Here is an 84,074-nt window from a genome sequence, read left to right as displayed (position 1 = left end):
AACTAATTCAACTAATTCAACTAATTCAACTAATTCAACTAATTCAACTAATTCAGTTAAAAGGTAATTGATTTAACTGGGTGTGGAAATGAAACTTGGTATAAATTATTAAGCAACATGGTCGATCCTGATGGCTTTAAGATTCAGGCTATGATGCCGACCCATCCGATGGTATTGCTTTAGATAAAGATGTTTCTTATAGCATTACAGTCGATGGCGATGATATGAATGTCACTATTAGCCAAAATGGAAAAACATTAGCTGATGAAGATATTGATATATTTGAGAGTTGTTATGATGATTCTGATAATTATATGTATTTCAAAGTAGACATCTTTTTATAATATTGTGATGATCAAGAAGAGTGTGAAAGTGATACAGATGATTACACTAAAGCGACTTTTTATGAGTTAAGTAATAGTCATGATAACTATAGTTATGAACATGGTGATTAAATGAACTTAGCTAATTTATAGCTTAGGTAATTATTTTAATTAATTAGATAAATGGCCACTGTTAACGTGGTCATTTTTGTATCTCGTCAGATTTTAATTAGCAGTTAGTTAGAGAATATTTTTGAGAATTCAATAATACGTTTTGCATTAACACCTCTGTCACCACGTCCAATACGAGAGATACTTCTAATATCAATACGACTACCGCTTTCTTCAGCTGATACTCTAATAACTATATCATCTGCGAAATTAAAGAAGGGGGTTCTTGCTGTGGCTTCAAAAGTAAATGGGGTTGGTTGATCTGCGATAATTTCCCACCCCATCGATTTTGCAATGGTTAATGCTTTATCGTAGGCTTGTTGGGCTGTCATATTAGATATTAAAGGTTCAATATTGGGAAAAGCTTGTCTTTGTTGTTGAGCAATATTTTCGCCTTCATAAACTAACGTATTCTTTGCACCTGGACGGTTATCTGTTAAAAATGAGAATGTCGGAGGTGTTTGAGTATCAGTGGTAATGTCTTAATTGCTGGGTAACGAGTCGGTTCATTGATAATACTCGCTATTGTAGGGCTTAAAATGACTAACCCCAGTACTAAAGCAATTAAAGATTTCATAGCAAATTTAAACTGTTTACTGTAGAGATTCAAAATTAGTGTGCTGATAGCTGTGGCGATGGCAATATAACCTAATATATTATTATAATTCCTACTCGCTTTAAAACCGACAATTGGCTCCCATAAATTAATAGAAGAACCAAACATCATTAATGCAGCAATTGAAATACACATTGTTGCCACGAATAATGCTGTATTACTTAAATCTATTCTTTTCATAAATTCCTCTTCCGGATTTCTATAATCAGTTTGTTAAAGTGAATACTTGTTTATACCAAACTGTATCTGTACCGGTTACCATTCAGCTGCAAAACTCAGCAAATGTTGAAGTGAACAGATGCTAGGCTGAAAGAACAACATTTAACGGGTATAATTCTTTTTTGTTATTCCCAAACATTGATGATTTTTGCTAATAACGTATTTAATTGTGCTTTTTCATTTTCGCTTAATATTGACATTCTTTTTTGTTCATCAGCATGTAATTCGACAATAACTTTATTAATTAAGCGCTTACCCGTTTCTGTTAATTGAACGAGTCTTCCGCGTTTATCGTTAGGGTTATCAATACGTATGATCAAACCAGCCACGTTAAGACGATTTAATACTTTAGTTAACCCGCCTGAACTGAACAACATAGCAGTAGATAACTCTGTGGGTGTTAAGCAATGCGGCTGGTTTTCTTTCCTTAGTGTTTCTAGTACAGAAAATTCAGCCGGCTGTATAGTGTAATGACTTAATACTTGTTCAAGATTACGGTGTAAATAAGTGCTAATTCTATGAATACGCAATATTTCAGGTGATAAGCCTTCATTTGAATCGGGCCAATTATTTTTGGTTTTAATTAATATTTCACTAACAGGTGTTCGTTTGATCATAAGGTTACCTCTTTTACTTATTTAATATACCTTGCTAGAAAGATAAAATACACTTATTATTAGCTTTCTAGAAAGCAAGATTAAATCAATAGACAAACAATTTAATCGATAAATGCAAAGTGAGTTAAGAGGTTTTATGAACAAATATATATCAGCACCATTATTATTTTTATTAGCGGGTATTTCTGCATTAACTCCATTTGCTACAGATGGATACTTATCTGCGATTCCAGTGATGGCAAAAGATTTAAATACAGATATCTCGATGGTATCCATTACGGTTAGCCTTTATATTTTCGGCTTAGCAATAGGGCAGTTAATTGGTGGACCATTATCAGATCGCTTTGGTCGTAAATCTATTATTGTACTGGGACTTATCATATTCAGTATTGCTAGTTTTTTTATTCCGTACGCGACTTCTTTAGAAATGTTATGGGTGGTTCGAATTATTCAAGCCATCGGTGGGGGTGTTTCTGTGGTCGGTGTGCCAGCTATTATCCGTGATAATACAGCTGGCAAAGATTCAGCTCGGTTGTTTTCATTAATTATGCTGATCACTATGTTGGCGCCTTCTATTGCACCTTCTGTGGGAACTCTTATTTTAAAAGCATTAAATTGGCAGTGGATTTTCACTTCATTATTCGTAGTGGGGGTCATTGTTACAATCGCGGTTGTGATTATTATGCCAAAAGACGTTAAAGCGACTAATAACATTAAAGGCGGCGGTTATTTAAGTGTCTTTAAAGAAAAAAGGGCATTAGGCTATTTAGTGGCACAAGGCTTTTGTTTCTCTGTATTAATGACATTTTTAACTAATGCACCTTTTGCTTACATAGAACATTTTCAAGCGAGCGAAACTTTCTTTTCAGGCTTATTAATTTTAAATGTATTGGGAGTATCGATTGTGAATAGAATTAATCATCATTTATTACATCGTTATGAACCAAATCAATTATTAACATTATTTTTAAGCGTGCAGTTAATTGGTATTGTTGTTTTAGTTGTTGCGACTGTCTTTTTTCCTGATAATTTATGGTTTACTGTGGCAGGTTTTGTACTTACGACGGCAACAATTGGCGGCGTTATACCTAACGCTAGTGCCTGCTTTATGCATTACTTTGGGAAGAATGCAGGGATCGCGGCTGCAACATTAGGCGCGACACAATACATATTAGGCGCTGTTGTTAGTGCTGTTGCGGCAATATTAAGTCATGACTCATTGTGGCCAATTGTATTAATTATGATGACCGCAACCTTAATTGCGCTTCTTGGAGCGACTTATCGCTCTCAACCACAATTAACTTCTGATTTAGAAGAGCAAGTGTAAATAAAGTATTAGAAAAGAAGTTAAGTGCTTATTGACGAGGCTTTATACTTTGTTGAGGATACCCCCTCTATGTAGATAGAGGGGTATTTTTAAATAAAGGCAATGATTAGGGAAACATTAATTACTTTTTATGACGACAGCTAATTACTTTTTTAAATCAATCTGACTGCTATTTATCTATTTATCTATTTATCTATTTACCTATTTAATTATTCAATTATTCAATTATTCAATTATTCAATTATTCAATTATTCAATTATTCAATTATTCAACTATTTACCTACTAACTTTTTCAATAAACTGCTAATAATCGACATAAAACTGACTGTTTCAGCATCTGCTGAACTAGCAGCACTTTCTGCTTTAATTGCTTCTTTGTTCTCTGGGATTGCACGTATCATATCCGTTAAACTTTCTTCATCGAAAATGAACCCATCACTTTCGCCTTCTTGGGATTCATATTTATCGATTAACAAATCAAGTAGATTAACGATAGTACTGGGTTTGTTATGTGAACCTATATTATCAAAGACGGCGCCATCACCTAATTCAACAATTCTACGGCGAGGACGGAATTGGCTTTTACGGTCACTTAATTCTTTCCACGTTAGTTTATTAACGGTGGTTTCAATTTTATGATCATTCTTCCAATAAAGCGCATCACGACCAATGATTAAACCTCTATGGAATTGAGTAAAAGATGTCCGCATTGCTGCCAATACATATTCATCATCGGGAATGTCTAATACCGCACGTGCATAATGCTCGATTTCACGTGGTACAAGAGGGTTCATGTTAAAGTTATTTTCCCCATGGTAATACGTTAGGATCTTAATTATCTCATCCAGCATATTCATTTGTAACTCCTTGATAAAATTAAGGTGCTTATCTTACTAGATTTATCGTTTTTAAACAGGATAAAAGCACTATGCTCATCTCGTTTTAAGCTATTGAATAAAGGTTTATAAGAAGATGTTCGAATACTGGTTTCCTTTCACTGCTATTTGAATAAATAATTGTTCATATAGCCATTAAAATGACGGTTTATTTAAAGCATCTTTGTTGATTAACGGTGCTGCCTGTTTTTGTTGGCTATCATAGTATAGAATCCACTTTGTAATTTTTATTTATTAACTATTTAAAAACCATCAATTCAACATTCGTGACTACTTCTTATCTCTTTCTAAAATGACATAAAAAATGACTCAAACAACTATAGCAACGCATAACGGTAACTTTCATGCTGATGATGTTTTTAGCATCGCGGCTCTTAAAAATATTTTTCCTTCTATTAATCTGATACGTACACGTGATTTAGAAGTGATTAATAAAGCGGATCTTGTGATCGATGTTGGTGGAATATATGACGCTGATGCAGGACGTTTTGATCATCATCAACGTGGCGGTGCTGGTCAGCGTGAAAATGGTATTCCGTATTCATCATTCGGCCTTATTTGGCAGAAATATGGTGTTGAGATCTGTGAAGGAAATGAAGACGTCGCTAAATCTATTGATTCAGGTTTAGTGTCTACCATCGATGCGATTGATTGCGGCCATGTTGAAGGTGTTGCTCAAGGTATTAGCTTGAGTCAAACTATTTCAATGTTTAACCCTACTTGGCAAGAAGACAGTCATTTTGATACTTGTTTTGATGAAGCCGTTGAATTTGCATCACGTGTATTAGCTCGATTTATTGCTTCTGCGAGTGGTGGTATTAGTGCAAAAACAATCGTGGCAGCCGCGATTGATGATGCAGAAGACGCAAGAGTGATTGTGTTAGAAAAATACATTCCTTGGAAAAGAACAGTACACGCTTTATCTAAAGAAGCGCTGTATATGGTTTATCCTTCATCAACAGGGCAATGGAGAATTCAAACGGTTCCTGTTGAACCTGGATCATTTGAGGATAGAAAGTCATTACCTGCTCCTTGGGCTGGACTGTCTGATGAAGCGCTTAAAGATGTGACTGGCATTGATGACGCAATGTTTTGTCACAACGGCTTATTTATTGCTGGCTGTGAGTCTTTTGAAAGTACGATGAAAATGGCTAAAATGGCATTAGAAGCATAATATTTTAATGTAAGAGATGGAGTTTTTCATCTCTTACTGATCTTTAAAACCTAACCCTAATCCTAACCCTATAACTGTTTCCCCAAATTCACTTCTTATTATACCTTTTGATATTTTATTTTTACTTTCATGCAATGCTTATAACGCTCACACTTTTATTATCTTTGTCTTCTGGCTATTATCTTATTAATCAAAAAATATTTGCAAATGATAATCAATTGCATTAGTGTTTTGTTAATAATTTATTGAACTGGATAAAACATGAAACATTATTGGAAAAAAGCATAGGGTGGTTAAGTTTGTTTGAACAATTGTCTTTAAATTTACCTCATGAAATATGCAAAGAATTTCGCATCGCATTAACACTGGGCTACTGGAAGAACGGCTTACAATTAAGTGACAAACAACGAAAAATTTGTGAACAAGCCTTGTTTTACAGTGAAAAGAATAAATCATCTATTATGCATTAATCGTTAAGTTATTTATTTTAATGCATTAATAGATAGCTATTAATCATAAAGGAGTCTGTTAGATGGACGCACTTCATAGAAAGATTAGATACGCAGAAGAAGTCGATAACCCATTACTCTTCTCACATTTTCTCAGCACTGACTTTAATGCTGATATCGACAATGATGGTTATCATGAGCAGTGCCTAGTCACTAAAATTGAACAACGAGCCTGTTTATTAGCACAATTTGAGTTGTTATTGGTGACATTATCAGATCAAAGTATTCCCATGCATTGGCGTCTTCAATGTTTAGACCATATTAATAAACCTTTATTTACATTACAGCGATTAGTGGATGATGAAGACAGTGCAGAACAGGTTAAAGGTTTGTTTACTGAGCTTAAAATGATTAATCAGTCTTTATTGCATAGTCTATAGATTTTTAAATTAAAAATAACTATCTGTGATACTTGGGCTGATTCAGTTTGTCTTTAATGAACCATTTTAGCCTTATTAAAGCTATAAAAGAAATACAAGTAATACAAGTACATTATCGAAACATCGTCATAAGAGACCATTAAAATGAAAAATACGCGTATTGAACAAGATAGTATGGGTGAGCTAGAAGTCGCATCAGAAGCGCTTTATGGCGCTCAAACACAACGTGCAATTAACAACTTTCCAATCAGTGGTAATCAATTACCCAAGTCATTTATAAAATCCTTATTATTAATTAAAGCTGCCGCAGCAAAAACCAATGTCACATTAGGCCAAATACCACCAAAAATGGGGGATGCTATCGAACAAGCCGTAAAACAGCTGCTCAATGAGCCTCAATTAATGACACATTTTCCCGTTGATATTTATCAAACTGGCTCTGGTACGAGCACTAACATGAATGCAAATGAAGTGTTAGCCACCATTGCTAGTGGTATCTACGGAGAAAAAGTAGGGGCGAATGATCATATAAATTGCAGTCAAAGCAGTAATGATGTGATACCGACGGCTATCCATGTGAGTGCTTCATTAGCATTACATCAACATTTAATCCCTTCATTGCAGCGATTAGCTAGCACCACTCGTATCAAAGCAGAGACTGTCCATCATCATATTAAAACTGGGCGAACTCATTTAATGGATGCAATGCCAATTCGCTTAAGTCAAAGTCTCAATGGTTGGGCTTCACAAATAGAGCTTAACATAGCGCATTTGAAAGGATTACAAACGAGCATTCAAAGTTTAGCTCAGGGTGGAACTGCAGTGGGAACGGGTATTAATGCCGATCCACAATTTGCTGCACTTTTTAATCAAAACTTATCAACCATGACAGGTATTCACTTTACGCCTGCAGATAACTTTTTTACTCATATAGGTACTCAAGATATTGCCGTTTCATTGTCAGGGCAATTAAAAGCAACCGCTGTGTCCATCATTAAAATATCCAATGATTTACGTTGGATGAATTCTGGCCCATTAGCAGGTCTGGGTGAAATAGAGTTAGAAGCACTTCAACCGGGCTCATCTATCATGCCTGGTAAGGTTAACCCTGTAATAGCAGAAGCTGCGGCAATGGTTGGTGCACAAGTGATAGGTAATGATGCTGCGATTACGGTCGCGGGTCAGTCAGGTAACTTTGAATTAAATGTTATGTTGCCATTAGTGGCTAATAATTTACTATCTAGTATTGAATTATTGGCTAATGTAAGTGTTTTATTAGCAGATAAAGCGATTAAAACGTTTACTGTTAATGAACAAAAATTAAAAGAAGCATTAACCAGAAATCCTATTTTAGTGACTGCTTTAAACCCTGTTATTGGTTATGAAAAAGCGGCTAAGATTGCAAAAATTGCTTATGCAGAAGGGCGTCCAATCATAGAGGTGGCTGATGAATACACCGATTTATCAAAAGAAGAGTTGATGGTGTTGTTAGATCCAACTAAATTAACCGAAGGTGGGATAAGTGGGTAATAGGCCTTAGATCTTCAATAAGCTGCTTTTAAACGGTTTTACATTGTTTGAAAGTCGCTTATTACTCATTATTATTTACAGGGTCTATTTTCTACTTATTAATATTGAAGCTAAGTAACCATTATCGAGTTTATTTATTTTAGCTTTTAGTATTTAGTCTTAATAAAAGTACTACCTCCTTTAGATTACCTAGCCCATAAACGATTCTTGGTCAATAAATTCTATAAACGATTAAAATATCACTTACTTTCACTCTTCTTTTTATATCTAAAATCTATACTTCGAATCTTATACATCAAATCTTATGGAACATATTGTATGTCGTTATAGTGTGCAACTGCCTACTTACTAAACACTTAAAATGAACCTATCTACTATTTGCTCGTCCAAACCAGGTATAGAGTTGATTAATATTCTTCATTGTTTAATAAAAACTAATTAAGATCTTATTAAATGCTTTTTACGTATATTAACGTCAACTTACATTTTATGTTTTATTAGAAGATACAATGAACAATACGATTGCTACATTTATGAGAAATTTCTTCTCAAAAGTACTTACTATTATCTTTTTTGGGCTAGCGGCAGCGATTATTTTCTCTTTATTTCAACATATTATAGATGGCATTATTAACCAAGTTGACCTTACTGAGCTTTTATTAAAGGGGATTAACACTGGGATTATCGCATTGGCCGTTTTTGAATTAGCGTTAATTATTCATAAAGAATATTCTGAACCAGAGGACGACAATAAAAAAGATGCAATAGAAACATTGCGTGGAACATTACCTCGTTTTATTGGCACTGTGTGCGTCGCTTTAGCATTGGAAGGGTTGATCATGGTGATTAAATACAGCCAGTTAGATTTAGCTGGTAATCTTTATTATCCAGTGGCAATTATAATGAGTACTGCATTACTATTAACATCACTAGGTGTTTTCTTATTCTTAACTGAAAAACGTAAATAGTTCTGTTAAAAATACTGGAATTAAAAAAACAATCATTGATCAATATGTATTGATGGATAAGTCATTCATTAACAGTAAGAGTAAGTACTCAATGTAAAAGCTTTGTTTATATTATCGACATCGACATCGACATTAAGTTTAAGTCGATAATATACAAAGCTTTTTTATAATTTCTTTTTAACAAAATAGCCGTTAAGTTTTAATTAGCTACTTAATCATTCATTACCTCTCTATTCGCCTTATTACTGCTTCAATAACCATTCGTTTTATACTCGGTTAAGGCATGATTCTGAACTGTTAAGATTTAAATCGATTAACTAAATTGTCTAAACTTGAGGCCATTGATTTTAATAAATCAGTAGAAGATTCAATACTTTTAGATGCTTCTGCACTTTCTTCCGTTCGATCGCTAATGTTAACAACATGTACATTAATTTCATTGATAACCGCAGATTGCTCTTCTGTCGCTGTTGCAATTTGAGTGTTCAAATCAGAGATATGTTGAACATTTTGTACAATATCATTTAAAGCTACATTTGTTTTCTTTGCTGCATCAAGTCCAAGGATTGCTTGTTTACGACTTTTATGTACCGAATCAACTGCCATTTTTGAACCATCTTGAAGTTCAGTAATCATTTTATGAATTTCATCAGTTGAATCATGAGTTTTCTTCGCAAGGTTTCTTACTTCATCGGCAACAACAGCAAAACCTCTACCATATTCACCTGCTCGCGCCGCTTCAATCGCCGCATTAAGTGCGAGTAGATTTGTTTGATCTGAAATACCACGTATAACATCAAGCACGCTACTAATGGAATCACTACGTTTTGCTAATATTTCAATATTAGATGAAACATCTTCCATATCATCTGCCATATGACTAATAGTTTGGGTTGATTCATTAACTACTATTTGTGCCTGTGATGTCATGTTTGTTGCTTCATTAGTTGTCTGTGCTGCAACAGCTGCATTGTTAGCAATTTCAGCAATCGTACAACCCATTTCGTGAATAGCAACAGACACTTGGTGTGCTTCATCACGCTGTTTATCCAGTGAAAGTTTTGATATATTTGCATCTTGATAAACACTATCAGAGGCATCTTTGATATTTGAAGACGTTGATTTAACATCTTGAACGACAGTGCGAATGTTTCCTACAAAAGCGTTAAAACCTTTAGCTAATTCAGAAATCTCATAAGCACCATCCTCATCAACTTTACTAGTAAGGTCACCTTCACCTTCACCTAAGATACGAAAGTTATCAGCCATTTTTTTAATCGGCAATACGAGTTGATTAGCAAGAATGATACTAAATCCAACAAATATGATAATAATGACGATAAATATGATGATTATATTGTTACGTGACTCATTGAGTTGAGCATATAGCTCTGCTTTAGGAACTTCAGCGATGATATACCAACCCAAGCTTTCAATGTAACTAGTCGATATTACGAACTCTCCTACTTGTTGAAATGCAAAAGGCTTTTTTGTAAACAATGTTTTATTATCTAGATCAGGATAAATATCATTAACATTTTTAGTTTCTGCAAAGTCACGGTTTTTGTGTACTTTAACTAGGCCATCTTGATTAGCTAGATAAACAAATCCTGTTTCTTCTATTTTAAATTGGCGCAATAAATTTGCAATGTCAGTGAATGTTCTTGATACACCTGAAGATCCACGACCATTGATTTGTTGGTAATTCACGAAAACATTAATAGTGCCATCACTTTCAGTATAAGTACTCGCTGATTCTGCTAAACCACTATTTTTGAATTTGTAATACCATGCATCATGATCATCATTTTTTAATGCACGAAGAAACCCATCTTGATTCCAATATTTAGCTGAATCCCTTTCTATATACGAAGCATTGCTCAAGGTATTGCTCTTAGCAATACCTTGTAAATATTCAGTAAGTAAACGATCTGTTTCTATAGAATTATTATTATCAATTAATCTGTAAATGAAAGGGTTGTTTGCAATCGCTTTCGTTATTGCTTTCATTTCAGAAATTTCGCCGTCGACTGCCTGTGAGACTCGTTGAACTAAATTAGGTAGTTCTGAATTCTCTAGCCTACTTAATAATAACTCTCTAGATTTCATTTGCGAAACAAAGGCAATAATCCCTGTAGAGACAAAAACAGTAAGTAAAATGCTAAGAATTAATCGATTTTTTATAGATAAAGAACGCATAAAAGCCTTAATAAGTCGTCATAGTTGAGCAATCTTGGAATTAGATGTTAGTGGTGGAGAAACTGTAATCACCACAATAAAATAACCATTAGGAGGTAGTGTAGCACTTGGTAAGTTCTTAACAATTAATTATTTTTATTAATTTCGCATATTATAAATTCAAAAAAACTGTAGTTTTAGGGCTAAATTTCTCATTTTTTAGTTTTTTATAAAAAATATTTCAAGATAAACTTTAAGGTTATTTACTCATTAACGTCATCTATATTTATTTAGATGTAAATTTAACTATCTGTATTAATTAGGATCGTTTTTAATTTAATAATTAATTGTACAAATTAAAATTACTGAACTACCTTTTTAGAGGTAGTTAATTTGCTGCCAATAAATTTAAATATAAAAAATAAATCATTTAAATGTTTGCATGTTATAGCTTGAAAAAGGCAAAATAAGGGAAACCTTATGACGCAAAACCACCGGCCTATCGACTTTTTAATGTCTATGGTAGCGGAGTTACCGAGGCGATGATCGTTATCTTCCTCCACTTTAAAATATAAGCCATACCGCATTAATAAATGATAATCCTGTGGAGGGAAAAGTGAATAAAACATACTTTAATATAAAAAGTGCAATTGTTGCTACATCATTGTCATTCTTAATGAATGTACCGATTTTTGCAGAAACATTACAAGTAAGCTGGTCAGATAGTTCTTCAAATGAAGACGGTTTCATAGTAGAAAAACGTCTTTTAGCTAATGGTGAATTTGAAATTATTTCAACACTGACTGCAAATATTAGTTCTTATATTGACTCAGATGTAATTCTCGATGAGACTTACTGTTATCGTATCATTGCTTATAATCAAGCTGGCGAAAGTCCCTCGGAAGAATCTTGTTTAGCTGTTATTGGTGAAAATGACGTGGAACCCATCACTCCTAAAACAGGAGGTAAAGCATCTACTCCTGAATATACATATACAGACATAACCATCTCACACCAGTTTATTAGTAAACCAAGTGCTATCGAAATTGGAGATAAAAAACTGTATTCGTTTAAAAGTGATGAAACTTATAATGAATCTTATAGTGACAGCAGTATTGAGAATGCTGAGTTTTATACTGAAAGTGGAAGAGTCAAAGAATATAGTCGTGATTACTTCAGTTTCCAAAAAAATAGTAATGAGTTAGTTAATGGTTATGTCCACATGGGCTTTAACAGTGGCAACAAGCTATCGTTCGATATCGAGTCTAATGGAGCGAAACAAGTTGCAACCCTCTACATGCAAGCAGGTGTTTGGACTAACGAAGCTTCATCTATTGTTGTAACAGTGGGGGATACTGAGCAGTATATTACCTTACCAAGAGGTTACTCATGGCAGTATATTAGTGTTGACATTACTTTTGATGGAACAGCACCTGTAACAATATCGACTGATAAAGATCAAGGTGGTTATAGTGGTTTAATGTTTGCAGGTATTGTTATTAATGATCCAGTATTCCTTGAAGAAGTTGATATCGAAGAAGCGATTCAATATGCATCTTTGTTATCTGTAGATACTGGGGTAGATACCACTATTGATGTCTCAAGCGTTGAGTTTACAACATATACGATGCAAAAAGGTAATGATGACTTTTCAGATGCAAGTGTAGAAAGCATTTCATATTTCGGCACTAACAGAACATCATCTAATACTTATAAATTTATTACACAAAACGATGTCACCTATTCAGGTTATAAGTCAATGAATTGGAATGAAGAAAATGGTGTAACAATTAAGTTAGAAAGTGGTGAATCGCAAATCAATATTGTATCGTTATATTTTTCTGCCGGTGCTTGGTCTAGAGAAACAGCTATGATAGAAGTTGTCATTAACGGTGAGAGTGAATTTATAGAATTAAGCTCAGGTTATTCATGGAAAAAAATGAAAGTTGATATTGAATTTGAAGGTGAATTAAATCTGAGTATTCGTCCATCAGGTATATTAGGTGGTTACAGTGCATTTAAATTTGCTGGATTAACACTGTATTAAGATAACCAATTTTAATATAAATAATTTTAAAAACCGAATTTGTAAAATTCGGTTTTTTTATGTGTTTAATTTCACTTTTAAAATTGACGTAGAGAGAGACTTTAATAGGCTCCGCTTTTCACTTATATGAGATATCAAATTTATATCTTTAATTAAATTGAAAGTGCTACGTTAGGCGTTTGCTTTATCGCAGTGGCTCATTTAATTATAGCTAGTATCTTAGTTACAATTTTTATTGGTGAAGGTATCTTCCCAAGTATTATTGCTTTTATCATTACAGGTATTTTCTTTTCCTAGTTATTCAAAAAATACGGTCATCGGCTTTGTACTTGTAGGGATCAGTATTGGAGCTCAACTTCTATTATCGCAGGATTAGGTTTTGCTCTTTCTTAAGTTGTTAAATGCATTAGTTTATTTAAGTAATGACTCTAGATACCCGTTACCATTAAAGGTGTAAAATATAGCAAACAGTACTTAGTAAACAGTGAAGAGAACAGATTCTAGGCATAAAGAGGAAGAGCTAACGGGTTAAATCGGCACTTTCTAACAACGAAGATGTTTAATTCACTTCTTTGCTTCTGAGGTGCTAGCTTGAAAGCCAACTATGTGTTGAAACCTTCGATAAGGACTAATTATTGCCATCAGGTTGCACCTTGATTTGACTAGCTAACGATTATAAAGCACGTTGAACGGTAACGGATATACGTGTAAGGAAATTAATTTAATTGTTTATTCTAAATGTTCTGTTCTATCTCTTATTTTCTACAAATAATTATCCTCTTTTACACCTACGAACTTCACTTTCAGAGCTTATCAAACCACATAAAAACTACATAAAAACTACACAAATACTATATCTGTGCCATATGAATGGTAGCTGCTTAGAATATTTTGTGTATTATTCCTAAATATTTAATAATTAGGACTATCCATCATGACGAAGCAATCTCCCAAATTCCTAGATTTAGCCCTCACTTCAAAAGTGGTAAAACCAGCCTTGAAAGTTGCATTGTTTGTAGGGACATTACTTGCTCTAATAAATCACGGGAGTGCTATCTTATTAATGGACTTAGATATTAGTCGATTCTTTCAGATTGTCTTGACCTACTTTGTACCTTACGGCGTATCAACTTATTCAGCTGTTAAAGCCATACAGAGTATTGAAAAAGCAAAATAACACATATTAATAAATTGATTAATCGCTTTTTTATAAAACACGTTTGTAATTTTTGTTTAGTTTTAATGGGATTTCCTTATGAAGATTATTTACCTTTTTAGTTTTTTATTTTTTAATACGTTTAATGTAATGGCACAAGAAGAAGTCATGGACCACTCTCACTTGCCTATTAACGTGCCTGATAATATCGCGACGCCAGCTTTGAGTTTACATCTCGTAAAAGATGCAATGTCTGGTTATAACCTAACATTAGAATTACAACGCTATACCCTTATACCGCCACCGGAGAGTGTTTTATCGATGATGGAATTAATGAAAGCCAGTATCAATAAAAAATCTGGGTTTGTTGAAGGGCATGCTCACCTTTATGTTAATGGTATTAAAATTCAACGAATTTATGGTAAACATCTTCATATAAATAAATCGATATTCAAAAATGGCATTAATACTGTTTCAGTTACCTTAAATAACCATGGTCACATGTATTGGGTTGCACACGATAAAAAAGTGTTATCCACTTTATATGTTGATATAGCTAAAACACCTTTTATTACCTACAAGTTTGAAAGCTTCCCTGTTAAATGATTTTTCTGTTTGAAATATTAAAAAGAGTCCAGCTAGGTTTTTTCTTCATTTTTGCAATAAGTTAAATCATATAAACAAATTAATTGTCATTAATTCTTAAACCCTTTTATTTAATTTTTAATAGTTACACATTCACTGCACATTATTTGCACATTGTTGTTATAAATTAGTTAAATATTATTATTATTAGAGGTTTAAAAAATGAAAAATAAGGAGAGTTTAAAAATAATATTAAATATATTTTTAATACTTGGTTTATCAAGCTGTGGTGATTCTTCGTCTGATACAACGGATACTGATGATACGAGCGTCGAAGAAAGTACTACAACAGCTGATAATTCATCACCTGTTGTAGATGCGGGTGAAGATCAAACAGTCTCTGAAACTGAGACAGTAATACTAAATTTAACGGTTACAGATGATGATGAAGTGACAATAACTTGGTCTCAAACATCTGGCACTACAGTCTCTTTGTCAGAGACAAGTAGCTATAATCCTACTTTTACCGCACCTGATGTAGATGAAGCAAGTGAGTTAATTTTTCAGGTAAGCGTGGACGATGGTGAAAATGCTGCGGTAACAGATAGTGTCAGTATCACTGTGTTAGATGACAGCGATGAAGATACTACTTGGATTATTAATAATACTACTACCTCTACGTATATTATCGATGATGATGGCGTTGGGGTGATTGAAGACGTTCAATCAACGGAAACAGTAACCGTTGATGATGTAGAATATACTTATGTTTTAGCGAAAGGTATCCCTAAATACGATGTGACGATTACTTCTGATATGATTGAAACATTAGATGATCGCCCCAAAGCTGCTACTGATTTCGAGGATGGTTACACAACGACAGCTGCTGGTGATATTGTCCTATTTGGTCAAGATATTGGATATAACAGCAGTTCAGAGTATTGTGACGATACAGGCGGAGCTGGTTATTGGCCTCCTGGCCCTGGTTGTCCACTTGAACAAAGTGTTGAAGCTTATTTACCAGTAACACCAACTGATATACTAGATGATGATGAGGTTTGTGAAACAGGGCTAAACACCGTTGGACTGATGGTTAATGGTGTTGCGATCTTTAATTGGGGTGATGGCATGAGCTATGGTGAGAGCCAATGGTACAATTTAGCCCCCGTTGCTGAACAATATGATGTTGATATTTGTGAAGGACACGCAGCAAATGGGACATACCATCATCACTTTTATACTAACTGTTTAGCAACATTATTAGATGATACGGGAAACGATCATTCACCTATTTATGGTTTTGCTGCTGATGGGTATGCATTATATGGTCCTTATGAGAGTGATGGTCAATTAGCAATCAGTGGTTGGAAAATGCGTAATTATGGCGCTTCAGAATCTGAAGGTGGTTGTGATACAGAAGGGCAGCGTACATGTGTACTCGTTGATGAATACGATGTTGACGCTGGCGTGGTTGATGCTGATTCAGATGGTCCTGATATTGGTGAAGATGTTACAACATTATCAGATAATACTATTGCTGCCGATGATGGTTATTATTACGAAGATTATTATTACGCAAAAGAAGAAGTCACTGGCGCAGTACTTGATGAGCATAATGGACATGATACTGGCGATGGGAAAGGCTACCATTATCATATTACCTTAACAGAAGATGAGGATGGCACATTAACTGCTTCTTTCCCTTATCAAATGGGGCCTAGATTTAAAGGTGAGCTCCCTGATAATTCATTTGCTTCTTGTGATACCGATGCAGATAGCGATGTTGATTTAGGACCCGGTACGGATGGCGGACCACCACAATAAACATTAACTTTTCTTTATGATTTTATTGTTAACAAGAATTCAAACTAAAAAGGTGCTGTAATACAGCACCTTTTTTTATCATTAAAACAATAATTTCTAACGATAAAAAGCTTCTACAGTCCCTTTTTTCATCACTAGTAGTGGATTTCCACGACGGTCTAGTGCTTTATGTGCAGCGACTTTTACCCAACCTTCACTAATACAATATTCTTCAACATCAAAACGTTCTTTTCCATTAAAACGAATACCAACCTCATATTCAAAAATTTCAGCGATATGGTGAGGGCTACGTGGATTGCCAGAAAAGCGATCAGGTAGAGCTGGTTTTGATTTAGTGTCGTTCATATTTATGCCTGTAGTAAATAAAAGTGCATCATTGTAAGCAATATAATAAAAACGCTCAAGAAATGTATTTATAAATTTTAACCTTTGTTTATTTATAGTAAAAAGCATATATAGAAGGCATTAAAAACTTCATCATTGATACATTAACTACTTTCTTAATAATTAAATTAACTGACGTTACCAATATCTTGTTTTTGTTTTTTTATGGTTTAATATTTATTTTTATTTTATGTTGTTGATGTGGAAATATATTTAACGTAATCTTACAGTTAGGTTTTGAATATCGAATTTTAATCCCCTTACTCGTCTCCTAAACGATCTACTAAACATTAAATATTGAAAAATTAACTATTAGCTCAATAAAACGAGTCTATTTATTTGGTTTTATACTGAGAGTAATAATGAAAAATTTGTGTGTTTATCTTGCGCTGTTGGTCTCTATCAACGTGTTGGCAGGTCAAGAGACGTCAATTGTTAATATTGCAAAAGAAAATAATTTCAATACTTGTATTCCACAACTTAAAATCGCTTCAGATTTTATAATTGGCAATAAAAAACATACAACTCATGCCTATTGGAACACAGATAAAGCAGATCAACGTATGTACTCAAGTTTGACATCAAAAGGCTATAGTGACGGCGATTCCCATGTCACAATCGCTGCAGCACAGACTATATCAGGTAAATGTGATGTATTTTATGTAGAAACATATGCTCTACCTAAAGCCTGTTTGGTCGCTCGTGAAGATACCTTTCAAGGATTTAAGTACAAAGGTACGATGAACGATAAAACATTATTACTTGAAAATGAATCTGGTGCGGTAAATATTTATCTTACTCCTCAAGGTGATTCAATCTGTCTTGTGTCTAAACGAGAGGCTTTATATCAATAAATATCTTCATATATATACCTTTTAAAGTATTTATTCTGGTTAAATATCATATTAAGAAAAATTGTTACCTTCATCAAGTACGATACTCATTGATGATATTGATACTACCTTCTCTAAATCCACTTACTTACTAATTCAATATTTTATTAATTCACTTAGTAGTGAAAGTCACCTTTAGTCAAAAGTAATAATTGCTAACAAAACAACTCCCTCCATTGAAGTAACGTTTTTGTGTTAATAAAAAATAATAAAATTAGCTAGTTATAAACTTCAAATGGGCAAGACAAAGTGAATAACAACATATTTTGTAAGTAAGCAGGATGAAATAATTATTAATTTAACCATAGTGATTAAAGTCACACTTTAGAGGTAGATTGATCATTAGACTGAGTGCATTAGCGAGATAGAAATATACCGTTTTTCTTGCTTAATCAGCACGTTAAGTTCCAAATTGTCATTTAAAAACAACTTTAATTTAATTTGGATAATTACTTTTTGCTCGCTGAAGCGACAATATTACATCAATATATGGAAATATTATGAAAGAAGTTCAGTTTAGAAATGTGGATAAATTATTTATTAAAATGTCTCTTAACGATAAGTTTTGGGTTATTTTTGGCTTATTTCTTATCGTATTAAGTAGTGTATCTATTAAGAGTTATCAGGACACATTAACGCAAATAGAAACACAATCTATGGTAGCTGTTGAACAACGGTTAACGGGAATGGTACAGGCATTAGAAGCAACTAAGCAACTCGAAAAATTAACGTCACTGGGCGTTCAAATAACATCAATTTCTCAAGAATCCTATCGTCAAAGCGATCAAGTGACTGCAGTCACTAAAATCACATCTCAACAATTTGCATCACTCACGCAATCTGTTTCTTCTTTAGAACAAGAAATGAAGCAACAAGCCTTATATTCATTAGCTTTATCATTTCTGTGGGTTTTACCATTAGGACTCATTCTTTATTGGACTGCAACATTCCTCAGTGGTGCATTATGGGTGCTATGGGATACGACGTTAAAGATTATAAAAGGCGATTTAACTTCTCGTTTAGGCTTCATAGAAGGGCGTGATGAATTCGGTACTATCGGTGCTTCACTTGATAAGGCAATGGATACGTTATCTGAGCTCGTTGATACGGTAAAAGAAAATACATCAATGTTGCATAATACTTCGTCTGAAATTGCACAACATAGCAAACAAAGTGAACAACAAATTAATCATCAATATACTTCATTAGATTCAGTAGCAACAGCGATGGAAGAAATGACTGCTTCTTCACTAGAAGTGACTACTATTTCACAAGGTGCTTCAAAACACGTTGAACAAAATTCTGACCACATCAAACAGAGCGATAACCGAGTTCGACTTGTTATTAGTGAGATACAACAATTATCGAATTACATTGAAGAAACATCTTATTCAGTGGCTACATTAAAAGCAAATGCGACAAAAATAGATGAAGTGATTACAACGATCAATTCAATTTCTGACCAAACTAACTTGTTAGCACTTAATGCTGCTATAGAAGCCGCTCGAGCGGGCGAAATGGGCCGAGGTTTTGCTGTCGTTGCTGATGAGGTTAGAACACTAGCAAGTCGTACACAAGATGCGACAGTTGAGATTCAGTCGATGATCAGTGACCTACAGTCTGAAACGAATAACATATCAAATATTACTAATAATACAGTCGAACAAGCACAAACCAGTACTGCCTTGATCAAAGAGATAGGTACTGATATCAACGCTATCGCAGAGTCTTCGCAAGCGGTTATCGAAATGACATTTCATATTGCCACCTCGTCAGAAGAACAAAGTTCCGTTGCTAATAATATTTCTTCCGAGCTCAGTGGAATTCGAGATCAATCGAACTCTATTCGTGACTTTGCACATCAGTCTTCATTAGGTACTAACAACTTATCAAATGGCACTGAGAATTTAGGACGAATATTAGCCTATTACCGTACTTCATAAAAAGGCTATGAATAAAAATAGTTGAAGACTGTAGTGAGTATGTACTGTTAATACAGTGCATACTTTACCCTTCAATTCTCTTAGAAGTTTAGAACACCTATTTATGTAATTGGTATAACTTCAAAGGGTTAAATAGTGTGATGATACAAGTCATAAGTGAATTATTGATGATATTAAAATATGAGGTATTAATTTTGAGTCTTACTGCAATAACTTTTTTTGAACGTTTTGAAGCTGATATTTTATCTGGTAAGAAAACCTTAACTATTAGAGATGATACCGAGAAGGATTTCCTACCAGGAAGTATTGTGCAAGTTTCAACTTATGAACAAAATCGATGGTTTTGCGTATTAAAAATAGAATCAGTTGAAGCTATTTTATTTTCTGATTTATCAGATATTCATGCAAAACAAGAGAATATGACGCTATCAGCACTAAAAAATGTCATCAAAGAAATCTATCCAAGTATTAGTCATTTATATGTTATTTCATATAAATTAATAAAAGAAAAAGTATTATAAAACCACTTCGAGTAAGCAGTTAAAGAATTTGTATTATTCTTGTTGATTTCGTTTTTTTGAATAATTCTAATTGTTCAATAGAGTCGATAAGACAAGGATAGAAACTTCATAAAAACCTATCCTTGTATCTCGCTACAATTTAGTAGAATTTAACTATTTCCTAACCAAATATCTGCATTAATTTGCGGTTGTTTTTTATTCTTTTTCTTACCCGTGCCTTCAGGTTTAGCCATCGGTTTGTCACCTGAAGCAAATACATCTTTAACAAACTCAATCGTTTCAAAGCCTGCGATTTGTTCTCTTTCAAGGCGTAATTTGTTCTTTTTTTCAATTACGTTGAAGTGATGATAATCTTCATGGTCAATAATAGATAACGCTAAACCGATTTCACCAGCACGGCCGCTTCGACCTATACGATGCATATAGTCCGATGGACTTCTTGGTAAATCAAAGTTGATTACAACAGGTAGTTTATCTATGTCTAAACCACGAGCTGCAATATCGGTAGCAATTAATACTTGAATTTCGCCAGCTTTAAAAGCATCAAGAACTCGAGTACGAGCTCCTTGCCCTTTGTCACCGTGAAAAACTTCAGCAGTAATACCACGTTTAGCTAGTTTATCTGCTAAATGATTACAGCTGTTTTTTGCATTTACAAATATTAAAGCTTGTTGCCAGTTATGTAACTTAATCAAATGTGCTAATAGAGCCGTTTTCTGGCCTTTATTTACTGTAAATACTCGTTGTACTAAAGTACTTGAGTCAGCACTTTGTAATTGAATTTCAATTGGATCATTTAGTAATGCTTCGGTTAATAACTTTACTTGTTCAGGGAAGGTTGCTGAAAACAATAAAGTTTGTTTTTGTGCCGGTAATAAAGCAAGTATCGAAGTTAATTCGTCAGTAAAGCCTAGACTTAACATACGATCGGCTTCATCTAAGACTAAGGTTTTTACTTTATCAAGTTTGATTGCATTACTTGAAATTAAATCTAATAATCGACCTGGTGTCGCCACTAATATACCTGTGCCGCCACGTAAGGCGAGCATTTGAGTATTAGCTGAAACACCCCCGAATACAGCAACCGTTTTAATTACACCATTAAAATGTACTGCATAAGATTTAATACTATCAGCAACTTGTTTAGCAAGTTCACGAGTGGGTACCAAAATTAGCCCTGATACATAATTACCTTCGCCGGTATTACTATTCGTTTTTTTACTCGTATCTGAATGTAAAGACAGTTTTTGCAAAAGAGGTAATGCAAACGCTGCGGTTTTACCAGACCCCGTATTAGCACCTGCTATCAAGTCACGTCCCGCTAATATATTTGGAATAGCTTTGGTTTGAATAGGGGTGGCTTGGTGATATTCAAGTTCAGTTAATCGTGCGAGTAAAGGTGAAATAAGGCCAAGGTCAATGAAGTTGGCTGTACTTGTATCTGTTGTAAAATTCGTTGTATCAGAGGTCATTAATATAAAAGGCTCAAAGCTGAAAATAATAGTTTTCTATTTTAACTTATTTATACAAGCTTGAGTTAATTAAATCGATGCAGTTCACGCTAACATAATAACCAAAACACAGAGCATTGAATTTTAAGTTAATATTCTTATTAAAAAATAAAGTATTTAACAAAATTAATGTGTTCAATGAGATATTAATAAGCAGGTTTATTTAACATATTTGAACGTTATTGGAAAAGCAGACGTTAATTACATTGTTTATTATGTAAAAAATGCATTAGGAGTGTAAGAGGAAAGAGTCAAAGAGACTGTTATAAAAATGTGTAAGCATTTTGATAATGTATTTTTATGCTGAAACCTTGTTTCGGCCATTTTGCTTTGCAATATATAAATTTGCATCAGCAGCATCAAATAATGCTTCTGCTGATTGGTCATTTTCTAAATAATTAGCGACACCAAAACTGCAAGTGACATCCCGAGCGAAAAAAAACGCATCATTAATATTTGCTTCGTCAGGTAACATTTGCGATTTTGAAAGATCGTAGGCTGTTACTTGATTAAGACCATAATTTCCTATTTGTAAACGCTCATCAATAACCATTCGTAACCTTTCAGCCACTAATATTGCATTTTCTAAATTGGTGTTAGGAAGTAAAATTAGAAACTCTTCTCCTCCATATCGATAACCAAAATCAGACGGTCGTAATGTTTCACTTAAAAGTAAGCCAAAAAGAGCTAAAGTATCATCACCTACAGAATGTCCAAATTCATCATTAATTGTTTTAAATTTATCTAAATCACACATTATCATCGAAAAATCGGTAAGTAGACCAAGGTATATTTCATTTTCTAAGCTTAATAGTTTTCGCTCTAAGAACTCTTTTTTCTTTAATCCAGTGAGATGATCTAATGATAAGTTATTAATTGCATTTAAGTTTTTAGCTGCTAAATCGATACGTCCATCGGCAAGATGCTGATTGTGAGAGTCTATAAATGCATAATTCATGGTGTCACGATAAAAAAGATCACATTGCAGTTCACTTGTACAACGCAAATCATCATCAGGACAGGGGATTTTTACAAACTCTAATAAAGAAAAAAAAGCATCCGAAAAACGAAACCCTGTATCTAACTCGATCACTTCACCTTGCTGATTTAAAACGTTCATGGAGTACCTTTTACGTGAAATGAATTAATTAAATGCCTATGATACTTTAAGATATAAAAACGGTAAATAAATTCAGCAGTTTTGTTTTCTAAATCAATAAGTAATAGGTTGTTCAAAGTAGCTTAATTTGCATATGTCAAAGCTAACTCTAATCAAATATTAATACTATAATTGAAAAGTTTTACTCGTTATTTTAAATACATAAAATAAACGATATATGAACAGTATAAGCTAATAAAAATAATTGTTTTTGTGGTAATTAATCTGTTTATAAAAAATTTACTAAGTATATTGTTTATCTTATTAAATAATTTGCTATGTAGTATTAAAAATTCCCTACAGATTACTTAATCATCATATATAAACAACATTAACTACCACTACTTTGGATTATTGAATAAATGATAAATACCATAGATTACCAAAAAATATTTTTTGAAATAACATCTGATTTTAAAGAAACTGATGATATTGGCACTATAGCAACTTATATACCTGAATTAGGAAAAGTAAATCCCAAAAAGTTGGGTATTCATTTAACGACCATTGATAACCAACATTATGCATTTGGTGACTCAGAGGAATCTTTTTCAATTCAAAGTGTGGCTAAAGTATTGTCATTGACACTCGCTTTGAAAATTATGGGCGGAGAGATATGGAAGCGTGTAGGTGTTGAACCATCAGGCTCTGCCTTTAACTCGTTAGTACAATTAGAGTACGAAAAAGGTATTCCAAGAAATCCTTTCATTAATGCGGGGGCTATTGTTATTTGCGACATTTTAGTAAGTTGTTTAGATAAGCCTAAGCAAGATTTATTAACATTTATTCGTGAAACATCGGGTATTGATAGCGTCAATTACTCATATCAAGTAGCAGAGTCAGAGAAAAAATGTGGTTATAGAAATTATGCGTTGGTTAATTTAATGAAAGATTTTGGCAATATTCATAATGATATCGATATTGTTTTAGATTTATATTTTTACCTTTGTTCAATTGAAATGACCTGTAAACAATTAACTCAGTCTTTTATGTTTCTTGCGTCGGGTGGTGTTAATCCGATTACAAATCAAAGCGTTATTAGCCCAACAAGAGCCAAACGTATTAACTCTGTTATGTTGATGTGCGGATTTTATGATGAAGCTGGTGATTTTGCCTTCAAAGTCGGACTGCCTGGTAAAAGTGGTGTTGGCGGTGGTATCGTTGCTATCCATCCGGGTAAGTTTTGTATTGCGGTTTGGAGCCCTAAATTAAATGCTAATGGTAACTCTTATAAAGGAATGAAAGTGCTTGAAGCACTGACGTCTAAAACGCAGTGTTCTATTTTTTGAGGTGTTTAAATCATCTAGGGTAATTAATGTAGTAGATTTATAATATTGATTAAAGTAGTTTCAAATAAGCTGCTCTCATAGATGTTCTATTGTTAAGTTCCCAATATCTTATTGTTAGGTTAATCACTTTTACTTAGCAGTAAGAAATGTAAACGAAGGACGACTGTCACTGTCCCTACAACTTAAGTCACATTATATAGCTCACATAATATAGCCCACCTAATAAAAAATAGCCTGAGATGTGCTTGATACCTAGAACACGCTGTTACACAGACATGCCTATTAAACTGCCAATAGTTTCGTTTGCTGCTATAGGTTTATCAGCTGAAAATGATCGAAATTCAGATAACCGAGTACTCACCACATCTTCACTTACAGATGTCGTTTTTGGGGTAGGTTGTTCAGCTGTTACTTTATCTATACTTTGTGTTTCTTTTTGTATTCTTGCCGCTTGATGATGGGCATTAGAGGTGTTCGGATCATTTCTCAATGCAGTTACTGCTTGAGCATGTATATTTACACTACCATTAATGTCCATTATTACCTCTCAAATTCATCGTAATCTTAAATAATTCATCGATCAGTATAAATTAGTTCCTCATCATTTCCTATATGCTAAATGTTAATGCTTATCACATTAATTACTCAATTTTGATCATTCAGAGGCCTTTATTTAGCTGTTAATTTGTCATTTTAATCTTTTTTATTTGATTTTGATAATCATTATCAAAGTAAAGTCAATAGCAAACAATTGATAAAAATACTTTAATCACATAATACTGATGATATTTATCTATATTGTCTGTAACCCTTCATATTTAAACTCGTTCTCTTTTCTACTTCTTTGTAGGTGCTATTTTCATTCCAGGTTTTCATTATCAGATGCCATAAAGCAGGAAAGAATAACCATTACTTTTTGTTTTTATTGATATTTTAATGTGATTTCTGAATAACCGTTTTTGAACAACTACTTTGTCTAAAAGTTGAATAATAGGTTCGTTTTAAATAGAAGACATTGGTTTGTGCACAAGGCAAACGAATAGCTCAAATATTTATAACTTCCTTTTTTACTTACTTTACAACCAATTAATAGTAATTCTAAAATTAAGGGAATAACTCAATGCAATTAACTACTCTCAATAAATCAATTGTTCTAGCATTATCAGTATTCAGTGGCAGTGTACTTGCTGCAGATACAGCACCTTATAATTATAAAAACAGCTCAGGTACAGCCATATTTCAATCTGCTCTTGACCAAGTTAAATTAACATCGCCAGATGGATCTAAAAAGCTTGCTGATGCTAGTTCGAGCGATCCTGACCTTTCTTTTGATGGTTACGTAACAGATGATTTTAGAGTGCCTAGTGGTGAAAATTATATGCAAATTACCCATGAAGGAGCAAAATCTTCACGTACTGAATTTCGTCATTTAACTGATTTTAATCGCTCAGATACGAATACTATGGAAGGTATTATAAAAGTAAATTCAACAACGAATGGTTTAGACGAAGTAACCGTATTGCAAGTTCATAATTCAGATAGTGAAAATATCGGTGCACCGTTAATGCGTATTGCTCAAATAGTAGAAGAGGGTACTAAATTCTATGAAGCTAAAGTCAGGTTATCGGCTTGTGATAAAGATACATGTGATGCGGAATATGATACTTATCGATGGTTAGACAGTAGTGGAAATCCTACTGTGAGCACAAATCAACATCGTTCTTTCTATGTACAAGTAAAAGATAGTGTAATAGAAATGAAAATGGATGGATTAAATGGCACGTTAATGTGCCAAAAAAGTGGTGAATATGCTGCTGCTAATTGCGATGATACAGATAAAGAGCATACTAATAGCGATGGTGATCATGAAATTGATAGTGACTGGCCAGAAGATGGCTTCTACTTTAAATCAGGGGCCTATATTCAAGATGCAGGCACAGCTGTGATTCGTTACAAGTCGTTATCATTTGATGTTGTAGGTTCTTAATTAATAAACGTACAACCAACACTGTTTCAAAAAATATATCATGCCCATTTGCTCAAAGTAGATGGGTATTTTATTATTGATATCTATCATTTTTAAAATAACTTTTATTTAATTGATTTAAAAAATATATTTTTTCATATAGACGCGTCACTAAGTGTTCAATGGGAGTGGTTTGTCTGTCTTATACTATGACTTGAACAACCTTCCTATCAATATCTTTCGTTCATTCTTTTGGGGTTAATCTAGCTACAAAATTCAGTTAAATTATTTTTATTTGAACGATCGGTCCAACAAGCCTTGAATTAAAAAAATTAGTCCTCAGTTATATATTCTCAGTTGCATAAATACAAGCCGATTGAAGTACGATAAAGCAAGTTGATTTTCTACCAATCAAGGATTTATAAAATGACTAACGCATTACTTTCTCCATTCAAATTGAATGACACAATTACCCTTAATAATCGTATATTAATGGCGCCTTTAACTCGTTGTATGAGCGATGAAGATTTAGTACCGACACAGGCATCTGTAGACTATTATGCACGCCGTGCTGATACAGGATTAATCATTTCTGAAGCAACCATTATTAGACCTGATGGCCAAGGTTATCCGAATACACCTGGGTTATTTACACAAAAACAAATACAAGGTTGGAAAAAAGTAACTGAAGCTGTTCATGCAAAAAAGGGGAAAATATTTGCACAACTTTGGCATGTAGGGCGTGTTGCACATCCTCATTTTTTTGATGGGGACGTACTAGCACCATCGGCTATTGGTGTTGAAGGTTCAGTGCCGCGTATGCGTGAATTAACTTATATTACGCCTAAACCAGCAACATTGGATGATATTAAATCATTAATCGCTGATTTTGCAAAAGCGGCAGAAAACGCAATCGAAGCAGGGTTTGACGGCGTAGAAATTCACGGTGCAAATGGCTACTTAATTGATCAGTTCTTACATAATGCAGCGAATGAGCGTACTGACCAATACGGGCAAACACCTGAAAACATGGCTCGTTTTGCATTAGAGATTGTTGATGCAGTTACTGCAGCGGTGGGTAATGATCGTACGTCAATAAGATTATCACCGGGTGCTTATTTTAACATGACCGAAGACGCTCGAGATAAAGCAGTATTTGACTTCCTATTACCACAATTAGCAGATAGAAAACTTGCCTATGTTCATGGTGGTATTTTTGATGACAGTATGCAATTCGATACATTAGAAGGTAAAACGACATCTGAATATTTACGTGCTAATTACACGGGGACACTAGTGGGTGTTGGTAGTTATAGCTATGACAGTGCAAAAGTAGCAATTGAAGCAGATAAATTTGATTTAATTGCGATTGGACGTCCTATTATTGCTAACCCGGACTACATTAGTAAAGTAACAAGCGGTGGTACACTGCTTGAATACAGTGATGAGATGCTGACTGAGCTAGTTTAAAGACTCAGCGTGTTCACTTATATTGGTGTCTGATACATACTGGTTAAATTTGAAGGGTTATAAGCTTTTATGAGTCTATAAAAGCTTATATAGATAATGACTTAGCTTATTCAAACAAGGCGGTTAAGTCTCAATAAGCCAGATCAGCGCCAATAATTAAAAAAGCGAATCGAATTTGATTCGCTTTTTTGTTGCTTACCGTTTTATTGTTTCAAGTGTTTATTCTGATGTTTCGTCATATAAATTCTTATCTACATTTTTAAGACTCAAACTGTAAAGTTGAGAGCATACAATTTAAACTTAGACCAATCACTTAATGCAATGATAACTTCGTTTGTGGGTGGAGCAATATAAACTAATCCAGCAATCGATATTATGGTTATCAAGGTTAACAATTTATTATTAAAGTCCGCTAATTTTAATGCCGTTCCAAAAGATCGTTTAATTCTAATATTGCTTAAATCGACACTATACATTTCATCTAATAATAGATGCACCAAGCCGCCAAATAAAATAAATCCACCAGAAAGCCAAGCAAAAGTGGCTGATGTTAATGTTTCTTGTTCACTGAGTTGCCACGTTATTTGTGTCGTTAATAGTGCCGAAAACAATAGAAAGAACAATGAATGACAACTGCCGCGATGCACTGTTATCTTTTCAAAGATAGGTCTCACTATGTATCTCATAAAACAATAAACCATCAAAGGCAGCAGAATAATTTCAATGAAGCTAATTTGGAGCAGTAAGTTAGTGGTAAGAAAACTGAGTACGATGAGAACAGCACTTAACGCGAACAAATTAAAAATCATATCTAATGACGTAGAATTATCAGAATCAATATCAGGTAGTAGGCCACCCATGGTGCCTAAAAACCATAACCAAAGTGCACTGTTAAGGTCAATATGTTCTGCGGACAATAAAGTCGCTGAGCCAAGCCCGGTGGTAATGATGGCTGTATTGAGGTGAACGTTAAAATTTGCCATTGTTTCTCTTTTAGAAAGTAATAAGGTGGCATTCTAACAATTGCAAAGAGGGCACTTCAATGTTTACTGTTAGTTAAGCTACTAATAAACTTTTTTCTTATTTTATTTTGCCAATTAAACAAATCCATTAATAAAAACGACTAATAAAAAATCATCATAGAAGCACAATAATTCAATTTCCGAAGTTTATTTAAAAACTTACTTGAACGATCGTTACTTTCGTGTTTGAATAAGTGTTCAATCAACAAGGAGTGTCACATGATCAAATTTTATTTTCACCATACACCTAACCCAATGAAAATTGCTCTTTTCCTAGAAGAAACAGGTCTTCCTTTTGAACTCATTCCGTTAGACACTCTAAAAGGTGAACAACATACACCTGAATATCGTGCAATTAATCCAAATGCTAAAGCTCCTGCGATTGTTGATGGCGAGACACGAGTATTCGATTCGAATGCGATTCTTATGTACCTTTCTGAAAAAACAGGAGAATTAGCTGGTAAGCCTGAAGATCGTGCTGAAATGCTATCTTGGTTAATGTTTATCGCATCAGGTCTTGGTCCATACTCTGGCCAATCAGTTCATTTTAGACATGCAGCTCCTGCTAACTTAGACTATGCAGTGAATCGTTACTTACGTGAAGCACAACGTCATTATGAAGTGTTAGACACACATCTTGAAGGACGTGAATTTATTGTTGGTGATTCATACTCTATTGCTGATGTTTCAGCTTGGGGCTGGATAGATAAAGCACCGGTTGTATTAGGTGAAGAAGGTTTGACACCTTATCCAAATCTACAACGTTGGTTTGATAGCATTAATGGCCGCCCAGCAGTTGAACGTGCTCGCAATATAGGCCAAGATATAACTTTCAAGAAAGAGTTTGATGAAGAAGCAAAACGTGCATTCTTCCCATCTAACTACCCTAAAGTTTAACTTTTTATTTGCGTAAGGAATTAAAATGACTGAGCAATATGTACCACCTAAAGTATGGGTTCACGATACCAATGGCGGGAACAAATGGGCAAGTATTAATAGACCTGTTTCTGGTTCAACACATGATAAAGAATTACCTGTTGGTGAACACGATTTACAACTTTACTCTCTTGGTACGCCTAATGGCCAAAAAGTAACGATCCTTTTAGAAGAGTTATTAGCAGCAGGCGTTAAAGAAGCTGAATATGATGCTTACTTGATTAATATTGGTGAAGGCAATCAATTTTCGTCTGGGTTCGTTGGTGTTAATCCAAATTCAAAAATTCCTGCTTTAGTCGATAAATCGGGTGATGAAGATGTTAATGTATTTGAATCTGCATCGATCCTTGTTCATTTAGCTGAAAAATTTGGTCATTTTTTGCCTGAAAAAGGAGCTGCTCGTACAACAACATTCAACTGGTTGTTCTGGGCGCAAGGTTCTGCTCCATTTTTAGGCGGTGGTTTTGGTCATTTTTATGCTTATGCAGATGAAAAATTCGAATACCCAATCAATCGTTTTGCAATGGAAGCCAAACGTCAGTTGGATGTTTTAGATAAACAGTTAGCTAAAAATACGTTTGTTGCCGGTGATGAATTCAGTATTGCAGATATCGCTATATGGCCTTGGTACGGAAATTTAGTACTTGGTAAATTATATGATGCAGCAGAGTTCTTACAAGTCGATACTTACACAAACGTAGTTCGTTGGGCTAAATTACTTGAGCAACGTGAAGGTGTTCAACGTGGACGTATTGTAAACCGTTCTTTCGGTGAAGAGTGGGAACAAGCACCAGAGCGCCACTGTGCTGCCGATATCGATGTGGTATTAGCGAAGAATCCAAAATAAGTTAAAGTTTAATAGAAATAACTAAAAGCCAAGTAAGTATTATTCCTACTTGGCTTCTTTATATATTATATGATTACAATGTATAACATCCAATATGTGTTGCTTATTTACGATAATCTTTAATTTATTATTATCTTCAAACTTTAAGGATCAAGTTATTTGGAATGTTTTTTATAAAATATATAAAACAATCTGCCATTGAATGTTGAGTAATAACACCTTCATCTTCCATCATTGTTATTGCATCATAACCTTCTTTTCCTTTCATTGTATAAGCCGAAGAGCTCCCGTAATATACTGTTTCATCATCAATACTTTGCCAACGATTATCTTTCGTATAAATACTAAGTTCAACAATACGTTTACCAATAGGGTGGTCACCATGATAATTAAACTTCAGGTTATGTGTATAAGGGTAGCTTCCTGAACCGCTTCCAATCACACCATTATTTGTAGCGTTATTAATGGCGCCTTCTAAAGCCTGAGCAATATATTTTCCTTTAAGACGATAAACACCAATGGGAACAACGAAGGGAAGTAACTTACCCGCAATATCTGCCACAGTAATATTGCCACTGTTTAGTGAGGTTCTCACACCGCCTGCATTATGTATTGCAAAGTCTATTTGATGACCATTATGATTCATCATATGTACAAATGATTCGGCAACTAAAGGTGCTATTTCACTGCCTCCTTTAAGATCCGGTATGCGAATGTGCCGCATATCTTCAGTTATAGTTGCAATGACTGTTTTTTGAAGTTGCCGTACTTTTGGAATATATTTATCCAATAGCAAACTTTGTAATTGAGGATCTTTTTTGCATACTATTACATTGTCATGTTGGGCTAGATAAAGTCTAGCTTTCTCATAGTATTGATCATCGTGAGTCGTTAGTAAGGTTTTATCAACACATAGTCGTCTGCCAATAAGAAGTTCATTTTTACCATTGAAAGTACTGACTGACCCATCTGCATTAAAATCAATTTCGCAATGCCCTAATGCTTGTGAATGACAACCAGCTTGAACAATATAGGTATCATTGATTCTTAGGCCATATTCAGACTCTTTTTTAATCCCTAAGTCTGTAAAGTCTCCTTGCAGGACATGTGTATGACCACCGACGATTAAACTAATGCCATCTACTTTATTGGCTAATTCACGATCACCTTCAAACCCTAGGTGGCTAATTAATATTATTTTGTTAATACCTGTTTTTTGAATTGATTTAACGGTATTTATGGCGGTATTAAAAGCGTCTACAAAAGGGGTGTCTATATCTACATTTGCAATATCTGCCATTTTATCGATTGAAAGCCCAAAGATGGCAACAGGTTCATTATCTACAATACGTGTCATCCAACGTGCAGTTTGTTCGTGTGACTGATAAGAAAATAAGTTTGAACGACCATTTAACTGATGTGATTTAGTGTTAAGTTCTTTAGATAAATCCCAGTTACCAGCTAATAAAGGAAATTTTATTCGATCTAGAAAAGTCGCAACAGGTTCATTACCCATATCTAATTCATGATTACCAATGGTCATCAAATCAATGCCTAATGCATTGAGCATATCCGAATTAGCTTTACCTTTGAACAACGAAAAAAATAAGGTACCTTGAAAACAATCTCCAGCATGTACAAATATAAACTCTCGATTATTTTGTATAGCAATAGACTTAAGTTGTTTAACTCTTGTCGCAATGCGCGAAAATCCACCATTACTAACATAAGGAGATAGATTTATTCCATCAATATTAAGCTGTAATTGTAACGGTTGGGGTTCAAAGTAAGAGTGTGTATCATTTATATGTGCCAATGTTATTTTCACTGGCTTATTATTTTTTATCATAAACCTTCAATTTTTTCTTTTATTAAATCGTTTCTTTAATAATTATTTCAAACAATTAACTTGATTGTAAGACTTTAAAAGTGACTGTATACCTGTTAAATATATTCATTAAGTTAACATATAGTGGCGGCCGATACAGGTCATTATTTATTAAAAAAATATTTTATCAATACGATGCAATACTGTGTTGATGTTAAATCATATGAAAATAGTAATGAAATTGATCTATGTGATTTTAATAGACTAATTTGAAAGGTTAACATTATATACCCGTTACCTTTCAATGTGCTTTGTTCAGTCATTCGCTTGGATTCGACATGAAGCAAAATATGATGGCAATATCGAGTCCTCATCGAAGATTACAACGCAGAGTTAGTTTTCAAGCTAACGATCCAGAGGGGAAGCAGTGAGTTTGCACCTTGAATGGTAATGGGTATAAGTAGGCTTATAGAAATATTACCTGGTAAAATGTAACCTAACTTTTAGGCAATTTAAAAATATAAAAAAGGGCGGTTGTTAATATTAACAACCACCCTAAAACAATATTTTTGCAGGACTCAATCAGCATCAATATTAATAATTATTTTTTCCAAGCAAACGATTCAAACATTGGGTCAACAGGTGTTTGAGCTACATGGTTTACATAGTTACTGATCACTTTTTGAGATAAACCTAGAATAACTTCAAGTACTTGTTGTTGGCCATAACCAGCCGCAAAGAATGCTTCCATTTCTTTTGCAGGAACATTACCACGCTCACGAACCATGCTTAATGTGAAGTCTTTTAAGGCTTGTAGTTTAGCTGTAGGTAAAGCCGTGTCATTACGTAATGCTTCTGTGATAGCAGGGTCTACTTTCATTGAATGTGCAATACCTGTATGTGCAGGAACACAATAGTGACATTCATGCTCCACATTAATTGTTTGCCATACAACTGTTAATTCTTCAGCATTAAAAGATGTATTAGTAAAATGTTCATGAAGTTGAGTATAGGCTTTTAAAATACTTGGAGATTCAGCCATTGTTCCAAAAAGGTTTGGTACAACACCCATCTGTTTTACTGCGCCTTCAAGAATCTGTTTACTACCTTCAGGAGCCGTTTCTACTGTATGGATTTTAAATTCGCTCATTATTTACTCTCTCTAGTTTAGTAATGAAATGAGAAGCTCTTTCTCATTAAGTGAATCTACTATAACTAATCATGAACGTTTGTTCAAGTTATTTTGGAACATTCGTTCAATTAAGGTTTTAATTATTTTTAATATATAAAGTTGTATTTTTTATATAAAACAAAATTAGAATATTCGAAAAAATATCAAACAGCTAAACGGTTAGAATTAATGAAAAGCATTCGTTTAATTATTACTTTAAAGGTATTTAAATAGACACTTACAAACTTAGATATTAACAACTAAACAATAATACCAATGGAATTAAATAAGTGATCAGAGATTGCGCAGGAAAAATTAACACTAATAAGGCGTGAGTTGTAGGAGATAGTTGTTCTCACTTCAAAACTCACAACGCAGTTAGGGGTAATTTTAACCAGCAAGAATGATCACCTTATTAATTCTTTTGGTATAACTAGAGGGGGCAAAAGCTCGGTTCATTGAAGAAACGAGCAATAAGCTAAATTAGATAAGGTTGTTTTTTGAAAATAAAACAGTAGATTAATGAAAAGGTGAGCCTATGAAGATTTCATCAACAAATTTATTAATCGTCTCTTTATTACTATTAACTCGGGCATAAGTACGTAAACCAATGATTTGTACTTGTATATAACTGGCGAGTTCTGATGCATCTTTATCAGAATCTATCTCACCTTGTCCCATCGCTTCAGTTATGATTTCAGAGAACTTATTTTCTACGTTAGCAAGTAGTCTTTTTGCTTCATCTAATAATTCTTTATTATCAGTTTCTGTTAGTTCAGATATCGACTTAACAATCATGCACATACAACTCGGCTTACCATCCAAGTTATCAATAACAAGTTTTCTGATAAATAATTTAAGCCCTGTCAGAGGACTCTCAGATTGCGCTAAGCATGTTTGTAATAATTCACCCGTTTGGTCTGCATAATAATTGATAGATTCTTTAAACAAATTATCTTTACTACCAAAAGTAGCGTAAATACTGCCAGGTCGAAGATCGATTGCAGTCTGTAAATTACGCATAGAAGTACCGTGATAGCCCTTATTCCAATATAAATTAGTGGCTTTATCGATGACTTCTTCACGATTGAATTTTGCAACTTTACTCATCTGTTTATCTTAATAGTTTTAATGGAACACTCGTTCATTATACAGAAAGAACTTATAGATACTATGGTCTCTTTTATTTTGCATAGCATTTTTTGATTCTTATAGAGGCAATATTGTTGACTACATCTTAATAATAGGTTGGATAAACAAGTTAAGATAATTTCTGGACAAAGGTCATTTTTGTACAAACACCTTCGAATAAAAACTTTCGCTGATGCTAATAACATTAAGGGATGATTGACGATAGTAGTCGTTGATAAAAGATAAACACAGTTATTGTTTGTCTTCCTCTTTAACAATACGTCTATTGTCCCTTTTAGTAGTGAATGCACTTGGCATGACTTCAACGCCAACTAATCTTCCTAGCTTAATGATCACTGGTATTGTGATAGGTGCAAAAGGTAATACAGCGAATACACCTAACCCTATGCCTTTTAATACATCGACAAACTGCTCGTTAGCTATTTTCATTTCTTCTTTAGAAGCTTGACCTTGTGTATATTTTTTATATATTACTAACATCTCTTTAGTTTCTTGTTTCTCTTGGGCTAAGGCCAATTTTAGCTTGAGCATCGTTCGTTTTGCTTTTAACTTTGTAGAAAGCCTTTTAATACGATAAACACGTATTGGGGCTCGATGAAACTTTCGTAAGGTCTTCATTATTTACTCATTATTTTTTCAACGACAAAAGTAAATTTGAAGCTAATGTTACTGATAAAAAACACAAAAGACCGGCAGACATTCCAACTAATCCAGTTAAAATGGTCGGTGTAATGTATTCAAGTAAAGCCCCCATATTTAAAAAGGGCTGTTCTATATGGTGTATAAAATCTGTTACTAAAGGAACATTGTGAACAATGATTCCTCCTCCTACTAAAAACATAGCGATAGTGCCTACAATCACTAGGAATTTCATTAATAATGGTGCTGCATTTATGAGAAACTCACCCATTATATTTTTAAATTTATTATTGTTTTGTTGCGCGGAAGAGATTAAATATAAGCCTAAGTCGTCTAGCTTTACAATAATCGCAACCAAACCATATACAAAGATGGTTAAGGCAATAGCAATGGTAGATAACACTAATATTTGAGTTAAAAAGCTTGCTTGAGGTATCGTACCTAAAGCGATAACCACAATTTCTGCGGATAATATAAAGTCAGTTCGAATAGCACCTTTTATTTTACTATGCTCTAAGTCAACTAAATCAATACCTTGATTTGCATTCGCTTCTTTACGCGCTTGTTTAGCTTGTTGATTTTCATGTCTTGAAAACAAGGAATGTATTATTTTTTCAGTTCCTTCAAAGCATAAATATATTCCCCCAATGACTAACAAAACAGTAATGGCAGTCGGTAAAAAAGCACTTAATATTAATGCAATAGGGACTATAATCGCTTTATTTAAAAAAGACCCTTTAGCAACGGCCCAGACTACTGGTATTTCTCGTTCCGCTCGAACGCCAGAGACTTGCTGCGCGTTTAATGCTAAATCATCGCCCAATACACCTGCTGTTTTTTTAGCTGCCACTTTACTCATTAGTGCAACGTCATCTAATACAACGACGATATCGTCTAGTAACGTTAATAAGCTTAAACCTGCCATATTTGTTAATCCTAATTAAAAGGGAGCCTAAAATAGTTGGTTGAATGATGTCATCTTTATGAAAAGTAGGAAGCATGCAATAGGTGCAGTCTACCGTTTATACCTCCAAACAAATAGGCTTATTAATAAATTAGCTAACCCACAAGTCTTACTTCATAAAAGTACAATAAAACATTAATATACAATGACTTATATTGATTTTATTAATTTTAAATAAAATATATTTTTGAGTTGCAACTCAGTTTAAATACTTAAAATGCAATTTAAATATAAAATAAATAACAAGTCGTATATTCTAATCTTATTTAATTATCTTCTATTAACGAATATTTTATAAGGACTTAAAGATGAGTAAATTAGCTAACCCAGATAACTTTGAATCAATGCAATCTAAACTAAGTTCAGCTTCTTTCGTCGGCCATGTAGCAACTACTGAAGCAAATATATGGGTTCGAGTTTATAGAGAAGGTGATTGGCGACTTTTTATATCAGACATCCCCCTCGATATTGACCCTTATAGCATTCAACCTTCTGATCCTATATTTAGTAGCAACTCATCAGTAAAGTACCAAGACAAATACATCTCTTCTGACACTGGACAAACACATACGTTCAAGTTTGAACATTTACTCGCAGGTCAAAAATATTATTATTATTTAATGGCTGTTGGTGAACTCCATTCTTCAATAGATCGAAAAATAGAGTTAGGTATACGTACTTCTTATATATTTAAGACTGATCTTGTTGATTACCCGAAATTTTCATTTGGCTTTTATAGTTGCCATGATCCCTTCGGACATCGATCTTTTTCAGAAGGTTTATGGCCACATTTTGATGAACAATTAAGTGAACGGAATGCAAGTTTTGTGATCGGCGGAGGGGATCAAATGTACTGTGATACGCATGGCCGCTATAAACAATCTAGTCACCAGCAAAATAAGCCTCAAATAGAAGATTTATGGGATTGGTTAGCTAAACATAAAAAAACATTAGCATCTGCATTTAATATAAATGAAACCAATAATGATTCGATTGATGAAAATGGCATAAAACAATATCTTAAACAGCTTTATCGTACTTATTATAGAATTTATTGGAATACACCTGCGATGTTAGAAACTTTTAGGAAATTCCCTCAATATATGATTTGGGATGACCATGAAATTATGGACGGTTGGGGGTCATTAACGAAATCAGAAAGAGCAAATAAACTAGACCATATTTTCCAATGGGATAATCATGAACTAAATGAAAAAATTTGCCAACTAGCTTTCAAAGCGGCAAGTGAAGTGTATTTAGAATTCCAACACGACCATAACCCTAGCACGCCTTCTAACCAATGGGATTATAGTTTTATAAAAGGCGAAACAGGATTTTATGTGCTCGATATGCGAGGCCATCATGATGTTGAAAATAATGATGGCGAACGCTTATTAGGCAAACAGCAAATGGCTAGATTAGTCGCTTGGTTAAAAAGACCAGAAACGATGTCACTTAAAGCCGTTTTTATCGTATCACCAGTGCCTGTTGTACATTGGAACGACAAAATAATGAATAGTATCGATTTATTATTGGCTGTAGGCGGTACAAAAGATGATGCTCAAGATGAGTGGGGTAACGATACGAATATCGCTGAACGAAATATTTTATTAGAACATTTAGGTACTTTTTCACATAAAAATACAATACCAGTTACTTTATTGAGTGGTGATGTACATTGTGCAAGTGCTTTTAAAATTCATCTTAAAGATAAGCCTAATGCGAGGTTAATGAATATTACTTCAAGTGGTATTTCCAGAAAGCCTGCCCCTGGGTTCCTAGATAAATTAATTGAAGGTGATGGGCCATTATATAAACACGAGAATGCATTAGTAGAAACAGTGTTTAGTTTAACAGGTAAAAATAATTTTTTAATAATCAACGTCGATACAGAAATTACACCTTGTCGGATAAGTGTAACGATGAACTTTGGTGAACCTGTTGATGATTTCATTAAACAAAAAGTGTTTTTTATAAATGAACAATAAGACATTTTTATGATGTCATAGTACAAAACAAGATAGGGGCATGTAGTAAAGTAAATTGCAAAAAAATGCTACAACTGTTGTTATCAATAACAAGATAAATGATTTTTAGTCTCTAATAAAATGATGTCTCTGTTTATCTTGTTTGAGTTAAACGTCATTTTATTTAAACTGTAGATACTTATTATCTGAACCTAAGAAACGTATATTGAATATGTTTTTTTTATTATCGAACGGTAAAAATTCTTTTAATATATTATATCAAACCTTCCAATAAATCATAATTGGAAGGTTTTCTACAATATTTCAAATTAAGTATTTCAACTAACCACTCAATATAGACAAATGTCATGATTAACCAATATGTTAAATAAGGTAAAGTCTGTAGTGGCATAGTTAATCTTCATCTACATTACTATTTTTCTAAAGTGAGAATAAATAGAAATGCAAAAACTCCCATGTAAGTATCTTTTTGACATTAAAAATATCTTAGTTTATGTATATTGATAAATATGTTACTTTAAAAATATTATTTTATGGCAGCTGCTTAGGTATGGATCCATCTTAGAGTTTATTGAATTATTGCAAAAGGATTGGCTGTGTTCTCAGATAAAAATGTTAAAGTCATTATTGGTTTATTCTGCTTATCTATCATGGCATTTTTATCACATCGTTTGGGCATAGTGGACACCTCATATCCCATTTTAATTAACACTAATGAAAAGCCTAAAATTCTAATAAATAGTATATACGTTGATGCAAATGTAGATGATAAACAGGGTATATCGATACAATGTAAATTAACAAAACAAGAAGGATACAACTTTTGTGGTATTGGTATCCCATTGACTGATGGAACCAGAAATAATGGTTTAGACTTAACTAAATTCAATAGGTTAGGTGCAATAATTAAATACACAACACCTTCTGATAAAGCCAAATTAAAAATTACATTTAGAAATTTTAATGATACCTATTCTAACTTAACCGATACTGTATCACTCAAGTTTAATAGTATTTCGTATAATCCTAGCTTACATGAACTGCCTGTCGTAATCCCTTTCGATGCATTACAAGTCGATAATTGGTGGGTCGAGCAATATAAGGTTGGCTTTAGTGACAGCCAAGTCGAATTATCAAACGTTTCATATTTAGAAATATTAACCGATGGTATGCACACACTTGGTGACTATCATATTGAAATACAGTGTATTGTTTTATATGGTCAACTCATAACAGAAGCCAATTTACTTAAACTTATATTATTAATTTGGTTAATCACTGTTATATTCCTAGTCACTTTTCAGCATAACATTTTAAAACGTATGTCAATTACAGACTCTTTAACGGGATTATTTAACCGCCAAGGCATAAGTAATTGGACTAATAAAAAAATTTCATCCCGTGTTAATCGTCAAAAACTATACATGTTTTATTTAGACTTAGACGACTTCAAAAAAGTAAATGATACCTATGGCCATAAAGTAGGAGACCAATTACTTAAAGGATTTTCCCAACATATTCAGAACTATTTAGACTGTATTGAAAATATTCAATATTCATTTGCTAGATTATCTGGAGATGAATTTGCATTAGTTATTTTAGGCTTAAAAGAAGGCCAAATAAAAAACTTTGCCGCCAGTTTACTGTGTGTTTGGGAATCACCTATTTTGCTTGAAGAACATGAGCCCTATGCACGAGCAAGTTTAGGTATTGCACATTTAAGTGAAGAGATTAATACATTTGATGAGTTATTAGCAAGAGCTGACTCAGCAATGTACTATGCAAAAAAAGATGGGAAAAATCGTTTTAAGATCTTTAACCAAACAGTATCTCAAGATATCTTTTTTCGTAAACAAACAGCTGAAAAAATCAAAAATGCCATCATACAAGATAAATTTTATTTAAATTTCATGCCAATATTTGATGCTAAAAGTTTGAATATGGTCAGTGTTGAAGTGTTGTTACGGGCTAACGATCAGACATTACAATCTATCGGCCCCGAAGTGTTCATTCCAATAGCAGAAGAATATAACTTAATAAAAAACATAGACTTATGGGTTATTGAAGCAACTTTTAAGCAAATAAAAAGTGAGTTCTCTTTATTAAATTTAATACCTTTAATCTTCTGTATTAATATTTCATCAGTAGAATTACATAACCCTAACTTTGTTAAGAAATTAACAGAGTTGTTAGAATTATATCAAATAAAGCCTCAACAAATTGAACTAGAAGTCACTGAAACTAGTTTAGTAGAAGCTGATTTAATGAGTGTCTCAACACTTCAAGAAATTAATGCGTTAGGTATTAATCTTACATTAGATGATTTTGGCACTGGATATACAGCATTTTCTCAGTTGATAAACTATCCCGTGAGTTGTTTAAAAATAGATAAAACTTTTATTGATAACTTAAATTCAGCAGACAAAACTAAGTCAACGATGATTAAAGCTATTCTTTCGATCGCAGAGTCATATAAATTAAAAACAGTAGGAGAGGGTGTTGAATATTATGAGCAATATTCATTTTTGTTAGAACAAGGCTGTGACATGATCCAAGGTTATTTTTTCTGTAAACCTTTATCTTGGGAAAATTTAAAAAAATCATTAAACGATCCTAATCAACAAAAATTACGACAAGAAAAAATCATTAATCTTAGTAAACATTCTATTTAGTAGTAAATATCGCCATTACATTATTTTTCGAATTTATAATTATATTCGTATTACCATAGCCGATATAATAAGTAACAATGAAAGAAAAGGGCACATCCGCAATCATTTTGGTGATAGTTTTGGATATGCAAATTAAGATAAACTCTATTCTTTAGCTGATTATTAAAATAATTTACCAAAGAACTATAGTAAATAATGGGCTATGAATTTTTTCAACTTTGATTATTGTATTTGAAGATCTTTGTTTTACATTTTGATGCTTCTGTTCTACTACTCGATGAATAACTTTTTTATGCGTAACTTGTTTTTTATTATTTTGTTGATGGTTATTTGAATTTTTATGAGTGCTCTTTGAATGATTATTTGAGTGATTGTGTGAATGATTATAGTTATTTGCATTAGCTTGTGACGTGAAAGTAAAGCTTAGTACTAATATTGATGCTACTAATGTTAATTTATTTTTCATTTGTATTTCCTCACTTTTAAATTATTATTTAAGATTTCGTTTCAATGAGTACACTATAGAAGTGAAATATGTAGTAAGTTTGAAGACATTATGGAGGTTTATCTTTTTATTTTATGATAATTAATTGCTCGGGTGTGATATTTATGTTGAAAACTGAAGCGCGACCTGTGAAATATGTAATGTTAATAATGAGTTTCTTGCTTTCTACAGTTGTTTACTCTGGCCAGGACGAACTTCAAAATATTAATCAATTACGTTGGGAAAATAGAATCATATTAATTTATTCAACTGGTAAAGATAACGATATTGTAAATATAAGGTTATTTACTAAATATGAAGAAAAAATAAATGAACGTGACCTCGTCTGGTTTATCATCAAAGAGTCAGAAGTAATAACAAATTATTCAAATACGCTATCAAATGAATTTCTAAGTAATACTAAAAATAGATTTCCAATCGAAGGAGATAAAGCACTACTGATCGGTAAAGATGGTCATATAAAAGCTAAAGGTGCTGAGCTTAATTTGAATTTCATTTTCAGAGAGGTTGATAGCATGCCGATGAGACAACAAGAAATCAAAAATAGCGTCCAGTAGAAATTAATATTCTGAATAAGAAAATAAATAGCGATTGATATATTTTAAAAATACTTACTTACAAGGTAAATGATGGAATCTAACAATGTAGGATACGGAATAGGTGATAGCTCTTATAAAATGGCGGGCGAATTACCCGGCATTATAAAACTTGTGAATGAATTTTATGACAATATGGATACGCTATCAAAAGCAAAAAATATAAGAAGTATGCATTCTACAGACTTATCAGATTCTAAAAAAAAGTTATCTTATTTTTTATCAGGTTGGTTAGGTGGACCTAAATTATATACGAAGCACTATGGAAGCATTAATATTCCTATGGCACATAAACATTTAAAAGTAGGTATTGAAGAGAGTGAAGCATGGCTATTATGCATGAAAAAATCTGTCGATAATCAACCTTACGAAAAGGCTTTTAAACTTTACTTAATGGATCAGTTAAGCGTGCCTGCAGAAAGAATTAGAATGATTTCCAACCAATAAATTAAAAGGGTGGTTTGATACTTAAACTATTTTATTTAATGATTTTATTTTTCTCTTTTGCATCTTTATTCTCACACGGTATTTAAAATGAAAATAGTTTCCACTAACATTTCAAAAGTAAAAACAATATTTCATAATAATAAAGAAATTAAAACTGGTATTTTTAAATCACCAACCTCGAATGAAGTTGTTATTACTAAGACTAATATCATTGGCGATCAACAAGCCGACCTTATTAACCATGGTGGAGAACATAAAGCAGTTTATGCTTTTTCATCTGCTCATTATGAATATTGGATAAAAGAACTTAAAAATGAAAACATTTCATTTGGAATGTTCGGGGAAAATTTTACCATTTCTAATTTATCTGAGAAAGACATCTGTGTTGGAGATCAATTTAGGGTTGGCACTGCACTGCTTGAAGTGAGCCAACCAAGAGTACCTTGTTTCAAACTTGGTATCGCTTTCGATAATAAAAGTATCTTAAAACTTTTTACTCAACATTATTGTACCGGTGTTTATTTTCGAGTTATAGAATCTGGCGTAGCAAAAACAGGTGATCAAGTTGTTCTTGAAAAAGAAGCTTCACATAACATTTCAATTAGAACACTTTTTCAAGCTTACTTTGATAAGAGTTATATAGATTATAAAAGTGTCTTGTCTGAAGCTTATTCTTTAAAAGAACTTGCACCTGAATGGAAAGAGAAGATAAAAAAGAAACTCTCTTTAAATTAGATTTAATAATAAAGAATAAAAGAATAAAAATATTAAACTACTTAGTGAATTAAATTTACTTTTTAATAGGGCACTTAAAATTATATGTATTTTTAATTTAAAATTATTTTAATTCTTAAGTTACATTTATATTGTATTTTAACATTTAGTAATATTTTTAGAGCTTAATGGTAACCAGCTTTAATATTTATTGTATTTTAACATTTAGTAATATTTTTAGAGCTTAATGGTACCCAGCTTTAATATTTAAGATAGATTACCTTAATAAGTTTACAGATTTTAATGTACAGCGAACATTTTAAATTGAAAATAACGTTAATATCATGTGTAGCAAGGGATTCAGAGTGTTTTTATATAAAACGAATGAACTTAAATTGTCTTATATTGAGGTCTATAACGGTGAAAATATAGCTATTATTGATTTATTCACTGATAAATCCTGTTTTATTGGCTTGTTCGAGAGCCTGTAAAAACTATTTAATCGTTAATATTTTGAAATATGATTAAGTTTATCTATATAACTTAATAAATAAGCATTAGTAAATAGTCTGTTTAAGCGTTATAACTTTGTATTTAACGTAAAACCGCCGAATAAGGATAATAGTATATTATACATTTTATGTTAAATAGGATTATGTTCAATACGATAGGATATTTGAATAGATAGCGAATGAGTCTATCTACTTAAATATCCTATTTAACATAATATACATTATGCGCAGTTGTTGATATTGTTGTTTGAGTCGTTGTGAACTTAGTATTAGCTAATTTTAGCAGTTAAATAATTACACTACGTTTTCATTTATATTTACAAACTAATAAACTATTAACTTTGTGCTAAGAGATTTAATAGACACATATAATCTTGAAATTAGTTTTATTCATCAGCCTACTGAGTCATATTTATTTACTGTTGTTTGTTTTAAAAAATTAATTATTTAAAATAATATGTACGCCATTCTGAATAAAAAAATAACTATAAAATAATTTAAGTTATTACTATCGGATTTAGTTTTATTTTTTAATCTTCACTACGATTAATAATCTATAAATATAAAATACTTTATCAACACTAAATTAAATTATGTATTTATTTCCGATATAAAATTTTTAAGCTGATCTGTCTCTACATTATTTTATCATTTATAATTTTTACGTAGACTTTATTTTAATAAACAATATTATATTTTATTTAAGATAAATTAATTTTAGATTATGTATTCATACCCAACATTAGTTTTTAATTTAGTTAACCAGAATAAAATAATGCTCATGAACTTTTAAAACAATGAAACTTTATTTCTGTTTACTAGAATAAATATAAAATAATTAACGCTTAGTGTTATAAATTAAAAATACTAATAGAATAAATTATAATTATTTATATATACTTTGATTACTATCGGTAATAGAAATTATTAGTTTTCTATTAAAAAATAAATATTATTTATATACTAACAATAGAAAAGTTAATTAAATATAAGCCGTATTTTTAAATTTAATAGAAATATTGAATCTATTCATCAACATAGAATATTAATTTATTATCGTAAAATTATTGAATCTAAATGTTATTGATTTTTCTAGTATTATATTAAATAAAAGTTAAAACAATATAGACACCCTTTTATAATTTAAATTGGTATAAAATAAATTTTGCTGGATACTAAACTATTTTATGAATTGCTTTTTATTTCTATTAATAAAAAATCAATTCTATGAATAATAATATTGAGGCTTTAGTTTTAAAGGTATAGTTAACATATTCAATTGCTTATAGTAATATGGATATAATTAGCAATGATAGATTAGTCATTAATAATGGTAAGTAATAGAGATGAAAAACCTCATAAAAAGAAATAGAATTACTTTTATGAGGCAGAAAATAACGAAACTATTAATCCCAATCCCATTCATAGTAAGCATCAACTGCTTGGTATAACCCGCTTGATGCTTCTATGTAGAATTGTTTAAACAATTCATAACGAATAGCAAAAATGGTAAATGAATCAAAAACACCAACGCCATAACTTACTTCAACACCAGGTGCTATTTTTCCTTTAATACCTACAGATTGTTCACTACCTTGGCCACTTGACGTTAAAGACAAATCTTTAATTCCTACTTTGTCTCCGATATTATTTATGACACCATCTGTCTGCCCTGCTCCTAAATCTATTAAAATTGCAGCCAGTTGGCTGGAGTTACCATCAGCAGTAACATTTTCAATTGAATATCCACGGGTAATATACGAAAGTGCATTCTGCTGTGACATTGCAGGATCTGAGAATATCGTAAGCTGTATTTGATCTGGTGTGCCTGTTACACGTACGCCAGCCGTTACATTATCTTCAATATCCGTTGGATCTCGTATGGCTTCAATATTCAAATATGGGGAATCGGCTTGGCCTTGGAAAATAATTCGGCTATTTTGTAAAACTAATTCTTGAGACAAAGCACGATAGCTACCTTTAGAAAAAGATAACTCCCCATTAACAGTCAGTTCTTTGGTTAATTCTTTTCTTACTAATAAATCTCCATTGATATAAGAATCTAACCCTATTGCTTTAATATGTAACTTATCACCTAAAGATACTTTTACATTCATCTTCATTGGTAAATCAGCACTATCGGTTTGCTTTTCTGCATCGACTACAATGACATCTTTTGAAACATTAACCGCGCCTGCAGGTAACTCTTTAACAGTAATATTGCCTTTATCAACGTTAATAACACCTTCAATACTAATGTGTTTATCGTAAATTAAGTCTATATTGGGGCTAAGAAAAAGCTCTATTTTACCGTAATCTTCAATACGCATTTGATTTGCTTGAAGGTGTATTGTAGCTTTAAGTTCATCTACCCAATCGATCAAACCAGTAATATCAACACGCCCGTCAGTTTCTACTAGTTCTTTGTTTTCATTCGCTAAATTGGCGATACGTTGTGGAATACTCACCGTACTAATCGCAGTATTTTTAAGTGAGATTAATTTATCTATAAATGATTTTCGTTTTTTCTTTGTCTCTTTTTTACTGTTAGTAAAGAAAAAACCATTAACGGTTGCAGTGTTATTATCGATACTAATTTCAGTATTCAAATCAGAAATTTGGACTGGTGAGCTTGGTGCTTTCATTGAAACATCTGTAATTACTACTTGTCCTTTAACAGATGGTTTATCAAGTTGCCCACTAATACCCACATCTGCTTTAAGGTAACCTGCTAACTTATCTACTTGAGGAATAAGAGCAGAAAATGCATCAAAATTTGGTAATGATAAATCTAGATTAGCCTCAATTACTGGTGTCGCTTCATAGGGTTTTATTTGCCCTTTTAAATTGGCATTTAATAAACCATCTGATACAGCTTCTAAAATGAAATCAGCTTTTTCTTGATCTGTTTGCATTTCAATATGGAATGCTTCAACTGGATAATTTATTGGTTTTTGGGTATTCCCATCTGCCATTATATTAAGAGCAATGTCTTTGCCATCTACCGTGAGATCAATACTTGGTTTTTTATTTTTCGTCCATGCCACTTTAATACCAGCATCTAAAGCGCCTTCTAGTGAAAGTGTTTTAGGAATAAATGGCGATAATGTGGAAATTAAAAAGTCGTTAACATTAATGTTAATATTGCCATTATCACCAGCATTGAACTTATTAATACAAAGTTGGCCATTCTTGGCATTATTATCGTTAGTCGCAAACCAACAATGTTCCGTTAAATTGATGACTTCTTCTTCCATTGTCACCGTGAAAGACTTTTCTAAAACAAGTAATCCCTGCGTTGTTTTTATTAAGCCTTCATTGAGTTTTGCTTGCCAACTCTTTAATTCTTGAGTAAATAATATGTTTAAATCACTACTGGCTAGATCACTTTTTAATGCAATATTAACGTTATGCTCTACTTTTTTAGTTGATACATTTTCTGGATTGATAGAGACGGATAAAGATTCAATTTTTTGTTTATTGGCGACTATGTTTTTAGCATCAACATTTAAATCTGCAAAAGGAATATCAGCAATAGTTGCTTTTCCACTTAAACTTAAACGCTCAACATTGTTTTCTAAGTAACTAATATTAGAAGCCTCTAAACTAGTATTAACCTGCATCTTTTCTAAACTACCAGCTAGCGTTACTTTACCGATAATTTTTCCTGTTGTTTCTACGACAATTTTACTTAAATCTTGAATATTTAAGTCTAAAACAAGATCATTTTTTTCAGCTACTTTTCCGTTAACTTTAACATTATTATCACCATTAATGATGTTGAGATTGTTGACGTTAAACCCTGCTTTCTCATCTCCATTAACTGCGCCGTTAACCGTTAATGGCTTATTTAAAAATGAGCCTTTTAAATCAATGGTAGGGAAACTAAATGCCCATGCAGGTTTACTACTGTCATTTAATGGGACAGTAACTGATTGTTTAATGTGTCCATTAAGTGTTGCAGGGTAAGTATCACTAAGTTCTTTGAAGTCGAGATTATTAATATTTAAATCACCCAACCAAGTAATATTATTTACCCAATTAAGTTTTCCTGTTAATAATATTTTACCTTGTAGTGTGTTAATCAATAATTTTTTTAATGCCATAGACTGAAGATCACCCTGCCCTTGAAGACTTATATCTCCAGCAGGTAATTCAGGTAATGCATAATGAGTTTGAATATCTAACGTATAATTATTAAGATCTCCACTACTCGATACGTTACCTTTACTTGTTGTTACTTGTTCAGGACCGGTTAAAGGCCAAGTAAATTTGTCCCATTGAATAGTTAATTGATGTGGTAAATTCTCGCTATAGAGATCAACTTCATTATTAATTTTGGCGTTAATTAAATGACTTAATGTTATTTCAGAATGTAAGTCAGCTAAATCACCTTTACTTATTAATTTTATTTTTTGACCTTTTAATAAAGTGCTAGGTGCTAACTCTTTAACTTCTTTTACGTTAATAATGACTTCCATATCCATCGGGTAACGTTTGCTTAAATCAATATTACCTTTTATATCTACATTGGCTTCGGGTATATCTAATTTAAAGTTATCAATTTTCACTTCTGAACCAATAAAGGTAAATTTACTTTTTAAGTCGTTAATAACACTAATATTTTCTTTATTTTGAATTAGTTTAAAATCATTGATATTTAATTTATTGGCAATCAAATTAAATGGTAATACGACTTCAGGTAAGGTTTGATCAGTTAGAATTGCAGGAAAAGAAGTGATTGGGTTATTAAGGTTAGGCGTTGTTTTTTGTACTGTCGTAGGTTGATCTTCAACATCAGCTAATACAACCGTCAATCCACTTATACTCGTATTTAAGGTTAAATCGTGACCTTCTCCATCAGCAGTCAGTAATAATTTTTTTAAATCAATATCAATACCAGCAACATTGACATGAGTGTTATTAATATCAAGGTGTCTGATATGTACCGGGAGTGGAAACTCTAATATAAAAGGTTCACTTTCTTCTGCTGCTGGTTCATCACTTTGGGGAATATGAATGTTCGCATTGTTGACGGTTAGAGAATCAAGGCAGAACTCTTCTATTATACAACCCCAGTCAAACTGATAACTCACATTATTAAGCTCAATTAAAGTATCACCATCTTGCCAACGAATATTTTCATATATAGGCGAATAAAATAGGCTACCTTCCGTTAAACTAATATTTAAGCGTGGTTCAATTTTTTCTAATACACTGATAATAAGAGAATTACCTGTATGGGTATTTGTCAGCCAAATAACTAATACGACAAGAACAAAAAAAACAAATAATAAACGCTTTGTAAACTTAGCGAGTGATACAAAAAACCTCATAATTCAGGCCCAATCATTAAGTGAATTTTATAAGAGTCATCGGTATCCGTTAGTGGTTTTGCAATATAAAAACGAATGGGCCCGACAGGTGAAGCCCACACCACACCTGCTCCTGTACTCATTGATAATTCTTCAGAAAAATCATCGGTTGCTGTACCTACATCAGAAAAAACAGCAAACTTCCAATTTTGTGTAATAGGATAACGATATTCTAAACTTGTTGTAGCAAGATACTTACCGCCGATCAAATCATCGATAGAATCTCTGGGAGCAACCTCTTCAAAGTCATAACCTCGAATGCTTTGGTCTCCGCCAGTGAAAAAACGCATAGAAGAAGGGACATTAGTAATAGAGTCAGCAAAGATTGCCCCAGCTTCTGCCGATGCAACAAACTGATGTTCATTGTAAGTACGAATAATTTTAGCTTGAGCATAAACTTTAACAACATCATCTGTTGAAAATAAGCTCTCATTAGCAAATTCAACATAGGCTAACTGTTTATCACCCCAATCTACATTGATACCTCCTCGACTTCGAGTCCTACTAAAGCTAATGCCCGGCAGTATTAAAGCTGTAGAAAATACTTGTTGTCCTTGAATACCTGACTCTTTATCGTAGCGAATATAAATAGTGCGTAACCAATTATTATCTAACAACCAATGCCGATTGAAGCTAAGAACATATTGGTCTGTATCCGTATCGTTTTGGTCAAGCATCTTATAACCACCTTGAATAGAAAAATAGTTATTGATTGGATCTTCAATGGGAATTTTATAGGTAATTGAAGCTTCTTGTTTTGGAACTGATGCAATTATATTAGCATCGATTGAATGACCATATTGATTTACCCATGGTCTAAACCAACGAAATTTACCACGAATACCTTCATCAGTACTAAATCCTAAACCGGTATTAAATGAGTCTTCAGGGCGCATGTAAGTAATAACATGTAATGGAATTAATCGACCTTGTTGTTTTTCCATATTCGGTAAAATAGTAATACTTTTAAAATAACCGGTTTGATTTAAACTTTGGTTAAATGCATTTAATGTTGCCGTATCAAATGGATCGTTAACTTTAAAATTAAGCAATGAGCGAATATATTTTTCGGCTGGGGTATCTATATCGAATATTAGTTCACCAAATTGGTAACGGATACCACTATCAAACCATAAATGAATGATGGCAGTATTGTCTTTTTGTGTCACTTCAACAGAAGACTTTGTATAGACGGAATCAAAATAACCATAACGTTGAGCTAGGCTTTTGAAACGACTTTTAGCTGATTCATATTCTCCATGATCTAAAAATTGCCCCTCTTTTATTGGAAAATCAAGTAACAATGCTTGGAAATTACGATCATCTAACGCTTCACCTGTTAGCTTCAAATCAACCTTTATGATGGTGGTTCTCGGACCTAAATTAACATCTAGCGTTACAACTTGTTTAGTCTCTTCACCACTAATAGAGGTTGTTATTTTTGATTGATAAAAACCTAAAGCAACTAAGCTTTCTTTACTGGTAATAATGACTTCATTTAAATAATTCTCATTATCTGCATTATCAGGTGCAGACAGACCACTGAGATAAACGTTTAAGTTGGCGATCGCTTTTTCATTATCTGTACCTTTTATAGCATAGCTAATGGCAGCAGTAACACTAAAAGACGCACATGTTAGTACACAGCAAATACAAATTCTATAAAGTTTATTCATTAACTCTCTAACTTTTTGGTTTGACGGTTTCATTTAAAAGAATATGTTGAAAATCGTAGGCTGATAAAGGTTCTCCAATAAGAGCCCCCTGAAACTGATTGCACCCTTTATCAATTAAGAAATCAAGTTGATCTACATTATCGATGCCTTCTGCAACTATATCTAAGTTTAGAGATTTCCCCATATTAATAATGGCACTAACAATAACTTGTTGGTTTTCCTGTTGTAATAAATTAACAATAAAAGACTGATCAATTTTCAATGTCGAAACAGGTAATACACTGAGGTACGAAAATGATGAATATCCTGTACCAAAGTCATCAATCGCAAATTTAAACCCAAGTTTACGTAGTTCGTTTAATTTATTAATGACTAACTCTGTGTGTGAAACTAAAACTGTTTCAGTAATTTCTAATTCAATTAAGTTTGCATCAATACCCGTTTCTAATAAATATTTTTCTAATGAAGTGATAAACTCTTGTTGTAATAACTGTTTTGGACTTACGTTCATTGATAAAGTTTTAAAATATTTTGGTAAACCTTGCTTAATCCATCCTTGTAATTCTAAGAAAGCATGTCTAATAACCCAATCTCCTAGGGGGATAATTAAACCTGACTCTTCAGCAACAGGTAAAAAATCAGTTGAATCAATCCAACCTTGTTGGCCATGTTGCCAATGACATAATGCTTCAATACCAACTAAATTACCGTCAATATCAACTCGCTGTTGAAAGAATAAAGAAAACTCTTCATTTTCAAGACCTTTTTGTATCTTTGCTCGTAAACTATGTTTTAAATGTAGTTTTTCTCTTATATTTTTAGAATAAAAACTTATATTACCAAACTGACTATTTTCAGCTTTCATTGCTTCAGACGATTGTTCTAATAACTCATCTGGTTTAATGTCTTCTACTGGAAATAAAGTGATGCCAAAAATAAAACTTAATGTTAGTTCCTTATTATTGATTTCAAACGGTAACGTTAATGCTACATCTAATTTTTTAATAAATGTTAATGTAAGCTCTGCAGCCTGTTCTGGACATGCATGAAGATCAGGTAAAACAATAACAAATACAGCACCTTGTTTATGGCAAACAAAATCTGGGCTGAGTTTATTTCTTTCTAATCTCCGTGCAATTAAATACAAAAGTTCATCACTTTGATATTGACCTGCTAATTTAAACTGCTCACAATCAAGTGTGATTAACGCACCTTGTAGCTTTTTATTTTGTAACCTAATTATTTCTTTGGAAATATAAGAGACCAGCTGGACTTGGTTAGGTAGTTCTGTAATTTTGTCGAGCTGTACCTCTGCCTTAGCTTGTTCATGTGATTTTTTATATGGGGAAACATCTGTAATTGTTCCTATTACTCGCAAAGGATTTCCTTCTGTATCCCAAGAGACTGTTTGACCACGGCTCAACACCCATAGGTATTCTTCGTTATTACATTTAATTCTATGAGTACTTTCAAAAAAAGAAGTTCGCCCAGAAAAATGCGAGCCTAGATCGTCCGTAACTTGGAACACATCATCAGGGTGGATTCGGCTTTCCCATTCCAGTATGTCATTACTGATACTTTCTTGTTGGTAACCCAACATTTCTTTCCATTGATTAGAATAATAAACTTGACCCGCTACAACATCCCAATCCCATACACCATCTCTTGCAGCATTAATGGCATATAACCAACGCTCTTCACTTGCCGCTAATTGATTAATATTATTTGAAACATCAGTAATTAAGTTAGCAAAGGCACGCTGTAATAAACCAACCTCGCCTAATCCTGATTGCTGTATTTTAGGTTGATTAGTAATATCTGTAATATTTACTGACTGAGCGAGGCGTTTTAAGGGCAAAACTAATGAACGGTTAATGAAGTAAACAAATAAAGCCATGGTAACTAATAGAATTAATGAAAAGTTAATTAACATGAATAAACTATCATGCATCAGTTCACTATAAGCACTCGTTAAAGAATAGCGAATGAAAATAACACCATTAAATTTTCGGTTGAGACTGTTACCTTTTGAAATCATTTGTAAAGGTGCATAGACAACTAGCTCTTTACTGTCTTCAAAATATTTAACGACGATTTCATTTTGATTAATCACACGATCTAATAATTGACCTTCATATCTTTCTAACTGTAATTTGGCAAACATATATTTTTCACGAAAATTATTACTTAAAACAACTTGCTGGTTATTATCAACAACCGCAACCGTTTTTACATTTTCATTTAAAGCAGCTGTTGAGACGAAGTCTTGGGCCCTTGCTTTCTCTAAACGCATTAAAGAATTTGATAAAGAAGTTTGTAACTGACCTGCGAGTCCCTTTATATCTTGCTCTGACTCAATATAAAGTTGATGTTGTTTTTTGTCATAATCAAGTAAAAACACACTACCTTGCAATATAATAAAAACAATAAACAATACTGAAGGTAAAAGGACAATTAATGAAGTTTGACGTAATTTATTCATAAATAGCCCGTTCTAAAATGCGTGTTGAGATGAGACTTGATAGGTCTGTTTGAATTTGCCCCAGCATACGCTTTTCACTCATTAGAATGCTTAATTGCTCTGCTTGCAATTCTATATTAGAAGGAGAACCAGATAGGCGCATCAGTGCTTGCTTAGGGTTAATAAATTGTGAATTTAATATCGCTTTTTCAAGGAAATAGGGATAAAGCTGTAAGCGTACTGACATACTGGTTAATGCTTCTGGTGTGTTTTTTTCATAGAAACGATGAGCACGGTAATATGATCTTAAAAAATGGGCTATTTGCTGTTCTTTTTCTAAATATAAATCACCACGAACAACTAATACATTAATAATAGGTAAACCTAATGCAGTTGAGTTAATTAACTCGCGCGCTCCTAATGCTAATAATTGTTGTTTTACAGGCTCTCTAACAATTAAAGCATCAATATTCCCTTTCAAGTAAGCATCTTTTACTTCATTTTGTTTTACTTCATGCAGTTGTACTGTTTGGTTATTTAAGTCCGTTAACGTAAAAACTTCATCAAGTAACAATGCACCTGAAGCTTTATTTTCATAGCCAATTGAATGCCACTTTAAATCTTCTAATGTCTTAATCTCAGGTTTTGCCATTAGTGCATCACCACCTTTTGAACGATCGATTACTGATATTATTTTTAAATCGATTCCTAATGCTACTAACGTCAAAACTTCATCTAAGGATAGAAAGGCAACATCTAGTTTAGCTGTTTGAAAAGCTTGAATAACACTGGTTGATGAAGTGAGCTCTAATAATGAATAGTTATCTTTATTTAAATAGCCTAATTCATTCGCTAAAAAAGCAAATTCAAAATTAGGCCAAGGGGCTGCACCTATAGTTAAAGGTTTTTGATATGGAGTACAGCTCATTACAGATAAAAAAAGAGAGACTGCTGTCATCGTTTTAAGGAATTTATTAATACAAAGATTCATAACTAGCTAGCATTACAGATGTTAAAAAGAGGTTAATTGATTTTACAGAGTTAAGCAGATAAAAAAATAGCATGTAGGAATATACATGCTATTTTTTGAGATATTGAGAGTTAAATGACTTAAATTTACATCATTTGGCTATTTTGTAAGGCTTTAATACGATCCTCTAATGGTGGATGCGACATAAATAAGCTACTTTTCTTTTTCCCCGAAATGCCAAATGCCATCAAGCTCCCTTCAAGTTTAGGTTCAGATGTCATTTGAAGGCGTTTCAGTGCTGCAATCATTTTCGCTTTACCGACCAATGAAGCAGATCCTGAATCGGCACTAAACTCACGTTTTCTTGAGTAATACATAACAATCGTACTCGCTAAAATACCGAACACCATTTCTAAAACAAAAACGATAATAAAATACGAAAAACCTCGACCGGAATCATTATCGTTATTGCCACGCATAGCGCTATCAATAAATCCACCAATAACACGTGCTAAGAAGATCACAAATGTATTAACAACACCTTGTATAAGTGCAAGTGTTACCATGTCACCATTCGCAATATGGCTAACTTCATGAGCTAAAACAGCTTCAGCTTCATCTTGTGTCATTTGTTCAAGTAAACCTGTACTCACAGCAACCAGCGCACTGTTCTTTTTCATACCCGTTGCAAAGGCATTCATATCTTGAGCTTGATAAATTGCAACTTCTGGCATATTTATACCGACTTTGTCCGCTTGTTTTTTAACTGTTTCTAATAACCAGCGTTCAGTTGCATTACTTGGGGTCGTTATAACAACTGCACCAGTACTTCTTTTCGCCATCCATTTAGATATTGCTAAAGAAATAAATGAACCACCAAAACCAAAAACAGTAGCTAATATTAATAATCCACCAATGCTTCTAGAGTCCATTCCTGTGACAGAAAATACAATACTTAAGACAATGCCTAACACTAAAACAACAGCTAGGTTAGTTAATAGAAATAATGCAATACGTTTCATGTAAACCTCAACTAATAAATAATAACATTTCGACATAATATGACTTTATTGTAAAGATGCAAGTAAATAATCAATAAAATTTACCAGTTCAATAAGTCTAATTTGCACCCTTGGGAATCTACCGTTACAATCCCCTAACTTTTTATTATTTAAGGAATTACCATGGCTTTAGCTCAAGCACGTCACATTTTAGTAAGTTCAGAAGAACAATGTCTAACATTAAAAAGCGACATAGAATCAGGAACTGATTTTGCTTCAGTTGCTAAACAACACTCTTCATGCCCTTCTGGCGCACAAGGTGGAGATTTAGGTGAATTTGGTCCAGGAATGATGGTCCCAGAGTTCGATAAAGTCGTGTTTTCTGCACCAATTGGTGAAGTACAAGGCCCTGTAAAAACTCAGTTTGGTTACCATTTATTAGAAGTAACTAAACGTAACGATTAATTTTTGTCGTAAACTAAAAAACCGCTCAAAAAGCGGTTTTTTATATGTTAAAAATAGAAATTACAGTAATGCTAATCATACTCATTAACAGTTCTGTTTTGCTTGTTAAACTAACTACTTCTTCGTTGTAAGTTTTGATAAGGAAATAACTATTTAAGTATGAACATCTTATGATTAATTACCCGACAGACGATAAAGGCAGTTAATCTTCGAAAGTCCCCCACTTATACTTTAAACTAAAACATTTTTTCTACACAAAATTTAGATCATTTATTTAATATAATTGGTATAAATACCACTTAAGTTATTTTAGATATCAATATCACTTATGAATAACGAAGCAGTATCGAATAACTTATCGAAAATTGAGGTTAAAGTGTTAACCTGCATTTTGAAAAGATATCCATTCTTGTGCTTGAGGCTGTAAACATGGAGTCAACTTATCTACTGTTACTTTGATGATTTGAAACTGTTTAAAGGTTTTACCATTTGGAAATAGATGGCTTTCATCAAACAACATACATAAACAAAAGTTATCTTGTTGGTCTAACACCATATATTTTGCAGACTCAAGTTCACCTGTCGTTATTAACATGGCTAATTCGCCATTATCAAATTGCTCTTTAGACTCTTCTGATGCTTGAAATAACCAACTTTTAGGCATAATTGGCTTATGAAAAATGTCTATTGCTAAGAGGTGTAATATTATTTTACAACGTAAAAACTCTTCGAAATGGCTTAATGATTCACTTTCAAATAATTCAATATAACGAGTAACGTCTTCCACAGTAAAGGAAAGTGTTTGACTCTCACGTAAACGCAACATATTTGATTCATATACGATAGGAATAGCGCGTTCGAGACCCACAACAGATAATTTACCTTGTTGATGATCAAAGACCCATTGCCATTGTGCTTTTGGAATAAAATCCATCACTTTTCCCCGTTTAAAATCATTTTATTTGTATACGTATTACTTTTTTTGTCTACTATTATTTTTAAATCATTATATCGTTTTATTTTTCCATGAATCTATTTATGTTTACGTGCATCTATTTACAATAGTTACGAGTTACTCGATATTAAATATGATTTACAATATTTTTTACTAATGGCGGCCCTTGGTAGATAAACCCAGAGTATATTTGTACTAGACTAGCGCCCGCTGCAATTTTCTCTTTAGCGGCAATCACACTATCGATACCACCGACACCAATAATTGGTATTTCACCTTTCAAATGTTCTGAAAATTTAGCGATAACTGCAGTGCTTTTACTCTGTACAGGACGACCACTTAAACCACCTGCTTCGGAAGCATGAGACATGCCTTTAATTATTTCACGATCAAGTGTTGTATTAGTTGCGATTAATCCATCTATTTTATACTTTAATAAAGATTGGGCAATTGACTCAATTTCTTCATCACTCAAATCTGGGGCCACTTTTAAAGCAATAGGAACATATTTCTCGTGTTTTTTAGCAAGTGCTTGTTGGCGTTCTTTTAATGAAGATAATAAATCATCTAGTGCTTCTCCATACTGTAAAGAACGTAATCCAGGTGTATTTGGTGATGAAATATTGACTGCTATATAACCTGCGTGAGGATAAACCTTTTCCATACAAATGATGTAATCTTCTTTACCTTGTTCAACAGGTGTATTGATGTTTTTACCAATATTAATACCAATCACACCTTTAAAATTACTACTTTTTACATTTTCAATTAGATTATCAACACCATCATTATTGAATCCCATTCTATTAATGATCCCTTCGCCTTCTAATACACGGAATAAACGTGGTGAAGGATTACCAGGTTGCCCAACAGGTGTTACGGTACCGACTTCGATATGCCCAAAGCCCATCGCACCAAAAGCGTCAATACATTCAGCATTCTTATCTAAGCCTGCCGCTAAACCTAATGAGTTAGGGAAAGTTAATCCCATCACCTGTACTGGACGTTGCTGTACTTTTTGACGGTAAAAAAGGTCTAACACGGTACCGTGAGTTAACTTCAACTGCTTGATTGAAAGATCGTGCGCTTTTTCTGGATTCATTTTGAATAAAAAACTACGCATAATTCGATATAACATAATAAGACCTTATTTAAATGGGCATTGCCGAATGAAATTTACGCTATTGTATAGAAAAAGCGTAAAAATCAATACTGTAATAATAACAAAAGCTTAAAAAATCAAGTATATCATTGTCTGTCGTTATCATCACAATGGAGAGCAATAAATAAACAAGATAAATGCATTAAAGCTATAAACTAATTAATCACATTATCATTGATGTGGGAAGTGATTTTAAATAACCCAATGCTAGTTAATGAAAGCGAAATTACATTTAAAGACATAAGGTTATACTTTTCCCTATACAGTGCTGTTAATTTTGCGTAATTCAAGGTGAATTTTTGAAGAAATAATGGGTTATTGAGAAATAATTTAACGCAGAAATCCGCGGAAATAGCAATGTTGTATTGCTTTGCTTATCTATAACTAAGGTTAAATAGGTTGAAAAAAGGCGATATATCAAGAGTTAGTATTAAACCCTTAATTTAGAACTATAGATTTAAGGATAATAAGTTTAATTAAATAAACCATGAGCTTAAAAAATTTATTAACCTCACTAGGGAGACTGAATTCAGTTGGCTAGGTCACTGACTATTTATACTGTTAAATGTGCATTATTTAGTTAGTATTTGTAATTTATTATTCAATAGATAATGAAGGATATTTATGGATACGAACTCGCCACCCTTTTAACCATTGAATTTCATCTCTTGGCGCATTTTTAACACGTCTAGTGAGCATTTCATCAGCGGCTAAAGAAAAACTTAATAGTACATTATTTGATTGCTCAGGCATCGCTAGTAATACTTGTTTTAACCCCCAACCATAACCCTGATATTGCTCATTAGTTGCAATACCTTCACCTTTAAAATTAACATAATCTAACAATACAAAAATGCCTTCAGGTGTGGACGTTAATGCACTTAAATTCTTATTGATTTTTATTTTTTGTATTTCATCGCTACTGTCTAAAATGGCAGGTATACCACGCTCTAAGCGTTTAATAATAAATTTAGCCTGTAAACCAATAGTCGAATGAAGTAGTGCTCTTAGTTGTTTTAATTGATCACTTTCAAACGCGTTATAAAACATTTCTCTACTTTTCCATGGCGCAATCTGTGTTTCTATTAACCATTGTGGAACATCAATATTATTCTCTATCAGATAGTTTAATAACTGAGGAAACTGTTCAATATATGGGCCTTTATTTGATGTTGGATACCAAATGAAATGTCCTATTCCTAAAGATGGAAAATTTTCCTTTTTATTCCATACCGTCAGAAATTCAGTTTTACCTGCCCCTTCGTTCTGCCAAATAAGAGTTGCGAGTGTATTAGTTTGTTTCTCTGATAGGTTAATCGGGTAATTATGCGCAGAAACATGATTAAAGAGAAGGGAAAATAATAAAGTGGGTATTGAAAGCGTTAAAAAAGTAATACGTGACATAGAAAAACCTGAATCATCCAAATGAAGTGAATAGACGTCTAGGAGATTGAAAGGTTCATTTTAAACGACGAAATGAAAACTCATGCTTTCAATTAATTGATCGCGTCTTTCTTGAGTTGCAACTTGTTGGTAAGCGTCTAGAGCTCCGCGTCCTTTTGCAGAAGGCTGATCATAACCTAACGTATCATTGATAGACTCTTCTTGCTGCGATGAAAGCACTAAAGAAAATTCAGTGCTATCCGTTTTTTTTGTGACAGGGGAAACTTCGCTAACGTGTGGCGCATTATCATTCTTTTTAACCTGTGACACATTACCCGTATTAATAGGGATATTTGTCATCGATATATTATTATAAATAGCCATTTGTGAGTTGTTTTTTCCTAATCACATATTAATTATGTTTGTATTATAGACAATTATTCTCTTCCTGGAAGCTTTTTCCATGTCACTGTGTCACGTAAATAAACAGGTATCGCTAATTCAGGCTCTACTGCTTTATCATTTTCAATTAATAATGATGCTGATTTAAGCATAAACTCGGCACTTGGGTAAAGAATATCAGATACAGAACATGTTTGATAAAAAGCTAGTAATTCAGGGTACGCAGCCCAACCAGTACCAACTAACTGACTATTTTGTTGCATAACGATGCCATTATTTTGTTGTTGATCTATTAATTCTTCAGGCTTTATGACAACTTCTTTATCCTGTAAGACCATAACACCATTTTCATTAATATAATGTGCAAAGTAAACTTCTCCCATTCGCGCATCGATAGCCGCATAAACACTATTACATTGCTTATCATTGTGTAATGCTTGTTGTGCCATCGCTTGTAAAGTAGAGATACCGACCATCTTTTTTTCTAAACCAAAGGCTAACCCTTGCGCAATACTGATTCCGATACGAACACCGGTAAAACTTCCAGGACCTTGCCCATAAGCAATCACATCAATATCAGCTAATGATAATTTTGCTTCTTTAACAACGTCATCAACTGTTGGTAGTATTTTCTGTGTATGTTCTCTAGGAGCAAACATAAAACGTTGATAAGTAGTTGCATCTTTTGTTAATAATGCAACCGAACAAGCTTCTGTTGAAGAATCAATGCACAGAATATTTAATGAAGATGACATAAATCGCCTATTTAATGAAAGTGATAATTTTATTAATGATATTGGCTATATTGCAGCTTTTATCAATACTTACTTGAATATTTTATTGAATCTTTTTAATCAATTAAAGTCAAAAAGTCGATAGCTTTATTGAGGTCTCGAGTACGAGGCATGCAAGGTAAACTATTCAGAAACAGATTGCCATATTTACGGCTGACTAATCTTGTATCACAGACGATCAATACACCTTTATCTTGTTCTGCTCGTATTAAACGCCCAACACCTTGTTTAAGTGTAATAACCGCTTGAGGTAATTGCACATCAAAAAAAGGATCGCCTCCTTTTAGTTCAGCATCTTCCATTCGTGCTTTTAATAGAGGCTCTTCAGGAGACGCAAAAGGAATTTTATCAATAATCACACAAGATAAGGTTTGACCTCGTACATCGACGCCTTCCCAGAAACTACCTGTTGCCACTAAAAGTGCATTACCATGAGTAATAAATTCGTCTAACAAAGCTTGTTTACTTTTCTCTCCCTGTAAAAGAACAGGTAACGTTAATGATTCCCTAAAAGCTTGTGCGAGTTGATTCATCATAGAATGGCTAGTGCAAAGAAAGAAACATCGGCCCTTGCTCGCTTTTATCACGGGAGATAATGCTTCTACTAATTTAATAGCTAATCCAGGAGTGCCCGGTTCAGGTAATAACCTTGGAACAACAAATAAGCTTTGTTTAGCATAATCAAATGGGCTATTGAGTTGTAAACAATCTGAATTAGTTAAGCCTAATAGCTGTGTAAAATGTTTAAACTCCCCTTTCACTGATAAAGTAGCCGAGGTGAAAATCCAACTTGCTTGTTTTTTCTGACATTCAACTTGGAAACGAGTCGCTACACTGAGTGGTGTGATATTCAATGAAAAATGTTGTTTAGTGCATTCGTACCAATAACTAAAACCACTTTCGTGGACGTTATTTAATCTTTCAAATAATAAGCTGTATTGGTTAATTTTTTCAAAAGCATGATCTAATACTTCACTCTTACCTAATCGCTCTGTTACTACTTGTTTTAGAAATATCAGTACTTGTCTTAGGCGGGTTACATGCATTTGCATCGCGCGATCTTTGCTTTTATCTCGCCAGCTTCCCGACCCTTTTTCCATCGCAAATGCTAATCTGAAATCTAATGATGCCGCTCTAAGTTGTTCTGCTGCTTTTGCCATTTGTTTAGCTTCTTTTAATTCCGTGCGATACACAAAATCGATTTCTTTCGCTAATTCAGTTAATTGTTTACTTGAAAGTACTTCACCAAAATATTGGCTCGCGATATCGGGTAATTGGTGTGCTTCATCAAATATATAAGTATCGGCTTCTGGAATTAGTTTACCAAAACCAGTTTCTTTAACAGCAAGGTCGGCAAAAAATAAATGATGGTTAATGACAATAACATCAGCATCCATGGCTTTATTTCTCGCTTTCACGACAAAACAATCTTCATAACTAGGGCATTCTCGACCTAAGCAATTATCGTTAGTACTGGTAATAGAAGGAATAATCAAAGCATCTTCAGGTAAATTATCGACTTCTGCTATATCGCCCGTTGCAGTACTCACTGACCAATCTTTAATGGTGACTAATTCAGTATGTAAATTAGGTTGTTTAAAGCGGGTTTCTAACATGTAACGATTTAAACGTTCAGTACATAGGTAATTGCTACGCCCCTTCAATAAGGTAGACACCCCTGTAAAGTGAGTTGCTTTAAGTAATAAAGGTAAATCTTTTAAATAGAGTTGTTCTTGAAGTGCTTTACTACCTGTCGATATAATTAATTTTTGCCCTAGGCTTTTATCTAAATTTAATAGCGAAGGTGCTAAATAAGCGAACGTTTTACCCGTGCCCGTCTCTGCTTCAACCACTAATGATGATTTTTTTTTAATGGCTAAGTCAACAGCCTCTGCCATTTTAACCTGTGCTTCTCGTCCTCTAAAATGAGGGATAAGATCTGCAAGTGCGCCTGTCGATGAAAAAAATGAAGCAATCAAGTTAGTGAGCTCTTAAGTTAGATACAAGTTAGGTCATGACGTTTCAATAAAGCAGTTTGATTTTATAGCGCGTTAAATTTATGCCTAACCCAATCTTTAAGGCGAATAAATTATGGTTTTCTTTGCGCTACATCAGAAACAATGAAAAATTGAAATGCTATAAATAATGAATATTCTACGTTATTTAACAGAAACAGGACATGGGTTACTTCTATATAAGCGCAGAGTTATTTTAAACAAAGGTATCATTATGGGTAACAAACAACCATTATCGCAAAATGAACCCGATTTATTAACAGGTAAATTGGCAGAGGAGTTTAAAACAATAACGTTAATGACAACCTTATACTGTAAAGCGCACCACCAGAAAGAAAATTGTGAAGATTGCCAAAATTTACTTTCCCATGCTCAACAAAAATTAGACCGTTGTGTTTACGGGCAAGAAAAACCTGCTTGCAAGCTATGCCCCATTCATTGCTATAAACCTCACTATAGAGAACTAACTAAAGTAATTATGCAATATGCGGGTCCAAAGATGCTATTTAAGCACCCTATTTTGACAATTAATCATGTCATTAAAGGGTTAAAAAAGTTTCCTGAAAAGCTCCCTGTTGGGTTATCTAATTATCATCAACGTAAAAAAATCAAATAGTGATATCAACGTGTTTTATTTTAGCTTCACTTTTGGATTCAGTTTTTGTTTTATCTTCTTGCGGTTTATCGCTTTTTACTAAAACAATTGATTTTAAATTATGCACACTTTCTTCAATATCTTCAGGTGAGCTATGGTTATGATCATTAGACTTTTGGTACTTAACTAATTTTTGAGTGGTTAATTTATTATTGTTAAATGGCTTGAAGAGATACGTTCGATGAATAAAGTCATTGATTAGATGTTGGCTCATAATGGGATCCCCTTATATCAAAGTATTCGAACCAAATACCTTATTAATAACTCGCCTTTTATTAACATAGCTTCATTATAGCGGCTTATTATCATCAAACATGTTTATAAAAGCTTATTAATGCACCTTTATTTAACCCTACCTGAAAATCAACTTTGAATTTGAGGCTTTAATCTTTACAATACCCGACATATAAATAAGGGTTTCATATGAATCGTAAAAAGAAAATAAATAGTATCCTGCAAAAACGCCTTAAAAAAATAAATGCCAAGGTTGCACCAGGATCAAAAGAGAAATATATCTCTAAAGCAGAAAGAGCTAAAATAGCTGAGCAAGAACAACAAGCATTGCCAAACGAATCAGCGATAACAGAATAAAAAGCAATATAAAAACGAAACCTTAAAAGGGCCCCTTATAAGGTTTTTTCTTTTTAGAAAGTTTCAAATAAAAAAATAATTTCAAAAGTGTACCGATTAGCATGACATCACTAATGAATAACTAACCTATATTAAGTAAAACAAAGCATACCTTTGACTTAATATATTTATACTAAAAACATCTTAGATATATACAAAAAACAGTTCACTTTTAAAGTTTAGATTGATACTCTAAACACAATTAAATTATAGAGTATTATTTACCATGAAGAAGATAAGCCTGAAAGCACATTACCATCATCATATTACTTAATCTTTCAGGATGTTTCTTGGAAGAGTTTTTATGTGCTTCCAGTGGTTACCCAAATATAAACCCTCGGAAGTGAATCTCCCGAGGGTTTTTTAGTTTTAAATGCAAGGAAAAGAAGAATGCCAGAACAACGTTTAAGAATCGCAATCCAGAAAAAAGGTCGTCTAAGTGATGACACTGTTAAATTATTAAAAGCATGTGGTATTAAAGTAAATTTAAATACACAACGTTTAATTGCACACAGTGACAATATGCCTATTGATATTCTTCGTGTACGCGATGACGATATCCCAGGTTTAGTAATGGATGGCGTTGTAGATTTAGGCTTTATTGGTCAAAACGTGCTTGAAGAAGAAAGCATGATGCGTAAAGTTGCTAATGAACCAACAGCACATAAAGTAGTAAAAGAATTAGCGTTCGGTGAATGTCGTTTCTCACTAGCAGTTGACAATGATTTTGATTACCAAGGTGTGCAATCTTTAGCAAATCTACGCATTGCGACAACTTATGTACATATACTAAAACGTTTTATGGCTGAAGCTAACGTACCTTATACATCTTGTATGTTAACGGGTTCTGTTGAAGTAGCGCCACGCGCTGGCTTAGCCGATGCAATTTGTGACTTAGTTTCTACAGGTGCAACATTAGAAGCAAACGGTTTGAAAGAAGTTGAAGTTATTTACCGTTCTACTGCTGTATTAATGCAACGTGACAAGCCTTTAACGGGTGATAAACAAGATTTAGTAGACCGTATTCTTACTCGTATTGACGGTGTACAAACAGCGAAAGAATCGAAATACATCATGTTAAACGCACCAAAAGCAAACCTAGCTGCAATCACAGACTTATTACCAGGGTCAGATTTACCAACAGTAATGGATTTGGCGGGTAGTGAAGATCATGTTGCACTCCATGTTGTGAGTAAAGAAAACCTGTTCTGGGAAACAATGGAGCAATTAAAAGCATTAGGTGCAAGTTCAATCCTAGTTTTACCAATTGAAAAAATGATGGAGTAGTCCAGATCATGGGAATGAAAACAGTCAACTGGGAACAATTAACACCTGAACAGCAAACTGAATTGTTGAGTCGCCCTGCAATGGCCGATTCATCAGGTCTTACTGCGACAGTTTCAGATATTATTACTAATATTCGTGAAAACGGTGATCAAGCATTACTTGAATACACAAAACGTTTTGACAAATTAGACGGTAATAATTTCACGTTAACAAACACAGATATCGAAGCAGCAACAAAACGCCTTGGTTCTGATATAAAAGATGCAATTAAAGTGGCATACGAACAGGTTGTGAAGTTTCATAAAGCACAGCAACAAGATGTTATACGTGTAGAAACAATGCCAGGTGTTGTATGTGAAATGCATACACAAGCAATTGAATCAGTTGGTTTATACATTCCTGGTGGCAGCGCGCCACTACCATCAACGGTGATCATGACGGGTGCACCTGCTCAAATAGCAGGTTGTTCACGTTTAGTGTTATGTTCACCGCCACCACTTGCAGATGAAATTCTATATGCGGCATCACTATGTGGTGTTGATGAGATTTATTCTGTAGGTGGTGCGCAAGCTATTGCAGCTTTAGCTTATGGCACAGAAACAATTAAACCGGTAGATAAAATATTCGGCCCTGGCAATTCATTTGTAACTGAAGCGAAACGCCAAGTTAGTAATGATTTCTCTGGTGCAGCGATTGACATGCCAGCCGGTCCATCAGAAGTATTAGTGATTGCCGACAAAGGTGCCGATCCTGCTTTTATTGCTTCAGACTTATTGTCTCAAGCTGAACATGGGCATGATTCACAAACAATACTAGTTACGCCTTCTGCACAGGTTGCTGAACAAACAGCCATTGAAATAGCAAGTCAACTTGCTGTATTAGAACGTCGTGAAATTGCAGAAAAAGCGATTGCGAATAGCGTTAGCATTGTGTGTAAAGATATTGATCAAGCAATTATGATTTCAAATCGTTACGCGCCAGAGCATTTAATTGTACAAACTGAGCAACCACGTTTGTTACAACCTTTACTTAAAAATGCAGGTTCTATCTTTTTAGGCGCTTGGACACCAGAATCTGTTGGTGATTACGCAAGTGGAACAAATCACGTATTACCAACTTATGGTTACACAAAAACCTATTCAAGTTTGGGTTTAGCTGATTTCGTTAAGCGTTACACGGTACAAGAGTTAACGCAGGAAGGATTAAGAAATTTAGCACCTGCAGTGACTTGTCTTGCTGCTGCTGAAGGGTTAACTGCACATAAACGCGCAGTGACTATCCGTATGGAAAAGCTTGAAAGCTTAAATAAAAAGTAATAAAAATAGATAACAAATAGCATTAAACATACGTTCAATAATTGACCTGAGCAAACAATTGCTCAGGCATTCGTTAGGGATGAAACATCGATGAGTAACATCAAAAAGCTTGCTAGGAAAACAGTCCAAGCGTTAACACCTTACCTTTCCGCGCGCCGTATTGGCGGTAACGGAGATGTTTGGTTAAACGCCAATGAAGCCCCCGATTGCAGTATCTATCAACTTGATTCATCAAAACTACACCGTTACCCAGAATTCCAGCCACCTCAAATACTCAATGCCTACGCCGCTTATGCTAAATTAAATGCTGACCAAGTATTAACCACTCGTGGCGCTGATGAAAGCATCGAAATTTTAATTAGAACATTTTGTGAGCCTAACCTTGATAGTATTTTAATCTGTCCCCCTACTTATGGCATGTATGCAATCAGTGCGGAAACCTGTGGTGTGGCAATTGAAGAAGTTCAGTTACAAGCTAACTTTGATGTCGACTACGAGGCAGTAAAAAAAACAGTCTTAGAATCTGACGGTAAAATAAAAATCGTGTTCTTATGTGCACCAAATAACCCGACTGGCAACATGCTAGATAAAAACAAACTGGCTGACCTATTAACAGCAACGGTAGGCAAAGCATTAATTGTTGCCGATGAAGCTTATATCGAATTTTGTCCAGAACTATCACAAACTGACTTAATTATTGATCACGAAAACTTAGTGATCACGAGAACCCTTTCAAAAGCCTTTGCACTTGCTTCAATACGTTGTGGTTTTACACTAGCGCAAACGTCTGTGATTGAAATGATGAGCAAAGTGATTGCACCTTACCCTGTACCTGCACCTGTTGCACAAATTGCAGAACAAGCATTGTCTGCTGATGGGTTAGAAGTCATGCGTGACCGTGTTGTAGTATTAAACAATAACCGACATGTGTTAGCTAATGCGCTCACTAAAATAGACTGTGTTGTCGATATTTTCCCAACAACGGGCAACTTTTTATTAGTTCGTTTTAAAGATTCAGCTAAAGTGTTTAAAGCCTTTGCTGACGACGGCATTATTATGCGAGACTTTGCTAATAAACCTCGTTTAGAAAATTGCGTTCGTATCACCATTGGTAACAGTGATGAAATGAACAGAACATTAAATACCTTAAACTCACTGTAGGAACCTAAAATGAGTACACAAAAATTTCTATTCATCGATCGAGATGGCACATTAATCGATGAACCTATTAGTGATAAGCAAGTAGATAGCCTTGAGAAATTGGTTTTTGAACCTTATGTGATCCCAAGTTTATTAGCATTACAAGATGCAGGCTTCACATTAGTGATAGTTTCAAACCAAGATGGTTTAGGGACAGACAGCTATCCGCAAAGTGATTTTGATATTCCACAAAATAAAATGATGGAAATATTCGCGTCACAAGGTGTCAAATTTGAAGCAACATTATTATGCCCACACTTTCCTGAAGACAACTGTAGCTGTCGTAAACCACACTTAGGGATGGTGAAAGAATACTTACAGTCTGGTCGCATTGATCACGCAAATTCTTATGTCATTGGTGACCGTCATACTGATATCGGTTTAGCCGATAACATGGCGATTACCGGTATTCTTTATAATAAAGAGACACTAGGTTGGAAACAGATAGTTAAGCAATTAACAACTCTAGGACGTACAGCATCAGTGACACGTACCACTAAAGAAACGGATATTAATGTCTTTGTTGATTTAGATACGACTGGCGACAATAAAATTGATACGGGTATGGGATTCTTTGACCATATGTTAGATCAAATCGCAACGCATGCTGGTTTCCAACTAAATGTTAGTGTAAAAGGTGATTTACATATTGATGACCATCATAGTGTTGAAGATACCGCATTAGCACTAGGTGACGCATTAGATAAAGCATTAGGTGATAAAAGAGGTATTGGACGTTTTGGTTTTGTATTGCCAATGGATGAAACCAAAGCAAGTTGTACTCTAGATTTATCAGGGCGCCCTTTCCTTAAGTTTAAAGCTGATTTCCCGCGTGAATTAGTCGGGACGATGTCAACTGAAATGGTTGAGCATTTCTTTTATTCATTAGCGCAAGCAATGCGTGCGACTATCCATTTAGAAGTTGAAAATGGTAATGCACATCATATGGTCGAAGGTTTATTTAAAACATTTGGTCGCACTTTACGTCAAAGTATACAAATTATTGGTACCGACTTGCCATCAAGTAAAGGTGTTTTATGATCGTTATTATTGATACTGGTTGCGCTAACCTATCGTCAGTACGTTTTGCAGTTGAACGTTTAGGTTATGAAGTGGTTGTGAGTAAAGACCCTGTGATTCTTCAACAAGCCACTAAGTTATTCTTACCTGGCGTAGGTACAGCCAAAGAAGCGATGGCAAATTTAATTGACCGCAACTTAGTTGAAGAAATTAAAAAACTAACTCAACCTGTTCTAGGTATTTGCTTAGGTATGCAAATGTTAGCCGAAGGCAGTGAAGAAGTCTTTGCAGAAGAAGCGAGTTCAGACGGTTCTGAAAATGAAGTCATTAAAACATTAGGTTTAGTCGACGGATTTGTTGAGAAAATGGACGTTGCACCATTACGCTCTCCTCATATGGGCTGGAATCAAATTACACCTAAGTTAGATGAACCTTTATTTAAAGATATTCCTGCAGGCACTTACTTCTATTTTGTGCATAGTTACGCATTACCAGTTAACGACAATACAATTGCAAGTTGTGAATACGGCACACCGTTTACGGCAGCCGTCAATAAAGACAACTTTTATGGGGTTCAATTTCACCCTGAGCGCTCAGGCAAAGCTGGCGCGCAATTAATCAAAAACTTTTTGGAGCTTTAATACTATGATTATCCCAGCACTTGATCTGATTGACGGTAAAGTTGTTCGTTTATACCAAGGCGATTACGATCAAAAAACAGTTTACAGCGATGATCCACAAAGCTTATACACCATTTACAATGAACAAGGCGCTAATTGGTTGCACCTTGTTGATTTAGACGGTGCAAAAGATATTACTAAACGTCAGCTTAGCGTGATTGAAAGTTTAATCAAAAATACACCGGCTAAAGTACAAGTTGGTGGCGGCGTGCGTACAGAAGCTGACGTAAAAGGTTTATTAGACGCAGGTGCTCACCGTGTTGTTATCGGTTCAACTGCTGTTAAAGAACCTGAAATGGTTGCGGGTTGGATGGAAAAGTACGGTCCTGAACATATTGTATTAGCACTTGATATTAATATTGATGCAGATGGTAACAAGATTGTTGCGGTATCTGGTTGGCAAGAAGACAGTGGCCAAACCATTGAGTCGCTATTAGAAATCTACATGAAAGTTGGTTTAAAACATGTGTTATGTACTGACATTTCTAAAGACGGCACGTTAACGGGTTCTAATGTCAACTTATATAAAGAAATGGTCGTCGCATTTCCAAGCGTTTCTTGGCAAGCATCTGGTGGTATCGGTTCATTAGATGATATTGCTGATGTTGCACGCTCTGGTGCTCAAGGGATGATCGTAGGACGTGCATTACTTGAAGGTAAGTTCACAGTAGAAGAAGCGATTAACTGCTGGCAGAATGCTTAATAAGCCTATTTTAATCTAAAAAGCTTATAACTAAATAAATAATAACGGCTGAATATTTAAATATTCAGTCGTTATTATTTTAATCTATAATCGAAATATTAACTGCTTGACGGCAAAACCCAATCTTTGCGTGCAAAATGACAAGTGTAGCCATTAGGTAATCGTTGTAAATAATCTTGATGTTCAGGCTCAGCTTCCCAAAAGTCCCCGGCTGCTTCTAATTCTGTCACAACCACACCTGGCCATATGCCTGATGCATTAACATCAGAGATGGTTTTTATCGATTCTTGTAACTGACTTTCCGAAGTGTAATAAATAGCTGAACGATAAGATGCACCTAAATCATTACCTTGTCTTAACTTGGTAGAGGGATCGTGTATTTGAAAAAAGAACTCAAGTAACTTTCTGAAACTAATTTCTTGATTATCAAATGTAATTTCAATACCTTCAGCATGTGTCCCGTGATCTCTATAAGTTGCATTAGCAACGTCACCACCGGTATAACCAACCCTAGTGCTTTCTACTCCAGGTAATTTACGGATTAAATCCTGCATTCCCCAAAAACAACCACCTGCTAATACTGCAATTTCTTTACTCATTATAATTCCTAAGTTGTGCTGAATATTATTAAGTTTATGAATATACATAAACTTTAAATTGGATGATACCCGTTACCATTCAAGGTACAAAAATTCAGCAAATGCTGAAGTGACAATCGCCAGGCAGAAAGAGGAAGATCTAACGGGGTAAATCGATACTTTCTAACAACACAGATATTTACTTGATCGCTTGGCCTCTAGGTCGTTAGCTTGAGAACCTACGCTACACTTTTTGGCTACCTTCGATAAATACATACCATTGTCATGATGTTGCGCCTTGATTTGGAGTCCAAGTTAATGACTGAACAAAGAACCTTAAACGGTAACGACTATATATCAATAACTAAAATGTGAAGCATAAAAATTAAATCGTTAGGTATTGCTTTAAATTAAAAATCCGAATTAATATTCGGCTTTTTATGATTGTTTTATTATGCTTAATTAACGCTATTTTCTTGCGACTAAATGAACCGTACTAATAGAACGTTCTAAAAAAGCACCTTCACAATAAGCAAAGTAATATAACCAAAGTCGTTTAAACTCTTCATCGTAACCATGTTGTGTTAACTCACTCCAAGAAGCAAGGAAGTTAGTACGCCAATCGGCTAGAGTCTTAGCGTAATCTAAACCGATATCGTGCAAACCTTCTATCACTAAGTCACTACTTGTTGTTAACTGTTGAGACAGAATATTTACCGACGGTAAAAAGCCGCCAGGGAATATATAACGCTGTATAAAATCAACATTATTTTTATAGTGATTGAAGCGTTGATCTGCGATAGTAATCGATTGGATAAGCAGCTTCCCCCCCTCTTTCAAACGTGCATTACATTGTTCAAAAAAGCTTGGTAAAAACTCATATCCAACGGCTTCAATCATTTCAATTGAGACTACCTTGTCAAAAGTCCCAGTTAAATCTCTATAATCTTTTTTCAATAAAGTAATATTTTCTTCTAACTTTAATGCTTTAACTCGTTGTTGTGCATAGTCAAATTGTGCATCAGAGATAGTTGTGGTTGTCACTTTACAACCGTAATGCTGAGCAGCATAAATGGCTAAGCCACCCCAACCGGTTCCAATTTCTAATAAGTGGTCGTCTCTTGTTAATGCTAATCTGTCACAAATAGTTTTAAGTTTATATAATTGTGCGTATTCTAATGACGTTGTTTCAGAAGGATAAATAGCCGAAGAATACATCATTTGAGGATCAAGAAAGCGAGTGTAAAGTTCATTGCCGAGATCATAATGCGCTAGTATATTACGCTTCGAACCAGACTGTGTATTACGATTCTGCCAGTGACTAATTGTATTCTTAATTTTATTAAGTAATGATCTATTTGAATCTAATTTATCCGTTTGCTGCTGTGCTTTAGCAAAAATGCGGATCACATGTGTTAAGTTAGGGCTGCTCCACTTTCCTGCAATGAATGCTTCTGCGACACCAATGCTTCCGCCTTTCACAAAATCACGATACAGGCTCATATCATGGATATGTATTTTTGCCTTAATCGTACTATCATCTGCATCTTGTAATGTGTTTTCTGGAAAAAAAAGATGTTCAGAACCTTCAACAACCTCTAACTGGCCATAACTCAGTTTTAAAAATACAGAATGGACTAATGAACGACAGCGTTTGTCAAACCAATTTGTTGTTTCTACTGCTGTAACATTTTGTATTTCTTCCATTGAATTCTCCTAGAATGTAAACTTTATTAAGCTTTAATTAATTTTTTGATAGCCGATAAAAGGTATTCTTTTAATAAATAACTTTAATGCTTGCCAATAAATACCGATAACTATCTTTCCTGTCATAATTGGAATTTGCGCCCAAACATGAAATAAATTTCGTTTACTGAATGCTTTTTTCTTTAAGATTAAACTGGCTTCAAATAGTTTAGTAACCTCACCATCTTCTTCATTAGTTCGCTTGTTTTCTATTTTCACTAATAATTTATCGCTATTCACCTCAGGTGCCTTGATATGCCAAATGTAGCTCATATCAAGGTCCATAAAAGGAGATACCTGAAAAACCTTCTGACTTGTTTTAGGTTTATCTTGTTCTAATAAATCGACTAAATAATAATGACGTTCATTCCAAGGTGTATTGCTTACTTCTGCTAACATTTGCGTACAATTGTTATCTTTGTCATAACAAAAATAAAAGTTAGCTGGGCTGAAATAGATGCCAAAACACCTGACCTGAACTAACATCAATATTCTTTCAATATCAGGAAAACCATTCAGCAGATTAACTTTATCTTTTATACGCTGTGATAATGAGTTAGGTTCACTTCTTAGGTAATCTTTCTCAACAAAACGCAATGGGTGATACCAAGAAAAACCGAACACCCCTTGTCCCTTATCAGCCTGTTCAACCTCATCAACATCTAACGCCAACATAAATAAAGTCGTGTTGAAGCGATGAGTTTTAGGCAAAAACCGTTTATGGACAACGTTACCCACGTAAATATTACTTTGACCAAATACTGTAGAGGTTGATTTAACAGAAGACATAACAGCTATTTACTCGCAAATGCATCAAGAAAACAATCGAATCGCTGCGCTACTTCAACAGCACTTCTTACTCCGTCCTCATGAAAACCACTATGCCAATATGCACCGGCAAAGTGTGTATGCTGTTTTCCACAAATAAGATCTCGTTGTTGTTGTGCTCTAATAGATGCTGAAGAGAAAATTGGATGATGATAATTATATTCTTTCAATATTTTATCTGGATCAATATCTTGCTTCTGATTCAATGTAACGCAAAAAGTATGGTCACTATAAAATCCCTGTAATATATTCATATTGTAGGTAACACTGGCAGGTTTAGATCGATCTTGACTCAATTGATAATTCCAACTTGCCCAAGCAGTTTCTCTGTCTGGCAATAAACTGACATCAGTATGAAGAATCACAGAGTTCTCGCTGTAAGGCATATCTGAAAGCAACGCTTCTTCATCTTCAGTAGCATCACTTAATAGTGATAGTGCTTGATCAGAATGACAAGCAATAACCACTTCATCAAATGTTTGTTTATCATCGGGATTGTCAAAGTGAATTTGGACTTTATTATCATTTCGTGTGATACCCAAAATATTAGCATTAAGGTAAATATTATTTTTAAAGGGTTCGCATAGCGGTGCTAAGTAACTGCTTGAACCATTTGGGATAACATACCATTGAGGCCTATCTGCAATATTCAATAACCCATGATGATGGAAAAATTGAACGAAAAATCTAAACTCAAACTCTTCCATTTGTTCTAATGAACTAGACCAAATTGCAGCGCCCATTGGTAAAATATAATGTTCAGCAAAGAAATCACTGAATTTATGCACCGTTAAAAATTCACCTAGTGTTAATCCAGGTTGATAAACGTCAGCTTCGTAAATACCTTTACACAATTTATTGAATCGTAAAATCTCTTTGACCAATAACCAAAATTTAGGGTTAAGTAAGTTTCGTCTTTGTGCAAACAATGTATTTAGATTATGCCCATTATATTCCAAACTAGTGTGGCAATTGTGGACTGAAAAACTCATCTCAGTTGCTTTTTTACCAATGCCGATTTCATCGAGTAATGCTAAGTAATTAGGGTATGTTTTATCATTAAAGACAATAAAGCCGGTATCAATTGCGTAAGGTATTCCATCTTTTTCTATATCGACAGTGGCAGTATGCCCTCCAATATAATCATTTTTTTCGAATACGGTAACATTATGTTTTTTAGATAATAAATAAGCAGATGTAAGACCAGAAATGCCTGAACCAATAATTGCGATATTTTTCATGAAAGTTAATCCTTTACGATAATTTTCTGCCAAACAAAATCAGGCAATAATGAGATAGCTTTTAGTAGTAAGGTTAAACGTTTGGGAAAGTGTGCGTATGATTTTCGTTTTTCAATGGCTATTATAATACGAGAAGCAGCTTCATCACTAGACAGTAAGAATGGCATTGAGAAATCATTTTTGTCCGTAAGAGGTGTTTTGATGAATCCAGGATGAATTAATGTGACATCAATTTCTTCTTTTATTAAATCTAATTTTAAACTTTTTGCTAAATAGTCGACACCAGCTTTAGAGGCGCCGTAGGCTTCACTTCTTTGAAAAGGTAACAATGTTGCGCTTGAACTAACAAACACGACTTGCCCGCCCTTTTTAACCTTAGGTAAAAGATATTGCAACAACCACCCTAGTGAAATTAAATTAGTTTGAATAACATCAGCAAATAACTCACCATCAAAATGTTTGGCATCATCGATATACCGGCAGTTACCTGCATTTAAAATTAACACATCTAATGATTCTATAGTTCTTGAGGCTTCTTCAATGGCTTGTTGGTCTGTAATATCAAAGCAACATGTTTTAAAAGCGACATTACCCATCGAAGAGAGCTGTTGTTGATTTCTTCCACAAACAATGACTTGTTCTCCCTGTTCGCTATACTGTTCAAACAAAGAATAACCAATACCAGACGTTGCCCCTGTAATTAAAATAGTTTTATTCGACATTATTTAGCCGCCTTACTTTTAACTAAACGGATCACTTTCCCTAAGACAGGTAGTTGCTCATATAGCATAGAGCCTAAATCTAAAAAATCACGATGATAAATCACCTTTCCGTCTTTAGAGCGTAAATGAGAGCTGCCAAACACAGAAACTTCATTACCTTTATTAAGTTTAGGGTGCTGATAAATCATCTCCCAATATATGGCCGCTTGATCTGGTTGAGCAATAACATTACTGATAATAAACTGACAACTATTAAGGTTCTGGTACAAACCTTGAAAGTATTGTTGCAGGTCAGCTAGCCCATTTATTTCATGAATAGGATCAATAAAAGTCACTTCCTGATGATAAATTGAGTCTAGTAAGTCTAAATTATTAATGTTGAGTTTTTGATATACCGAATTAAACTCATTTAACCAATCAGGTGACTTATCATGTAAAGATTCATTATTCATATTGCCTGCCATATACAGTGAGAAACTAAAAATGACACTATCAATATAACCATTAACAACGGACTTAATTAATATTTTAGTGTCAAACGCCTATTTATAAAAAGCTAAAGCATTTAATCTGGCTTCTTTGTGATCAACAATCGCAGGCCAATAAATAGATAAGTGTTGTTGCTTAATATATTTATGTGGGAAGTGAATTTGTTTGTCAGGTATTTTACTTAGCTCCGGTATATATTTACGGATAAAAGTCCCTTTAGGATCAAATCTTTCGCTCTGTGTAATAGGGTTAAAAATTCTAAAGTAAGGTTGAGCATCACAACCAGTACTTGAAGCCCACTGCCAACCGCCATTATTTGAGGCTAAATCACCATCAATTAAATGCTGCATAAAATACTTCTCACCTAAGCGCCAATCTATTAAAAGATGCTTTGTTAAAAAGCTAGCAACGACCATACGTAATCGATTATGCATCCATCCAGTTTGGTTAAGTTGTCTCATTGCAGCATCTACTAATGGATACCCTGTCTTGCCTTCACACCATGCAGTAAAAAGCTTTTCATCATAAGGCCACATCGCTTGATGATATTTTTCGTTAAAGCATTGATGTTTACATAATCGAGGTTGGTCGAACATTAAATGGCGATAAAATTCACGCCATATAATTTCATTTAACCAACAAAACTCTTCACTATCACTAGAGATTAAAATGTCGGGAAATTTATTAAGTAACGTATTGAAAATATAACCTGGACTTAATACACCCGCGGCGAGATAAGGAGAAAAACCACTAGTGCCTTTAATCGAAGGAATATCACGTACCGTTTTATAATGAGTGACTTTATCTCGATAAAATTGTGGTATTGCTTTATCCATCACTACATTAACTAAAGGCCATTTACTCGAAAGTGAGTCTGATTGAGTTGTTTTCTTTGACTCATCTGAAGCAGTGGTATTAATTGCTTCTATATTACCCAGATAATTAAAGCCAAATTCGCGAACATAAGTTAACCAAGCTTTCTTAAAAGGTGTAAATACCTTATACATTTTGCCTGACTGATTAACTATCTTACCTTTTGGCACAATCACATCAGCTTCAAACAATGTTAAAGGAATACCCTGTTCTAGACACGTACGATCACGTTGGACTTCGTTATATTCAAGCTCACTATTTGCTATTACGCTACTTATATCATGTTGTTCACAATATGATTTTAGATAGTCAATTTGCGCGGTGAAATCATCGACTTCGACAATAGATAACTCAATATTTAATGCTGCTAATTCATCGACCAAAGCTTGAGCATGGCGTTTGACAAAATCTATTTTAATCGCAGACCAATCGTGTGCTAACCATTGTAGTTCTGAAACAAAAAAAATCGCTTTGGCTGGTGTTTCAAGGGGAGTTTGATTGATGAAAAATTGCAAAGCAGGATTATCGTTCGTTCTTAGATCATTACGAAACCAAAGTAATTGTGCCATAGAGGTAGAATATTTCCTTGAGTGTTATTAATAAAAAAGTAGATTACAAAACAGGTAATAAAACGCTACTTATTGGTTAAGTAGCGTTTTGTATTAAACATATAAAATTGAAGATAGAATACAATGACGTTTAGTAAGCGTATCTTAATCTTAATGCTTCAGGATAAGGAGACAAGTAAGATTGACCTTTTAAATAATCCTTTGGATATTGCATTAAATAATGATTTATCAAGGTTAACGGTGCAATCAAAGGTAATAACCCTAAACGATATCCATCAATCTGTTCACATAACTCTTTACGTTGTGCCGCAACTAAATGCTTAGAAAAATACCCTTGAATATGCGTCAACGTATTCACATGGTTTTTACGTGTTGCTGGTATTTTAAGTGCTTCCATCAGGCCTGAAATATATTGAGATGCTTTTTCAGCTAATGGTAAGTCAACATCAGCCAATAATTGACCTAACTTTTTATAAGCCACTAAGTTGTGACTCATTACTGTATATTTGTAGTGGCTATGAAAAGTCGTCAGTTTATGTTTTGTTAGACCCGTTGCGCTAATATTTTGCCAATGTTTATAAGCATAAATACGCGCTACAAAATTTTCACGAATATGCATATCATTTAAACGACCGTTTTCCTCACAAGGTAATAAAGGATTACCTTCCATTATTTCTTTAGCAAAAGCACCAATACCTTCTGAGGTTAACGAATTACCTTCAGGCGAATACACTTTAACGCGCTCCATACCACAGCTCGGGCTCTTGGCACAAAAAACATAACCACTTAAGTGCTTCGTCATTTCAGCTACTTTTTTACCGTATGCATGAAGTGCCTCTGTTACATCACCACTTCCATCGGGTCTCGCAACAGTAATCAAGTCATCTTTTTTTATTAAACGAATAGTTGGTCGTGGTATTGGTAGACCTATCGCAACTTCAGGGCAAAAAGATTCATACTCAACATGCTCACCCAACTCATCAATACAGAATCGAGAAGGTTTATTGCTTGAATCAAATCTTACTTTTTGTCCGATTAGACAAGCACTAATACCAATCTTAATATCTTCTTTTGTTACCGAATAAATCATTATTCGCTCCCTTGAATAAATAAACCGCTGCTAATCAATAGATAAACATTTAACTGATTAATAAATAAAACTACCGATAGGATTTAATAATTTATTAATACCTTGAGTAAAGTGTAGAGCATCATTTGCAACTGTGTAGCAAAGGCAACCATTTTCTGACATAGGCGTATGGGTAAAAGTACCATCGAGCATAATAAAGTCGCCTTTGTTATATTCACCTTCATGATCTGTAAATGAACCATCTAATAAAACAGTTAATTCAAACCCTTTGTGTGTATGCGCTGGGACACCACCACCTGCATTAATATGTAATAGATTTGAATGAATTTCATCTTCATTTAATTGTAATCTAGAGCGAGATAATTTACCGATATTGGCTGCTTTACCAAACCCGATATTATTCAACGCGGTTGGTAACACATACGTTTTATCTCGGAATGTGACACTTCGTTCAATAGGCTCTTGTGTTTCAGCTAAGTCATCAGAAAAAGTGATGTTACTGATCATAGAGTCAAAAACGGTATCTTCATCTAAACTGCCATCGATATCTATGCCTGAATAGCCTGAAGCATCTAGTCGTTCCATACTAGCTAAATCCATATCATCTAAGCTGATAACTGATCCTTCAAAACTTTGTTCTGCTACTTGCTCAGTCAACTGCGCAATTTTTTGCTGGCAAATAGGACACATATCTGCGTGAATAGCGATGCCAATAGATAATGAAGCAGGTAAATCGCCATTAACAAATGATTGAATTAATTCAAATTTAGGATGATGTTTAATCATTATCGTCTCCTAATTGCACTTTTAACTTAGCTAACGCTAAACGTAACCTAGATTTAATAGTGCCTAGTGGTAAATTAAGATGGTTAGCCAATTGTTCTTGTGACATTTCCATCAAGTAGAAGCCTTTTACAACTTCCTGTTGAGCCTCAGGTAAGGCTTCAATAACGCGTAATAACTGTTTGTTTTCAAGATGATCTTCGTAAGGTTGCTCTTCAGACACTGCAGATTCTGCAATTGGCCAAATATCATCACTTAAATTGTCTTCTTTATTACTTTTGATTTTACGAAGTATGTCAAAGGTAACGTTACGCATTATTGTATAAACCCATGTTGTCGCGGCACCTTTGTCTGCATCAAACAAGTGTGCTTTACGCCATACATTACTCATGGTGTCTTGAACGACTTCATGAGACTGCGCTTCATTAGGGAATTTACTACGTGCGATACGTTGTATTTTTGGGGCAAAAAACTTAAATAAGTGTGTGAATGCAATTTTACATCTTGCATTAGCAACTTGATTAAGCCATTCACTTAATTGAGTGTGATCTATTTTATCTGTCATGCTACTAGATTTAGCATGACTGACTTGCGTTGGCAATTTAGTTTGTACAGCTACCATAATTTATTCCCAAATTTGGACTCTGGTAACTAATACGTACACAAATTCTAATAAGATCACTTACAGATGAAAAAAATTAAATATTTTACAGATATTAAATTTCTTTAGAAATAATTGAATTAACAAGTTTTTTTGCTTCAACATAAGATGAATTAAAGACGAAGTCGTTTTTAACATCGAAAGGGATCGGTAATAGCTCTAACCACCTTGATACAACCCAATATGGGTTATTGGTTAGTTTGTGATGGTATAAATCATTGAGTAAAATATTACTTTCGAATAACGACAATAAAGAGTCAGCTAATAAAATAAGATGTGTATCAGACTGTTTTTCAGACCAGTGATGTATTTGCTGAATATCTGCGAACTGTAAATTATCTTTATCTGATTCGGTGACCGCCAATTCAACTAACGATTTACACTTCACATCGACCTCTAAAACGCCATCTTCTCCTTTATCAAAATTAATAATTTCGACCCAACTCCCCCAACGAGAGGTATTAGCATTTGATTGTTGATTTGGTGAAATGATAAAACCACCCAACGTCGAAGATATGCCAACCATTTTCAAATATCTTGCTTCAAAAATTCTTAAACGTGTAATACCACCCGGTAATAAAAAGATAGCTAATGGAAACATGGGAAGATTAATTGTTTTGTTGGTCATTACGGCCCCTCTTATTTTGTGTTATGTCGAGTGTCAGTTTTATTTTTATATATGTTCTTCACATAGCTTCTTTTATATAGAGTCTGTCATACATACTTAGTTGGTGATGCATTCGTATGCATGGTCTTCATTGTTATATAGATTGCTATATACCTTGTTATATACGTTGCGTTGAATAATAAAGTTCAAATAGTTCGAGCGGACTTTATTCAGATTTAACTCTTCCATCTTCACGTATTCTTAAAACTATTCACTTAAATATCGGATGCACATGTTTTAACAGGCGATTCTTTATCGAAAAACAAAGTAACGTTAGCAACGTTAAATCCAAATTTAGAAATAGCAGTTTTATTCATTACTCGATATTGATCAATTTGATACATCCAATCATCCATACTCACATCATAAGTTGTGCCGTCGACAGGAAGTCTTAATGTATAGTTAAATTGAAATGCAAAGCCTTGATGCTTTCCAATAGCGGTTCCAATGACATCTTCTGCATTACCTTGATAAATTCCATCCTCTTGTTTAACAAGATTCCAATTTCGATAGCTTATTTCACCGTCATTAAAATAAAATTTCTCAGCTAATACACCATTATTGCCATCCCACTTTCCGTCAAGTTCAACACAGAATCGTCTTGTCACTTTATTGCTACCATCTTGAATAGTTCCCCACGCGGTTACAGGGCCATTAAAATATTCTTTAATATCAAAATTATTAGCCTGTGGTTGATAATCAGTTAAGTTTGCTGAACAACTAGATATCAATAAACATGCGGCGACTGTTAAAGGTGTGTACTTATATTTAATCATGACAATTCCCTACGATGTGTCAATGTGATACCAATCCGGATAAATAAATGATTACTTAGATTGGTATCAGTATGTGTGTTATTGATTACCTAATAATGTTGTTCTTAATTTAGGCTCACTGGTGTTTTCTGATAACCAGATATCTAAAAACAAAGGCGCAAAATCCGCGTCGTCGATACTGCCCGCAAATTGATCATTAAAATAAAAGGCACTTCTGTTTTGTTCAACAACAAGCGTTAAGTTATCGCCTGATTTTATATCAGGCCAAATTTGCTTAAGTTTGGGAGTGAAAGCATTATAAACATCTTCTTTAATACCAAGATGTTGCCACTGCTCTATCGTACGTTGTATTAACTCTTTCGACGAAATGCTTCTTAAATAATTAATTTTATAAATTAATGTGCCATTCTTTGATATTTCAGGGTACTGCCCAGAAGTCGTTGACAATTCACTTTCATATACATCCCAAATGAAAACTGAAAATACCGCTTTACCTATTTGTTTTACAGGTTGTTCTTTCTCAACTTCATCTAGTGTACTTTCCCATTGATCTGATTCGACCATCTCATCTGCAAATGCACTGTTTTTAAGAAACACAGTAAAAAGCAGCGCTAGCAGGATGATTTTTGGCAGCAAGACCAGTGAATATTTTAATGAAGATAGATCCCAATATATTGGAAGTTTAATAAACTTATGCATGCACTAACCTTGTCTTAGTCATTACTGACTTTAAAAAGAAAAATAAGATGAACAACCCACCCCAAATGGCAGCAAGAATCAAATAAATCGTCAGTAATGGATAACCAAAACTAACAGCCTCCAATCTTTCTCCTGCGATATAGCTTAAAGGAGCGAATATCGCGCCAATTGTTATTTGTAACACCTTGGATGAACTTAAAAATGTTAAACTGTGGCAAACGGTACAAGCAAAACAAGCCCATAGGATAACTAACCAAAAAGGCATAAAGGTAGAATCCGGGAACATAAAAAACATAAAAAAATGTAATAGCGAATCAATTGAACTCCCGATGACCGTTATCAGTAACACTAATCGAGCTTCATTTTTTATGTGAGATAATTTAATCAGATGAAAAGCGATCATTGAAATAGCAACAGGGATAAAAGCGTTTCCCCAATAAATAAGCCCAAACCAAGCTAAATTAAACCCCAACATATTCGTTAACATTCTATATCTCTCCATGACGGTTATTGGTACAGGTATAAATACGTTCTTAAACTGCTTTTAGATCTGTCAATAGAAATGAATATCAATAAATAATTTTATTCCTATCATTTCATTGCTAAAGGTTAGATATCTAGATGGTAGTCAGGTTAAAACACTAAAAATACGAGGTTAAGTCCAACCAAAGCTTATCTAAGTTGATTTATCATTAGTTAAAATCTTTATATAGAGTGATTAAAAAATTATTTTTTATAAGATTAAAGCCTACAAACTGGTCCGTATTAAATATATAATGAGCTTATAATTAATTAATAATCTTTACAGTCACTTATGCTTATTTTATAAAAGCATCAGTAAATAACTTTAAGGCCTACGAAATGTTTAAAAATACAAGTTCACAAGATAGCGAGGCTTTATGTTAGCAAAGCGTATTATTCCTTGTTTAGATGTTAAAGATGGTCAAGTTGTAAAAGGCGTACAATTTCGAAACCATGAAATCGTAGGTGATATTGTGCCACTTGCTAAACGTTATGCAGAAGAAGGTGCAGACGAATTAGTATTTTATGACATTACTGCGAGTTCAGACGATCGTGTTGTTGATAAAAGTTGGGTAAGCCGCGTAGCAGAAGTCATTGATATCCCCTTTTGCGTAGCTGGCGGTATAAAAACCGAAGAAGATGCAAGACGTATTCTTGAGTTTGGTGCCGATAAAGTATCAATCAACAGCCCGGCACTTGCTGACCCAAGTTTAATTAATCGATTAGCTGAAAAATTCGGTACACAATGTATCGTTATTGGCATTGATTCATACTTCGATGAAGAAACGGGTCAACACCAAGTAAAACAATTCACCGGTAATGAAAAAGCGACGGTAACCACTAAATGGAATACCTTTGATTGGATAAAAGAAGTTCAATCTCGCGGGGCTGGTGAAGTCGTTTTAAACGTAATGAACCAAGATGGTGTTCGCTGTGGTTACGATATCAAACAATTAAGTCAAGCACGTGCTATTTGTAATATCCCATTAATTGCATCTGGTGGTGCAGGCGAAATGAGCCACTTTGCAGATGTATTTAATCAAGCAGATGTTGATGGTGCATTAGCCGCAAGTGTATTTCACAAACAAATAATTAATATTGGTGAGTTAAAATCTTACCTTAAATCAGAAAAGGTAGAGATCCGACTATGAATTTAGTAACTACAAGTTTAATGAAACAAGAACAACTAGAATCACTAGATTGGGCAAAAGTAGATAACTTAATGCCTGTTGTAGTGCAAAATAAAACATCAGGTAAAGTACTTATGCTGGGTTACGTTAACCAAGAGTCTTTAGCTGCAACACTTGAATCAGGTAAAATGACTTTTTTCAGCCGTACTAAGCAACGCTTATGGTGTAAAGGCGAAGAGTCAGGTAACTTCCTAAATGTTATCGAAATTAGCAGTGATTGCGATAATGACACTTTATTAGCAATTGTTGATCCCGTTGGCCCAACTTGTCACCTTGGTACTGAAACATGTTTTAAAGGTGAAGTAGAGCCTTCTTTAAGTTTTATCGCGGATTTAGAGCAAATTGTTAAAAGCCGTAAAGGTGCAGACCCTAAAAGCAGCTACACTGCTAGCTTATATGATCGTGGTACTAAGCGTATTGCACAAAAAGTGGGTGAAGAAGGCGTTGAAGTTGCTTTAGCAGCAATGGCTAAAGATATGGATGAGCTAACCTGTGAAAGTGCCGATTTAATATACCACTTAACAGTATTATTACAGAATGAAGGTTTAGCGCTTTCAGATGTAGCAGCAAAATTACAAGAACGTCATAGTAAATAAACACGATGGTTCAAAGCAGTTAATCTAACTGCTTACCAAACGATAAAAAGCCGCTAGTAGTATTTTACTTAGCGGCTTTTTTATCAAAAAAATTAATGTTTTATACCGATTACATTAAATAAGTGATCTAAATTTTGCGAAGGAAAAATGACTTAGTTCAAGGCGAAAATTGAGCTAAATGGTTGGTTTCCTTTACGAAATTTACAACGAAGAAATAAGTTATTTTAACAAGTAAAATAGATAA

Annotated in this window: 76 protein-coding genes, 1 riboswitch and 1 other annotated feature; of the genes, 34 read left to right on the top strand and 42 right to left on the bottom strand. The window is 33.7% G+C overall.

Annotation, left to right across the window (positions count from 1 at the left end; translation table 11 throughout):
* Positions 1-559 precede the first annotated feature (559 nt).
* The 3 genes from V6255_RS09080 to V6255_RS09070 form a co-directional block, all read right to left on the bottom strand.
* Positions 560-973, bottom strand: a complete 414-nt coding sequence (locus V6255_RS09080; protein ID WP_341627863.1) for a DUF1499 domain-containing protein — start codon at positions 971-973, stop codon at positions 560-562.
* Positions 931-1,290, bottom strand: a complete 360-nt coding sequence (locus V6255_RS09075) for a hypothetical protein (protein WP_341627860.1) — start codon at positions 1,288-1,290, stop codon at positions 931-933. Before V6255_RS09075 ends, V6255_RS09080 begins: the two co-directional genes overlap by 43 nt.
* A gap of 164 nt (positions 1,291-1,454) precedes the next feature.
* Complete coding sequence (locus V6255_RS09070; RefSeq protein ID WP_341627859.1) at positions 1,455-1,946, bottom strand: MarR family transcriptional regulator; 492 nt, start codon at positions 1,944-1,946, stop codon at positions 1,455-1,457.
* A 136-nt stretch (positions 1,947-2,082) separates the two neighbouring features.
* Here V6255_RS09070 and V6255_RS09065 point away from each other — a divergent pair, with 136 nt between their 5' ends.
* The gene (locus V6255_RS09065) at positions 2,083-3,273 is read left to right on the top strand and encodes a multidrug effflux MFS transporter (protein WP_341627858.1); all 1,191 of its coding nucleotides are present in this window, start codon (positions 2,083-2,085) and stop codon (positions 3,271-3,273) included.
* A 273-nt stretch (positions 3,274-3,546) separates the two neighbouring features.
* Here the strand turns inward: V6255_RS09065 and V6255_RS09060 are convergent, their stop codons facing one another.
* Positions 3,547-4,131 (bottom strand): hypothetical protein, encoded by a 585-nt coding sequence (locus V6255_RS09060; protein ID WP_341627857.1) that lies wholly within the window; start codon positions 4,129-4,131, stop codon positions 3,547-3,549.
* 343 nt (positions 4,132-4,474) lie between these two features.
* On the opposite strand from V6255_RS09060, the gene V6255_RS09055 reads away from it, so the two are divergent.
* From V6255_RS09055 to V6255_RS09035, 5 genes are all read left to right on the top strand, one after another.
* Complete coding sequence (locus V6255_RS09055) at positions 4,475-5,344, top strand: MYG1 family protein (protein ID WP_341627856.1); 870 nt, start codon at positions 4,475-4,477, stop codon at positions 5,342-5,344.
* Between the two features lie 272 nt (positions 5,345-5,616).
* Positions 5,617-5,814, top strand: coding sequence for a DUF1315 family protein (locus tag V6255_RS09050; RefSeq protein WP_341627855.1), 198 nt, complete (start codon positions 5,617-5,619; stop codon positions 5,812-5,814).
* A gap of 62 nt (positions 5,815-5,876) precedes the next feature.
* Entirely contained in the window at positions 5,877-6,233 is a 357-nt protein-coding gene (locus V6255_RS09045) for a hypothetical protein (protein WP_341627854.1), read from the top strand.
* Positions 6,234-6,377: 144 nt separating this feature from the next.
* The gene (locus V6255_RS09040; RefSeq protein WP_341627853.1) at positions 6,378-7,763 is read left to right on the top strand and encodes a class II fumarate hydratase; all 1,386 of its coding nucleotides are present in this window, start codon (positions 6,378-6,380) and stop codon (positions 7,761-7,763) included.
* Positions 7,764-8,272: 509 nt separating this feature from the next.
* The gene (locus V6255_RS09035) at positions 8,273-8,731 is read left to right on the top strand and encodes a hypothetical protein (RefSeq protein ID WP_341627852.1); all 459 of its coding nucleotides are present in this window, start codon (positions 8,273-8,275) and stop codon (positions 8,729-8,731) included.
* Between the two features lie 297 nt (positions 8,732-9,028).
* Here V6255_RS09035 and V6255_RS09030 read toward each other — a convergent pair whose 3' ends face one another.
* Positions 9,029-10,930, bottom strand: coding sequence for a methyl-accepting chemotaxis protein (locus V6255_RS09030; protein ID WP_341627851.1), 1,902 nt, complete (start codon positions 10,928-10,930; stop codon positions 9,029-9,031).
* A gap of 429 nt (positions 10,931-11,359) precedes the next feature.
* Positions 11,360-11,448, top strand: a riboswitch (cyclic di-GMP riboswitch).
* A gap of 77 nt (positions 11,449-11,525) precedes the next feature.
* Here V6255_RS09030 and V6255_RS09025 point away from each other — a divergent pair.
* The 4 genes from V6255_RS09025 to V6255_RS09010 all read left to right on the top strand — a co-directional run bounded on the left by V6255_RS09025 (position 11,526) and on the right by V6255_RS09010 (position 16,521).
* Complete coding sequence (locus tag V6255_RS09025) at positions 11,526-12,956, top strand: fibronectin type III domain-containing protein (protein WP_341627850.1); 1,431 nt, start codon at positions 11,526-11,528, stop codon at positions 12,954-12,956.
* A 934-nt stretch (positions 12,957-13,890) separates the two neighbouring features.
* Positions 13,891-14,133, top strand: a complete 243-nt coding sequence (nrtS, locus tag V6255_RS09020) for a nitrate/nitrite transporter NrtS (RefSeq protein ID WP_341627849.1) — start codon at positions 13,891-13,893, stop codon at positions 14,131-14,133.
* Between the two features lie 78 nt (positions 14,134-14,211).
* Positions 14,212-14,718, top strand: coding sequence for a hypothetical protein (locus V6255_RS09015; protein ID WP_341627848.1), 507 nt, complete (start codon positions 14,212-14,214; stop codon positions 14,716-14,718).
* A 201-nt stretch (positions 14,719-14,919) separates the two neighbouring features.
* Positions 14,920-16,521 carry a YHYH protein gene (locus tag V6255_RS09010; RefSeq protein WP_341627847.1) on the top strand — a complete coding sequence of 534 codons (1,602 nt, stop codon included), beginning with the start codon at positions 14,920-14,922 and terminating at the stop codon, positions 16,519-16,521.
* A gap of 96 nt (positions 16,522-16,617) precedes the next feature.
* Here the strand turns inward: V6255_RS09010 and V6255_RS09005 are convergent, their stop codons facing one another.
* Positions 16,618-16,866, bottom strand: coding sequence for a DUF3297 family protein (locus V6255_RS09005; protein WP_341627846.1), 249 nt, complete (start codon positions 16,864-16,866; stop codon positions 16,618-16,620).
* 401 nt (positions 16,867-17,267) lie between these two features.
* Between V6255_RS09005 and V6255_RS09000 the strand changes: the two genes are divergently transcribed.
* From V6255_RS09000 to yqfB, 3 genes are all read left to right on the top strand, one after another.
* On the top strand, positions 17,268-17,759 hold the full coding sequence (locus V6255_RS09000; protein ID WP_341627845.1) for a hypothetical protein: 492 nt from the start codon (positions 17,268-17,270) through the stop codon (positions 17,757-17,759).
* 539 nt (positions 17,760-18,298) lie between these two features.
* Positions 18,299-19,741 carry a methyl-accepting chemotaxis protein gene (locus V6255_RS08995; RefSeq protein WP_341627844.1) on the top strand — a complete coding sequence of 481 codons (1,443 nt, stop codon included), beginning with the start codon at positions 18,299-18,301 and terminating at the stop codon, positions 19,739-19,741.
* Between the two features lie 194 nt (positions 19,742-19,935).
* The gene (yqfB, locus tag V6255_RS08990) at positions 19,936-20,262 is read left to right on the top strand and encodes a N(4)-acetylcytidine aminohydrolase (RefSeq protein ID WP_341627843.1); all 327 of its coding nucleotides are present in this window, start codon (positions 19,936-19,938) and stop codon (positions 20,260-20,262) included.
* Positions 20,263-20,411: 149 nt separating this feature from the next.
* Here the strand turns inward: yqfB and V6255_RS08985 are convergent, their stop codons facing one another.
* Together V6255_RS08985 and V6255_RS08980 are read right to left on the bottom strand one after the other, a co-directional pair.
* Positions 20,412-21,734, bottom strand: a complete 1,323-nt coding sequence (locus V6255_RS08985) for a DEAD/DEAH box helicase (RefSeq protein WP_341627842.1) — start codon at positions 21,732-21,734, stop codon at positions 20,412-20,414.
* A gap of 337 nt (positions 21,735-22,071) precedes the next feature.
* Positions 22,072-22,893, bottom strand: coding sequence for a GGDEF domain-containing protein (locus V6255_RS08980; RefSeq protein WP_341627841.1), 822 nt, complete (start codon positions 22,891-22,893; stop codon positions 22,072-22,074).
* Positions 22,894-23,294: 401 nt separating this feature from the next.
* On the opposite strand from V6255_RS08980, the gene V6255_RS08975 reads away from it, so the two are divergent.
* A complete protein-coding gene (locus V6255_RS08975) occupies positions 23,295-24,221 on the top strand; it encodes a glutaminase (RefSeq protein ID WP_341627840.1) in 927 nt (308 codons plus the stop codon).
* 265 nt (positions 24,222-24,486) lie between these two features.
* Here the strand turns inward: V6255_RS08975 and V6255_RS08970 are convergent, their stop codons facing one another.
* A complete protein-coding gene (locus tag V6255_RS08970) occupies positions 24,487-24,759 on the bottom strand; it encodes a hypothetical protein (RefSeq protein ID WP_341627839.1) in 273 nt (90 codons plus the stop codon).
* 582 nt (positions 24,760-25,341) lie between these two features.
* Between V6255_RS08970 and V6255_RS08965 the strand changes: the two genes are divergently transcribed.
* Entirely contained in the window at positions 25,342-26,208 is an 867-nt protein-coding gene (locus tag V6255_RS08965; RefSeq protein ID WP_341627838.1) for a polysaccharide lyase family 7 protein, read from the top strand.
* A gap of 405 nt (positions 26,209-26,613) precedes the next feature.
* On the top strand, positions 26,614-27,657 hold the full coding sequence (locus V6255_RS08960; RefSeq protein WP_341627837.1) for an alkene reductase: 1,044 nt from the start codon (positions 26,614-26,616) through the stop codon (positions 27,655-27,657).
* Positions 27,658-27,923: 266 nt separating this feature from the next.
* Here the strand turns inward: V6255_RS08960 and V6255_RS08955 are convergent, their stop codons facing one another.
* Positions 27,924-28,640, bottom strand: coding sequence for a metal-dependent hydrolase (locus tag V6255_RS08955; protein WP_341627836.1), 717 nt, complete (start codon positions 28,638-28,640; stop codon positions 27,924-27,926).
* A 258-nt stretch (positions 28,641-28,898) separates the two neighbouring features.
* Here V6255_RS08955 and V6255_RS08950 point away from each other — a divergent pair, with 258 nt between their 5' ends.
* Positions 28,899-29,576, top strand: a complete 678-nt coding sequence (locus V6255_RS08950; protein ID WP_341627835.1) for a glutathione S-transferase family protein — start codon at positions 28,899-28,901, stop codon at positions 29,574-29,576.
* 25 nt (positions 29,577-29,601) lie between these two features.
* Positions 29,602-30,462, top strand: a complete 861-nt coding sequence (yghU, locus tag V6255_RS08945; RefSeq protein WP_341627834.1) for a glutathione-dependent disulfide-bond oxidoreductase — start codon at positions 29,602-29,604, stop codon at positions 30,460-30,462.
* A gap of 136 nt (positions 30,463-30,598) precedes the next feature.
* Here yghU and V6255_RS08940 read toward each other — a convergent pair whose 3' ends face one another.
* From V6255_RS08940 to V6255_RS08920, 5 genes are all read right to left on the bottom strand, one after another.
* A complete protein-coding gene (locus V6255_RS08940) occupies positions 30,599-32,311 on the bottom strand; it encodes a bifunctional metallophosphatase/5'-nucleotidase (RefSeq protein ID WP_341627833.1) in 1,713 nt (570 codons plus the stop codon).
* A gap of 580 nt (positions 32,312-32,891) precedes the next feature.
* Positions 32,892-33,440, bottom strand: coding sequence for a carboxymuconolactone decarboxylase family protein (locus V6255_RS08935; protein ID WP_341627832.1), 549 nt, complete (start codon positions 33,438-33,440; stop codon positions 32,892-32,894).
* A 540-nt stretch (positions 33,441-33,980) separates the two neighbouring features.
* Positions 33,981-34,571 (bottom strand): TetR/AcrR family transcriptional regulator, encoded by a 591-nt coding sequence (locus V6255_RS08930; RefSeq protein ID WP_341627831.1) that lies wholly within the window; start codon positions 34,569-34,571, stop codon positions 33,981-33,983.
* Between the two features lie 273 nt (positions 34,572-34,844).
* Entirely contained in the window at positions 34,845-35,231 is a 387-nt protein-coding gene (locus tag V6255_RS08925; protein ID WP_341627830.1) for a hypothetical protein, read from the bottom strand.
* Between the two features lie 10 nt (positions 35,232-35,241).
* Positions 35,242-36,177 (bottom strand): DUF808 domain-containing protein, encoded by a 936-nt coding sequence (locus V6255_RS08920; RefSeq protein WP_341627829.1) that lies wholly within the window; start codon positions 36,175-36,177, stop codon positions 35,242-35,244.
* Between the two features lie 347 nt (positions 36,178-36,524).
* Here V6255_RS08920 and V6255_RS08915 point away from each other — a divergent pair, with 347 nt between their 5' ends.
* Together V6255_RS08915 and V6255_RS08910 are read left to right on the top strand one after the other, a co-directional pair.
* The gene (locus V6255_RS08915) at positions 36,525-38,204 is read left to right on the top strand and encodes an alkaline phosphatase D family protein (protein WP_341627828.1); all 1,680 of its coding nucleotides are present in this window, start codon (positions 36,525-36,527) and stop codon (positions 38,202-38,204) included.
* A gap of 596 nt (positions 38,205-38,800) precedes the next feature.
* The gene (locus V6255_RS08910) at positions 38,801-40,876 is read left to right on the top strand and encodes a bifunctional diguanylate cyclase/phosphodiesterase (protein ID WP_341627827.1); all 2,076 of its coding nucleotides are present in this window, start codon (positions 38,801-38,803) and stop codon (positions 40,874-40,876) included.
* 172 nt (positions 40,877-41,048) lie between these two features.
* On the opposite strand, the gene V6255_RS08905 is transcribed toward V6255_RS08910, so the two are convergent.
* Positions 41,049-41,342 carry a hypothetical protein gene (locus tag V6255_RS08905; RefSeq protein WP_341627826.1) on the bottom strand — a complete coding sequence of 98 codons (294 nt, stop codon included), beginning with the start codon at positions 41,340-41,342 and terminating at the stop codon, positions 41,049-41,051.
* Positions 41,343-41,485: 143 nt separating this feature from the next.
* Here V6255_RS08905 and V6255_RS08900 point away from each other — a divergent pair, with 143 nt between their 5' ends.
* The 3 genes from V6255_RS08900 (at position 41,486) to V6255_RS08890 (ending at position 43,159) form a co-directional block, all read left to right on the top strand.
* A complete protein-coding gene (locus tag V6255_RS08900; RefSeq protein ID WP_341627825.1) occupies positions 41,486-41,938 on the top strand; it encodes a DUF4174 domain-containing protein in 453 nt (150 codons plus the stop codon).
* Positions 41,939-42,007: 69 nt separating this feature from the next.
* Positions 42,008-42,424, top strand: coding sequence for a group II truncated hemoglobin (locus tag V6255_RS08895; RefSeq protein ID WP_425355919.1), 417 nt, complete (start codon positions 42,008-42,010; stop codon positions 42,422-42,424).
* A gap of 87 nt (positions 42,425-42,511) precedes the next feature.
* Positions 42,512-43,159: an MOSC domain-containing protein gene (locus tag V6255_RS08890; protein ID WP_341627823.1), complete on the top strand. Its 648-nt coding sequence runs from the start codon at positions 42,512-42,514 to the stop codon at positions 43,157-43,159.
* 1,897 nt (positions 43,160-45,056) lie between these two features.
* On the opposite strand, the gene V6255_RS08885 is transcribed toward V6255_RS08890, so the two are convergent.
* From V6255_RS08885 to htpX, 5 genes are all read right to left on the bottom strand, one after another.
* The gene (locus tag V6255_RS08885) at positions 45,057-48,986 is read right to left on the bottom strand and encodes a translocation/assembly module TamB domain-containing protein (protein WP_341627822.1); all 3,930 of its coding nucleotides are present in this window, start codon (positions 48,984-48,986) and stop codon (positions 45,057-45,059) included.
* Positions 48,983-50,701: an autotransporter assembly complex family protein gene (locus tag V6255_RS08880; RefSeq protein WP_341627821.1), complete on the bottom strand. Its 1,719-nt coding sequence runs from the start codon at positions 50,699-50,701 to the stop codon at positions 48,983-48,985. The genes V6255_RS08885 and V6255_RS08880 overlap by 4 nt, the downstream gene beginning before the upstream one ends.
* 7 nt (positions 50,702-50,708) lie before the next feature.
* Positions 50,709-53,183 carry an EAL domain-containing protein gene (locus tag V6255_RS08875; protein WP_341627820.1) on the bottom strand — a complete coding sequence of 825 codons (2,475 nt, stop codon included), beginning with the start codon at positions 53,181-53,183 and terminating at the stop codon, positions 50,709-50,711.
* Positions 53,176-54,153 (bottom strand): ABC transporter substrate-binding protein, encoded by a 978-nt coding sequence (locus tag V6255_RS08870; protein ID WP_341627819.1) that lies wholly within the window; start codon positions 54,151-54,153, stop codon positions 53,176-53,178. The genes V6255_RS08875 and V6255_RS08870 overlap by 8 nt, the downstream gene beginning before the upstream one ends.
* Positions 54,154-54,278: 125 nt before the next feature.
* The gene (gene htpX / locus V6255_RS08865; RefSeq protein WP_341627862.1) at positions 54,279-55,154 is read right to left on the bottom strand and encodes a protease HtpX; all 876 of its coding nucleotides are present in this window, start codon (positions 55,152-55,154) and stop codon (positions 54,279-54,281) included.
* A gap of 162 nt (positions 55,155-55,316) precedes the next feature.
* Here htpX and V6255_RS08860 point away from each other — a divergent pair, with 162 nt between their 5' ends.
* Positions 55,317-55,598 carry a peptidylprolyl isomerase gene (locus tag V6255_RS08860; RefSeq protein ID WP_160061514.1) on the top strand — a complete coding sequence of 94 codons (282 nt, stop codon included), beginning with the start codon at positions 55,317-55,319 and terminating at the stop codon, positions 55,596-55,598.
* A gap of 379 nt (positions 55,599-55,977) precedes the next feature.
* On the opposite strand, the gene V6255_RS08855 is transcribed toward V6255_RS08860, so the two are convergent.
* The 6 genes from V6255_RS08855 to V6255_RS08830 all read right to left on the bottom strand — a co-directional run bounded on the left by V6255_RS08855 (position 55,978) and on the right by V6255_RS08830 (position 62,273).
* Positions 55,978-56,532 (bottom strand): cell division protein ZapC domain-containing protein, encoded by a 555-nt coding sequence (locus V6255_RS08855; protein WP_341627818.1) that lies wholly within the window; start codon positions 56,530-56,532, stop codon positions 55,978-55,980.
* A gap of 148 nt (positions 56,533-56,680) precedes the next feature.
* On the bottom strand, positions 56,681-57,691 hold the full coding sequence (pyrD, locus tag V6255_RS08850; protein WP_341627817.1) for a quinone-dependent dihydroorotate dehydrogenase: 1,011 nt from the start codon (positions 57,689-57,691) through the stop codon (positions 56,681-56,683).
* A gap of 621 nt (positions 57,692-58,312) precedes the next feature.
* The gene (locus V6255_RS08845; protein WP_341627816.1) at positions 58,313-59,119 is read right to left on the bottom strand and encodes a hypothetical protein; all 807 of its coding nucleotides are present in this window, start codon (positions 59,117-59,119) and stop codon (positions 58,313-58,315) included.
* A 60-nt stretch (positions 59,120-59,179) separates the two neighbouring features.
* On the bottom strand, positions 59,180-59,482 hold the full coding sequence (locus V6255_RS08840) for a hypothetical protein (protein ID WP_341627815.1): 303 nt from the start codon (positions 59,480-59,482) through the stop codon (positions 59,180-59,182).
* A 53-nt stretch (positions 59,483-59,535) separates the two neighbouring features.
* Entirely contained in the window at positions 59,536-60,255 is a 720-nt protein-coding gene (gene tsaB / locus V6255_RS08835; RefSeq protein ID WP_341627814.1) for a tRNA (adenosine(37)-N6)-threonylcarbamoyltransferase complex dimerization subunit type 1 TsaB, read from the bottom strand.
* A 95-nt stretch (positions 60,256-60,350) separates the two neighbouring features.
* On the bottom strand, positions 60,351-62,273 hold the full coding sequence (locus V6255_RS08830; protein ID WP_341627813.1) for an ATP-dependent DNA helicase: 1,923 nt from the start codon (positions 62,271-62,273) through the stop codon (positions 60,351-60,353).
* Positions 62,274-62,523: 250 nt separating this feature from the next.
* Between V6255_RS08830 and V6255_RS08825 the strand changes: the two genes are divergently transcribed.
* Positions 62,524-62,925, top strand: coding sequence for a nitrous oxide-stimulated promoter family protein (locus V6255_RS08825; RefSeq protein WP_341627812.1), 402 nt, complete (start codon positions 62,524-62,526; stop codon positions 62,923-62,925).
* Here V6255_RS08825 and V6255_RS08820 read toward each other — a convergent pair.
* Entirely contained in the window at positions 62,918-63,178 is a 261-nt protein-coding gene (locus V6255_RS08820) for a hypothetical protein (protein WP_341627811.1), read from the bottom strand. The two genes, V6255_RS08825 and V6255_RS08820, sit on opposite strands and share 8 nt — an antisense overlap.
* Positions 63,179-63,387: 209 nt before the next feature.
* Here V6255_RS08820 and V6255_RS08815 point away from each other — a divergent pair, with 209 nt between their 5' ends.
* From V6255_RS08815 to hisA, 7 genes are all read left to right on the top strand, one after another.
* A complete protein-coding gene (locus tag V6255_RS08815) occupies positions 63,388-63,555 on the top strand; it encodes a DUF2986 domain-containing protein (RefSeq protein ID WP_081695385.1) in 168 nt (55 codons plus the stop codon).
* A 288-nt stretch (positions 63,556-63,843) separates the two neighbouring features.
* Positions 63,844-63,962 (top strand) — a sequence feature (His leader region).
* Between the two features lie 22 nt (positions 63,963-63,984).
* Entirely contained in the window at positions 63,985-64,881 is an 897-nt protein-coding gene (gene hisG / locus V6255_RS08810) for an ATP phosphoribosyltransferase (RefSeq protein WP_025564604.1), read from the top strand.
* A gap of 14 nt (positions 64,882-64,895) precedes the next feature.
* On the top strand, positions 64,896-66,197 hold the full coding sequence (hisD, locus tag V6255_RS08805; protein WP_341627861.1) for a histidinol dehydrogenase: 1,302 nt from the start codon (positions 64,896-64,898) through the stop codon (positions 66,195-66,197).
* 90 nt (positions 66,198-66,287) lie between these two features.
* The gene (hisC, locus tag V6255_RS08800; RefSeq protein ID WP_341627810.1) at positions 66,288-67,358 is read left to right on the top strand and encodes a histidinol-phosphate transaminase; all 1,071 of its coding nucleotides are present in this window, start codon (positions 66,288-66,290) and stop codon (positions 67,356-67,358) included.
* Positions 67,359-67,367: 9 nt separating this feature from the next.
* Positions 67,368-68,438: a bifunctional histidinol-phosphatase/imidazoleglycerol-phosphate dehydratase HisB gene (gene hisB / locus V6255_RS08795; protein WP_341627809.1), complete on the top strand. Its 1,071-nt coding sequence runs from the start codon at positions 67,368-67,370 to the stop codon at positions 68,436-68,438.
* Positions 68,435-69,058: an imidazole glycerol phosphate synthase subunit HisH gene (gene hisH / locus V6255_RS08790; protein WP_341627808.1), complete on the top strand. Its 624-nt coding sequence runs from the start codon at positions 68,435-68,437 to the stop codon at positions 69,056-69,058. Before hisB ends, hisH begins: the two co-directional genes overlap by 4 nt.
* Before the next feature lie 4 nt (positions 69,059-69,062).
* Positions 69,063-69,800: a 1-(5-phosphoribosyl)-5-[(5-phosphoribosylamino)methylideneamino]imidazole-4-carboxamide isomerase gene (hisA, locus tag V6255_RS08785; protein WP_341627807.1), complete on the top strand. Its 738-nt coding sequence runs from the start codon at positions 69,063-69,065 to the stop codon at positions 69,798-69,800.
* Between the two features lie 98 nt (positions 69,801-69,898).
* On the opposite strand, the gene msrA is transcribed toward hisA, so the two are convergent.
* The 14 genes from msrA to V6255_RS08715 form a co-directional block, all read right to left on the bottom strand.
* Positions 69,899-70,399, bottom strand: a complete 501-nt coding sequence (msrA, locus tag V6255_RS08780; RefSeq protein ID WP_341627806.1) for a peptide-methionine (S)-S-oxide reductase MsrA — start codon at positions 70,397-70,399, stop codon at positions 69,899-69,901.
* Between the two features lie 447 nt (positions 70,400-70,846).
* On the bottom strand, positions 70,847-72,085 hold the full coding sequence (locus tag V6255_RS08775) for a cyclopropane-fatty-acyl-phospholipid synthase family protein (protein WP_341627805.1): 1,239 nt from the start codon (positions 72,083-72,085) through the stop codon (positions 70,847-70,849).
* 33 nt (positions 72,086-72,118) lie between these two features.
* The gene (locus tag V6255_RS08770) at positions 72,119-72,913 is read right to left on the bottom strand and encodes a DUF1365 domain-containing protein (protein ID WP_341627804.1); all 795 of its coding nucleotides are present in this window, start codon (positions 72,911-72,913) and stop codon (positions 72,119-72,121) included.
* A gap of 5 nt (positions 72,914-72,918) precedes the next feature.
* On the bottom strand, positions 72,919-74,193 hold the full coding sequence (locus V6255_RS08765; protein ID WP_341627803.1) for an NAD(P)/FAD-dependent oxidoreductase: 1,275 nt from the start codon (positions 74,191-74,193) through the stop codon (positions 72,919-72,921).
* Positions 74,194-74,198: 5 nt separating this feature from the next.
* Complete coding sequence (locus tag V6255_RS08760; protein WP_341627802.1) at positions 74,199-74,915, bottom strand: SDR family NAD(P)-dependent oxidoreductase; 717 nt, start codon at positions 74,913-74,915, stop codon at positions 74,199-74,201.
* Positions 74,915-75,367 (bottom strand): nuclear transport factor 2 family protein, encoded by a 453-nt coding sequence (locus tag V6255_RS08755; protein ID WP_025565555.1) that lies wholly within the window; start codon positions 75,365-75,367, stop codon positions 74,915-74,917. Before V6255_RS08755 ends, V6255_RS08760 begins: the two co-directional genes overlap by 1 nt.
* A gap of 90 nt (positions 75,368-75,457) precedes the next feature.
* The gene (phrB, locus tag V6255_RS08750; RefSeq protein ID WP_341627801.1) at positions 75,458-76,846 is read right to left on the bottom strand and encodes a deoxyribodipyrimidine photo-lyase; all 1,389 of its coding nucleotides are present in this window, start codon (positions 76,844-76,846) and stop codon (positions 75,458-75,460) included.
* 130 nt (positions 76,847-76,976) lie between these two features.
* Complete coding sequence (locus tag V6255_RS08745) at positions 76,977-77,936, bottom strand: DUF523 and DUF1722 domain-containing protein (protein ID WP_341627800.1); 960 nt, start codon at positions 77,934-77,936, stop codon at positions 76,977-76,979.
* A gap of 57 nt (positions 77,937-77,993) precedes the next feature.
* A complete protein-coding gene (locus V6255_RS08740) occupies positions 77,994-78,722 on the bottom strand; it encodes a ChrR family anti-sigma-E factor (protein ID WP_341627799.1) in 729 nt (242 codons plus the stop codon).
* Positions 78,715-79,341: a sigma-70 family RNA polymerase sigma factor gene (locus V6255_RS08735; protein ID WP_341627798.1), complete on the bottom strand. Its 627-nt coding sequence runs from the start codon at positions 79,339-79,341 to the stop codon at positions 78,715-78,717. The genes V6255_RS08740 and V6255_RS08735 overlap by 8 nt, the downstream gene beginning before the upstream one ends.
* 94 nt (positions 79,342-79,435) lie before the next feature.
* Positions 79,436-80,008 carry an LON peptidase substrate-binding domain-containing protein gene (locus V6255_RS08730; protein WP_341627797.1) on the bottom strand — a complete coding sequence of 191 codons (573 nt, stop codon included), beginning with the start codon at positions 80,006-80,008 and terminating at the stop codon, positions 79,436-79,438.
* Positions 80,009-80,262: 254 nt separating this feature from the next.
* Positions 80,263-80,823: a DUF3833 domain-containing protein gene (locus V6255_RS08725; RefSeq protein WP_341627796.1), complete on the bottom strand. Its 561-nt coding sequence runs from the start codon at positions 80,821-80,823 to the stop codon at positions 80,263-80,265.
* A 78-nt stretch (positions 80,824-80,901) separates the two neighbouring features.
* Positions 80,902-81,522: a chalcone isomerase family protein gene (locus V6255_RS08720; protein WP_341627795.1), complete on the bottom strand. Its 621-nt coding sequence runs from the start codon at positions 81,520-81,522 to the stop codon at positions 80,902-80,904.
* Entirely contained in the window at positions 81,515-82,009 is a 495-nt protein-coding gene (locus V6255_RS08715) for a DUF2878 domain-containing protein (protein ID WP_341627794.1), read from the bottom strand. The genes V6255_RS08720 and V6255_RS08715 overlap by 8 nt, the downstream gene beginning before the upstream one ends.
* 412 nt (positions 82,010-82,421) lie before the next feature.
* Here V6255_RS08715 and hisF point away from each other — a divergent pair, with 412 nt between their 5' ends.
* Positions 82,422-83,195, top strand: coding sequence for an imidazole glycerol phosphate synthase subunit HisF (gene hisF, locus V6255_RS08710; RefSeq protein ID WP_341627793.1), 774 nt, complete (start codon positions 82,422-82,424; stop codon positions 83,193-83,195).
* Entirely contained in the window at positions 83,192-83,830 is a 639-nt protein-coding gene (gene hisIE / locus V6255_RS08705) for a bifunctional phosphoribosyl-AMP cyclohydrolase/phosphoribosyl-ATP diphosphatase HisIE (protein ID WP_341627792.1), read from the top strand. The genes hisF and hisIE overlap by 4 nt, the downstream gene beginning before the upstream one ends.
* The last annotated feature ends 244 nt before the right edge of the window (positions 83,831-84,074 follow it).

The sequence above is a fragment of the Psychromonas arctica genome (assembly GCF_038155225.1).
GTDB classification, from domain to species: Bacteria; Pseudomonadota; Gammaproteobacteria; order Enterobacterales; family Psychromonadaceae; genus Psychromonas; species Psychromonas arctica_B.
This window is presented reverse-complemented; position numbering and strand designations above follow the sequence as displayed.

Coding starts and splice junctions, on each gene's coding strand:
- hisG (WP_025564604.1), top strand. CDS start 63,985: ATGCCAGAACAACGTTTAAGAATCGCAATCCAGAAAAAAGGTCGTCTA.
- V6255_RS09040 (WP_341627853.1), top strand. CDS start 6,378: ATGAAAAATACGCGTATTGAACAAGATAGTATGGGTGAGCTAGAAGTC.
- V6255_RS08730 (WP_341627797.1), bottom strand. CDS start 80,008: ATGACCAACAAAACAATTAATCTTCCCATGTTTCCATTAGCTATCTTT.
- V6255_RS09055 (WP_341627856.1), top strand. CDS start 4,475: ATGACTCAAACAACTATAGCAACGCATAACGGTAACTTTCATGCTGAT.
- hisD (WP_341627861.1), top strand. CDS start 64,896: ATGAAAACAGTCAACTGGGAACAATTAACACCTGAACAGCAAACTGAA.
- phrB (WP_341627801.1), bottom strand. CDS start 76,846: ATGGCACAATTACTTTGGTTTCGTAATGATCTAAGAACGAACGATAAT.
- V6255_RS09060 (WP_341627857.1), bottom strand. CDS start 4,131: ATGAATATGCTGGATGAGATAATTAAGATCCTAACGTATTACCATGGG.
- V6255_RS09015 (WP_341627848.1), top strand. CDS start 14,212: ATGAAGATTATTTACCTTTTTAGTTTTTTATTTTTTAATACGTTTAAT.
- htpX (WP_341627862.1), bottom strand. CDS start 55,154: ATGAAACGTATTGCATTATTTCTATTAACTAACCTAGCTGTTGTTTTA.
- V6255_RS08715 (WP_341627794.1), bottom strand. CDS start 82,009: ATGTTAACGAATATGTTGGGGTTTAATTTAGCTTGGTTTGGGCTTATT.
- yghU (WP_341627834.1), top strand. CDS start 29,602: ATGACTGAGCAATATGTACCACCTAAAGTATGGGTTCACGATACCAAT.
- V6255_RS08895 (WP_425355919.1), top strand. CDS start 42,008: ATGATGGAATCTAACAATGTAGGATACGGAATAGGTGATAGCTCTTAT.
- V6255_RS08935 (WP_341627832.1), bottom strand. CDS start 33,440: ATGAGCGAATTTAAAATCCATACAGTAGAAACGGCTCCTGAAGGTAGT.
- V6255_RS09035 (WP_341627852.1), top strand. CDS start 8,273: ATGAACAATACGATTGCTACATTTATGAGAAATTTCTTCTCAAAAGTA.
- V6255_RS08760 (WP_341627802.1), bottom strand. CDS start 74,915: ATGTCGAATAAAACTATTTTAATTACAGGGGCAACGTCTGGTATTGGT.
- V6255_RS08815 (WP_081695385.1), top strand. CDS start 63,388: ATGAATCGTAAAAAGAAAATAAATAGTATCCTGCAAAAACGCCTTAAA.
- tsaB (WP_341627814.1), bottom strand. CDS start 60,255: ATGTCATCTTCATTAAATATTCTGTGCATTGATTCTTCAACAGAAGCT.
- V6255_RS09030 (WP_341627851.1), bottom strand. CDS start 10,930: ATGCGTTCTTTATCTATAAAAAATCGATTAATTCTTAGCATTTTACTT.
- V6255_RS08755 (WP_025565555.1), bottom strand. CDS start 75,367: ATGAATAATGAATCTTTACATGATAAGTCACCTGATTGGTTAAATGAG.
- V6255_RS08950 (WP_341627835.1), top strand. CDS start 28,899: ATGATCAAATTTTATTTTCACCATACACCTAACCCAATGAAAATTGCT.
- V6255_RS08980 (WP_341627841.1), bottom strand. CDS start 22,893: ATGAACGTTTTAAATCAGCAAGGTGAAGTGATCGAGTTAGATACAGGG.
- V6255_RS08955 (WP_341627836.1), bottom strand. CDS start 28,640: ATGGCAAATTTTAACGTTCACCTCAATACAGCCATCATTACCACCGGG.
- V6255_RS08820 (WP_341627811.1), bottom strand. CDS start 63,178: ATGAGCCAACATCTAATCAATGACTTTATTCATCGAACGTATCTCTTC.
- V6255_RS08885 (WP_341627822.1), bottom strand. CDS start 48,986: ATGAGGTTTTTTGTATCACTCGCTAAGTTTACAAAGCGTTTATTATTT.
- V6255_RS09000 (WP_341627845.1), top strand. CDS start 17,268: ATGAAAAATTTGTGTGTTTATCTTGCGCTGTTGGTCTCTATCAACGTG.
- hisF (WP_341627793.1), top strand. CDS start 82,422: ATGTTAGCAAAGCGTATTATTCCTTGTTTAGATGTTAAAGATGGTCAA.
- V6255_RS09075 (WP_341627860.1), bottom strand. CDS start 1,290: ATGAAAAGAATAGATTTAAGTAATACAGCATTATTCGTGGCAACAATG.
- V6255_RS08825 (WP_341627812.1), top strand. CDS start 62,524: ATGGGTAACAAACAACCATTATCGCAAAATGAACCCGATTTATTAACA.
- V6255_RS08900 (WP_341627825.1), top strand. CDS start 41,486: ATGTTGAAAACTGAAGCGCGACCTGTGAAATATGTAATGTTAATAATG.
- V6255_RS09010 (WP_341627847.1), top strand. CDS start 14,920: ATGAAAAATAAGGAGAGTTTAAAAATAATATTAAATATATTTTTAATA.
- V6255_RS08725 (WP_341627796.1), bottom strand. CDS start 80,823: ATGATTAAATATAAGTACACACCTTTAACAGTCGCCGCATGTTTATTG.
- V6255_RS08875 (WP_341627820.1), bottom strand. CDS start 53,183: ATGAATAAATTACGTCAAACTTCATTAATTGTCCTTTTACCTTCAGTA.
- hisB (WP_341627809.1), top strand. CDS start 67,368: ATGAGTACACAAAAATTTCTATTCATCGATCGAGATGGCACATTAATC.
- msrA (WP_341627806.1), bottom strand. CDS start 70,399: ATGAGTAAAGAAATTGCAGTATTAGCAGGTGGTTGTTTTTGGGGAATG.
- V6255_RS08890 (WP_341627823.1), top strand. CDS start 42,512: ATGAAAATAGTTTCCACTAACATTTCAAAAGTAAAAACAATATTTCAT.
- V6255_RS08880 (WP_341627821.1), bottom strand. CDS start 50,701: ATGAATAAACTTTATAGAATTTGTATTTGCTGTGTACTAACATGTGCG.
- V6255_RS09070 (WP_341627859.1), bottom strand. CDS start 1,946: ATGATCAAACGAACACCTGTTAGTGAAATATTAATTAAAACCAAAAAT.
- V6255_RS09005 (WP_341627846.1), bottom strand. CDS start 16,866: ATGAACGACACTAAATCAAAACCAGCTCTACCTGATCGCTTTTCTGGC.
- V6255_RS08925 (WP_341627830.1), bottom strand. CDS start 35,231: ATGAAGACCTTACGAAAGTTTCATCGAGCCCCAATACGTGTTTATCGT.
- V6255_RS08870 (WP_341627819.1), bottom strand. CDS start 54,153: ATGAATCTTTGTATTAATAAATTCCTTAAAACGATGACAGCAGTCTCT.
- V6255_RS09045 (WP_341627854.1), top strand. CDS start 5,877: ATGGACGCACTTCATAGAAAGATTAGATACGCAGAAGAAGTCGATAAC.
- pyrD (WP_341627817.1), bottom strand. CDS start 57,691: ATGTTATATCGAATTATGCGTAGTTTTTTATTCAAAATGAATCCAGAA.
- V6255_RS08840 (WP_341627815.1), bottom strand. CDS start 59,482: ATGGCTATTTATAATAATATATCGATGACAAATATCCCTATTAATACG.
- V6255_RS08770 (WP_341627804.1), bottom strand. CDS start 72,913: ATGTCTTCTGTTAAATCAACCTCTACAGTATTTGGTCAAAGTAATATT.
- V6255_RS08720 (WP_341627795.1), bottom strand. CDS start 81,522: ATGCATAAGTTTATTAAACTTCCAATATATTGGGATCTATCTTCATTA.
- V6255_RS08915 (WP_341627828.1), top strand. CDS start 36,525: ATGAGTAAATTAGCTAACCCAGATAACTTTGAATCAATGCAATCTAAA.
- V6255_RS08975 (WP_341627840.1), top strand. CDS start 23,295: ATGATAAATACCATAGATTACCAAAAAATATTTTTTGAAATAACATCT.
- V6255_RS09065 (WP_341627858.1), top strand. CDS start 2,083: ATGAACAAATATATATCAGCACCATTATTATTTTTATTAGCGGGTATT.
- V6255_RS08905 (WP_341627826.1), bottom strand. CDS start 41,342: ATGAAAAATAAATTAACATTAGTAGCATCAATATTAGTACTAAGCTTT.
- V6255_RS08960 (WP_341627837.1), top strand. CDS start 26,614: ATGACTAACGCATTACTTTCTCCATTCAAATTGAATGACACAATTACC.
- nrtS (WP_341627849.1), top strand. CDS start 13,891: ATGACGAAGCAATCTCCCAAATTCCTAGATTTAGCCCTCACTTCAAAA.
- V6255_RS08745 (WP_341627800.1), bottom strand. CDS start 77,936: ATGATTTATTCGGTAACAAAAGAAGATATTAAGATTGGTATTAGTGCT.
- V6255_RS08920 (WP_341627829.1), bottom strand. CDS start 36,177: ATGGCAGGTTTAAGCTTATTAACGTTACTAGACGATATCGTCGTTGTA.
- V6255_RS08930 (WP_341627831.1), bottom strand. CDS start 34,571: ATGAGTAAAGTTGCAAAATTCAATCGTGAAGAAGTCATCGATAAAGCC.
- V6255_RS08765 (WP_341627803.1), bottom strand. CDS start 74,193: ATGAAAAATATCGCAATTATTGGTTCAGGCATTTCTGGTCTTACATCT.
- V6255_RS08995 (WP_341627844.1), top strand. CDS start 18,299: ATGAAAGAAGTTCAGTTTAGAAATGTGGATAAATTATTTATTAAAATG.
- V6255_RS08860 (WP_160061514.1), top strand. CDS start 55,317: ATGGCTTTAGCTCAAGCACGTCACATTTTAGTAAGTTCAGAAGAACAA.
- hisH (WP_341627808.1), top strand. CDS start 68,435: ATGATCGTTATTATTGATACTGGTTGCGCTAACCTATCGTCAGTACGT.
- V6255_RS08740 (WP_341627799.1), bottom strand. CDS start 78,722: ATGATTAAACATCATCCTAAATTTGAATTAATTCAATCATTTGTTAAT.
- hisA (WP_341627807.1), top strand. CDS start 69,063: ATGATTATCCCAGCACTTGATCTGATTGACGGTAAAGTTGTTCGTTTA.
- hisC (WP_341627810.1), top strand. CDS start 66,288: ATGAGTAACATCAAAAAGCTTGCTAGGAAAACAGTCCAAGCGTTAACA.
- V6255_RS08985 (WP_341627842.1), bottom strand. CDS start 21,734: ATGACCTCTGATACAACGAATTTTACAACAGATACAAGTACAGCCAAC.
- V6255_RS08735 (WP_341627798.1), bottom strand. CDS start 79,341: ATGGTAGCTGTACAAACTAAATTGCCAACGCAAGTCAGTCATGCTAAA.
- V6255_RS08845 (WP_341627816.1), bottom strand. CDS start 59,119: ATGTCACGTATTACTTTTTTAACGCTTTCAATACCCACTTTATTATTT.
- V6255_RS08970 (WP_341627839.1), bottom strand. CDS start 24,759: ATGGACATTAATGGTAGTGTAAATATACATGCTCAAGCAGTAACTGCA.
- V6255_RS08965 (WP_341627838.1), top strand. CDS start 25,342: ATGCAATTAACTACTCTCAATAAATCAATTGTTCTAGCATTATCAGTA.
- V6255_RS08940 (WP_341627833.1), bottom strand. CDS start 32,311: ATGATAAAAAATAATAAGCCAGTGAAAATAACATTGGCACATATAAAT.
- V6255_RS08775 (WP_341627805.1), bottom strand. CDS start 72,085: ATGGAAGAAATACAAAATGTTACAGCAGTAGAAACAACAAATTGGTTT.
- hisIE (WP_341627792.1), top strand. CDS start 83,192: ATGAATTTAGTAACTACAAGTTTAATGAAACAAGAACAACTAGAATCA.
- V6255_RS08855 (WP_341627818.1), bottom strand. CDS start 56,532: ATGGATTTTATTCCAAAAGCACAATGGCAATGGGTCTTTGATCATCAA.